This window comes from Streptomyces sp. NBC_01283 (assembly GCF_041435335.1).
Taxonomy (GTDB): Bacteria; Actinomycetota; Actinomycetes; order Streptomycetales; family Streptomycetaceae; genus Streptomyces.
In genome coordinates this window covers 9,320,563-9,425,041 of the sequence record NZ_CP108430.1, presented here as the reverse complement: position 1 = coordinate 9,425,041, position 104,479 = coordinate 9,320,563, and the positions used below count along the sequence as shown (strand labels likewise).

63 protein-coding genes, 1 tRNA gene and 5 pseudogenes are annotated in these 104,479 nt (G+C 69.2%); 32 read left to right on the top strand and 37 right to left on the bottom strand.

Features of this window, described 5'->3' with window-relative positions; genetic code table 11:
* Positions 1-243: 243 nt before the first annotated feature.
* From OG302_RS42475 to OG302_RS42465, 3 genes are all read right to left on the bottom strand, one after another.
* The gene (locus OG302_RS42475) at positions 244-813 is read right to left on the bottom strand and encodes a transcriptional regulator (protein WP_371524522.1); all 570 of its coding nucleotides are present in this window, start codon (positions 811-813) and stop codon (positions 244-246) included.
* A gap of 473 nt (positions 814-1,286) precedes the next feature.
* Positions 1,287-3,704, bottom strand: a complete 2,418-nt coding sequence (locus OG302_RS42470; protein ID WP_371524524.1) for a Helicase associated domain protein — start codon at positions 3,702-3,704, stop codon at positions 1,287-1,289.
* Positions 3,705-3,974: 270 nt separating this feature from the next.
* A complete protein-coding gene (locus OG302_RS42465) occupies positions 3,975-4,160 on the bottom strand; it encodes a hypothetical protein (protein ID WP_371524526.1) in 186 nt (61 codons plus the stop codon).
* 46 nt (positions 4,161-4,206) lie between these two features.
* Here OG302_RS42465 and OG302_RS42460 point away from each other — a divergent pair, with 46 nt between their 5' ends.
* On the top strand, positions 4,207-4,338 hold the full coding sequence (locus OG302_RS42460; RefSeq protein ID WP_371524528.1) for a hypothetical protein: 132 nt from the start codon (positions 4,207-4,209) through the stop codon (positions 4,336-4,338).
* A 281-nt stretch (positions 4,339-4,619) separates the two neighbouring features.
* Here the strand turns inward: OG302_RS42460 and OG302_RS42455 are convergent, their stop codons facing one another.
* From OG302_RS42455 to OG302_RS42435, 5 genes are all read right to left on the bottom strand, one after another.
* Complete coding sequence (locus tag OG302_RS42455; RefSeq protein WP_371524530.1) at positions 4,620-5,855, bottom strand: class I SAM-dependent methyltransferase; 1,236 nt, start codon at positions 5,853-5,855, stop codon at positions 4,620-4,622.
* Between the two features lie 117 nt (positions 5,856-5,972).
* A complete protein-coding gene (gene rfbH / locus OG302_RS42450) occupies positions 5,973-7,286 on the bottom strand; it encodes a lipopolysaccharide biosynthesis protein RfbH (RefSeq protein ID WP_371524532.1) in 1,314 nt (437 codons plus the stop codon).
* Entirely contained in the window at positions 7,283-8,293 is a 1,011-nt protein-coding gene (locus OG302_RS42445; RefSeq protein ID WP_371749979.1) for an NAD-dependent epimerase/dehydratase family protein, read from the bottom strand. Before OG302_RS42445 ends, rfbH begins: the two co-directional genes overlap by 4 nt.
* A 99-nt stretch (positions 8,294-8,392) precedes the next feature.
* Entirely contained in the window at positions 8,393-9,385 is a 993-nt protein-coding gene (locus OG302_RS42440) for a Gfo/Idh/MocA family protein (protein WP_371524534.1), read from the bottom strand.
* Between the two features lie 12 nt (positions 9,386-9,397).
* Positions 9,398-10,732: a lysine N(6)-hydroxylase/L-ornithine N(5)-oxygenase family protein gene (locus OG302_RS42435; protein WP_371524536.1), complete on the bottom strand. Its 1,335-nt coding sequence runs from the start codon at positions 10,730-10,732 to the stop codon at positions 9,398-9,400.
* A 347-nt stretch (positions 10,733-11,079) separates the two neighbouring features.
* Between OG302_RS42435 and OG302_RS42430 the strand changes: the two genes are divergently transcribed.
* The 8 genes and pseudogenes from OG302_RS42430 to OG302_RS42395 all read left to right on the top strand — a co-directional run bounded on the left by OG302_RS42430 (position 11,080) and on the right by OG302_RS42395 (position 26,164).
* A complete protein-coding gene (locus tag OG302_RS42430) occupies positions 11,080-11,760 on the top strand; it encodes an FMN-binding negative transcriptional regulator (protein WP_371524538.1) in 681 nt (226 codons plus the stop codon).
* Positions 11,761-11,867: 107 nt separating this feature from the next.
* Complete coding sequence (locus OG302_RS42425; RefSeq protein ID WP_371524540.1) at positions 11,868-12,935, top strand: pyridoxal phosphate-dependent aminotransferase; 1,068 nt, start codon at positions 11,868-11,870, stop codon at positions 12,933-12,935.
* Positions 12,936-12,947: 12 nt separating this feature from the next.
* Entirely contained in the window at positions 12,948-14,117 is a 1,170-nt protein-coding gene (locus OG302_RS42420; protein WP_371524542.1) for a cytochrome P450, read from the top strand.
* Positions 14,114-15,175: pseudogene (locus OG302_RS42415) on the top strand (beta-ketoacyl synthase N-terminal-like domain-containing protein); the annotation flags it as partial. The gene OG302_RS42420 and the pseudogene OG302_RS42415, both read left to right, overlap by 4 nt.
* Before the next feature lie 73 nt (positions 15,176-15,248).
* A complete protein-coding gene (locus OG302_RS42410; RefSeq protein ID WP_371749978.1) occupies positions 15,249-19,505 on the top strand; it encodes a KR domain-containing protein in 4,257 nt (1,418 codons plus the stop codon).
* Positions 19,502-24,562 (top strand): SDR family NAD(P)-dependent oxidoreductase, encoded by a 5,061-nt coding sequence (locus tag OG302_RS42405; protein WP_371749977.1) that lies wholly within the window; start codon positions 19,502-19,504, stop codon positions 24,560-24,562. Before OG302_RS42410 ends, OG302_RS42405 begins: the two co-directional genes overlap by 4 nt.
* Positions 24,559-25,794, top strand: a complete 1,236-nt coding sequence (locus OG302_RS42400; RefSeq protein WP_371524546.1) for an alpha-hydroxy-acid oxidizing protein — start codon at positions 24,559-24,561, stop codon at positions 25,792-25,794. The genes OG302_RS42405 and OG302_RS42400 overlap by 4 nt, the downstream gene beginning before the upstream one ends.
* Before the next feature lie 184 nt (positions 25,795-25,978).
* The gene (locus OG302_RS42395; RefSeq protein ID WP_371524548.1) at positions 25,979-26,164 is read left to right on the top strand and encodes a transposase; all 186 of its coding nucleotides are present in this window, start codon (positions 25,979-25,981) and stop codon (positions 26,162-26,164) included.
* A gap of 420 nt (positions 26,165-26,584) precedes the next feature.
* Here OG302_RS42395 and OG302_RS42390 read toward each other — a convergent pair whose 3' ends face one another.
* From OG302_RS42390 to OG302_RS42375, 4 genes are all read right to left on the bottom strand, one after another.
* Positions 26,585-27,877 (bottom strand): activator-dependent family glycosyltransferase, encoded by a 1,293-nt coding sequence (locus OG302_RS42390; RefSeq protein ID WP_371524550.1) that lies wholly within the window; start codon positions 27,875-27,877, stop codon positions 26,585-26,587.
* Between the two features lie 59 nt (positions 27,878-27,936).
* Positions 27,937-29,121 carry a cytochrome P450 gene (locus tag OG302_RS42385; protein ID WP_371524552.1) on the bottom strand — a complete coding sequence of 395 codons (1,185 nt, stop codon included), beginning with the start codon at positions 29,119-29,121 and terminating at the stop codon, positions 27,937-27,939.
* Between the two features lie 79 nt (positions 29,122-29,200).
* Complete coding sequence (locus OG302_RS42380) at positions 29,201-29,413, bottom strand: MbtH family protein (protein WP_371524554.1); 213 nt, start codon at positions 29,411-29,413, stop codon at positions 29,201-29,203.
* A 9-nt stretch (positions 29,414-29,422) separates the two neighbouring features.
* Entirely contained in the window at positions 29,423-45,751 is a 16,329-nt protein-coding gene (locus tag OG302_RS42375) for an amino acid adenylation domain-containing protein (protein ID WP_371524556.1), read from the bottom strand.
* Positions 45,752-46,420: 669 nt separating this feature from the next.
* On the opposite strand from OG302_RS42375, the gene OG302_RS42370 reads away from it, so the two are divergent.
* Positions 46,421-47,167 carry a BTAD domain-containing putative transcriptional regulator gene (locus OG302_RS42370; RefSeq protein ID WP_371524558.1) on the top strand — a complete coding sequence of 249 codons (747 nt, stop codon included), beginning with the start codon at positions 46,421-46,423 and terminating at the stop codon, positions 47,165-47,167.
* A gap of 259 nt (positions 47,168-47,426) precedes the next feature.
* On the opposite strand, the gene OG302_RS42365 is transcribed toward OG302_RS42370, so the two are convergent.
* On the bottom strand, positions 47,427-48,785 hold the full coding sequence (locus tag OG302_RS42365) for an activator-dependent family glycosyltransferase (protein ID WP_371524560.1): 1,359 nt from the start codon (positions 48,783-48,785) through the stop codon (positions 47,427-47,429).
* Positions 48,786-48,990: 205 nt separating this feature from the next.
* Between OG302_RS42365 and rfbA the strand changes: the two genes are divergently transcribed.
* The 3 genes and pseudogenes from rfbA to OG302_RS42350 all read left to right on the top strand — a co-directional run.
* Positions 48,991-49,899, top strand: coding sequence for a glucose-1-phosphate thymidylyltransferase RfbA (rfbA, locus tag OG302_RS42360; RefSeq protein WP_371524562.1), 909 nt, complete (start codon positions 48,991-48,993; stop codon positions 49,897-49,899).
* Positions 49,896-50,927 carry a dTDP-glucose 4,6-dehydratase gene (gene rfbB, locus OG302_RS42355; protein ID WP_371524564.1) on the top strand — a complete coding sequence of 344 codons (1,032 nt, stop codon included), beginning with the start codon at positions 49,896-49,898 and terminating at the stop codon, positions 50,925-50,927. Before rfbA ends, rfbB begins: the two co-directional genes overlap by 4 nt.
* 505 nt (positions 50,928-51,432) lie before the next feature.
* A pseudogene (locus tag OG302_RS42350) lies at positions 51,433-52,095 on the top strand (ISKra4 family transposase); the annotation flags it as partial.
* Between the two features lie 64 nt (positions 52,096-52,159).
* Here OG302_RS42350 and OG302_RS42345 read toward each other — a convergent pair.
* Positions 52,160-52,813: an LmbU family transcriptional regulator gene (locus OG302_RS42345; RefSeq protein WP_371524566.1), complete on the bottom strand. Its 654-nt coding sequence runs from the start codon at positions 52,811-52,813 to the stop codon at positions 52,160-52,162.
* A gap of 1,537 nt (positions 52,814-54,350) precedes the next feature.
* On the opposite strand from OG302_RS42345, the pseudogene OG302_RS42340 reads away from it, so the two are divergent.
* The 4 genes and pseudogenes from OG302_RS42340 to OG302_RS42325 all read left to right on the top strand — a co-directional run.
* Positions 54,351-54,834 (top strand): annotated as a pseudogene (locus tag OG302_RS42340) (IS5/IS1182 family transposase); the annotation flags it as partial.
* A 292-nt stretch (positions 54,835-55,126) separates the two neighbouring features.
* Positions 55,127-55,927 carry a thioesterase II family protein gene (locus OG302_RS42335; RefSeq protein ID WP_371524568.1) on the top strand — a complete coding sequence of 267 codons (801 nt, stop codon included), beginning with the start codon at positions 55,127-55,129 and terminating at the stop codon, positions 55,925-55,927.
* 349 nt (positions 55,928-56,276) lie between these two features.
* Positions 56,277-57,263: an ATP-binding cassette domain-containing protein gene (locus OG302_RS42330; RefSeq protein WP_371524570.1), complete on the top strand. Its 987-nt coding sequence runs from the start codon at positions 56,277-56,279 to the stop codon at positions 57,261-57,263.
* A complete protein-coding gene (locus tag OG302_RS42325) occupies positions 57,260-58,111 on the top strand; it encodes an ABC transporter permease (RefSeq protein WP_371524572.1) in 852 nt (283 codons plus the stop codon). Before OG302_RS42330 ends, OG302_RS42325 begins: the two co-directional genes overlap by 4 nt.
* 81 nt (positions 58,112-58,192) lie before the next feature.
* On the opposite strand, the gene OG302_RS42320 is transcribed toward OG302_RS42325, so the two are convergent.
* The 4 genes from OG302_RS42320 to OG302_RS42305 all read right to left on the bottom strand — a co-directional run bounded on the left by OG302_RS42320 (position 58,193) and on the right by OG302_RS42305 (position 68,997).
* Positions 58,193-58,966, bottom strand: coding sequence for an NAD-dependent epimerase/dehydratase family protein (locus tag OG302_RS42320; RefSeq protein ID WP_371524574.1), 774 nt, complete (start codon positions 58,964-58,966; stop codon positions 58,193-58,195).
* A 43-nt stretch (positions 58,967-59,009) separates the two neighbouring features.
* The gene (locus OG302_RS42315) at positions 59,010-59,555 is read right to left on the bottom strand and encodes a DUF1707 domain-containing protein (protein ID WP_371524576.1); all 546 of its coding nucleotides are present in this window, start codon (positions 59,553-59,555) and stop codon (positions 59,010-59,012) included.
* Between the two features lie 114 nt (positions 59,556-59,669).
* Positions 59,670-67,736, bottom strand: a complete 8,067-nt coding sequence (locus OG302_RS42310) for an amino acid adenylation domain-containing protein (RefSeq protein ID WP_371524578.1) — start codon at positions 67,734-67,736, stop codon at positions 59,670-59,672.
* 40 nt (positions 67,737-67,776) lie between these two features.
* Positions 67,777-68,997, bottom strand: a complete 1,221-nt coding sequence (locus OG302_RS42305) for a cytochrome P450 (RefSeq protein WP_371524580.1) — start codon at positions 68,995-68,997, stop codon at positions 67,777-67,779.
* A gap of 316 nt (positions 68,998-69,313) precedes the next feature.
* Between OG302_RS42305 and OG302_RS42300 the strand changes: the two genes are divergently transcribed.
* Positions 69,314-69,751 (top strand): YidB family protein, encoded by a 438-nt coding sequence (locus tag OG302_RS42300; RefSeq protein ID WP_371524581.1) that lies wholly within the window; start codon positions 69,314-69,316, stop codon positions 69,749-69,751.
* Between the two features lie 18 nt (positions 69,752-69,769).
* On the opposite strand, the gene OG302_RS42295 is transcribed toward OG302_RS42300, so the two are convergent.
* Positions 69,770-71,155 (bottom strand): NDP-hexose 2,3-dehydratase family protein, encoded by a 1,386-nt coding sequence (locus OG302_RS42295; protein ID WP_371524583.1) that lies wholly within the window; start codon positions 71,153-71,155, stop codon positions 69,770-69,772.
* Positions 71,156-71,363: 208 nt separating this feature from the next.
* On the opposite strand from OG302_RS42295, the gene OG302_RS42290 reads away from it, so the two are divergent.
* From OG302_RS42290 to OG302_RS42250, 9 genes are read left to right on the top strand one after another with little or no spacing between them, the layout of a single operon-like run.
* On the top strand, positions 71,364-72,665 hold the full coding sequence (locus tag OG302_RS42290; protein WP_371524585.1) for an activator-dependent family glycosyltransferase: 1,302 nt from the start codon (positions 71,364-71,366) through the stop codon (positions 72,663-72,665).
* Positions 72,666-72,708: 43 nt separating this feature from the next.
* Positions 72,709-72,951: an acyl carrier protein gene (locus OG302_RS42285; protein ID WP_371524587.1), complete on the top strand. Its 243-nt coding sequence runs from the start codon at positions 72,709-72,711 to the stop codon at positions 72,949-72,951.
* A 5-nt stretch (positions 72,952-72,956) separates the two neighbouring features.
* Positions 72,957-74,162: a beta-ketoacyl synthase gene (locus OG302_RS42280; protein WP_371524589.1), complete on the top strand. Its 1,206-nt coding sequence runs from the start codon at positions 72,957-72,959 to the stop codon at positions 74,160-74,162.
* A complete protein-coding gene (locus OG302_RS42275) occupies positions 74,150-75,139 on the top strand; it encodes a beta-ketoacyl synthase N-terminal-like domain-containing protein (protein ID WP_371524591.1) in 990 nt (329 codons plus the stop codon). The genes OG302_RS42280 and OG302_RS42275 overlap by 13 nt, the downstream gene beginning before the upstream one ends.
* A gap of 39 nt (positions 75,140-75,178) precedes the next feature.
* The gene (locus tag OG302_RS42270) at positions 75,179-76,795 is read left to right on the top strand and encodes an AMP-binding protein (RefSeq protein WP_371524594.1); all 1,617 of its coding nucleotides are present in this window, start codon (positions 75,179-75,181) and stop codon (positions 76,793-76,795) included.
* Positions 76,792-78,348 (top strand): phenylalanine aminomutase (D-beta-phenylalanine forming), encoded by a 1,557-nt coding sequence (locus OG302_RS42265; RefSeq protein WP_371524596.1) that lies wholly within the window; start codon positions 76,792-76,794, stop codon positions 78,346-78,348. The genes OG302_RS42270 and OG302_RS42265 overlap by 4 nt, the downstream gene beginning before the upstream one ends.
* 35 nt (positions 78,349-78,383) lie before the next feature.
* Positions 78,384-78,770, top strand: a complete 387-nt coding sequence (locus OG302_RS42260) for a hypothetical protein (protein WP_371524598.1) — start codon at positions 78,384-78,386, stop codon at positions 78,768-78,770.
* Positions 78,771-78,810: 40 nt separating this feature from the next.
* The gene (locus OG302_RS42255) at positions 78,811-79,218 is read left to right on the top strand and encodes a 3-hydroxyacyl-ACP dehydratase FabZ family protein (protein WP_371524602.1); all 408 of its coding nucleotides are present in this window, start codon (positions 78,811-78,813) and stop codon (positions 79,216-79,218) included.
* A 46-nt stretch (positions 79,219-79,264) separates the two neighbouring features.
* Positions 79,265-79,537, top strand: coding sequence for an acyl carrier protein (locus tag OG302_RS42250; RefSeq protein WP_371524603.1), 273 nt, complete (start codon positions 79,265-79,267; stop codon positions 79,535-79,537).
* A 66-nt stretch (positions 79,538-79,603) separates the two neighbouring features.
* On the opposite strand, the gene fabG is transcribed toward OG302_RS42250, so the two are convergent.
* Positions 79,604-80,368: a 3-oxoacyl-ACP reductase FabG gene (gene fabG, locus OG302_RS42245; RefSeq protein ID WP_371524605.1), complete on the bottom strand. Its 765-nt coding sequence runs from the start codon at positions 80,366-80,368 to the stop codon at positions 79,604-79,606.
* Between the two features lie 110 nt (positions 80,369-80,478).
* Here fabG and OG302_RS42240 point away from each other — a divergent pair.
* Positions 80,479-81,066: pseudogene (locus tag OG302_RS42240) on the top strand (metallophosphoesterase); the annotation flags it as partial.
* 221 nt (positions 81,067-81,287) lie between these two features.
* Here the strand turns inward: OG302_RS42240 and OG302_RS42235 are convergent.
* On the bottom strand, positions 81,288-81,689 hold the full coding sequence (locus tag OG302_RS42235; protein WP_371524607.1) for a GerW family sporulation protein: 402 nt from the start codon (positions 81,687-81,689) through the stop codon (positions 81,288-81,290).
* Between the two features lie 705 nt (positions 81,690-82,394).
* On the opposite strand from OG302_RS42235, the gene OG302_RS42230 reads away from it, so the two are divergent.
* Positions 82,395-83,219, top strand: coding sequence for a dimethylarginine dimethylaminohydrolase family protein (locus OG302_RS42230; RefSeq protein ID WP_371524609.1), 825 nt, complete (start codon positions 82,395-82,397; stop codon positions 83,217-83,219).
* Positions 83,220-83,460: 241 nt separating this feature from the next.
* Here OG302_RS42230 and OG302_RS42225 read toward each other — a convergent pair.
* The 4 genes and pseudogenes from OG302_RS42225 to OG302_RS42210 all read right to left on the bottom strand — a co-directional run bounded on the left by OG302_RS42225 (position 83,461) and on the right by OG302_RS42210 (position 85,891).
* A tRNA-Met gene (locus OG302_RS42225) sits at positions 83,461-83,534 on the bottom strand.
* Positions 83,535-83,592: 58 nt separating this feature from the next.
* A pseudogene (locus OG302_RS42220) lies at positions 83,593-83,975 on the bottom strand (hypothetical protein).
* Positions 83,976-85,595, bottom strand: coding sequence for a helix-turn-helix domain-containing protein (locus OG302_RS42215; RefSeq protein ID WP_371524611.1), 1,620 nt, complete (start codon positions 85,593-85,595; stop codon positions 83,976-83,978).
* A complete protein-coding gene (locus tag OG302_RS42210) occupies positions 85,592-85,891 on the bottom strand; it encodes a hypothetical protein (protein ID WP_371524613.1) in 300 nt (99 codons plus the stop codon). The genes OG302_RS42215 and OG302_RS42210 overlap by 4 nt, the downstream gene beginning before the upstream one ends.
* A gap of 1,070 nt (positions 85,892-86,961) precedes the next feature.
* On the opposite strand from OG302_RS42210, the gene OG302_RS42205 reads away from it, so the two are divergent.
* Positions 86,962-87,264 carry a hypothetical protein gene (locus tag OG302_RS42205; RefSeq protein ID WP_371524615.1) on the top strand — a complete coding sequence of 101 codons (303 nt, stop codon included), beginning with the start codon at positions 86,962-86,964 and terminating at the stop codon, positions 87,262-87,264.
* 37 nt (positions 87,265-87,301) lie between these two features.
* Here OG302_RS42205 and OG302_RS42200 read toward each other — a convergent pair whose 3' ends face one another.
* The 3 genes from OG302_RS42200 to OG302_RS42190 form a co-directional block, all read right to left on the bottom strand.
* On the bottom strand, positions 87,302-88,288 hold the full coding sequence (locus OG302_RS42200; protein WP_371749981.1) for a DMT family transporter: 987 nt from the start codon (positions 88,286-88,288) through the stop codon (positions 87,302-87,304).
* A 68-nt stretch (positions 88,289-88,356) separates the two neighbouring features.
* Complete coding sequence (locus tag OG302_RS42195) at positions 88,357-89,442, bottom strand: alpha-hydroxy acid oxidase (RefSeq protein ID WP_371524617.1); 1,086 nt, start codon at positions 89,440-89,442, stop codon at positions 88,357-88,359.
* 17 nt (positions 89,443-89,459) lie between these two features.
* A complete protein-coding gene (locus OG302_RS42190; protein ID WP_371524619.1) occupies positions 89,460-90,419 on the bottom strand; it encodes a TauD/TfdA family dioxygenase in 960 nt (319 codons plus the stop codon).
* 326 nt (positions 90,420-90,745) lie between these two features.
* On the opposite strand from OG302_RS42190, the gene OG302_RS42185 reads away from it, so the two are divergent.
* On the top strand, positions 90,746-92,032 hold the full coding sequence (locus tag OG302_RS42185; RefSeq protein WP_371524621.1) for an aspartate aminotransferase family protein: 1,287 nt from the start codon (positions 90,746-90,748) through the stop codon (positions 92,030-92,032).
* A complete protein-coding gene (locus OG302_RS42180) occupies positions 92,029-93,351 on the top strand; it encodes a KamA family radical SAM protein (RefSeq protein ID WP_371524623.1) in 1,323 nt (440 codons plus the stop codon). Before OG302_RS42185 ends, OG302_RS42180 begins: the two co-directional genes overlap by 4 nt.
* Positions 93,352-93,393: 42 nt before the next feature.
* Here OG302_RS42180 and OG302_RS42175 read toward each other — a convergent pair whose 3' ends face one another.
* From OG302_RS42175 to OG302_RS42135, 9 genes are all read right to left on the bottom strand, one after another.
* Positions 93,394-94,662: an MFS transporter gene (locus OG302_RS42175; RefSeq protein WP_371524625.1), complete on the bottom strand. Its 1,269-nt coding sequence runs from the start codon at positions 94,660-94,662 to the stop codon at positions 93,394-93,396.
* Positions 94,644-95,837: a peptidogalycan biosysnthesis protein gene (locus OG302_RS42170; RefSeq protein WP_371524627.1), complete on the bottom strand. Its 1,194-nt coding sequence runs from the start codon at positions 95,835-95,837 to the stop codon at positions 94,644-94,646. Before OG302_RS42170 ends, OG302_RS42175 begins: the two co-directional genes overlap by 19 nt.
* Before the next feature lie 21 nt (positions 95,838-95,858).
* Entirely contained in the window at positions 95,859-96,860 is a 1,002-nt protein-coding gene (locus OG302_RS42165; RefSeq protein ID WP_371524629.1) for an aspartyl/asparaginyl beta-hydroxylase domain-containing protein, read from the bottom strand.
* Between the two features lie 164 nt (positions 96,861-97,024).
* Complete coding sequence (locus OG302_RS42160; protein WP_371524631.1) at positions 97,025-97,969, bottom strand: MBL fold metallo-hydrolase; 945 nt, start codon at positions 97,967-97,969, stop codon at positions 97,025-97,027.
* Between the two features lie 104 nt (positions 97,970-98,073).
* The gene (locus OG302_RS42155) at positions 98,074-99,387 is read right to left on the bottom strand and encodes an aspartate kinase (protein ID WP_371524633.1); all 1,314 of its coding nucleotides are present in this window, start codon (positions 99,385-99,387) and stop codon (positions 98,074-98,076) included.
* Between the two features lie 14 nt (positions 99,388-99,401).
* Positions 99,402-100,628 (bottom strand): MFS transporter, encoded by a 1,227-nt coding sequence (locus OG302_RS42150; protein WP_371524635.1) that lies wholly within the window; start codon positions 100,626-100,628, stop codon positions 99,402-99,404.
* The gene (locus OG302_RS42145) at positions 100,625-101,878 is read right to left on the bottom strand and encodes a hypothetical protein (RefSeq protein ID WP_371524637.1); all 1,254 of its coding nucleotides are present in this window, start codon (positions 101,876-101,878) and stop codon (positions 100,625-100,627) included. The genes OG302_RS42150 and OG302_RS42145 overlap by 4 nt, the downstream gene beginning before the upstream one ends.
* Entirely contained in the window at positions 101,875-103,080 is a 1,206-nt protein-coding gene (locus OG302_RS42140) for an aminotransferase class V-fold PLP-dependent enzyme (RefSeq protein ID WP_371524639.1), read from the bottom strand. Before OG302_RS42140 ends, OG302_RS42145 begins: the two co-directional genes overlap by 4 nt.
* Positions 103,077-104,192: a fatty acid desaturase gene (locus OG302_RS42135; RefSeq protein ID WP_371524641.1), complete on the bottom strand. Its 1,116-nt coding sequence runs from the start codon at positions 104,190-104,192 to the stop codon at positions 103,077-103,079. Before OG302_RS42135 ends, OG302_RS42140 begins: the two co-directional genes overlap by 4 nt.
* Positions 104,193-104,479: the final 287 nt, after the last annotated feature.

Here is a 104,479-nt window from a genome sequence, read left to right as displayed (position 1 = left end):
GCAGACAGTGACGCGCCGCCGCTACGTGCGGGAAGCCGCGCCCGCGCGGCAGGCCGAGCGACTCCGCCGCCGGTGCGGCCAACTCCGTTGTCTGCGGCACGAATTGCTCCGCAATTCGGCCTGCCCGTGAAATCCGCTCCGCGGCTTTCACGAAAAACGCAGCAAGGGGGTCTGGTGCCTCGTCCGGTCGGTGAGTGTCTGTCAATTCTTTGCTTCCCTGAAGAAATTGACAGACACTCAGTTCTATGCTGCGAATCCGACGGCTGACACGTATTCATATTGTCCCCATTGGGACCCGAGGTCCACGATGGCATCCACCCAGGCATCATCGAGAGCGCTCATGTCCCCTGCCGCCCAGGCTCGGATGAGGGTGTCCCACTGGCGGATGTTGAGGCTGCGGTATTCCAGCACCCGCTGGAACCTGCGATCGACCCGGGACTGATTGAACGGGTGGATCTCCACCCTTGTCCCTCCCCCGCCGTTCAGCCGGCGCAGCAGGTAACGGGCCACGTTCCGCCGGCGCACCGTGCGGTAAGCGGTCTCGATCTGTTGGAGGCTGGCGTTGGAGGGGCGGCGTTTGCCCTCCAACCAGGCTTTGATGGTGCGGTCAGTGACGGTCAGCCCGGCCTCGCGCGCGGCCTGGCGGGCATGGTCGGATTTCGTCAGGTAGTGGAGGCGTGCCATCAGACCGCGCTGCGCGGTGATGGGGGTGGCGATGTAGCCGGCGAGCTGGTCGAGTTGGCGTGCGACGGCCTCGCTGCCCTTGATTCCTCGGGCCCCGTAGTGGCCGAAATCATGTGTCCTTTCCGGCATTAGAAGAGGCCCTTTCTGTGATGGTCTATGGTTTCCATAATACCGTAACTCCGGTTATTTCGCGGGACTTTGGGCCGATGGTGAGCGGCCATTGTTGGAGAATTCACGCTTGCCGTACTGCCTGTTGGATCGGCCTATCAGGCTCTCTGCTCGGTGGGACTTCCGGGAGGTGGCTCGAATCCTCTCTTGGAGTGCGGAGGCTCCGGGTCGGGCTTCCCGGAGGTTCCCTTGCGTCAACTTCCATCGCTCTGGGGGATGTTGACCGGTCCTGTGTCGTGTACGCGCTTTGCGCAGCCACGGACCAACAGCATGCACTCGCCGTCGGCTTCGGTCCTCTCCCCGGCACCGGGAGTCGGAGGCCGGGGTGCGAGTGCCGGCGTGGCTGGAGTTGATCATCTCTCCTGCATCCCCGTGGTCTGACTCTGCCCGGGGGGCTGTGTCTAATGTAGTGAAAACTCTGAACTGTTTGAAGTTCAGGCCCGGTCCTCTTCGCGGTCCGGCGGACTCGATGGATCGGCCGGGGTGATCTCGGACAGCAGGCGATCTTGTTCTTCCGTGAGCTGTCCCTCGTTCTGCTTGGCTCGGACCCTGCGAAGCCAGGAACCGATCTCAACGCGTGCCCCGTCGGCTTCGATCCACTCCCGCGCGCCGGGCAGCCGACCCTGACGTTCGGTGAATGCCCTCAGCAGTTCCGCGTTCTGTTCGAAGGAACGACGGGCACGCTTGCCGATCGGCAGCCGTAGCCGGGCAGGGTCGGCCCCGATCCGGGACAGCAGAGCACGCTGGGCGGGCTCCAGGATCGTGAAGGTGGTGAGCTGGCGCTGCAGCCAGCTGCCGATCTTCACGCCCTCGATGGCTGTGTCACGGCGCAGCGTTGCGGGATCATGGCCGGCTTCGAGGTGGCGACGCAGGAGGTGGTATTTGCGGTGCCAGTCCGCGCCGTGCGGGAGAAGCCAGTCGGGGTCGAGGGTGGTGAGCTGGGCTTCACGGTCGGGGGCGAGGCGGCCCTTGCGTGCGGCGGCGCGCTGGTCGATGAGGAACTGGCCGCCTGGCGTGTCGGTGGGGATGGCTAGATGGCCGTGCTCTTGGTGATAGGCGGTGACGGTGGTGAACTGGCCCTGCCAGATGGCCTCGTGGTGGTCCCAGACCATGTCGAGCGCGTCGAGTTCCGTGGTCCAGTCCTCTTCCAGCAGGCCGCGGGAGTGGGCGGTGCGCTGGCTGGTGATGAACTGGCCGAGGCGGTAGCCGAAGGCGTCCTCGTAATCGGCCGGGACTTGGAGATGGCCGTACTCGGTGTGGAAGCGGGTGGCTGCGGCCAGTCCGGCGCGGCGGGGTGCGGAGAGCACAGCGGTGTTCGAGGGCCAGGCTAGGAGGTCCATTGCGCGGGCGATGTGGGCGGGGTCGAGGGTGAAGTCGAAGCGGAATCGGCGCGCGAGGAGCCGGTGGGTGTCGCGGTCCAGGCGGTGCTTGGTGTTCTTGCGCGGGGCGCGGGCGGCGATTGACTGGTCGTGGCGGCGCAGCGCGGCGGTGATGAGCCAGAGGGCTTCGTAGGGGGTGTCGAGGAGGTTGGTGGGGTCTGCGCCGGGCGGGATGTAGGCGGGGATGACCAGGCTTGCCGTCTTGACCTCGATGGTGGGGGGTTTGCGCAGGGCGCGGCCCAGGGCCTGCACGATCCGTCGCACACTGCCCGTGCGGTCCGCGAACACGATGGCGTCTACCGTCGGTAGATCCACTCCCTCGGACAACACCTGAGCGTTCGTGATCACCGCGCGGTCGGCGGCGGCGAATCGGGCGAGGATCTTCGCGCGCTGGTCGGGGGTGTGTGTGCCGTTGATGGATGAGACGGCCAGGGTGGCGGCCCAGGGCGGGCGTTGCTCGGTTGGGAGGGTGCGCAGGGTGTGGGGGAATTGGCGGGTGAAATCGGTGGCGTCGGCGACCTGTTGGAAGTAGACGATCACGTGGTGCAGGTCGTGCTCGGTCATGGCTTTGAGGACGGCCAGGTGCAGAGCGGTCGTGCGGCGGGCTGTGGGAGCGAAACCGGTGTGTGCGCCGTCGGGGTCGGCAAGGAGGGCCCTCAGGTCGGTGTCGGTGACGGTGGGGACCAGGAGTTGGTAGTCGGCCAGGACTTGGTCGTCGATCGCGTCAGCGTGGGAGTAGGTGTGGAGACGAGGGCCGAAGACTTTCGGGTCGTCCATCGACGCGATGAGGGATGGGGACTCCCAGGCCGGGGTGGCCGACGCGGTGTGTTTGGGGTGTGGGCGGGTGTCTGGGACTTCGGTCAGGCGCGGGGCCTGCCACGCGTACGGTGTCGCGGTCACATAGAGGCGCCGGGCGGCCGGGACGCGGTTGTTGTCGTGGATCATCGTCCACTCTTTGCCCCAGGAGCCCGCGGTCCGGTGTGCCTCGTCCACGACCAGAAGGTCGAAGAGAGGGGCGGGGAAGATGCTGTGCTGGGCTTCCTCGATCCGCGGGAGGGAATCGAGCGTGGTGAACACGGTCGCCTTCTTGTGGCGTGACAGCCAGGACGCCAGGTAGTCCCCCGAGCCGGTGCTCACTGCTCCCGCACCGGCAAGCAGTGGGTGCTTGTCGGCCTGGAGTGAGGAGATGGCGAGCAGCGGCTCGCGGCGTCCGTCTGCACGGGCCGCTGCCGCCCACTGGCCGATCAGGTCCAGGGACGGCATCGCCACCAGTAGATGGTTGATGTTGAGGGCCTCGGCGGTACGCAGCGCGATCAGCGTCTTACCCGTCCCACACGCGGAGACCAGGTGTCCGCGCGAGCCCGGGTTCTTGAGTCCGCGTACCGCGCTGTCGACCGCGGCTTGCTGATCCGCACGCAGGTTACGGCGGTTGTTGTGAGGGGGTGGGGTAGCGGGAGTGGATTCGGACGGCATTCGAGCAAGGATCCTCAGGAGGCGAGGGGGCGGGAGTTGGAGCTATAGGTGTTCATCCTCCTGCACGCAGTGCGGCCGCCCGGACAGGTTTTCTTCCCTCTCGGAGGGTCCTTGGTAGGGAAATCCGCCGGGAGGGCCGGGTGTCTGACCGTTCGGTCGTTCAGTGCGCTCTCACCCCGTCGAAGTCCGCCGAGCACCTGGCCGTGAGCATGCAAGCCGTGTCCAGCCCTGGGACCAGCCCCAGCACGGAGAGCTGGCGGAGGTCCGCCTCTACAGGAGCGGACAGCTGACCGTCCGGGGGCCTCGCTCTCCCGGGGTGGGTTCGGCTCGATCCTGGATCCCGTCGCGCTGCCTGAACAGCTCACCGAGCTGCTGCAGTTCACCGGCGCGCTGAACATCATCCAGTACGAGCATCGTTGTGGCGACATCCGTATCCAAGACCTCGATGATCAGCATCGGAGCCTTCGGCCCGCACCGGTCACGACGGGCGGCCACTCTGTCTATGCACTCGGCCTTCACGCTGCGCACCGACCCTGACGAGTCCGGCATCCTCGCCGCGCTGAGCACGGGCGCGCGGGAGGTCGCCACGCCCCTGGCGCGCATGCTCATCTCCCAGCACCCGTCCGCCGCATAGGCCGGCCTCGGTCAGCGGTCGATCGACAGCCTCATCCGCACATGGGATGCTTTCGCCGGTCCCGGCCGCTACCAGGACGGCGAATCCGGCTCGCCCGTCTTCATCTTCGAGCGCCTGCTGAACCAGAGCGCGGTCGACCGCATGCACCTCAGCCTTCAGCGCGTGCACTTGTCTTGATCGTGAAGGACCCTCAGCCTCGTGCATTGGCGCCCCGACTCGCCCTCGGCGGCCGTCCCGGACAGTGCCGGGCGGCCGCGGACGATACCGAGGGACAGCCGCCGCTACACGATGCTCAGTGGCGCGGGCAGCGGGAAGACCAGCTTGCCGCCGCGGGAGCGGAATTCGCCTTCCCGCTCGATGAATCCGTCCCGGTAGACCCATGGGAGCACCAGCAGCTGGTCAGGTCGTTGTGCGAGGGCCTCCTTCTCGGAGACGATGGGGATCTGGGTGCCCGGGGTGAATCGGCCGGCCTTCTCCCGGCTGACCTCTCCGATGCACGGCAGGCTGTCCTCTCCGATGTCGCAGTATTGGAGAATCACGTTTCCCTTGGTGGAGGCGCCGTAGCCCAGGGTGAGCTTGCCGTCCTTGCGCGAGGTGTCGAGGAAGTCACGTAGGTGTTCGCGGTGTTCGCGAACACGCTCGCCGAACGACTCGAAGGGCACCATGGTGTCGAGCCGCAGTCCGGCCTCCCGGGCACGCAAGCGGTTCAGTGCCGCCTCGTCACGCCGATGCCCGGAGCCCTGCCTGGCGAGCGTGACGCAGAGGCTGCCGCCGTAGACCTCGGTGATCTCTGCTCTCACGACGTCGAGGCCGACGCGCTCGGCCATCCACTCGATCTGACTGAGTGCGTAGTACTCCAGGTGCTCGTGGCATATCACGTCATAGGCGGTCGCCTTGAGCATTGCCGGAAGATAGCTCATCTCCAGCATCCACACACCGTCGTCGGCGAGCGTCGCCTTCACGTCTTTCATGAACCGGAGCGGGTCGGGCAGGTCGTAGAACATTGCGATCGAGGTGATGACCTTGGCCCGGCGGGAGCCGTAGTGAGCGGCGAAGACTTCCCGGGAGAAGAAGTCCGGGATCAGGTCGATGTGTTCGGGGTAGAACTCTCGCCATTTCTCGCCCGTCGGATCCACTCCGACGAGAGTGCGGCCATCCGCCGGGTACCCGGACAGCAAGGTCCCGTCGTTGCTTCCGATGTCCAGGACCAGGTCGTCGGGGCCGATGTCGACAAGCTTGGTGAGCTCGTCCACCTTGCTGCGAAGATGGTTGATCATGAATGGGCGGATACCCGAGCGGTATCCGTATTGATCGCCGTACATCAGGCTGAGGTCGGCGGTGTGCCGGAGTTGGACGAGGCCGCATCCGTCCGGCGAACACTTGACGAGCTCGAGTGGGGCGGTCGGCACGACTTCCGTGCGACTGCGAGGGAATACGCCGGTCAGTGCCTGTTCTCCCAGATCCAGCACCTGAAGCAGTGTCCGATTGCCGCACACACGGCACTCCGCGATGGTCATGAGTACTTACCTCTCTAACCTTTTTTCGTGGGCTCGGCCTGGTCATTCATAGGGGAGACCCAGAGGTGTCGGGTGGAGCGGGTCTTGTCAGTGCGTTCGAGGAAGGCACGTCAGGGTTCAGCGCGGACACCCTTTCGCGAACGACCAGATTTCGCGTACCACATAGTCGATCATTTCGTCGGTCACGCCGGGGTAAATGCCGATCCACAAGGTGTCGTTGGCGACCTTGTCGCTGTTGGACAGGCTGCCAGATATCCGGTACTCGACGCGTTCATAAGCGGGATGACGGGTGAGGTTTCCACTGAACAGCAGCCGGGTGCTGATGCGTTTTGACTCCAAGTAGAGTTGCAGGTCCCGGCGGGAGTACGGCGCTGAATCTTCAACCGTCAGCGTAAACCCGAACCAGCTTGGATCACTGTTCGGGGCGGGTTCGGGCAATGTAAGGCCTGGAACATTCTGCAGCCCCGATCTCATGCGGAGCCAGTTCTTGCGTCGGCTGTCACAGAACTCGGACAGCCGCTCCAACTGAGACAACCCCAGGGCCGCTTGCAGATCGGTCGCCTTCAGGTTGTATCCCACATGGGAGAATATATATTTATGGTCGTAGCCGGAGGGAAGCGTGCCGAGCTGCCAGCCGAAACGCTTATTGCATCGATCGTCCTCTCCTGGTTCACACCAGCAGTCCCGCCCCCAGTCTCGATAGGACTCGACAAGGCGCGCGAGTTCTATGCTGCCCGTCAGGACGCAGCCGCCCTCGCCCATCGTGAGATGGTGAGCCGGGTAGAAGCTGACGGTGCTGAGGTGCCCGAAGGTTCCCGTTTTCCTGCCGCGGTAGGTGGAGCCGACGGCGTCGCAGTTGTCCTCCACGAACCACAGCCCGTACCGGTCGGCCAGCTCCCGGATCTCGGCGGCCTCGAAGGGGTTGCCGAGCGCATGCGCGATCATGATGGCCTTCGTCTTGGGGCCGATCGCCGCCTCCACCAGCTCTGTGGTGGTGTTGTAGGTGCTCAGGTCGATATCGACGAAGACCGGCACCATTCCGTTCTGGATGATCGGGTTGACAGTGGTGGGGAACCCTGCCGCCACCGTGATCACTTCGTCGCCGCGGCGCAGCGCGCGGTCGCCCAACTCCGGTGCGGTCAGCGCCGACAGCGCCAGCAGGTTGGCCGAGGACCCAGAGTTGGTCAGATGAGCCTTGCGCAATCCGAAGTAGCCGGCCAGGGCCCGCTCGAACCGGATGGCATAGCTCCCGGATGCGATCCGCAGGTCCAGTGCCGCTTCGACCAGTGCCATCCGGTCCGCCGCCGTCAGTACGGCGCCCGAGGCCAGCACCCGGTTCTCGCCGGGCACCCATGTGGATGTCTCGGTCCCGGCCGCGTGATGGTACTCGTTGACCAGTGAGAGGATCTCGTCCTTGAGGTTGTCATTCATCGGGTACCTTCCGCGGGGCAGCCAGCAATGGGTTGGGCCTGGCCCTCTCCGGCGGTCCGCCAGATCCAGCGCAGGGTCTCCGGTAGCGTCCGAGCAGCCGACCAGTCCAGGTGATGCCGGGCCAGAGTCGGGTCGGCAATCTGCCAGCCGGCGGCCAGTGATCGCCCGCCGCCCTCGGGCGCCGGGAGCACGTCGATCTCAAACTCCACTCCACTGACCAACGCGAGCCCGCGGACCAGGTCGTAGGCGCTGCCGGCCCGCCCGGTGCCGAGATTGAGCACCGGTACGCCCACGAGCCGCCGCGACACGGCTGCCCGGAGGACCGCCTCCGCCAGATCGCGGGCGTCGGCGTAGTCGCGGTGCTGTCTCAGGTCGAACAGGGTGAGCCGCGCCGGGCGTCCGTCCCGCCGTGCTCGGTCGAGTGTCTGCACGGTCCTGCCGAGCAGGCTCGCAGGCGACATGTTCGATCCGATGGCGTTGAAGATGCGGAGGACCACAACGTCCAGCGACGCCTGTTGGGCGATCTCGAAGATCCTCCGGGTGCCCCGCAGCTTGCTTCGCCCGTACTCCGACCGCGGCTCCTGCGGGCAGCTCTCGTCGGTCGCGTGCGGGTGAGGCAATGATCCGTACTCCAAAGATGAGCCGAGGTGCACCAGCCGGGCGGTGCTGCCGATGTCGGCCATCGCCAGCGCCAGTTGTTCCGGGAGCTCGGCATTGGCTGCCTGCAGCAAGGAGGCGTCGTTCCGCCAGATTTCACCGGCGGTGTTGACCACGGCATCCGGGGTGAACCGGTTGATCATCGAGGCGAACTGAGCTCGTCGCGGACCTCTGTCGTCCAGCTCGGCCACCCCGTGCCCCGCGGGCACGGCGGCCGGCCGCCTGGTCACCACGGTGACGTCCATGCCGGCCGTGGACAGCCTGTTGAGGACATGCCGACCGAGGAATCCGGTGCCACCGATCAGAAGGACTTTGGTGTGCAGGGTCCCGACGAGGAACTCCGAGGTCATCACCTTCTCTGTCCTCTTCGACTTGAAGTGGCGCCCGCTGAAAACGGCTGACACGATGAGGTACTCCCGCCGACAACTCCGGTCATGGTGTTGGCCGTTCTAAGGGATCTCGATCCGTACGGCGACGCGTTCCACGTCGTCAATGATTCGAGCCTGACGCCGACTCATCTCTGATTGATCGAGCATGTTCGATCCCGTCAGCACCGCATTCGCAAAGTACCGCACGATATTGCCGAACTGGTCATCCACCGGAAACGTGATCTCCTCACGGTGATCCTGCCGCTCGATGCGCAGCACCGGCTGCAATGACGGCGGCGGCGTGAACGCCCGGTCGAGCAGCAGCAGTCCGCTGCTGCCGGCGAACGCGCAGCCGGTCCGATAGGAGTGTTCCATTCCGAAGACCAAGTCGGCCGTCACTCCCCCGGGCGTGCACGCGAGGATACGTCCGGAGACCACGGCACCCGTGCGGGAACGAATCCGCAGTACGGCATGGAGTACTTCAAGAGCAGAGCCAAGGTAGTACAGCGCAGCACGGATCGGATAGATGCCCATGTCGAGCAGGGCGCCGCCGCCGATATCCGGGCGATAGCGCATGTTCTCATCCGGCAGCGGCGGAATCGTGAACACGCTCGCGAAGTCCTTCAGTTCGCCGACTGCTCCGTCAGCGAGGATTTGCCGGGCACGGACGTGCTGCGAGTGATGCGGGAAAGCGACGTTCTCCAAAAGCACCAGGTCCCGTGATTCGGCAAGTGCCAACAGCTCGTCCGTGCTTTTTGCATCCCCTGTCAGCGGTTTCTCGGCGAGCACATGCTTGCCCGCCCGCAGTGCCTTGGCGACCCAGTCCGCATGCATCATCGTCGGCAGCGGTATGTAGACCGCGTCGATGTCACGAGCGGCGAGAAGTTCCTCATAGCCCAGTACCCGGGGGCCCCCGAAGGCCGCGGCAAAGCGCCTCCCCTTTGCCTCGTCGCGGCTCGCGACGGCGGTGACCTCGATGTCAGGGCAGGCAGTCATCGCCGGCAGAGTGCGGCGCCAGGCGATGTCCGCGCAGCCGAGCACGCCGACGCGCAATGGACTTTGTGCTGCGGCCATAGTCAGTCCTCATCAGGCAGAGGTGGTCAGTCCGGACGTCGCCGGCCCGTCGACGGACCGCCGCTGCAGGATGGAATCCGCGATCTCGCCGCCGCGCACGGCGATGTTCGACAGGAGGGACGACGTCAGTCCGTGGGTGTGTTCGGTGCCGCCCTGGAGGTAGATGCCGCACGAGACATCCGGTGTGGTCACAAGCCGGTAGTCGCGACCGACCTGGTATCTTCCCGCGCCGTCACGCAGGCAGTAGCCGTCGAGTTCGCCCAGTACGCCGCTCGGGTCCATGGAGTCGTAGCCGGTGGCGAAGACGAGCGCATCCACGTCGAGGTCCTGGGAACCGCCGTCGAGCAGCGACTCCATGGAGACGCGCGACTCGTTCCCCATTCGCTTGACATTCGTGACCCGAGCCATGTTGAGGATGTGCAGGCGATTGGTCCCACGCAGTTCGTCCATGTACACACGCTGATACAGGTCCCGGATGACTTCGTCGTCGGCAACCGAATAGTTCGTGTTCTTGTGGTAGCGCCAGAAGGCTTCCCGGGAACGCTCCGTACCGAAATAGTAGTCATCGACCGCCGCGGAGTCGAACACCCGGTTGGCGAACGGGGTATCGTCCGCGATCGAATATCCGTAGGACGGAATGATCGCGTAGATCTCAGCCTGTGGAAGGCTGTCGTACAGGAATCTGGCGATCTCGGCCCCGCTCTGTCCGGCCCCTACGACTGCCACCTTCTTCAAGGTGTCTGGGGAGGCCTGTTTGAACCTCTCCAGGAATTCGGAGCTGTGCCAGACCCGTTCGTCGGATGCCACGCCGTCCGGCACCTGGGGGACGAGACCTGTGGAGATCACGACATTGCGGGCGGCGACGGTCCTGATGTCGCCCCTGTCACTGTCACGCACTTTGACCTGAAGGTACTGGGCATTTGCGGAAGCAGATTCCGAGGGCAACTGAATTCCCGCGACTTCCGATCCGTACGAGACCTGGCCGGAAAACAGCGCCTGTGCCCAGTCAAGGTACTGATGGAACTCCTCCCGGGTCGGGAAGAATGTCTGGGTGTTGATGAACTGTTCAAGCCGGCCGGAGGCGTGAAGAAAGGAGACGAATCCGAACCGCGAGACCGGATTGCGGAGTGTGGCCAGGTCCTTCAGGAACGACACCTGCATCGTCGCCGACGGCAGCAGCATATTGCGATGCCAGCCGAACGAGGACTGCCGCTCGAAGAACGCGGAGGTGACTGGGCCCGCAGAAGCGTCGTCCCCGTTCTCTTCCAGAGCAATGGCGAACGCCAGGTTGGACGGCCCGAATCCAACTCCCACGACATCGTATATCTCAGCTGAATTGACACCCATGGAAACACTTCTTCCGCTAGCGTGGCTGCAACGTGACTGCCCAGATCCCTGTGTGACCTGGGGGCGGTCCTTTTCGGCGAAGCCTCTGGCACCCACCCGCTCACACACAATCAAGCTTCTGAGCAATTACGTTTCGACGGGCTGTTCCACGTAGGTCTTTCGTGTTTGACTTCGACCCCGCATGCTTGCGTAATCACGTTGCATTGAAGACCTGCGGTGCGTCAAGGTTGATAGCGTTGAGGCGCACGCAAGAGGCCCTGTCCGCCCATCGGTTGTCCTGCCGACGGGACAGGAATCCCACCATTCCGATGCCATGGCTACTCGACTTCGAGGGGTGACATATCCGCATGTTCGTTCCCCGCCATTACCGCGAACCCGATGGTTCTTGGATGAGCGATCTGATCCGCGACAATCCATTGTCCCTGGCAGTGACCAACGGCGGTGACGACGGGCCGTTGGCCACTCATCTCCCGATTATCCCGGATCACGGTACGGTGATCGATTGGTCGGACAGCCCGAATGGCACCGTCCTGCTCGGGCACTTGAACCGGGCCAATCCCCACTGGCGCGCGCTGCGGACCGGCGATGCAGTCCTCCTGGTGTTCACCGGTCCGCACGGGTACGTGTCGCCTGCGGTGTACGACGTGACGCCGGCCGCACCGACCTGGAACTTCACGTCGGTGCATGTGCACGGTGTGATAGAGAAGATTGACTCGCTCGAGGAGACGCTCGAAGTCGTGCGGGCCACGGCACGGACCTTTGAAAGCAGTTTCGGTTCTGGATGGGATCAGTCAGAATCGATCGACTACTTCCGCAGTATCGTTTCCGGTGTCGGGGCGTTCCGCGTCACCGTGACAGGCGCCGAGGGCATGTTCAAGCTCAGTCAGGAGCAGTCCCCCGAGGTCCGCGAACGGGTAAAGCAGTCATTCAGCCAGCGCGCCTGCAGTCGACACCAGGAAGCCGCGGAGCTCATGGGTCGGCTTTCCCAGAACGGGCAGATGAAAAGGGCAGGCGGAGGAGTGGCATGACGCATCCCACAGACCATGGTCCGCGGATATCGACGAGGGTTGCGGCACTGCAGGGCAATAGCCTGGGGGAAATATTCCTCATGGCGCGCGAACGCCAAGGAATCGATATGGCGCTCGGCACGCCCGGATATCCCGAGACCGCTGTCGACATCATCGGGGCAGCAAATGACGCGATACGTGCGGGGAAGAATCAGTATGTCTTCCCCCCGGGTGATCTGCAGCTGCGGGAGCACATCGCCGCCACCCTCCCGGTGCCGACCGACCCGGAGACGGAGCTGACCGTCACCGTCGGAGGCACCGAGGCCCTCTTCCTGGCCCTGCACGCGCTCATCGACCCCGGTGACGAGGTCGTCCTGCTCGATCCCGGCTACGAGCAGTTCAGGTCGACGGTCGCCTTCGCGGGCGGCGTGCCCCGGCATGTCCCCTTGCACGCGCCCGACTGGCGGTTCGACCCCGACGAACTCGCATCCGCCTTCAACTCCCGTACCCGTGTGGTCCTCCTGAACTCGCCCGGCAACCCGACGGGCCGTGTGCTGGCCCGTCAGGAGCTCGAGCAGGTCGCCGAGTTGGCCGAGCGGTGGGACGCAACGGTCATCTGTGACGAGGTGTACAGCAGCTTCGTCTTCGACGGCCGGGAGCAGACCTCGATCGCCGAGGTGCCCGGCCTCGCGGAGCGCAGCGTGCTGGTCGGCTCGCTCTCCAAGAGCTACGCGATCAGCGGGTGGCGGCTCGGCTTCCTGCGTGCGGACGCCACGCGCACCACGGCGATGCGGCGCGTACAGGAACTCACCACCAACGGCGCCCCTGGCCCACTTCAGCTGGCCGTCGGCCATGCGGCCGGCTCCGCGGACCTGAGGACGGCATCCGAGGAGATGAGCCGCCGCCGCGACTTCGCCCTGGAGATCTTCACGGGCATGGGCATGAAGATCTCTCCCCCGGAGGGCGGGTGCTTCCTCCTGGCAGACATCGGCCCGCTCACCGGGGGACGCATGGACGGCCGTGCCTTCACCCTCGAACTCCTCGACGCGACCGGGGTCGTGGTCGTCCCGGCGGCCCCCTCCTTCGCCGATCCCGTCCGCGGTGCTCAGTACGTGCGCATCGCGTTCAACCGGCAGTTCGAGCTGCTGCACGAGGTGGAGCGCCGAGTCCGCAGCTTCCGGCCGTCCGGCCAGTGACGAGGTATCCCGATGACCAAATCCACGATCGACCAGTTGGGCCCGCTTCCCGACATCCTGCGTCCTGGTCCCGAGGATGTCGTGCGTGTGGTCGCCGGCACGGGCCACCCCTTCTGGCTCGTACGCAGCTACGCACTGGGGCGGTCGGTCCTTGCGGACAAGAGGTTCAGCCGGGCCGCCGCGCTCCGGCCCGGCGCCCCGACGTTCAATGACGCCCAGCCGGCGGCGGATTCCATGATGAGCATGGACGGCAATCGGCACGCCCGTCTGCGGCGCCTGGTCAGCGGCGCGTTCTCCACCGGCCGGATGGCCAAGATGAGCGCCTTCGTGACGGATCTGACCGACCGTCGGCTGGATGCGATCGCCGAGATCGGCAACGGTGCTGACCTGATCGAGAACCTCGCCCGGCCGCTGCCGCTGTCCGTACTCACCACCATGCTCGGCATTCCCGAGGAGGACACTCCCCGCTTCCGCGGGTGGGTGGACGTGCTCTTCGACCTGGAGGTCACCAGCCTCCGCGAGAAGGCCCGGCGCCGCATCGAACTCATCGAGTACATCACGGAGTTGCTGGACCGCAAGCGCCGCGATCCACGCGATGACCTGCTCAGTGACCTGACCATCGCGCAGGACGAGGGCGAACTTTCCACGAACGAACTACTCACCCTGGGTCTCACCCTTCTGATGGCGGGCTACGAGACCACCACCGGCCAGATCGGCCTCTCGCTGCTGGCGCTGCTGACCGACCGCAGCGCCTATGAAGAGCTCCTCGCACATCCCGAGTACGTCGGGAACGCGACGGAGGAGCTGATCCGGTTGGCCCCGGCCACCCCGCTGACCTTCGTTCGTATCGCCACCGAACCGGTGCAGCTGGGCGACGTCACCGTGCAGACGGGCGAGGGCGTCGTGGTGGCCCTGCTCCACGGCAACCGCGACGCCGGGGTGTTCGCCGAGCCGGCGTCCATGGACCTCGGCTCCGGCCACGATTCCCCACCTCTCACTTTTGGGCACGGCGTGCACCGCTGCCTGGGCGCACCACTGGCGAGACTCCAGCTGCGCATCGTCCTCGAACGGCTCCCGCAGCGCTTCCCGGCGCTGCGGCTGGCTGACGTTCCGGAACCGGTTGTCTGGAAGGACGGCCTGGGCATACGCGGCCTGTCACGGCTGCTGGTCGACTCCGAATGAGGGAAGGCATGTCAGTCACGGACACCCGCGGGGTCCCCGGACCGGACCCGATGAGCGGCACGCGGCGCGAACCGATCGCGATCGTCGGGATGGCCTGCCGCTTTCCCGGAGGCGTGACCTCGCCTGACGGCCTGTGGCAGCTAGTCGCCGACGGTGTCGACGCCATCGGCCCGTTCCCGCGCGACCGCGGCTGGGATCTCGACCATCTCTTCCACCCCGACCCCGAACACCCCGGCACCTCCAGCACACGCGAGGGCGGATTCCTCTACGACGCCGCCGAGTTCGACCCCACCCTCTTCGGAATCAGCCCCCGCGAAGCCGTCAGGATGGATCCCCAGCAGCGTCTGGTTCTCGAAACCTGCTGGGAGGCCATCGAGCACGCCGGCATCGACCCCACCGCGCTGCGTGACACCCTGACGGGCACCTACTGCGGCCTCATGTACGCCGAGTACGGGACCCACAAGAAGGAAGCGTTCGCCATCACCGGCAGGTTGCCGAGCGTGCTGTCCGGCCGCGTCGCCCACGTACTGGGACTCGTGGGTCCTGCCATGACCGTGGACACGGCCTGTTCCTCCTCCCTGGTCGCCGTCCACCTGGCCGCCACCGCACTGCGCCGGGGCGAATGCTCCCTGGCCCTGGCGGGAGGGGCCACCGTCATGGTCAATGCCGCGCCCTTCGTGGAGTTCAGCCGTCAGCACGGCCTGGCCCCCGACGGCCGCTGCAAAGCATTCGCCGCCACCGCCGACGGCACCGCCTGGTCCGAAGGCATCGGCATGCTCCTCCTCGAACGCCTCTCCGACGCCCACCGCCTGGGCCACCCCGTCCACGCCGTCATCCAAGGCTCAGCCCTCAACCACGACGGCGCCGCCAGCGGACTCACCGCCCCCAACGGCCCCTCCCAACAAGCCGTCATCCGCGCCGCACTCACCGACGCCCACCTCACCCCCGACACCATCGACGCCATCGAAGCCCACGGCACCGGCACCGCCCTCGGCGACCCCATCGAAGCCCACGCCCTCCTCGCCACCTACGGCACCAACCGCAACCCCCAACACCCCCTCCACCTCGGCACCATCAAATCCAACATCGGCCACACCCAAGCAGCAGCCGGAGTCGCTCGGCATCATCAAAATGACCATGGCCATCCACCACGGCCAACTCCCCAAAACCCTCCACACCAACCACCCCTCCCCCCGCATCGACTGGACCCAAGGACACCTCAACCTCCTCACCCACACCCAACCCTGGCCCCACCACAACCGCCCCCGCCGAGCCGCCATCTCCTCCTTCGGCCTCAGCGGCACCAACGCCCACCTCATCCTCGAACAACCACCCCACCCCCCCACCACCCACCAGAACAACAGCGACACCACCGGCGACAAGGACGGCTCCTTTCCCTGGCTGCTGTCCGGTCAGACCGAACAGGCGTTGCGTTCCCGGGCCGCGCACCTGCACAACCACCTCACCGCCCACCAGGATCTGGCCACCGCCGACATCGGCCACTCCTTGGCGACCACCCGCACCACCACACACACCCACCGCGCTGCCGTCCTCGTCACCGGGCGCACCGAGGCCCTGCGCGGCCTCCAAGCCCTGGCCCAGGGGGAAGCAGCGCCTCAGGTCCTCACCCGTACGAGCACCTCGGCAGTCGACGCGACCGCATTCCTCTTCCCCGGCCAGGGCAGCCAGTACCCGGGGGCCGGCCGCGACCTCCACGGCCGCTTCCCCGCCTTCGCCCGCGCCTTCGACGAGGCCTGCGCCCATCTCGACCCGCACCTCGAACACGCCCTCAAGGACGTCCTGTTCGCCGCGCCCGGCACCCCGGAATCCGCGCTGCTCGACCAGACCGCCTACACCCAGCCCGCGCTCTTCGCCCTCGAAGTCGCGTTCTTCCGGCTCCTCGAGCACCACGGGGCCGCCCCCGACCTGCTGCTGGGCCACTCCATCGGCGAGTTGGCGGCCGCCCATGTGGCGGGTGTCCTCGATCTGGCGGACGCCTGCACCCTCGTCGCCCACCGGGGCCGCCTGATGCAGTCCGCGCCGACGGGCGGCCGCATGGTGGCCGTGGAAGCCACCGAGGAGGAGATCCGCGAGGCTCTCGCCCTGTATGCAGGCCGGCTGGATCTCGCCGCCGTCAACGGGCCGCGGGACGTGGTCGTCACGGGCGACGCCGAGGCCGCCGAGGAACTCGCGCAGGCTTGGCGCGCCAGAGGCCGCAGGGCCACCGAGCTGAAGGTCAGCCATGCCTTCCACTCCCCCCACATGGACGGCCTGTTGGAGGACTTCCGTCACGTAGCCGCCGGGCTGACGTTCCGCGAACCGCGTATACCGGTTGTCTCCAATCTCACCGGTCGCGTCGCCACCGGGGCGATGCTGACGGACCCGGACTACTGGGTGCGCCAACTGCGCGGCACCGTCCGCTTCCACGACGGCGTGCGCTTCCTCGAATCCCGGGGTGTCACCGAGTACGTCGAGATGGGGCACGGGGTCCTGTCCGTCCTGGCGCGCCGCAGCCAGGGCCCCGACTCCCCCGGCATCGTGACCCCCCTGGTGCGCCGCGGCCACGACCCCGTCAGTACCGTCACCACGGCCCTCGCCCGGCTGGCTCTGAACGGTGCCCGGCTGGATCCGGGTGCCTCCTTCCCCGGCGGCCGCCGGATCCCGCTGCCCACCTATCCCTTCCAGCGTCAGCACTACTGGCTGAGCACCCCGGCTGCGGGCGACGGCACTGCCCGGTCCCACCCGGTACTCGACGAGGCTCTGGAGCCGGCCGACGCAAGCGGGCTGGTGTTCACGGGTCGTCTGGACGCCGAGGACATGCCGTGGCTGGCCGACCACACTGTGGCCGGGATCCCGGTGCTGCCCGGCGCGGGCATCGCGGAGCTCGCGCTGAGTGCCGCCCGCCGGGCCGGTGCGAAGCAGGTGGCCGAACTCACCCTGGAACAGGTCCTGCCGGTCGCCCGGCCCACCGACATACAGCTGATCGTCGGCGCTCCCGACGAGGACGGCAGCCGTCCGCTCGCGCTCTACTCCCGTGCGGCGGGCACCCGCGGTGCCGCGTGGACCCGGCACGCCAGCGGAACGCTGTCGGACGCGGGAGCGGCAGAGGTGGCCGAACTCCCGTCATGGCCGCCGAGCGGGGCCTCACCGGTAGCGGTCGACGACCTGTATCCGCGGCTCGCGGAGCGCGGTTACGCCTACGGCTACACCTTCCGGGGGCTGCGCGAGCTCTGGCGCGACGGCAGCGATCTCTACGCGGTGGTGGCATCGCGCGCGAAGGCGAGCCGTGACGGCTTCCAACTGCATCCCGCCGCCCTGGACGCGGCCCTGCACGCGCTGGCCGCCGCCGACGGGGACGCGTCCCGGCTCCTCGTGCCCTTCGCATGGCAGGGCCTGACGCTCCACGGGCCCGGCAACGGCCCGCTCCGTGTCCGTCTGCGGCGTGGTGCGGACGACTCCTGCTCCCTGCTCGTCGCCGACGACACGGGTGCCCCGGTCCTCAGTGTGGACAAGCTCGTCCTGCGCGAGCTCAAGCCACCCGCCCCGTCCGCGGCGAGCGACTGCGCGCTGTTCGCCCTGGACTGGACCGATCTCGCTCCCAACACGCCGCTGCTGAGCGGCACGTGGGCTGCGGTGGGCCCGGGCGCCGAGGCGCTGCCCGAGCTCGTGCAGGCGGACGGGACAGCGGCACGCGTCCACACCGGTCTCGACGCCCTGCTCCGCTCCGTCGACGGGGGCGCCGCGGTCCCCGAGGTCGTCCTCGCGTTCGTCACGGCTTCCCCGCCCGGCGGTTCCGGGCCGACCGGGGCCGCCGCCCATGAGGTTCTCGGTCTCCTCCAGCAGTGGCTCTCCGACAGCCGGTTGGCCGCCGGCAGGCTCGCCCTGGTCACCCGGGACGCGGTGGCCGCGCCCGGCGACACCCGTTCGGACCCAGAGCACGCCGCAGTGTGGGGCCTGGTCCGCGCCGCGCAGTCGGAACACCCCGGGCGATTCACCCTGATCGACGGCGACGGCGCCCCGCAGTCCGTCCGCGGCCTGCTCAGGGCCGCCGCCTCGAAGGAAGCCCAACTCGCCCTCCGGGGCGGCCGGTTCCTCTCACCCCGCCTGCGCCCTCACCGCCCGTCCCCCTCCGGCCGCGCCCCCTTCGACCGGCACAGCCGTGTCCTGGTCACCGGCGGCCTGGGCGCCCTGGGACGACTGGTCGCCCGTCATCTGGTGGACCGGTACGGAGTCCGCCAGCTGGTGCTGGTCGGGCGGCGCGGCCCGCACACACCCGGCGCGGCGGAGTTCGCCTCCGACCTCGAGACCGCCGGCGTGCGAGTGACGGTCTCGGCAGGCGATGTCGGGGACCGCGCCGCCCTGGCCGCCATCCTGGACGGCCTCGACGAGCCGCCGACCGCGGTGGTGCACGCGGCCGGCGTCCTCGACGACACCATCGTGCAGCGGCTGACCCCCGAACGCCTGGACGCCGTCCTGCGGCCAAAGGCCGACGCGGCCGTCCATCTTCATGAACTGACCCGGCATTCGGGCCTGTCCGCCTTCGTCCTGTTCTCGTCCTTCTCCGGCACGCTCGGCCTACCGGGGCAGGGCAACTATGCGGCGGCCAACGCCTACCTCGACGCTCTGGCGCTGAAGCGCCGTGCCGAAGGGCTGCCGGCCACGTCACTGGCCTGGGGGCTGTGGGATGCCGGAGAGGGTCTCGGCAGCGGGCTGGGCACGACGGAGCTGCAGCGCCTGGCCCGCCACGGAGCTGCCGCGCTGTCGGTCGAGGACGGCCTGGCCCTCTTCGACGCCGCCGCCGCGGACACCGCGACCGTCCTGCTGCCCGCCCGCCTCGACACGCGGGAACTGACGGCGGAGTCGGCCCCGCCCCTCCTGCGCGCGCTCGTCCCCGCCGCCACGAAGTCCCGCCGCTCGGCGCCCGCCCCGTCGGCCCCGGGCGCATCCGCCGCGCTGCGCCGCCGCCTGGCCGATGCGCCCCGTACGGCACGCCAGCACCTCGTCCTTGAGGCGGTACGCGCCGAAGTGGCCGCCGTCCTTGAGCTCTCCGCTCCGGATCAGGTGCCGGCCGGCGCACGCTTCCAGGACCTGGGCGTCGACTCCCTGACCGCGCTCGAACTGCAGCAGCGGATCACCTCGGTGACGGGTGTGCGACTGGCCTCGACAGCCGTCTTCGACCACCGCAGCCCCGCCGCCCTCGCGGATCGCCTGATGGCGGAGCTCGCCGCCGAGAACGGCGAGGAGCAAAGCCCGGTTGAGCCGGACCTCGAACCGCCGTCCGAGGACACCTCACTGGACACGATGAGCAGCGAGGAGCTGGTCCGCCTGGCCTTGGGGACGGACCGCGGTGAACGCACCCCGACACAGATCGACGGAGAGTCCCGATGACGGCATCGCACGACGAACTGGTCGACGCACTGCGGGCGGCCCTGAAGGACAATCAGCAGCTTCGTGCCGCGGCCACGAAGGCGGAGCACGACGTTGGCCCGATCGCCATCGTCGGGATGGCCTGCCGCTACCCCGGCGGAGTCGAGTCCCCGCAGGACCTGTGGCAGCTGGTGATGGACGAGCGCGACGTGATCGGGCCGTTCCCCGAGGACCGCGGCTGGGACCTGTCCTCGCTGTACGACCCGGACGCGCAACGGCCGTGGACGTCGTACGTCAAGGAGGGCGGATTCCTCGACGACGCCACGGGTTTCGACGCCGAGTTCTTCCAGATCTCGCCGCGCGAGGCGCATGCGATGGACCCGCAGCACCGGCTGCTGCTGGAGACCGCGTGGGAAGCGTTCGAGGACGCGGGAATCGTGCCGTCGGCACTGCACGGCAGCCGCACGGGCGTTTTCGTCGGCACCATGTACGACGACTACGGCTACCGTGTCCTGCCGTCGCCGGTCGAGTACGAGGGCTATATGGCCCTCGGCAGCGCGAGCGGCTTCGCCTCCGGGCGTATCTCCCATGGCTTCGGGTTCGAAGGTCCTGCCATGACCGTGGACACGGCCTGTTCCTCCTCCCTGGTCGCCGTCCACCTGGCCGCCACCGCACTGCGCCGGGGCGAATGCTCCCTGGCCCTGGCGGGAGGGGCCACGACCATGGCGACACCGGTGTCGTTCGTGGAGTTCAGCCGTCAGCACGGCCTGGCCCCCGACGGCCGCTGCAAAGCATTCGCCGCCACCGCCGACGGCACCGCCTGGTCCGAAGGCATCGGCATGCTCCTCCTCGAACGCCTCTCCGACGCCCACCGCCTGGGCCACCCCGTCCACGCCGTCATCCAAGGCTCAGCCCTCAACCACGACGGCGCCGCCAGCGGACTCACCGCCCCCAACGGCCCCTCCCAACAAGCCGTCATCCGCGCCGCACTCACCGACGCCCACCTCACCCCCGACACCATCGACGCCATCGAAGCCCACGGCACCGGCACCGCCCTCGGCGACCCCATCGAAGCCCACGCCCTCCTCGCCACCTACGGCACCAACCGCAACCCCCAACACCCCCTCCACCTCGGCACCATCAAATCCAACATCGGCCACACCCAAGCAGCAGCCGGAGTCGCCGGCATCATCAAAATGACCATGGCCATCCACCACGGCCAACTCCCCAAAACCCTCCACACCAACCACCCCGCCCCCCGCATCGACTGGACCCAAGGACACCTCAACCTCCTCACCCACACCCAACCCTGGCCCCACCACAACCGCCCCCGCCGAGCCGCCATCTCCTCCTTCGGCCTCAGCGGCACCAACGCCCACCTCATCCTCGAACAACCACCCCACCCCCCCACCACCCACCAGAACAAGGACAAGGACAAGGACGCGGGGCCGCTGCCCGTCGTCCCCGTCCTTCTGTCCGGGCACAATCCGGCCGCGCTGCAGGCCCAGGCCCGCCGGGTCCTCGACTCGCTGACCACTGCGTCGGCCGCCCCCGCGGACCTTGTCGACCTCGGCTTCTCGCTTGCCACCACCCGCAGCCACCTCGCGCACCGCGCGGTCCTGCTGCCCAGCGAGGAGGGCGGCCTGCTCGACGGGCTGCACGCCCTGGCGGCGGATCCGGATGGTGCCGCGGCCATACGCGGCCGGGCCACAGAGGGGCGCACCGCCCTCCTGTTCTCCGGGCACGGCCTCCAGCGGCCCGGCACTGGCCGGGAGCTGTACCGGACGTTCCCGGCTTTCGCCTCCGCGTTCGACGCCGTCTGCCGCGAACTCGACGACCACCTGGACCAGCCCCTGCGCACGGTCCTCTTCGGCTCCGGGACCGCGCTGCTCGACCGCCCGGAACACTCCCAGCTCGCGCTCTTCGCCTACCAAGTCGCCCTGTTCCGCCTGCTGGAGTCCTGTGGGGTCGCGCCCGTGGCCGTCCTCAGCCACTCCGTCGGCGCGATCTCCGCCGCTCATGCCGCCGGCGTGCTCTCCCTCGCCGACGCGGCCGAACTGGCAGTGGCCCACAGCCGGTTGGCGAAGGGGCTTTCGGGAAGCGGAGCCGCGGCCGTCAAGAACCTGAGCTTTTGTGAGCCGGAGCTCACGGTGGTCTCGGGCCTCACCGGACGGGCGATGCGGGAGAACGAGTTCGCCGACCCCGACCACTGGGCCCGCCAGGCGGTCGAGACGTTCCGCTTCGAGGACGGCGTGCGGTCCCTGAGCGACCTGGGATGCAACCGGCTGGTGGAGGTCGGCCCGTCCGGCGAACTCACCGGCATGGTCGCCGACTGCTTCGCCGGCCAGGCCGCACCGACGGCGGTCGCGGCGCAGCGCGACCAGGAGCCGGAGGCCGCCACGCTGGTGACCGCGCTCGCCCGGCTGCACTCGGTCGGCGCCGACGTCGACTGGGCCGCCGTGTTCGCGGACCGCGGCGCGCGTCGGATCCCGCTGCCGACGTATGCCTTCCAGCGGCGCCGCTACTGGATCGACGCGCCGCAGCGCACAGCTGCCCGCCCGGCCGGGATCACCGATCTCGACCACCCGATCCTGGCCGCCGCCACGGAGGTACCGGCGCCGGACGGGGTCATGTTCACCGGACGGCTCTCGCACGCCACGCTCCCCTGGCTGGCCGACCACCGGGTCGCCGGCAGGACGCTGCTGCCTGGCACCGCCCTGCTCGACGCGGTGGTGAGCGCCGCCCGTGTGACGGGCGGCGACACGGTCGAGGAGCTCGTCCACGAGGAGCCGTTGGACGTGGTGGACGGCGCGGAGTTCGACCTGCGGGTCTTCATCGCGGCGGCCGACGCCGACGGCCGGAGCGCCGTCACCGTGCACGCCCGCCGGGCGGACACCGAGGAGTCGGCCTGGATCCGGTGCGCCCACGGCACTGTCGCCCGGCTCGGATCGGAGCCCGGCGCCGAGCCGCGGCGCGGCCTCCCCGTGGCGGCCGCGCCGCTCGACCTGCCGCCCCACGAGCTCTACCGCACCCTCGCGGACCGGGAGTTGGCGTACGGACCGGCGTTCCGCGGTGTCGGCGCGATGTGGAGCTCCGGCCCGGAGACCATCGCCGATGTGACCCTTCCGGACGGGGTGCGGCCCGGCACGCACGCCCTGCACCCCGTGCTCCTCGACGCCGCCCTGCACCCGCTCGCCGCCGAGGGTGCCGCGGGCCCCGGCCTGCTTCCGCACATCTGGCGGGACGTGCGGGTCCGGGCCGCCGCCGGCGCCGCGGCCCGGGTGCGGGTCCATCTGACACCCGCGGGCCACGACGTGGTCTCGGCCGAGTTCACCGACCCCGACGGCAGGCCGCTGGCCTCGATCGGCTCTCTCATCCTGCGGCCGGTCCCGGCCGCCGACGCCGGTCCTTCCGGCGCGCCGGAGGCCGACGGCCTGTTGGTGCCGTACTGGACGCCGGTCTCCGAGCCGGCCGGCGTCGCGCCGGACACGCCGTGGACCGACCTCGCCGAGGCGTTCGCCGCAGGTGGAGCACTCCCGCGGACGACCGTGCTGACGTGCCGGACCGACAGGGCCGGGACCCCGGCAGCGGTCCGGGAGACCCTGCTGGAGGTGCTGACCGCGGTCCAGGGCTTCCTGGCTGACGAGCAGGAGGAGGACGCCCGGCTGGTGGTGGTCACCCGCGGCGCCGTCGCCGTGGGGAACGAGCAGGACCCCGGCATACGGCCCGCCCACCGCGCCGTGTGGGGACTGCTCCGGTCCGCGCAGGCCGAGTACCCGGGCCGGTTCGTCCTGCTCGACGAGGACGGTACCGCCGCCTGCCGCGAGGCGTTCGCCGCCGCGCTGGCCTCCGGCGAGAGCCAGCTCGCGCTGCGTGAGGGGACCGCGTACCGGCCGGCCCTCGCCAGCGCCGCCGGCGCCCCGGTCCCCGGATGTACCTGGGACCCGACAAGAGCGGTGCTGATCACCGGTGGGCTCGGCTGGCTCGGCCGGATCACCGCCCGGCACCTGGTGGAGCAGCACGGTGTGCGGCAGCTGGTCCTGATGGGGCGCGGCGCCCCCGGCCTCGACGCGGAGCGCGTCATCGCGGACCTGCGGGATCTCGGTGCCAAGGTCCGCACGGTGGCCTGTGACGCCGCCGACCGCGAGGCACTGGCCGGGGTTCTCGACAGGCTTGCCCGCTCCGGTGTCCGCATCGGCGGTGTCGTCCATGCCGCGGGTTTCCTCGAAGGAGGTCTGCTGACCGACCTGACGGCCGACGACCTCGACCGGTCGCTGCGTCCCAAGGTCGACGCGGCGTTCCATCTGCACGAACTGACCGCCGACCTGGACCTGTCCGCGTTCGTCGTCTACTCCTCGGTCGCCAGCACGCTCAACTCGGCGGGGCAGGGCGCCTATGCCGCCGCGAACGGGTTCCTGGAAGGCCTGATGGAGCAACGGCACACCGCCGGCAAGCCCGGCGTGGCCATCGTGTGGGGCCAGTGGGATGTGTCGGGAGGCATGGGCAGCACCCTCACGAACGCCCAGATCGACCGCATGGCCCGGGTCGGCGTCCTGCTGATACCCATCGAACAGGGCCTGCGCTTCCTCGACGCGGCGGTGCACGGGATTGAGCCGGTGGTTGTGGCGGGACGCTGGGATCGCGGCGCCCTGGCCGCACAGCACCGCGGCGGCACTCTCCCGCGCATCCTGGAGTCCCTCCTGCCCGCCGACGCCGGGAAGCCAGGGGGAGAGGAGGATCCGTCCTCGACCGAGCTGCCGCACGACCACGGGGACACCGCGGCCGCGGAAGGCGGCGACACAATGTTGGAGCGGCTCCTCGCCGAGGTCGCCGCAGTGCTCGGCCACGCCTCCGCCGACGCGATCGACCCGGACATCGCCTTCGACCACGTCGGCATGGACTCGCTGGGGGCGGTGGAGCTGCGCAACCGGCTGATGGCCACCATCGGGCTGCGCCTTCCGGCCACTTTCGTCTTCGACTGGCCGACCCCCCGGCTCCTGGCCGATGTCCTCGGTCAGGAGCCGCCGTCCGACGGACGGACCACCACCGAGAACGGAAACGGAACCCCGATGCCATGACCGAGCACACCCGCACCGCAGCCCCGGCCGGACCGACGAGCGCGTCCGACCTGGTGCGCGAGATATACCTGGCGGGCCCCGACAGCCGCAAAGGTCAACTCACCACCGATCTCACGGCGTTGGAGGACGCGGCCCGTGCGGTCCTCCCGCCCGCGGTGTCCGGCTTCGTGGCCGGCGGCGCCGGGACCGGGGCCACCGGGCGCGCCAACCGGGACGCTTTCGACCGGTGGCGCCTGCTGCCCCGGGCACTGCGCGGCTTCACGCGGCGCGACCTGACAGTGGACCTCCTCGGCCAGACCCTGCCCGCACCGGTCCTGTTGGCACCGATCTCCGCACAGACTGCCGTGCACCCCGAGGGTGAGATCGCCACCGTCCGGGGCGCGGCCGACGCCGGGCTGCCGTTCGTGCTGTCCTCCTACTCCTCGCACAGCCTCGAGGAGGTGGCCGCGGCTGCCGGGCCGGGGCCCCGCTGGTTCCAGCTGTACTGGCCCTCGGACGACGAACTGGCCGCGTCCCTGGTCCGCCGGGCCGAGGCGAGCGGCTACACGGCGCTGGTCCTCACCGTCGACAATCCCTCCGTCGGCTACCGGCCCGCGGACCTCGATCACGGCTACCTTCCGCTGATACGCGGCACCGGGCTCGCCAACTACACGAGTGATCCCGTGTTCCGGGCGGCGCTGCCGCCGGATGCCGGCCCCGAGTCGGTCGTCAGGCACTGGGCCCGGGTCAACGGCAACCCGTCGCTGACCTGGGACCGACTGAACCAGCTGCGCGAGTGGACGAGTCTTCCCCTTCTCGTCAAGGGGGTCCTGCACCCCGACGACGCGCGCCTGGCCGTGGCCAACGGGGCGGACGGCGTGATCGTCTCCAATCACGGGGGACGCCAGCTGGACGGCGCGGCGGCTTCCCTGGACTGCCTGCCCGCAGTGCGCGCCGCGGTCGGCGGCACCGTCCCTGTGCTGATGGACTCCGGTGTCCGCACCGGCACCGACGTCGCCAAGGCTCTGGCCCTCGGCGCGGACGCCGTCCTCCTCGGCAGGCCCTACCTGTACGGACTGGCGCTCGACGGACGTCCCGGCGTGCGGCACGTCCTGCGGTGCCTGCTCGCCGAGCTCGACGTCGCTCTGACGCAGATCGGCTGCGGCAGCGCCCGGTCCCTGGGTCCGGAGCTGCTCGCTCCGGCGGGACCCCTGGGCGGGCCGCAGCCGACAGCACGTCAGGATCGCTCGTAGTGCTTCGTCAGGTGTACTGATCTTGCCTGGCCAGAGGCATGGCGTCGGCTTGCGCGGCCCCTCCTGATGCTGGAGGGACGGCGTAGGCCGATCCAGCCGATGGCCGAGCGGCTGCCGGACGGGAACATGCGGCAACGGATCGCGCGACGGCTGTGCGAGGAGGTCCGGCCCGCTGGAGCGGCAGTTGTATCTGCCCGGGGAGTGGACCAGCGATGCGGCCCAGCGCCGCAGAGCCGGCGTCCCGCAGTACGTCACCTTTGCTGCCAAGACCCAGCTCGCGCTGGACTTGTTGGATCGCCTGGCTGTGTGGGACCGGCCTATGGCGGGCTGGGCCCGGCGCCCCTGCCCCGCTACCGCACCCGGCCGGTAACACTGCCTCAACCGGCAGCCGAGCACGGCGTGTTCAGCGAGGTGTCCTGGCGGCAAGGCCGCATGCGCTCTCGCTTCGCCGTCCTTGAAATCCAGCCGGCGGGCAAACAGTCCCTCCGCCATGCCCAGGAACATGGCGGAGGCCACTACGCCTGGGACGGGGTGCCGGCGGGGCCGGCACCATCACGTCACCCTCGTCGGCGCCTGCTGGCTCAGCCTCCAAGAAGGCTGGTGGCGCCTGTTTCCGCGAGACGGCCCTGGCCGGCCGGTCCTTCGCCAGCCCGGACGGCATCGCCAAAGGCCACCGCAATGGCCACCGCTCAGCTCAACACCCGCGCCCGACCTTGGATCTAGGGCCGCGCGACACCCCGTCCCGCCCCCGGCGATGCCGCTACCGGAACGTTCTTCGAGGAACGCAGCACTAGCGTTCCACGATCCGTTCCAGTTCCCGGACGACCTCGGCGGGTGACGGCTGCGCCGCCAGCTCCTGGCCGAGCCGTCCGGCGGCCTCCCCGAACGACGGATCCTCCAGCAGCCGCACCAGCTGCTCCCGCACCCGCCCCCCGTCCAGGTCCTCCGGAGCGTCCCCCCGGATCCACAGGCCGGCCCCGGACCGCTCCAGCCGCGGGCCACGCTCCCCGATATCGGTCATGGCGCGGCCGATCACCAGCTGCGGCACCCCGTGCGCGATCGCCTCCAGGAACCCGGGCACGCCGCCATGGTGGATCACAGCCGAGCACGAGGGGACGACGGCGTGCAGCGGAACGAACTCCACCAGCCTGGTATTGCCGGGAACCCGCTCCAGCTCCCGCTGGAACTGCTCGGGCAGCGTCACCACCAGCTCGATGTCCAGATCAGCCAGCGCATCCAGCATCCCCTGCAGCTGCTCCAAGGAGGACGCGGCCGTCGCCGGGTCCGTTGCCAGGCTGAGTCCGAAGGTGGCCAGGACGCGCCGCTTGGCCGGGTCGCGTCGGGCCCAATGCGGCACCACCGACGGCCCGTTGTAGGGGACATAGCGCAGCGGAAGATGCGGCGACGGCGACTCCAGCCGCATCGAGCCGACCATCTGCTCGATCGCGAACTGCCCGGTCACCATCTCCTCGGAGAACTCGGCACCGAACTTCTGCGCCCACTCCCCCAGCCAGTCCCCCAACGGGTCCTCGCGGTCCTCGGGCGCCTGCTCCTGACGCACCCGCAGAAAATGCCGGCGGGCGCGGTCCTCGACGGCCAACTCGGTGCGCATGCGCCCGTGCGGCACTCCGACCGCCGTGGCCGCGATCGCGCCCGCGTGGCTCAGCCAGTCCCAGAGCACCAGGTCCGGCTGCCACCAGCGGCAGTACTCCACCAGCTCCTCGACCATCGCATCATTGGAGGCCCGGGAGGTGGCGGCCAGGAACCGGCTCCCCCACCGCAGGCGCTCCCAGGTGAGGATCTCTTCGCGGTCCTCGCACACGTCGACGAGGATGTCGTTCTGCTCGCCGTGGGCTTCGACGAGCTTCTGGTACACCTCCCCCTGCTCGCGTTCGACCCTCCCGAAAACGGGTTCTTCGGGACCTACAGGTACGGCCGGCAGACCCGAGGCGGTGACGGCGTCCGTCAGCTCCGGGCCGCTCGCGACCCGGACCTCGTGGCCTGCCGACTGCAGTGCCCAGGCCAGCGGCACCATGTGCTGCAGGTGGGTTCGCCAGGGAAAGACTACGAACAGGACGCGCATGGCGCTTTCCTCCTTCGAAGCGAACTCATCCACGGTTCGCAGGCTGTTCCAGCAACGGCCTAAGCGGTGAGCATCTCGAGTTTCGACACTGCCAGCAGGTCATCCAGCGGCAAGAATTCCGGCCGCTCGTCCGGGGCCGCCCGCAATCCGGGATACCGGTCCAGGAGCATCCGCAAGCAGATGCTGGTCTCGAGGCGGGCGAGTGGCGCGCCGATGCAGAAGTGGATTCCGCGGCCGAATCCCAGGTGCGGATTGGGGTCGCGACCGGGATCGAACTCGTCGGGCCGGTCGAACACCCGCTCGTCCCGGCTGCCGGCGCCGAGCCAGAGCCGGACGAAGCTCTTCTTCGGTATCTTGACGCCGGCCAGCTCGGTGTCTTCGGCCGTCGCGCGGGCGGAGGCCGCGAGCGGACCGAGGAACCGCAGGGTTTCCTCGGCGGCCCCCGGGATGAGGTCCGGGTTCGCCCGCAGCCGGGCGAACTGCTCCGGGTGGGCATCCAGGCACAGCAGCATGTTGGCGATCGTCGCGCTGGTGGTGAGGTGTCCTGCGACGAGGAGTTCCCTGGAGAAGTTCACCACCTGGTTGTCAGTCAGGCGCTCGCCGTCGACCTCCGCCTGGACCAGCTTGGTCAGCAGATCCTCGCGCGGCTTGGCGCGCCGTTCGGCCGCATGCGTGCGCAAGTACTCCATCAGTTCGGGCACTTGCCCCATGGCGGCCGCGACGTCCTCGTCCTCGCGCTGCGTGCCCGCGCCGTCCTTGACCGCGTCTTCCACGTTCACTTCGCCGGCGGCGGTGAGGATGGTGTCCACCCACTGCTTGAAAAGGTCGCGGTCGCTGCGCGGCACGCCGAGCATGTCGGCTATCACCATCACCGGCATCGGATACGCCAGGTCCCCGACCAGTTCCAGGCGCCCCTGGCCCGCCGCCTCGTCCAGGAGCTGACCAGTGACCTCAGCGATCCGCGGTTCGAGATCGGCCACCAGCTTTGGGGTGAACGCACGGCTGACAATCTTGCGGAGCTTCGTGTGCTTGGGCGGGTCGGCCGCGCTCAGCGCGCCCTCGCTGAGGGTCTCGCCCTCGGGCGCCCCGAACAGCAGGGCTTCCACATTGGACGAGTACACCTGCGGGTCGCCGTAGACCTCCAGGATCTCGGCGTGACCGTAGACATGGAACACCCCGCTCTCGTCCACCTTGACGGGCTGCTCCGGTCGGTGACCCCACATCCAGAAGAACGCGGGGTTCACTCCCCAGCGGTCGGCGAGCTGTGTCATCTCCATCCCTCCTGTTTCTCGTTCTGTACGGGCGCTGGTACGGGCGCAGGTGCTACTCGCCCATGGCGAGGCGCAGGCTCCTGGGCCGCAGATCGGTCCAGTTCTCCTCTATGTGGGCAAGGCACTTCGGCCGGTCCTCCGGACCGAAGGCGATCCGCCAGCCGTCCGGGATGTGTGCGAAGGAGGGCCATAGGGAGTGCTGTTCCTCGTCGTTCACCAGGACGTAGAACGTGCCGTTCTCGTCGTCGAAGGGGTTCGTGGTCACGCGGTCTCCTCAGTCACGGAGGTAGCGGTTGACGATGGTGCAGATCTCGGCTGCGGGCTTCGGCTCGGTCAGTCCGAAGTGCGTGGCGTCGATGTCAAAGGTGAGCAGCTCGCCGTCGACGTGCGGCTCCCAGGGGGCGGGCCGCACCTCGGGGCTCTGTGTCGCGCTGAAGAACAGCACGGTGCCGCGGTAGGTGGGCTGGGTGAATTCCGCGACCATCCGGGAGTGTTCGACGATGACCGTGGCACCGTTCTCGACGATGTTGCGGCGGTCGTCGTCATCGGCGGTGCCCGGCAGGTAGTCGTCCAGGAAGTCGCGCGCCTCCGACCGGGTGAGGTGGGCCTCCGCCAGTTGTGCGAACCCGCTGCTCGGAACGGCGTCGAGGAGCGCCACTAGGGCCACTTCGTAGCCGCGGCGCTGGAGTTCGGCACCGATGGCGTGGGCCAGGGAGCCGCCCAGCGAGTGCCCGGCCAGCTGGTACGGGCCGTGCGGCTGTACGGCGAGGATCTGTTCCGTGTAGTCGGTGACCATGGCCGCGAAGTCGGCCGGCAGCGGTGCGCCGTCGAAGCCGCGCGCCTGGATGCCGTACACCGGGCGGTCCCCCACCTGGGTGGCCAGCCCCAGGTAGGACCAGCACAGTCCGAATCCGGGGTGGAGGAGCCACAGGGGCGTTCGGCTCCCGCCGGTCCGCAGCGGCAGCAGCGTGTCGAAGGGGCCGCCGTCGCCGGGGTCCCGCAGGCCCCCGGTCAGGTGCTCGACCAGTTTGGCGACGGTCGGCGCCTGGAACACGCTGCGGATCGGGACCTCCGCGCTCAGCACCGTGCGGATCCGGCTGATGAGCCTGGTGGCGAGGAGCGAGTGGCCGCCGAGAGCGAAGAAGTCGTCGTCGATGCCGACCCGCTCCACGCCGAGAATCTGCGCGAACACGCTTGCCAGCAGCTCCTCCTGGGCGTTGCGGGGAGCCCGGTAGGCGGTGTGGCTGAGGAACTCGGGTACGGGCAGCAGCCTGCGGTCGACCTTCCCGGTCACGGCCAGCGGCAGACTCTCCATGACCAGGACCGCAGAGGGCACCATGTGCTCCGGTAGCCGCTGCCCGGTGAAGGACCGCAAGGTGTCCGGGTCGGGCCGCTCCCCCTCGGCCGGGGTGACGTAGGCGACGAGGTGCCTGCCGATGCCCGGCTGGTCACGGGTGATCACGACGGCCTGCGCGACCTGCGGATGGTCGGCGAGCACCGCCTCCACCTCACCGAGTTCGATCCGGAAGCCCCGGACCTTGACCTGGTTGTCGACGCGGCCCCGGAACAGGAGGCGGCCCTCCGGCGTCCAGGCTGCCAGGTCGCCGGTGCGGTACATCCGCTCGCCCGGCCCGCCGAAGGGGCAGGCCACGAAGCGCTCCGCGGTGAGGCCGTACCGGTCCAGATATCCGCGGGCCAACCGTTCGCCGGCGACGTACAGGTCCCCGACAACCCCCACCGGCGCCGGTCGCAGCGCCGCGTCCAGCACATACAGGCGGGTGTTGTCCATCGGGCGCCCGATCGGTACGGCCTCGCCGAGGTCGTCCCTGCCGGTGATGACGTGCATGGTGGTGGCCGCGGTGGTCTCGGTCGGGCCGTACCCGTTCACGATGGTCAGGTCGGCGCATGCGCACAGCACCCGCTCCAGGGCGGCCGGGGTCACCACGTCGCCGACCGTCCACACCTCACGGGCGCCGCGGAACGCCTCGGGTGCCTCATCGGCGAAGGCCATGAACTGGCCCGCCGGCATGATGAGTCCGGTGACGCCCTGTTCGACGATCATCCGCGTGAGGCCCGCCGGATCCAGTCGGCCGGACGGGAGGATGACGACTGCGCCGCCGCGGAGCAGGGCGGCCCACAGTTCGTAGGTGAAGGTGTCAAACGCCTGTGTGTGGTGCATGAGAACGCGCTCCAGGCGGCTCTCGTCGTAGCCGCGGTCCGCCGACAGAACCGCCAGCGACCGGTGGGAGATGCCCACCGCCTTGGGCCGGCCCGTGGAGCCGGAGGTGTACACCACGTAGCAGAGCTGGTCCGGATGCCCGTCCGGGCCTGCAGCGAGCGGCTCCGCCGCCGCGATCTCCCGGGCGGCCTGGGGCCCGTCGATGACCAGGAGCGGGCAGTCGCTCTCGGGCAGCCCGGCCGAGGTCTGCGTATCGGTCACCAGAAGAGCGGGTTTGGCGTCGCTCAGCATGAAGGCGATCCGCTCGGCCGGGTAGGCCGGGTCGAGGGGCAGATACACGCCGCCCGCCTTCGCGATGGCCAGCACGGCGACGATGTACTCCGGCGAGCGCGGGAGGGCGAGCCCGACCGGCGACTCCTGGCCCACACCGCTCGCCGCCAGCACCCGTGCGAGCCGGTCGGCCCGCTCGTCGAGCTCCCGGTAGGTGAGGGTGGTGTCACCGCACAGCACGGCGTCCGCGTCGGGACGTCGGGCGGCCCGCTGCTCGAACAGTGCGGCCACGGTGGCCCAGGGGACCTCGGAGACGGTGTCGTTGAACCCGGTCAGCACGAGCTCGCGCTCGGCCGGTGCCATGGGATCGATCCCGCTCACCGGGATGGCGGGGTCCGCCGCGAGGTCGCCGAGGATCCGTGTCAGGCGGTGCGCCAGACGCTGTACGGTCTCGGTGTCGAAGGCATGGTCACGGTAGCCCAGCATCAGTTGGAGATCCGGGTCAGCGGTGGCGAACAGGGCGAGCGGGTAGTGCACCGCCGCTTCCCAGTCCATTCCGGTGATCGCGATGCCGGCCGCGCTCAGCGTCTCGTCGAGGTCGTCCCCGCCGGCCGGGTAGGACTCGAAGACCACCACCGAGTCGAAGAGCACGGGCAGGTCGACGGCCTGGTGGATCTCGGCGAGGCCGAGGAAGTGGTGGTCCATCAGCGCGGCCTGCCGCTCCTGGAGGTCGAGCAGCAGGTCGGCCGCGCTCTGTCCGGCCGTCGTCCGCACCCGGACCGGGAGGGTGTTGATGAACAGGCCCACCATCTCGTCCATGCCCGCCACCTGTGGCGGCCGCCCCGAGACCGTGGCGCCGAACACTACGTCCTGGCGGCCCGTGTGGCTTGCGATGAGCAGTGCCCAGGCGCCCTGCACCAGGCTGTTGAGGGTGATGCCGAGTTCGGCGGCGCGCCGTGACAGGCGGCGCGCCGTGTCGCGGTCCAGCTCGACCGGCGTCCTGCAGTGGCCGCCTCCCTCTTGCTGCTGGCTCCGGGGAGCCACCAGCGTCGGCTCGTCAAGGCCGTCCAGCTCGGCCCGCCACGCCTGTGCCGCCTCCTCCTTGTCCTGGTGCGACAGCCAGTCGAGGAAGTCCCGGTACGGGCGCACCCGGTTCAGTCGTCCGGCATCCCCGAAGGTGGCGTACAAGTGCAGCAGGCTCTGCAGCACGAGCGGCGACGACCAGCCGTCGTACACGATGTGATGGACGGTCATCACCAGCTCGTGGCGCTCGGGCCCCCGCTGTACGAGGGTCAGGCGCAGCAGGGGCGGGTCGGCCGGGTCGAAGGGCGTGGCCCGGTCCCGGTCCTGCAGGTCCCGCAGTCTCTCCTCCTGCTCCCGCTCGGGCAGGCCGCTCCAGTCCATGGCGTGCCAGGGGAGCTCGACGCGGTCGAGGAGTAGCTGCACGGATTCGCCGGCGGCTGTGGTCACGAATGCGGTGCGCAGGCTGTCGTAGCGGTCGAGCAGAGCCTGGCCGGCCGCCCTCATCCGCTGCGGGTCCACCCGTCCGGTCAGGTGGAAGACCAGCTGCACCTGGTAGGCGTCGAACTCGGCGCCGTCCAGCTGGCTCTGGAAGAGCAGGCCGGACTGCAGCGAGGTCAGCGGCCATACGTCGACCATGTCCGGGTAGCGCTCCTCCCAGACTTCCAGGTCCCGCTGGCGTACCCGGACCAGCGGCACGTCCGACGGCGTCAGGCCGCCTGCCCCCGCAGCGGTGGCATGCCGGGCCAGGCCTTCCAGGGCCGTGCGCCACAGGGTTGCGAGTTCTCGCGCTTCTTCCCGGGTGAGCAGTCCGGTGGCGAAGGCGAAGTCGGCGGTCAGCTGCGGGCCCTGCGCGGTCTCGGCGGAGAAGGCGGTGATGTCCACCGCGGCCAGGGCCGGTGCGTTGGGCTGCGGCGCGAGGTCGCCCAGGTCGTCGGCCATCGTCCAGCCCGCGTCGCTGTCCTGCTGTGCGGAAGCGACCGGGCCGAGCCGGCCGAGGTAGTTGAAGGCGACCTGTCCGTCGCCGTACCCCTTGAGGATCTCGGCGGTCTTCGGGTTGAGGTGGCGCAGCAGGCCGTAGCCGATGCCTTTGTCCGGGATCGCGTGGAGCTGTTCCTTGACCGTCTTCACGGCGTACCCGGCGGTGCGGCCACCTGCGACGGCGTCCTGCAGGTCGATGCCGCCGACGTCGAGGCGGACGGGATAGATGCTGGTGAACCAGCCGATGGTGCGGGTGAGATCGGCGCCGGGTACCGCGCCCTCCTCACGGCCGTGTCCTTCGAGGCGGATCAGTACCGAGCGTTCGTCGATGCCCCGTGTCCGGTACCACCCGGCCAGGGCCAGGGCGAGTGCGGTGAGCAGGCCGTCGTCGACACCGCTGTGGAAGGCGGCGGGCAGGGTGGTCAGGAGTGCTTCGGTGGTTTGGTGGTCCAGTGTGACCCGCACCGTGTCCACGGTCGCGCGGACGTCGACGGCCGGGTCCAGTGGCCGGGCGCCGAGCGGCGGCTCGGGCCGGTCCAGCACGTCCCGCCAGAGGTCGAGTTCAGCGACCCGATCGGGTGCCGCGGCGGCCTGCACCAGGCCGTATGACCAGCTGCGCAGGGGGGTGGGCACCGCGGCCGGCTGCGGCGAGCGGCCCTGTCGCACGGCGTCCCAGGCCTGAGCGAGGTCGGACAGCAGGATGTGCCAGGAAACCCCGTCGGTCACCAGGTGGTGCAGGACGACGATCAGCCGCCCGGCGGTGTCCGGGCCCGCGTCGCACCAGATGAAGCGGGCCATCCGGCCTGCTTCCGCGTCCAGTTCACGGGCGGCGGCGGCGACCTCGGCCTTGGTCTCCTGCCGCCAGGCGGGGTCGCTCCAGTCGCCGGGGCAGTGCCTGCGGCGGATGAGCGACGCCACGTCGACGGTGCCGGGCGCGGCCGCGTCCAGGCCCTGCTCCCCGGCGTGGGTGCGCAGGCGGGAGCGCAGCATGTCGTGATGGTCGACGACCGCGGCAAGGGTCGCGACCAGTCCGCTCTCGTCGATGCCCGTCGGCAGCTGCAGCACCGTCGACATCGTGAATCCGTCGTGGTTTCCGACGTGTTCGTTTATCTGCCGCATCACGGGAAGCAGCGGCATCCAGCCGAGTCCTCCCCCGGCAGGCTCCCGGCGGTCCGTGCCGGGCCGTCCGCCGGCCGCGGCGGCCTCGGCGGCCTCGGCGAGGGCGGCCACGGTCCGGTGCTTGAACATCAGCCGCGGCGTGATCGCCACGCCCTGTTCGCGGGCTCGGGAGACGACCTGGATGGAGCGGATGCTGTCGCCGCCGACCACGAAGAAGTCGTCGTCGACGCCGACCCGGTCCTGCCCCAGGATCTCGGCGAAGATCGCGGCGAGCGTCTTCTCCGCCTTGGTCTCGGGAGCCCGGTAGCTGCTCGCCGTCGTGGTCGGCGGCGCGGGCAGGGCGGCCTTGTCGAGCTTGCCGTTGGCCGTCAGCGGCAGACTGTCCAGCAGTAGGAACACCGAGGGCACCATGAACTCCGGCAGCCTCTGGGACAGGAAGGCGCGCAGGTCGTCGGCGTCCGGGCCGCGGCTCCCCGGCGTGGCGGGCACGGCATAGCCCACCAGGCGCTGCCGACCGTCCTTGCCCCGGTAGGACGTTGCCACGGCCTGTCCGACGCCCGGGTGCTGTTCCATGGCTGCGGTGATCTCGCCGGGCTCGATGCGCAGCCCGTTGATCTTGACCTGGTCGTCGCTGCGGCCGAGATAGTCGAGCTGCCCGTCGGCACTGCGGCGCACGATGTCCCCGGTCCGGTACATGCGGGTGCCAGCGGGGCCGAACGGGTCCGCGACGAAGCGCTCGGCGGTGAGATCCGGGCGGTTCAGGTAGCCCCGGGCCAGGCTGGGTCCGGCGATGTACAGCTCGCCGGGGACGCCCGGTTCGACCGGGGCGAGCCGGTCGTCGAGCACCCGCAGCCGGTTTCCGTCCACCGCGGTGCCGATGGGTATGCGGCCGGTGCCCAGTGGGGCGCTGACCGCGCCGCACACGGTGGTCTCGGCGGGGCCGTAGGCGTTGACGAAACGGCGTCCCGGCGACCAGGCGGCGGCCAGCGCCGGTGGGCACGCCTCGCCACCGACGGTGACGGTGCGCAGTCCGGTCAGCGTGCGCGGCGCGTCGGCCGGGAGTGCGGCGAGCACGCTGGGCGGCAGCATGACGTGGGTGATGTCGAGTTCGGCCAGGTTGTGGGCCAAGTCCTCGCCGACGAGGCGCTGTTCACGTGGGACCACCAGGGTGGCGCCGGTCGTGAGGGTCTGCACGTACTCCCAGAAGGCGGCGTCGAAGCTGGGCGCGGCGACCTGGATGACACGGGAGTCCGGGCTCAGCGCGAGGCGGTCCTGTGTGGTGCGGCTGAGGGCCGCGATACCGGCGTGGGTGGCGACGACGCCCTTGGGCCGTCCGGTCGAGCCGGAGGTGAAGATGAGGTACGCGGGATGCGCGGGGGCCAGGGCGACGTCCGGGTCCGTGACCGGACCGTCCCGCCAGGCCTGGGCCACTTCGGGGGTGTCGACGGCCACCACATCGGTGCCCGGGCACGCCGGCAGCCCCGTCGCGATGCCCGCCGTGGCCAGCAGGACGGCGGGAGCGGCGTCATCGAGCATGAACCGGATGCGATCGGACGGATAGTCCGGATCGACCGGCAGGAATACCGCGCCCGCCTTGAAGATGCCCAGGACCACGGCGACCTGGTCGGCGCTGCGCGGCATGGCGACGCCGACCGGCTGCTCGGCGCCGATGCCCCGCGCGATCAGCCAGTGCGCAATGCGGTTCGCCCGCTCATTCAGCTCCTGGTACGACCACACCTGGCCGCCGAACTCGACCGCCGGTGCCTGCGGGGCCCGCAGCAGCTGTTCGCGGAAGAGGTCCGGGAAGGTGGCCGCTGCCACCTCCTGTCCGGTGCGCTGCTCGCCCGCGAGCAGGGTGCCGCGCTCCTCGGCGGTGAGTTCACCCGCCCCGCCGATGTGCTGTGCGGGGTCCAGGACGGCGGCGGCGAGCAGCCGTTCCCAGCGGGCGATCACCATTTCGATCGTCGAGGCGTCGAAGAGCTCCGTGGAGTACTCGACGGCGATGTGTATGCCATCCGGCGCGGTGCGGTCGTGGAACCTCTCGGTCAGGCTCAGTGTCACGTCGTAGCGGGACGTGCCGGTGCCCGTGCCCTCGCTCGTGACCCGCACACCGGGCAGCTCGAAGTCCGCGTCCTCGGTGTTCTGCAGGATCAGGGCGACCTGGAAGAGCGGATTGATCGATGCCGAGCGTTCCGGGTTGAGCTTCTCCACCAGAGCCTCGAAGGGGATGTCCTGATGGGTGTACGCGGCCAGGCTCGTCCGGCGCGTGCGGTCGAGCAGTTCGACGAAGGTCGGGTCGCCCGAGGTGTCGATGCGCATGACCTGCACGTTGACGAAGAGGCCGATCAGGTCGTCCAGGTTCTGGTCGATCCGACCCGCGATGCCGCTGCCGAGCGCGATGTCGGTACCTGTGCCGAGCTGGGTGAACAGGGCGGCCATGGTCGCCTGGAGCACCATGAAGGGGGTGGTGTTGGTGGCCCGGGCAAGCGAGACGATTCCCTCGTGAAGGGTCGCGTCCAGGGCGAACTCGAGGAGGTCGCCGCTGCGGTCGAGCTCCGCGGGGCGCGGCCGGTCGGTCGGGAAGGTGACCGTTTCGGGCAGCCCCGCCAGCTGCTGGGACCAGTAGCGGCACTGCCTGCTGAACAGGCTGTCCGGGTCGGCGTCGCGGCCCAGGAGCTCCTGCTGCCACAGGGCGTAATGCGCGTACTGCAGCGGCAGTGGTGCCCACTGGGGGGCCTCGCCCCGGGCGCGGGCCGCGTAGGCGGTGGCCAGGTCCTTGGCAAGGGGGGTCGCGGACCATCCGTCGGCCGCGATGTGGTGGATCACGAGGACCAGGGTGAACTCGTCCGGGCCGGTGCCGAACAGTGCGGCCTTGAGCGGAATCTCGGAGGCGATGTCGAAGGGGTGGCGGGCGACCGCGACGATGGCCCCGGCCAGTTTGTCCGCGTCCGCGACCGGGCGTACGGGCAGGGCGATGCGGGCCTCCTGCGGCCCGAGAATGTGCTGGTAGGGCCGCCCGTCGGTCTCGCGGTAGACGGTGCGCAGGATCTCGTGCCTGGTCACGAGGTCATTGACTGTCTCCTCCAGGGCTCGCACGTTCAGATCCCCGCTGAGCCGGAGGACGATCGGCATGTTGTAGGTCGCCGCGCGGCCCTCGAACTTGTGCAGGAACCACAGCCGTTGCTGGGAGAAGGACAGCGGGAGCCGCGCGGGCAGCGTCGCGGGAGGAGCCAGCGGTGCGCGGGCCGCCCCGGACCGGTCCAGATGCGGGACGAGCTCGGCCACGGTCGGAGCGGCGAAGAGGGTACGCAGCTCCACTTCGGTGCGCAGCACGGACCGGATGCGGTTGACGAGCTTGATGGCCATGATCGAGTGGCCGCCGAGAGCGAAGAAGTCGTCGTCGACACCCACCCGGTCGACATGCAGGACCTCGGCGAACAGCTCGCACAGCAGTTCCTCTTGAGGAGTGCGCGGATCGCTGCCCGCGGCCGCCGCGGCGAAGTGCGGTGCGGGCAGCGCCTCCCGGTCCAGCTTGCCGTTGACGGTCAGCGGGACCGAGTCGAGGGCGACGACGGCGGCGGGCACCAGGTGTGCGGGCAGCCGCTCGCGCAGATAGCCGCGCAGGGTGGCGGCCAGGTCCGTGCCGTCGGCGTGCGGGGTGGCGGGCACGACGTAGGCGACGAGCTGCCGGTCCCCTTCCTCGGCTGTGCTGCGGGCGATGACCACGGCCTGCGTGACATCCGGGTGGGTGGCCAACGCGCTCTCGATCTCGGCGGGTTCGACGCGGACACCACGGATCTTGACCTGGTTGTCGTCGCGGCCGACGTACTCGATCTGTCCGTCGGCCGTCCAGCGGGCCAGGTCTCCGGTGCGGTACATCCGCGCACCCGCGGGGCCGTAGAGGTCGGCGACGAAGCGCTCAGCGGTCAGGGCGGCCCGGCCGGCGTAGCCGCGCGCGATGTCCCCGGCGACGTACAACTCGCCCGTCACGCCGGGCGGGGCCGGCGCGAGGGCGGGCCCCAGGACATAGGTGCGCAGGTTTCCGATCGGCGTCCCGATCGGGACGCTGCCGCTGTCCCACCGGGGTTGCTCCGCCGGGACGCCGAACGTCGTGGCGTAGAACGACTCGGTCTGCCCGTAGGCGTTGACGATGCGGACCTCGGGCCGTTCCTGCCGGATGCGCCTCACCAGCCCGGTCGGCAGCTTCTCCCCTGCGAAGACCAGGGTGGCCCGGTCGGGAAGGGCAGGTATCCGGCCGCCCAGCGCGGCGAAGACCGACGGGACGGTGCTGATCACGTTCGCCGTCATCGCCTCGCGTTCGGCAAGCACGAGGGCGTTCCCGGCGACCTCGACACGGCCACCGTGAACCAGCGTGGTGACGATCTCAAAGACGGATACGTCGAAGTTGATCGAGGCGCCCGCGAGCATGTGGGTGTCCGCGTCCACCCCCACCCGCTCGGCGAGCCGCGTCACCCCGTTGACGACGTTGGCGTGGCTGACCACCACTGCCTTGGGCACGCCCGTGGAGCCGGAGGTGAACATCACGTAGGCGGCGTGCTGTGGTGACAGTCCCTTCACCTGCCCCGTGAGCGGGCCGTCGGCGGCGAGATCGACGTCGTCGATGAGCAAGGTCGCAACATCGGTGCCCGGCAGCGCGTCGGCGGTGCCGGACCGGGTGAGCAGCAGTTGGGGCCGGGTGACGCTCAGCATGTGCTCCACCCGGGAACCGGGGTTTTCCGGGTCGATGGGCAGATACGCGCCGCCGGCCTTCCAGATGCCGAGCATGGCAGTGACGAGGTCGGCCGAGCGGGGCATCGCCAGGCCGACGACGGTTTCCGGTCCGACGCCCCGTGCGGCCAGCGCGCTGGCGAGACGGTCGGCGCGGGCGTTGAGCTGCGCATAGGTCAGCGTGACGCCGCCGCAGGTCACCGCGGACCGGTCCGGTGTCTTTGCGGCCTGTCGCTCGAACAGGTCGGGGATGGTCGCGTCGGGAGTCTCGGCGGCGGTCCGGTTGACGTCGACGAGGATGCGCTCGCGCTCGGCGGGATCCAGCAGGTCCATGCTGCTGAACGGCAGCTCCGGGTCCTCGGCCAGCCGGACGAGGATGCGTCCCAGGCGCCGGGCGATGACAGCGGCCTGCTCCGGGGGCACGAGGTGGTGCTGGTACTGGAGGGCGATGGCCAGATGCGGCTCGGCGGACGCCATCACCACCAGCGGGTAGTGGGTACTGCTGAGCGGGCTCAGCCCGCTCACCCGGATTCCGGCGGCCGCGTAGGCGTCGTCCAGTGCCGCACTGTCGATGGGGTACGACTCGTAGACCACCAGGGTGTCGAAGAGCGTGCGCACGCCGGTGAGCTGGTGCATCTCCAGGAGGCCGAAGTGGTGGTGGTCCAGGAGCGCGCTCTGCCGTTCTTGGAGTCCGGTCAAAAGAGTGCGCAGGGAGTGGCCGGGGGCGCAGTCCATGCGGACCGCAAGGGTGTTGATGAACGTGCCGACCATCTCGGACACGCCCTCGACCTGCGGCGGACGCCCCGAGACCGTGGCGCCGAAGGTCACGTCCCGCTGTCCGGTCAGGCCGGACAGCAGCATGCCCCACGCGCCTTGGACCAGCGTGTTGAGGGTCAGGCCCAGCTCGCCGGCGCGGCGGGAGAGCCGGTCGGACTGCTGCGGGGTGAGCGGCACGTCCAGCTGGCCGACTCCGACGGATTCGCCGTCCGCGGCGGGAGCGTCGGGTACCAACAGCGTGGGCTCGTCGACGCCCTCCAGCTCCCGCTCCCAGGCGCGGGCCGTCGCCGTACGGTCCTGATGGGAGAGCCACGTCAGGAAGTCGCGGTAGGCGGGCGCCCTGCCCAGCTGGGAGGCGTCGCCGTTTGAACGGTACAGACGCAGCAGGTCCAGCATGAGCAGGGGGACCGACCAGCCGTCGAAGAGGACGTGGTGGGCGGTGAGGACCAGGTCCCAGCGGTCGGCTGCCAGCTTGACGAGCGAGAACCGCACCAGCGGCGCCCGGGCCGGGTCGAAGTGGGTGCTGTGCTCCGCGGCGAGGAAGCGCCTGCGCTGCTCCTCCTGCTGTGGTTGGGGCAGGGAGGCCAGGTCCAGCTCCTGCCAGGGCAGTTCGATTCCGTTCCGGACGATCTGGACCCGGTCGCCCGCGCTGTCGGTGACAAACGCTGTCCGCAGGTTGGGATAGCGGTCGAGCAGCGCCTGTCCGGCCGCCCTCATCCTGTGCGGTTCGACCTCGCCCGTCAGGTGGAACGTGAACTGCATCTGGTAGACGTCGACGGCCGCGCCGGCGAGTTCGGCGTGGAAGAGCAGCCCGTCCTGCATCGCGGTCACGGGCCACACGTCGGCCATGCCCCGGTACTGCTCCTGCCAGCGGTCGAGCTCGCCCTGACCCACCGTGACCAGGGGAACGTCCGAAGGCGTGAGGCCGCCGGCATCCGACTGCCCGGCATGCCGGGCCACGCCCGCCAGGGCGGTCCGCCACAGGTCGGCGAGCTCGCGGACATCCGTCTCGGCCAGCAGCCCGGAGGGGTAGTCCAGGCTCGCCTCCAGCCGCGGGCCCTGCTCGGTGTCGACGACATGCGCGTTGACGGCCAGGGTGGCAAGGGCGGACATGTCCCCGTCCAGCGGGGGCGTCAGTGTGACGGTGTCCTCGACCTGGGTGAAGCCCAGGCCGTGCAGGTCCTGGGGCATGTTGGCCGAACCCGTGTAGCGCCCCAGGTAGTTGAAGACGATCTGCCCGGATCCGTAGCGCTCCAGGTCTGCCCTGGTCTCGGCGTTCAGGTGGCGCAGCATGCCGTAGCCGATGCCCTTGTCGGGGACGGCGAGCAGTTGCTCCTTGACGGCCTTGACCGCGGCGCCTGTCGCCGCACCGCCCGCGAGCGCCTGGTCGAGGTCGATCCCGGACACGTCGAGGCGGACGGGGTACATGCTGGTGAACCAGCCCATCGTGCGGGAGAGGTCGGCGCCGGGGACGACGTCCTCCTCGCGCCCGTGGCCCTCCAGGCGGACCAGCGTCGAGGGCTCGTCGAGGCCGCGCCGCCCGCGCCAGGCGGCGACGGCGAGGGCGAGCCCGGTCAGCAGGCCGTCGTTGACGCCGCCGCGGTAGGCGGCGGGCAGGGTGGTCAGCAGGACCCTGGTGGTCTCGATCGGCAGGTCCAGTCGGACCCGCTCGACCGTGGCGATGGTGTCCACGGCCGGGTCGAACGGCCTGGCGCCAAGAATCGGGTCGGGTCCGCAGACCATCCGGCGCCACAGCCCGAGTTCCGCCGCCCGCTCTCCGGTCGCGGCCTCGGTGAGCGCATGCGTCCAGCGGCGGACCGAGGTGGCGGTCGGGGGCAGTTGCGGGGTGTCGCCGTCGCGGATCGTCCGCCAGGCGGCGGCGAGGTCGGGCAGCAGGATGCGCCACGATACGCCGTCCACCACGAGGTGGTGCAGCAGGATGCTGAGGCGTCCCGGGGTGCCGGTGCCCGTGTCGAACCACACGAACTGCGCCATCACTGCGTTCGCGGAGTCCAACCGGCTTGCCGCGGCGTCGAGTTCGCTCTGCGCCCGCTGCCGCCAGGCGTCGTCCCACGTTCCCTCGCTCGCCACCCTGTGGATGAGCGGCTGCACGTCGACGGTTCCGGGCGCGGTCACCTCCAGCCCCGGTGCCCGGCCGGCGATCCGCCGGGAGCGCAGGATGTCGTGCCGGTCGAAGGCGGCTGACAGCGTCGCCACCAGGCCGTCCCGGTCCATCCCCGTCGGGAGGTCCACCGTCATCGCCATGGTGAACCGGTCGGCGTTCCCGCCCAATTCCTCCAGATAGTGGCCGACGGGCGGCAGGGGCACGAAGCCCACGCCACCGCCCGGCAGCTCCTCCAGTTCCGGTTGCGTGCGGCCCTCGCTCGTGGCGACGCGGGCGAGTTCTGCGACGGTGCGGCACTCGAAGATCTGCCGGGGAGTGACCTCGATGCCCTGGGTCCTGGCCCGCGCGACGACCTGGATGGAACGGATGCTGTCGCCGCCGAGCGCGAAGAAGTCGTCATCCACCCCGACCCGGTCCAGGCCGACCACGTCGGCGTAGACACGGGCGAGTATCACTTCACCCGGCGTGGCAGGGGCGCGATAGGTCGAGCCGGTGAACTCCGGTGCCGGCAGCGCCTTGCGGTCCAGCTTGCCGTTGGGGGCCAGCGGCAGCCGGTCCAGCATGACGAAGACCGAAGGCACCATGAACTCGGGAAGCCTGGCGGACAGGAACGTGCGCAGGTCGCGCGGTGAGACGGTGGCCGTGAGGTCGATGTCGAGGTCTCCCAGGCTCTCCACCGCCGACTGTCCCGGCTCCCGCCCGGCGGCCGGCACCGCATAGCCCACCAGGTGGTCACGGCCTTCGTGCCGGCAGGTGGTCACCAGGGCCTGGGCCACCGCGGGGTGGGCGGTCAGCGCGGCCTCCACCTCGCCCGGCTCGATGCGGAAGCCGCGCACCTTGACCTGCTCGTCGGCACGGCCGACGCACTCCAGTTGGCCGTCGGCCCCCCAGCGGGCGAGATCACCGGTGCGGTACATGCGTGCACCGGCCGGGCCGAAGGGATCAGCCATGAACCGTTCGGCGGTCAGCCGGGCCCTGCCGAGGTATCCGCGCGCCACGTTTCCTGCCACGTACAGCTCACCGACGACGCCGGGGGGCAGCAGTTGAAGGCCGGGGCCAAGAACATAGGCGCCCATATTGGCCAGCGGGACGCCGATGGGTGCGGTGGCCGCGGTTGCCGTCCACGCCTCGCCGGCGGTGAAGGCGGTGGCGTAGAACGACTCCGTCTGGCCGTAGGCGTTGATCACCCGCACGCCCGGAATGGCGTCCTGGGTCCGCTTCACCAGCGCGGCCGGGAGGGCCTCGCCGGCGAAGACCACTGTCTGGGCCCGGATCATCCCTCCTGCCTGGTCGAGGAGTTCGGTGAAGACCGAGGGAACCGTGCTGATGACGCCGCCGGACCAGCCGCCCCGTTCGCCGATGACGAGGACGTCGCGCACCACCTCGAGGATGCCGCCCCGCGCCAGGGTGGTCACGGCCTCGAAGACGGACACGTCGAAGTTGACCGACGTACCGGCCAGAACGCGCGTGCCCGCACCGATACCGACGACGTCGGCGAGCCGCAACACGCCGTTGACGACATCCCGATGGGTGATCACCACGCCCTTCGGCGTGCCGGTCGACCCCGATGTGTACATCACGTAGGCGGCGTGCGCGGGCAGGCCGACGGCCGGTTCCGCCGCCGGGCCGGCCGCGTTGAAGTCCACCTCGTCGACGCACAGGCGGGGGATGTCCGCCGCCGGGAGCACCTTCGCGCCGGCGGTGTCGGTCAGTACCAGGTCCGGGCCCGCGTCGGACAGGATGTGGCCCAGACGTGCTCCGGGGTACCGGGGGTCGATCGGCAGGTAGGCGGCACCGGCCTTCCAGATCGCGAGCATGCCCACGATCAGGGAGGCCGAGCGCGGCAGCGCCAGGCCCACCAGGCGCTCCGGTCCGATCCCGCGGGCGGTCAGCTCCCGTGCCAGTCGCTCGGCCCGCGCGTCCAGCTCGGCGAAGCTCAGCTCTTGCCCGCCGTCGACCACGGCCGTGGCGTGCGGGGTCGCCGCCGCCTGACGCTCGATCAGTGCGGCGGCGGTCAGCTCGGGGGTGTCGGCGGCCGCGCCCTCGATGGCGCGCAGGGCCCACTCCCGTTCGCCGTCCGTCAGCACGTCCGCCAGCGCAACGGCGCGGGACGGCTCGTCGAGCAGATCGCCGACGATCCGTACCAGGCGTGCCACGAATCCCTGCGCCGTGGCCCGGTCGAAATGGTCTGTCGCGTACTCGAGACAGATGGACAGGCCCGGTGTGCCGGGCTCGTTGAAGAAGCTGAACTCCAAGTCGAACTTGGCCATCGACGTCCACAGCGGAGCGATACGCGCCCGCACGCCACCCGGCAGACCGAACTCCAGGCGGGCACCGGTCGACCAGGTGAACATCACCTGGAACAGCGGGTGGTAGGCGCTGGAGCGCTCCGGGTTGAGTGCCTCCACCACGCGCTCGAACGGCGCGTCCTGGTTGTCGTACGCCGTCAGCGCCTTGTGCCGTACCTGTGCGAGGAGTTGGTCGAAGGTCGGCCGGCCCGACAGGTCGGTGCGCAGGACCCAGGTGTTGGCGAAGAAGCCCACCAGGTCGGCCAGGTCCGGGTCCTGGCGGCCGGCGACGGTGGAACCGAGCGCGATGTCCTCACCCGCGCCCAGCTGGTGCAGCAGTACGGCAAGGGCGGCCTGGAACACCATCGGCACCGACGACCCGGTGCGCTTGGCCGCCGCCTCCGCTCTGGCCAGCAGCTCCTCGTCGACGGTGCCTTCGACGACATCGCCGCGGCGGCTCGGCAACGGGCCGCGCGGCCGGTCCATGGGCAACCGCGTCGAGGGCGGCATACCCTCCAGCGCGTCGCGCCAGTAGTCGAGTTGGGTGGCCAGGAGGCCGTCCGGGTCGTTCTCGTCACCGAGCAGTTCGCGCTGCCAGAGCGTGTAGTCGGCGTACTGGACCGCCAGTTCGGGCCAGTCCGGGGTACGGCCCTCGACCTGTGCGGTGTAGGCGGCGCTCAGGTCCCGGACGAGCGGGGCGATGGACTCGCCGTCGCAGGCCATGTGATGGATCAGCAGCAGCAGATGGTGTTCCTCGGCGCCCGTACGGAAGAGGACGGCGCGTACCGGGATCTCCTCGAACGGTGTGAGGGTGACCGCGGAGGCCTCCCGCACCGCTTCGTCCAACTCGTCCGGGGCGATCTCGATCAGCCCGATGTCCAGCCGCACTTCCTCGGCCGGCACCACCTGCTGGGCGGGGACGCCTTCGGCGCTCTCCACGATCAAGGTCCGCAGACTCTCGTGGCGGGCCACCACATCGCGCACCGCGGCGGTGAGCGCCGGGGTGTCGACCCGTCCCGTGAGCCGGATGAGGAACGGCACGGTGTACATCGCCGACGGCCCCTCGATCCTGTCGATGAACCACAGGCGCCGCTGTGCAAAAGACAAGGGGATCACGACTCAGCACTCCTGTTTATCTGGTCCACGGGCAGGGTCGATCCATCACAAGTTGCGCATGCAAACATTTTCTTTGGGTACTCAGATCCCTGGGTGACCTGGATGTGGTTCGCTCGCCGGTCTGTCGGCGGGCCTCGCCGAGCGTCGCCTGCGGTGCGACGCCCTGGGCACCTGGTTGCCGGGCAGGCCCGGGCGGTCGAGCGGCGGCTGGTTCAGGACTCCATCGACAGCAGCAGGCACGCGGCATACGAAGCCGGCCTGGTGCCGTTCACCGGAAAGCGGGCCGACGAGACCCGCGGACGGTAAAGGCACAACGCCAACCCCCTCCGCGACCTCTTCGACAAAGAAACGCGGCACTCACCCGCTCACACGCAATTGATCTCCTGAGTAGTTGACATTCCCTCACCCCGATTCCGCAGGCCGCCTGTTCGCGAGCCAATGGAACACACATTAGGTAACCACGTCGACCTAATATCGTGTCAACCATGATTGGACTGGCCGCTGGACGGCGAAGGTGTCCCGCCAACAGGACACCGAAGACCAGTTCCCGTTGACTCACCGCCCGGGAACGTGAGGTATGTTCAGGCGCATCCGCAGTACATTTCACCGCATCACCTTCGACCAGTATTTATACTCCTTTCACCGTTCCAAGAAATAGGAGTTCACAGTATGCGGCTTGAGATCTTAGGACCGGTCCGCGTCGCTAACGGAAATACCATCAAGGCCATAGGGGCGCAGAAGGTCGAAATTCTGCTGGCGACTCTCGCCATCCGGTCCGGTCAGGTTGTCAGCGTCGACCAGCTCATCACCGAAATCTGGGGCGACGAGCCGCCGCGCAGCGCCATCGGGGGCCTGTATGTGTACGTCTCCCAGGTCCGCAAGCTTCTGCGCCATCCCGGGGCGGCGGCAAGCCCCGTCGTCACCAGTCCCTCCGGATACATGCTGACGCTGGGTCCGGGCGAACTCGACCTCCACGACCTCACCCGCCTGGTGAAACAAGGCCGGGTCCGGCTCAGGAACGGCGAGCACGAGGATGCGGTCAGCAGTTTCGAAGAGGCGCTCGCACTGTGCCGGGGGCCGCTGCCCACTGCGGCACGCGGCCCGATCCTGCAGGGGTTCCAGGCATGGTTCGACGAGATCCAACTGGAGTGCCGGGAGGGCCAGATGGAGGCGCACATGGCCCTCGGGCACCACCGCGAGCTCGTCGGTGACCTCTACCTCCTCAGTACCGAGCACCCCTTGCGAGAGGTGTTCCACCGGCAACTCATGCTGGCGCTTCATCGAAGCGACTGCCGGGGCGACGCCCTGATCGCCTACCACCAGGCATGCCGGACCCTGCGGGAACAGCTGGGCGTCGAACCCGGCCCGGCGCTGAAGGACATCCAGCGTTCGATTCTGATGGACAACGGCCACTGACCGGCCCCGGACGGCCGTGCCGGCCGAGGGACGCCCCGTACTGCCTGGCCGTGACCGAGATGATCTTGGTGCGGTTGGTGTGATCACGGCGTCTGAGCCGTCCTGGTCGCGGCGTGCCGGCGCGTGAACTTGACGCTGCACCGGCACGCTCCGCTCTTCGTCATCGTGGACGGCATCCGCCTCTCGCAGGCTGGGTGAACGACATGCCCGGTGGGCATCCGCGTCACCGACCCGGCGGAAATCATTTACGTGGCACCCCTCAGCGCGAGCCGGAGCGGTCCACGATCCGTTCCAGTTCCCGGACGACCTCGGCGGGTGACGGCTGCGCCGCCAGCTCCTGGCCGAGCCGTCCGGCGGCCTCCCCGAACGACGGCTCCTCCAGCAGCCGCACCAGCTGCTCCCGCACCCGCCCCCCGTCCAGGTCCTCCGGAGCGTCCCCCCGGATCCACAGGCCGGCCCCGGACCGCTCCAGCCGCGGGCCACGCTCCCCGATATCGGGAACGGCGCGGCCGATCACCAGCTGCGGCACCCCGTGCGCGATCGCCTCCAGGAACCCGGGCACGCCGCCATGGTGGATCACAGCCGAGCACGAGGGGACGACGGCGTGCAGCGGAACGAACTCCACCAGCCTGGTATTGCCGGGAACCCGCTCCAGCTCCCGCTGGAACTGCTCGGGCAGCGTCACCACCAGCTCGATGTCCAGATCAGCCAGCGCATCCAGCATCCCCTGCATCTGCTCCAAGGAAGTGGCCTGATGCCTCTCGGCCTGCTCCAGGCTGAGTCCGTAGGTGGCAAGCACGCGCCGCTTGGCCGGGTCGCGTCGGGCCCAATGCGGCACCACCGACGGCCCGTTGTAGGGGACATAGCGCAGCGGAAGATGCGGCGACGGCGACTCCAGCCGCATCGAGCCGACCATCTGCTCGATCGCGAACTGCCCGGTCACCATCTCCTCGGAGAACTCGGCACCGAACTTCTGCGCCCACTCCCCCAGCCAGTCCCCCAACGGGTCCTCGCGGTCCTCGGGCGCCTGCTCCTGACGCACCCGCAGAAAATGCCGGCGCATACGGCCCACCACGTCGAGTTCGGTCAGCGTGCGCCCGTGCGGCACTCCGACCGCCGTGGCCGCGATCGCGCCCGCGTGGCTCAGCCAGTCCCAGAGCACCAGGTCCGGCTGCCACCAGCGGCAGTACTCCACCAGCTCCTCGACCATCGCATCGTTCATGGCCGCCTGGGTCCGCTGCGTCATCTGATATCCCCATCGCAGGCGCTCCCAGGTGAGCTCCTCCTCGCGGTTCTCCGCCAGGTCGGTCAAAAGGTCGCCCCGCTCCGCGAGTTCCTGGACCTTCGCCATCACCTCCGGAACCAGAAGCGCGTCGAGCTTCTCGATGACCGGCTCGTCGGAACCGACGGGCACCGCCGGCAGACCCGAGGCGGTGATGGCGTCCGTCAGCTCCGGGCCGCTCGCGACCCGGACCTCGTGCCCCGCCGCCTGCAGCGCCCAGGCCAGCGGCACAAGAGCCTGGAAGTGGGACCGCCAAGGAATACAGGTGAACAGGATTCTCAAGCCGATCAGCCCCTTCAGGAACTCCGCACCCAGCCGGACACAGGAGACCCTCACCCGGCCACCTTGAGCCGGTCTTGGCCCTCTCTTGATGTCCCGGATCCGGGCGGCACACTCGAGGTCCCTGTGCCGGCCCCGCCGCCCGACTCCCGGTGCCCACCGCTCTCCGCATCGGGCCGGCTCCTCCAAGAAGCGCATTAGAACGGCTTTGGACGGGCCCCCCAAGATGCGGGAACACCGACCATGAGGGAGCGCAGAGCGAATGAAAGGCATCATTCTCGCGGGCGGCAACGGCACTCGCCTGCAGCCCCTCACGTTCACGAGTTCCAAACAACTCGCTCCGGTCTACGACAAGCCGATGATCTACTATCCGCTCTCCGTGCTCATGCTGGCGGGCATCCAGGACATCCTCATCATCACGCGTCCGACCGACCTCCCCGCGTTCCAAGCCCTTCTGGGTGACGGTCGGCAGCTGGGGCTGTCCATCGACTACGCCACGCAGGACAAGCCGCGCGGCATCGCCGACGCCTTCCTTGTAGCGGAGGACCACATCCGCGGCGAGCAGTGCGCGCTGATCCTCGGGGACAATCTCTTCCACGGTGCCAACCTGCCCACCATGCTGCGGCGCACCGCGCTCAAGATGGGTGGCTGCGTGCTGTTCGGCCACGAGGTGGCCGACCCGGAGCGGTTCGGCGTCGCCGAGATCGACTCGCTGGGCGAACTCGTCTCCATCGAGGAGAAGCCCCGGCAGCCGCGCTCGAACCTCGCCATCCCGGGGATCTACTTCTTCGACGCCCAGGTCACGGACATCGCCAGAGACCTGGAGCCGTCCCCCCGGGGCGAGCTGGAAATCACAGACTTGCTGCGCGTCTATCTGAAGATGGGCACCGCCGAGCTGGTGTGGCTGGGCAGGGGCGTCACGTGGCTGGACACGGGCACCCATGAGTCCCTGCTCGAAGCAGGCACATTCGTGAGGGACACGCAGCGCCGACAGGGCATCCGGCTGGGCTGCATCGAGGAGATCGCCATGCACATGGGGTACATCGACCCGGACGACTGCCAAGCGCTGGGGTCGCGCATGGGCAACTCGCCCTACGGCGATTACGTCATGGAGCGGGCCCGCCTCTGCAAGGCGGGCATGCTGCCCCCGCTCCCTCTGGAGGCGCTGTGAATCTGCTGGTCACCGGCGCCGCCGGATTCATTGGCTCCGCTTATGTACGGATGCTGCTCGCAGCCGACACAGCGCAGGACTCCGGGGTGTCCCGGGTCACGGTGCTGGACAGCCTGACCTACGCCGGCAGCCTCGACAACCTCGATCTCAGCGATCCCCGGCTGACGTTCGTCCAGGGCGACATCTGCGATGCCCCCCTCGTCGACAAGCTGATGGAACAGGCCGACCAGGTGGTACATTTCGCCGCCGAGTCCCACGTGGACCGCTCGATCGCCTCCGCCGACGCCTTCGTCCGTACCAACGTCACGGGCACCCAGACCCTGCTGGACGCCGCGCTGCGGCACAACGTCGACCGCTTCGTGCACGTGTCCACGGACGAGGTCTACGGCTCGGTGGAGAGCGGTTCCCGCACCGAGCAGGACCCCCTCGACCCCAATTCGCCCTACGCCGCCTCCAAGGCGGCCTCGGACCTTCTGGCCCTGTCGTACCACCGCACCCACGGCCTGGACGTGCGGGTCACCCGGTGCAGCAACAACTACGGGCCGCGGCAGTTCCCCGAGAAGATCATCCCGCTGTTCCTCACGACGCTGCTCGACGGTGGTGACGTCCCGCTGTACGGCGACGGGCTGAACCGGCGCGACTGGCTGCACGTCGAGGACCACTGCGCGGCCATCGAGTTGGTCCGTGCCGGCGGCGGCGCGGGCCGTGTCTACAACATCAGCGGCGGCATCGAACTGAGCAACCGTGAACTGACCGACCGGCTGCTCGCGGCCTGCGGCGCGGACTGGACACAGGTGCTCCATGTTCCGGACCGCAAGGGCCACGACAGGCGCTACGCGATCGACTGCACCAGGATGCGGACCGAGCTGGGCTACAGTCCGCGCCACGACTTCGAATCCGGGCTGGCCGAGACCTTCGCCTGGTACCGCGACAACCGCGACTGGTGGGAACCGCTCAAGCGTCGCCAGAGCGCGGGCCCGGGAGAACGGGCGGCGGTCACGGGGCCTCTTGGCGGTCTGCCCGCGTAGACGTCCCCACGTGGTGGCTTGTCCGGACTCCGGTCGCGGTTCCGCGCGGACGCACAGTCGCTATTGCCGCACGCCGGCCGATGGCGCTGTCTGCGGCCGCGGCGGTTGTTCTGCGACGGCCCGGACCGTGGTCGGAGGACGTTCGTTGAGCAGGTGGAGGGGCTGACCGTGCGCTATCAGCGCCGCAGCCCGCTGCTGCAGCGCCCTCGGCCGTTACGGCTGGGTGCCAGCATGCGAGGAGGCGTTCGGCGCCTATCCGGTGGCGATCGCCCACGAGTGGAACGCCCTGGTGCACCTGCAGGGCTGCGAGGGCAGCCCTGAGGCAAGGCGTTCACCCGCGAGGAGGCCTGGGCCGCGTATCGGGATGCGACCATCTACGTGGGGGCCGCGGCGGACCGATACGTCGAAGCTGGACGTGACCGACGGGGGGGCGGAACCCGCTTGGCGCCGCAGTTCGGCCGGTACGGCATGCTCAACGTCCGCCAAGGCAAGGCGAAGAGAGGACAGCCGCTTCGAACGCCTCGTCTCGACACTGGCTAGCCGCCGCCTTGAGCCATGACGAACTCGACGTGCAGATCAAGCAGTTGGGGTGCGAGGTGCTGCGGCAGGTGGTGCAGGACAGCAGCCGTGCCCCTGGCGGGAGACGGGGCATCGTCGCCTGCTGACCTGCGTGTTCGGTCCGGTGCGGGTGAGCCGGATCGGCCATCGCGGCGGGGTGTCACCAACGTGTCCCTGGCCGATGCCCAGCTGTCGCTGCCCGTCGGCCGGCACTCGCGCGGCCTGGCCCGCCTCGCGGCCTCGAAGCGGTCCGCAGCTCCTTCGACCAGGCCGCCGCCGCGGTCGAGCGACGCTACGGGAAGGTCCTGGCAGGCGCCGCCTCAAAGAACTAGTCCTCGCCTGCGCTGTCGACAACGCCGCCTACTGCACGGTGAAGATCCCCACTCCGTGCACTTGCGAGTTGCGGCTGATCATCCAGGTCGACGGCAAGGGCGTGGTGATGCGCCCCGAAGCCCTGCGCGCGGACGCCCGAAAGCGGGGCAGAAGTGGTCGACCTGATCCAGAACGAAGCCGCCCGCCGCTTCCGCCCGCACCTCCTGCTCCACCCGGTCGGCAGCCGCGAGGCCGGGACCTGGGCAGCCACCAACGCCTCTGCCCAGGTTCCGACCGTCACTTCAAAGAATCTGCACCCATCCTCGCCGGCCACAGGCCCCACGCCGGTTCCGGTGCGGTGTCTACCCCGCCAGGATCTCTTCGGCCGCGCTGTCGAGCGTGACGAGCACCCACTCCTCGAGATCGATCCCCGCGTGCGATGCGGCGCTGTGCCACCGCCGCATATGGCCGATCGGAACGGCGAGCCGCTCGGTCGGTTTGGTGTCCTGGTCCTCGCCGGCGATCTCGTTCTCCTGCGCAAGACGCACGGCCTTGCGCAATTGCTTGGTGCTCCAGTCGCCCGCCTCGCTCTGGTCGAGCCAGTGATCCTGTTCCGCCAGCGACAGTGAGGCCACCTCGGCATGGTGCTGAAAGCTGAGTGCGGCCCGTCGCCGGTCTATGGCGAAACGACGGGATACCCAGGCGTAGTTACGAAGCGTCTGATAGCGGAGACCGACAGTGCGAATTCCTCGCTCGTAACGATCGCTGTAGTGGTCCTTCCCGTATATGAGCCAGTCCCCGAGCCACCAGGAAGAGGAATTTATGATTCCCGAAAGCCTTCTTCCGGTGTTCTCCCAGTTCTCGAAGGTCAGTCCGGCAGGGATCTGAAGGCCGACATTCGTCGTCAGTACCTGGCTGCGATGCGGACTGTCGATGGGCCCCCGCTGCCCGACGACCGTCTCGGCATCGCTCTGGCGACGTAACGTGGTTCTGGTATCGGATCGCGAAATAGACATTCCATTCCCCCTACCGAACGTTCTGCGTGCGAGTCAGGTGAATCCCGTGCCGCGCTGAAACATGCGACTCAAACGTGTTCCAGCCTGGCGCGACGCCTTTAGACGATGGACAAGTAGAGCCCAATGGGTTGTGTCCGGGCAAGGGCTTGCCTGACATCGTCAGGTGAGACGCCCGGGCATGATCGGTCGGCCCGGGCGGAAACAACACGAGCCCCTCCTGCATGACCTGTATCTTGCCCTGCCCTGGCCCCCGCGCGAAGCGCCGTAGGCCGCGCCGTTCCTCACCCACGGCCGGGGCGTGGACGCGCTGACCGCCCCCGCACGTGCTCGGCTTGCTTCGAACGGGTCCCTGGATCGGATGAGTTGATCGGTGTGGAGGCATGAAGGAAGGGCCTCTGATAACTCGCGGATGTCGAGTCCAGCGAGAACCAAGGGGCCTGTTGTCGAATCGACGCGGTGCGCTGCCTCGTCGACAACGGCCGAGTCAGGATGAAGGTCAACGGCCGCAAGCGGCACTTGCTGACCGACACTCTCGGAGCCCGGCGCCAGTCTCTTGTCCGGATGCGCGGGCAATGTGAACCGGCGCGGCTTCTCCTCGATCGGCCGGCCCCGTCCCTGCAACTCCGCCAGCGGTGACGTTGCGTGGACGTTCTTGCGGCTACGTCATGGTGAGGCGGGCTGGCAGCCAAGGATGCGCCGCCCATCGCAGCCGGGCTCGGCCGGAGTTCGGGAGAACACCACCGTGGGGGTACTGCGCCAGATCGGGGCGAATTACAGATCGTGCGGGCCATCGGACATGGACTCGGCGTTCGGCCAGAAGCCGGCCGTCATCTCCCAGGCGGACGTCCGTACAGGAGGGTGTCGGCGCGCTCCATCAGGCCGAACAGCAGGCGGACAGCTCCGGCCCCATGGCTGGCCACTCGAACTCGCCGTTGGCGCCTTCCACGTCGCCGTCCAGCGAAGTGTGGACGAAGTGGATGATCTTGCTCATAGCGCGACCCTCGCCGTGATCTGCATCACTTACGCGCTCGGAGAGTGAGCGATGCCTGCCCTCGGATGCCGCGGCCGAGGGGGAAGCCTCCAACCCTGCCGCAGGGCAACAGAGCGTGACTCTGCAACTGGCCGTACGTGGGAACTTCAGCCAGCCGCTGTCAATCGGGATTCCCGATCGGCAACGTGAAGCCTTTGCAGCCGCATCTCGGGGGCTCCCTGGGGCTGTCCAGTCGACAGGACAGCGCCTCATGCCGATTGAGGCTGACGATCACATGCGGCACATCAGTGATCCGCTCCGGGCTGACCCTGCTGGAGACCGAGCGGCCATCGCGGCCCGGGGCGTGGCGTGGGCATCGGAACGACCACGAGTCCACGTGATCACGGAGTTCTCTACGCCCGGTGATCACGAAGGGCCGCCTTGCCCGCGCTGCCATCTCCCCTGCTCTGGGCGCAGTTCGTGGCACTTCCGCCCGCTCGGGAGGAGTTCGCTGCGGGCCACCCGAGTTGGCTGTCACCGCCGTCGTGTCCCCGACGTGGATGGCGCATCACGAAGGCCCCCTGTGGCGGCCACAGTTGCGGCTGCCCTCCGGTGGACTGCGGGAGGCAGGGCATGAAACGCTCGGTGGCCATTGATACCCGCGGCGTCCCGCTCGGCCTGGTCGTGGCGAGAGCCACCCGCCACGACTCGCCCCTGCTCGGACCGGCTCTCCAAGCGGCCACGGACCGGTCGGGCCCCTGCCGGACGACGTGAACGTCGACCTCGAACGGGGCCGGGCAGCACCACGTCCCGCGCTCCGCTCCGGGAGTTGGGCTTCACCGGCAAGATCGCCCGCAAGGGCGTGCCCGCCCCGATCCAGGTCGGCAAGCGGTGGGTCGTGGAACGAACGCATTCGTGGATGGACAGCTACGGCAAACTACGACGCTGCACCGAGAAGAACAGCACCGTCGTCGAGTTCTGCCTCCTCCTGGCCGCAGCACTCGTCACTCTCCGCATACTGATCCGCCACGCCAGCATTCACTACCGCTGAGATCGGCGTCCCACCACACGCCGCCCCAAGTGATCCATTTGCCGGTCGGTCTAAGCTGCTTCGCGAGCAAGTACCAGCACCACGAAAGCCCCGACGAGCCTCGCGAGCGCCCTCTGCGAGTGCCGGGTGCTGAACGTGTCGCCGTCCGCAGGCTGCTGGACGATCAGCTCATTCCCATGATCGACGCGCTGGATCCGGCCCCGTGGCGCCGGAAGACCAAGAACGACTCGATCGCGTGACGTTGAGATCTGCGCAATGGCCCCGAATCCATCGGCCGAAGAAGGAGCATGGAGTGACGAACACGCGCAGCCGAGGCGCCGCCGCCCGCGGCGGTTGGATACGCCAGTACCACCCCCCGAGGGGCGATGCCCCCACCCTCGTCTGCTTCCCGCACGCCGGGGGTTCCGCATCGGCCTACTTCGCCCTGTCGGCTGCCCTTTCCGAGGGAGCCGAGGTGCTGATCGTGCAGTACCCCGGAAGGCAGGACCGCCTGGACGAGCCCGCGCTGACGGATCTGGGGGAGTTGGCGGACGGAGCCGTCGCGGCTCTGGAGCCCTGGACGGGCCGCCCGTTGACGTTGTTCGGGCACAGCATGGGGTCCGTCGTGGCCTACGAGGTCGCACAACGACTGGAGCGGGGACCGGGCCCCGGTCCGGCCGGGATCATCGTCTCGGGCAACATGGCACCGTCGGTCGAGCGGGACCAAGGCGTCCACCGGTTGGACGACGAGGAACTCATGGCATGGATGTCGGACCTCGCCGGTACGCCGCCGGCCGTGCTGGCGGACAAGGAGCTCCTGGCCACCATCGTCCCCGCCCTGCGTGGCGACTTCACGGCGCTGGAGACGTATCGCCACCCGGAGGGCAGCTCGGTCCGGTGCCCCATCAGCGGCTACGTGGGGGACCACGATCCGCATGTGCCGCACGACGGCTTCCTCCGCTGGGCCGAGCACACGACGGCGGAATTCACCGTCCAGGTCTTCGACGGCGGCCACTTCTACATCGAGGACCAGGTGCAGGACGTGGCCCGGAGCATTCTGCGGGACGTGTCCGCCTTCGTCTCGCGGCGCCCGGCGCGAGACCTGCTCGCCTGAGAGGGCGCGGCATGGCCCGATTTCGCCTTCGTCGCCACCAGGCAAGCGATCTGACGCACCGTCAGTCCACCGGCACTCCATATCCGCGGCACCGCCACACCCGCCCGCCACCCCGGAGGTGTCCGATTACCAGCTGACGGCACCGCCACCTGCAGCCCCCTCCGGCATGTACGCCCGGCCGCCGCCGGATGCCCGGAGAGATTCGGCCAATCAAGATATATCTCAATGGTTGACACGCGTTATATCGCGTGCCACAGTCCGAGGACAGGGTTCGGCCGCAGGTACCTGTCCAGCCTGTGTCGCCGAGTGCCCACACACGTCCCCAACCCTTTGACCACAGGAGTGCTCTATGCCAGAGGCCATCCATGCTGAGGGCCTGGTGAAACACTTCGGCGACGTACGGGCGGTGGACGGTGTCGACCTGGACGTCGCCAAAGGAACCGTGCTCGGCCTGCTCGGCCCCAACGGCGCCGGCAAAAGCACCATCGTACGGATAGTGACCACCCTGCTCATGCCTGACGCCGGGCATGCGACCGTACTCGGAGCGGACGTCGTCAAGGACCCGGACACGGTGCGCCGTTCGCTCGGCATGGCGGGGCAATTCGCCGCGGTCGACGAGTTCCTCACGGGGCGGGAGAATCTGCAACTCATCGGCCGCCTCTATCAGTTGAGGAAACGCGACGCGGCAGCCCGCGCCGATGAGCTGTTGACGCTGTTCGACCTCACCGACGCCGCCGACCGAACTGCCAAGACCTACTCCGGCGGCATGCGGCGCCGTCTCGACCTCGCGGCGGCCATGCTCATGAAGCCGGCGGTGATGGTCCTCGACGAGCCGACTTCGGGCCTGGACCCCACCAGTCGGCGGGTGCTGTGGGACGTCATCCGCGCGATGGTCGCCGAAGGCACCACGCTCCTGCTGACCACGCAGTACCTGGAAGAGGCCGACCAACTCGCCGATTCGATCTGCGTCATCGACCACGGCCGGGTGCTCGCCCACGGCACGAGTGACGAACTCAAGGCACGCGTCGGGAACGAGCGGGTCGAGATGATCCTTCCCGAGGGCGAGGACCTCACCGGCGCCGGTCTGGTGATGGCCTCGGAGGGGCGGGGCGAGGTATCCGTCGAGGAGCACACCCGCAAACTGATCGTGCCGGTTTCGGACGGTTCCCGCTCGCTCGGCGGCATCATTCGCCGACTGGACGAGCTGGGCATTCCCTTTGATGACATCGCCCTGCGCCGTCCGACCCTGGACGACGTATTCCTCTCCCTTACCGGTCGCGCTGCCGAGACCGTTAAGGACAGTGAGGACCTTCGAGTGAAGGAGACCGCCAAGTGACCGCCCTGGCACCGCCACCCGCCGTCCGGCCGCCCACCGGGGGCGCCGTCGGCCAGTCCGTGCGCGACTCGTTCATCATCGCCAAGAGCGGGCTGATCAGGGTCAAGCGCGCTCCGGGCATGATCTTGTTCATGCTGATCCAGCCGACCATCTTCATCGTGATGTTCACCTATGTGTTCGCGGGCTCGGTGAACATCGGCGGCACCACCGACCGCGCGGCATTCCGCGAGTTCAACGTGGTCGGCATCATGGCCCAGACCGTCATCTTCTCGGTCATCGCGACCGCCGCGGGCATCGCCGATGACATGCGCAAGGGACTTGTCGACCGGTTCCGTTCGCTGCCGATGGCACGCGGCGCGGTGCTCACCGGCCGCACTCTGTCCGACTCTGTGACGATCGCTCTCGTCCTGGTGGTGCTGGGCGGCGTCGGAGCGGGAGTCGGCTGGCGCTTCCATGAGGGAATTCCCAAGATGCTGGCCGGCTTTGCGCTGCTGTTCCTGCTGGGATACGCCTTCACCTGGGTCGGCGCATTGACCGGACTGGCTTCACGCTCCCCCGAGGCGGCGTCGTCGGCTCCCATGCTGTGGATCTTCCCGGTGTCGTTCATCTCCAACGCCTTCGTAGACCCCACTCGCATGTCAACCCCCCTGCGGGTCATGGCCGAATGGAACCCGTTCAGTGCGACCGTGCAGGCTGCCCGCACGCTGTTCGGCAATCCGGGTACCGGAGCGAGGGACGCATGGCCGATGCAGCACCCGATTGAGGCGTCGCTGATCTACTCGGTCATCATCATCGTCGTCTTTCGTACCTTGGCCGTGCGCAAGTACCGGCGCACCGCCACATCCTGACGGGGCGGTGCCCCGGACGCGGGTGCCGGCAAGATCAAAGCAAGGGGCGGGTCGGCAGACCCGCCCCTTGGGCCGCGTCGTTCACTCGTCTCCGGCCGGCCCCTGGGTGCAGTACGGCAGATAGGCGTCCAGGAGGTCATCCAGGTAGCTCGCCGCGCTCCGCAGCCCAGGGCGGAAGTCCGGAACGTAGGACTGGAGCCGGCGGATCGAAACGCGGGTGACTGCCGCGTCGCCAGGAATGTACGTCCGAACCGCGCTCGTGCCCAGCCGCATCTCGATGCCGTCCAGGATCGCCTCGACGTGCTGCGGCGCCCCGGATGCCACGTTGAGGACCTCGTCCCGCACACCTTGGCCGAGCAGTCGCCCGATGGCATCGACGAGGTCGTTCACGTCCAGCAGGTCCCGGTGGACGCCCTGCTGCACCCGCACGGCACCGGCCCGTACCTGCCGCGTCAGTCCGGGCAGCAGCTGGTGAGGTCGTTGGTGTCGGCCCACCGTGTGGCTCAGCCGCAGGATCAGGTAAGGGACTCCCGAGCCGCGGATCGTCGACTCGAGCGCCAACTTGCTTCTGCCGTAGGCCGATGGCGGAGCCACCAGGTGGTCTCCTTCGGAGCACGGGGCACCGGTGGACCCGTACACCGCGAATGAGGCCGAGGAGAAGAACAGCACCGTCCTGTGCCGGTCCCTGCACTCGCGCAGGACCTCACGCACCAGCTCGGCTTCCCGGCCGAACTCCGCGGGTGCGACGCCCGAATGACTGGAGACGCCGGCTGCGATCGCGGTGACCCCGGGAAACCGATCCCTGAAGGCTTCCGAGAGATGCCGGGCGAGAAAGCCGTGGCCGATGATCTGCACGTTGCTCCAACTCTGCGGCTCGGGAACCCAGGAAGCAGATCAGTCAGCGCAGACGCGCATGCCGGACCGTCAGTTTCCGCATGCCGACGGTCCCGTGGATCCGGATCCGCGGCCCATCGGAACCGGAGGACCTTCCGGGCTTGTAGGACAGGCCCTTCAACCCGGTCTCCATGTCCTTGAGGTCGACGATCGCGTCGCGCGGCACAATGATCCGGACGCGTCCCACGCCGACCAGGACCTCGAGGTCGACGACCGGATGCTCGATGATCGCCCGGGACAGGTCCAGGTAGACCGTCGCAAGTGCCGATGCGACCGTGAGGTCCGCGGGCACCCGCCACCGGCCGCGCCGGAGGATCAGCCCGCTCACCGTGGTGATCGTGGACCGGTCGTCCGGGTTCTGTGCCGGGAGCCCAGCCACAGCCACATCGATCTGGCCCCGCGTCCTGGCGCTCAGCACCTGTTCGAGGCACTGGTCCAACTGCTGGTGCGTGAGCTGTCCTTTTGCGTACGCGTCCTTCAGCAGCTGTGCGGCCCGGTCCCGGTCATCGTCGCCAATGAGCGTATTCGGGTCCTTCGAGTGGGAAGCCATGTCCTCAACTCTCATGTCATGTCAGTGGATCACCCGCATCTTGCCGAACGGCAGGTGCTCACTGCGGGGGAATGCCCTGGGCCGTCTCGGGCCCGGCGGGCACAATCGGGCGGATCAGGACCCGTCCCCCGTGCCCCTCCTGCGCAACCGCGGCGAGCGGACCTTGGGAGCATTGTCGACGATGCGCGCCAGCGCCGCGACGTCGGGGGCCCCGTACACCTCGTTGATGAGCACTCTGACCCCCAGTTTCCTGCCGATCCGGCCGGTGAGGCCAGAGGCCAGCAGTGAGTCGCCGCCCAGATCGAAGAAGTTGTCGCCGACACCTACCTGGTCGATGTGCAGGACATCCGCCATCAAGACACACAGCTCCTGCTCCGCCCGGCTACGCGGCGGCGTGAAGTCCCTGCGCGGGCGCCCGGGTTCGGGCAGCGCGTCCTGGTCCAGCTTGCCGTTCTGATTGAGCGGCAGTGCCTCGAGCAGGGTGTAGGCGGACGGCAGCATGTACGTCGGCAGAACCTCCTGCAGACTGTTCCGCACGTCGTCGAGCAGGTCGGCCCGGCCGGACCACCGCCGCTGGGCCGGCGCCACCGGGGCCCTGGGACCCGGGTCCGCGCTGCGGCCGTCGTCGCGCCGGGCGTAGACGTTGCAGAGGACCGTGTTGTGCAGCAGGCTGCTGTCCTGTTCGCACACGACCTCGAAGCCGTGGTCCTTCAGGAGCGTCTCGACCTCTGCCAACCTGCCGTCGACGTCGTGGAGTTCGATGGCGAACTGCCGGATCCTCGGCCAGTGCTCCGGGCGGATGCCCTTGAGGACCTCGTGCTCGGCGCCCTCCACGTCGATCTTCATCAGGTCGATCCGGTCGATGGCTTCCTGCTCGATGATCTCCGAGAAGGTGCGCACACGGCAGGTGAACGTCCGGCTCTCCAGGCGGGACTCGACGACCTCGTCAATCAGGTCCTTTGCAGCGGCGCCGGGCCGCGCGCCGTCGGCCGGCTTCGCCTTGTTGCGCAGGAAGGCGCGCACCAGGTCGCGCGCCTCGGGCGCGGTCGCGGCGCGGGTGGAGTTGACGGTGTTGTGCGGATAGAAGGTGAAGGTCTCCTCCTGTGCCTGCGCCCCCAGACCGCAGTCGAACAGCTTGGCGTTGAGGCCGTGGAGCTCGACGTTGCGGCGCAGCGAATCGTGCAGCGGTGGGAGCGGTTCGAAGGCGTAGAGACGGCCGTCCGGGTTGCGGTTCGACGCGAACAGGGTGAACAGGCCGATGTTGGCGCCCACATCGACGATCGTGTCGCCGTTGTCGATGGTGATGCCGCCGCGCAGGTACTCCTCGCGCGTGAATATCTCCTCGTAGACGAAGTCCGTCTCGCTCTTGTTGTGGTGGAACACCGTCATGCCGTTGGGCAGTTCGCGGACCGGCGGGTGGGTGTCGCCCTCGGCGCGTTCCAGGCGGAGCAGTTCGCGCACCGCCGGTGCGCGGTCCGCCGCGGGGACGACGTAGGCCACCACGCGCTTGTCCCCGTCGCCGTGGTCGCGCACCACGACCCGCGCGTCCTGGACCGCCGGGTGTTCGGTGAGCCGGGCCTCGATCTCCCCGAGCTCGATGCGGAACCCGCGGACCTTCACCTGGTCGTCGTTGCGTCCCAGGTATTCGAGGGTTTTGTCGGGCAGCCACCGGACCAGGTCCCCGGACCGGTACATCCGTGCGCCCGGCTTCCCGGCGAACGGGTCCGCGAGGAAGCGCTGGGCGGACAGTGCCGGCCGGTTCAGGTAGCCGCGCGCCACGCCCGCGCCGCCGACGTACAGCTCGCCGACGACGCCGACCGGTGTGGGCCGCAGGTACCGGTCGAGTACATAGGTGTGCAGGTCCGGCAGGCGCCGGCCGACCGGGCTGACGACCCGATCCGCGTCAGCCCCGGTCAGGAGGTGGTGGGTGGTGTGCACTGTGGTCTCGGTGATGCCGTACATGTTCACCAGCCGGGTGTCCCGGTTGGCCTCGCGCCGCATCCATGGTGTGAGCAGCGCCGGGTTCAGTGCCTCGCCGCCGAACACCACCACCCGCAGGGCATGTTCCGCGCCGTCCTCGCCCTGGGCCGCGATCAGCTGGTGGAAGGCCGTCGGTGTCTGGTTCAGCACCGTCACCCGCGAGGTGCACAGCAGCCGGTACAGGTCCTTCGGGTTGCGGGCGACCTCCCGTGGCACCACGACCAGGGTGCCGCCGTGCAGCAGCGCACCCCACATCTCCCACACCGAGAAGTCGAAGGCGAACGAGTGGAGCAGCGCCCACACGTCCTGCTCGTCGAAACCGAAGTGCTCCCGTGTGGTGGTGAACAGCCGTACCACGTTGCGGTGTTCGACCTTGACGCCCTTCGGGGTGCCCGTCGAACCCGACGTGTAGATGACGTAGGCCGCATGGGCGGGCCGGACACCGGTGTCCGGCAGGTCCTCGGCCGAGAGCCCGCTCCACCGGTCGGTGTCCGCGCGCACGTCGACGACCGGGATCGGCGGGACGCCGGGGGCCTGGTCCGGGTCCGAGGGGGCGTCGGTCAGCAGCAGACGCGGCGCGCTGTCGCGCAGCACCAGGGCCGTCCGGTCGGCAGGGGAAGCAGGGTCGATCGGCACATACGCGCCACCGGCCTTGAGCACGGCGAGCACGGCGACAACCAGATGCTCGGTCCGGTCCAGGCGCAGCGCGACCAGAACCTCCGGCCCGACACCCAGGCCCCGCAGATGGCGGGCCAGGCGGTTGGCGCGTGCGTTCAGGTTCCGGTACGAGAGGCTGCGGCCCTCGGCGGTGACCGCGACCGCGTCCGGGGTCGCGGCTGCCACTTCCTCGAACCATTCGTGGACGCACCGGCCCGGCGCTTGTGCGGCCGGCGCCTCGCTCCGCTCCGCCAGGACCTGGCGGCGTACCTCGTCGCCCAGGACAGGCAGTTCGAGAGCGGGGTGCTGGGCGGCCCGGTCGCCGTGGAGGGCGTCGGCGAGTCGCGCCAGCGCCGTCTCGAGGTAGTCGATGACGGACTGCGGGTCGTAGGGCAGGCCGGCCCGCCCCTGGACGGTGAAGCGTCCGTGGCGGCCGCTGATCGCCACCTCCACGGGCTCAGCGCGCCCGTCGTCCGCGGCACTCCCGTTCGCGTGCGGGCCCCGGAAGTCGAGGATCATGTCGAACCGCCGAGGGTGGGCGCGGTGGCCGAAGCCGGGCAGTTCCCGGTCCATGCGATGCACCAGGTCCCGCACGCTCATCCCGGTCAACTCGACTTGAACCGGCCGGGTCTCGCCGGCCGCGGTGCTGCGGAAGCACACGTCCGCGCGCCCGCTGAACATCGACACCGCCAGGGCCCAGCCCGCGTGGAAGAGCGCCGCCGGGTCGGTCCCGAGTTTCTTCGCGCAGCTGCGGACCCGTTCGCCGAGGAGGGGGTCGAGCACCCGGCTCCGAACGGAGAGCCCGGCATCCCCGTCGGCCTTCAGTTCTCCTGCGGGCTCCTCGACGACCAGGTCGCCCAGCAGCGCCCGTACGTCTGCGGCGAGCCGTTCGAGAACCCGCCCGTACAGTGCGGCGACCCGCTGCGCGTATTCCTGGTCGAGCAGTTGCCGCTGGTACTGCATGGTCAGCCGCAGCCGGTCGCCGTCGGGATGAGCGAACACGGTCATGGGGAAGTGGCTGAGGGAGTGCAGGCCGATGCCGGTGACGGCGAAGCCCGCCGCCTCGGCCGCCTCGGCCGCGGCCTCCCTGTCCAGGGGAAAGGACTCGAAGCCGATGACGGTGTCGAACAGCGTCGGCAGCCCGGCGGCGCTCTGGATCTCGCCGAGTCCGCAGGGAGGGCGGCCCAGCAGGGTTCCCTGCCGTTGCTGCAGCTGCTCCAGCAGCTGTGCGGCGGTCTCCTGCGGGTCGCAGCGCACCCGTACCGGCACGGTGTTGATGAAGGTTCCCACCATGCGGTCCGCGTCGGGCAGCTCGGCGGGCCGTCCGGCCACCGCGGCGCCGAACACCACGTCCTGGCGGTTGGTCAGATGGCTGAGGACGACGGCCCAGGCCCCCTGCACCAGGGTGTTGAGGGTGACCCCGATGTCGGCGGCCCGGTCCGGCAGTGCCAGGGCCGCGGCGGCCGGCAGGGGGACGTCGACGCGGTCGGTGCCGCCCGCCGAACCGGCGGGGGCGGTGCCGGCGGTGAGCAGCGACGGCTCCGTCAGGCCTGCCAGCTCCTGCGCCCAGGCGCGGGCCGCCGCCTGTGTGTCCTGCCGGTCCAGCCAGGCAAGGTAGTCGCGGTAGCTGGGGGCCGGTGGCAGCGCGGCGGCTCCCTGATCGGCGTAGAGCCGCATCAGGTCCTGGGCCAGCAGGGGCAGGCACCAGCCGTCGAGGGTGGCATGGTGGGCCGACAGGATCAGCACATGACGGTCCTCGGCCAGCGTCAGCAGCGACATGCGCAGCACCGGTGGCACCGCGAGGTCGAAGTGGACCGTCAGGTCACTCGACAGGAACTGCCGGTAGGCGCTGTCGCGCATGGCTTCGCCAAGGCTGCTCAGGTCGAGGTACTGCCAGGGCAACTCGACGCCGTCCACGACGAACTGGACGAGGGTGCCGTCGGGTCCCGGCGCGTAGCCGGCCCGCAGGCCGGGGTGCCGGTCGACCAGGGCCTGTGCGGCAGCGCGCAGGTGCGCGGGGTCGACCGGCCCGGACAGGCGCAAGGTGTACTGGACCTGGTAGGTGTCGACCTCGGCGGATGTCTCGTGCTCCATCAGCGAGTGCACCAGCAGCCCCTGCGGAAGCGGTGCGAGAGGCCAGACATCGGACAGGCCCGGATAGTGCTGCTGCCAGTCGTCGAGTTCCTGCTGGGTGACACCGGGCAGGAGCACGTCCGACGGTGTCAGGCCGCCCGCGCCGGTCCGGACGGCATGCCGGGAGATCGCGTCGAGCGCCAGGCCCCACAGATCCGCCAGCTCCTGCACCTCGGCGGCGGTGAGGACGGCCCCGGAGCCGGTGAACACGGCTTCGAGGCACGGGCCTTCGCCGGTGTCGACCAGGGCGGTCCGGACGGCGAGGTCGACATCCGCGCCGGCGTCCGGTGCTGCGGGCACGGTCCAGCCCTCGGCCGGAGTGAATCCCGCACCAGGCAGGTCCGTGGCGGGGGCCGGGAACCGGCCCAGGTGGGCGAAGGAGATCCGGCCGCTTGCCGAGCGCTCCAGGACGGCAGCAGTCCTGGGGTTGAGGTGGCGCAGGAGGCGGTAGCCGATCCCCTGGTCGGGCAGGGCGCGCAGCTGCTCCTTCACCGCCTTGACAGCGGTGCCGGCGGCGGATCCGCCCGCGAACGCCTCTTCCAGGTCGACTCCGGTCACATCCAGGCGTACCGGGGTGCTGCCGGTCAACCGGCCGACGGTCCGGGACAGTTCGACGCCGGCCACCTCGGCCGCCGCCCGGCCGTACTCGTCCAGGCGGATCAGCACGGACGACGCGTCGGCCCCGGATGCCGCTCGCCGATTCGCCAGGGCCAGCGCGAGCGCCGTGAGCAGAGCGTCCTCGACCCCGCAGCGGAAGGCGGCCGGGAGAGCGGCCAGGAGGGTGTCGGTGACGGAGGCCGGGAGCAGGATCCGGGCGCCGACCGGTGCGGGGTCCGCGCCGTCGGCCGGGTTCCGGCGGCGCGCACCGACAGCCGGGTCGGGCCCGTCGACGCCGGCGAGCCAGGCGTCCAGCTCGGCCACGCGCGCGGGCCGGTGCGCCTCCTCGGTCAGGGCGCGGGCGACGGACTGCAGCGGTGCGGTGACCGGGGGCAGTTCGACGTCCAGGCCGGTCCGGAGCTGTTCCCCGGCCGTGCGGAGGTCGGCGAGGAGGATGCGCCAGGAGTGGGCGTCCACCAGGAGATGGTGCAGGACCATCAGCAGCCGCCCCGCCCCGCGGCTGCCCGCGTCGAACCAGGTGAACTGCGCCACCGGGCCGGCCGCCGGGTCCAACCGGGCGGCGGCAGCCTCGAGTTCGGTGCGCAGCAGGCGGTTCCACTCCTCGGCCCGCTCGGTGCCCGCCGCGGCCTCCCAGGGGGCGTCGGCGGCGACCCGGTGGATCAGGGGGTCCGCGGTCACCGAGCCCGGCGGGGCCACGACGAGCCCGCCTCCGTCGGATTCCGTCACGCGGGCGCGGAGCATGTCGTGATGGTCGATCAGCGCGGCCAGGGTGGCGGCCAGGGTGGTCCGGTCCAGGCCTTGGGAAAGGTTCAGGAGTATCGCCTGGCAGTATCGCGCCGCGCCGGGCCCCAGCTCGTGCAGGAGGTGAGTCGCAGGGAGGTGCAGCAGCCGCCCCGCTCCCCCGTCGGCGAGTTCCGTGGCAGGGTCCGGTTCCGCCACGCCGATCGCGTCGGCGAGGGCGGCCACCGTGCGGGACTCGAAGATCTGCCGGAAGGAGACCTCCACTCCTCGTGCCCGTATCTGTGAAGCGACCCGCATGGCCTGGATGCTGTCTCCACCCAGCGACAGGAAGTCGTCGTCGATGCCGACCCGGGCGAGGCAGAGCACCTCGGCGAAGGCGTCGGCGAGTGCCTCCTCGACCGGGGAGCGGGGCGCACGGTAGTCAGCCCCGCGGGACTGCGGCCGAGGCAGCGCCGCCTTGTCCGCCTTGCCGTTCGGCGTCAGCGGCATCTCGTCGATGACCATGATCTTTCCGGGTACCATGCCCTCCGGCAGACGCCGGGCCAAGAACGCACGGAGCTCGGCCGCGCCGAGTCCCGGCCCCAGGGTGAGCTGCCCTGCCCCGCCCACGGGCTCGGCTCGCTGGGTCCCTGTATCGGACGCCGGCACCACGAAGCCGACCAGCTGTTTTCCGCCGGTGCCGGTGTCTTGGACCACGACGGCGGCCTGACGGACCCTCGGATGCGTCGCGAGAGCCGTCTCCACCTCGCCGAGTTCGATCCGCTGTCCCCGCAGCTTCACCTGGTCGTCGCTGCGGCCCAGATACTCCAACTGCCCGTCGGCGCCTATTCGGGCCACGTCGCCGGTGCGGTACATCCGTCCGCCCGCGGGGCCCAACGGATCGGCCAAAAACCGCGTCGCGGTCTGGGCCGGGCGCCCCAGATATCCGCGGGCCAGCCCCGGGCCCGCCAGGTACAGGTCGCCGGCCTGCCCCTCGGCGACTGGCGTGAGGTCCTCGCCGAGCAGATACGCACGGGCGTCCGTCATCGCGGTGCCGATCGGCACCGCACCGTCGCGGAGCGGTCCGCCGAACGTGGCCCACACGGTGGCCTCGGTCGGACCGTAGGCGTTGAACAGCCGTCGCGCGGCGCCCCATTCGGCCACGAGGGCGGGGGTGCTCGCCTCCCCTCCGACCACCATGACCCGCAGCTGGTCCAGGGATGCCGCGGTGCCTGCGGGCAGCGTGGCCAGTACGCTCGGCGGCAGCGTCGCGTGCGTCACCTCGCGCTCCGCCAGGAGCGCGGCCAGCTCCTCACCCACCAGTTGTTCCTGCGCCGGGAGGACGAGCAGGGCCCCCGTGGTCAAGGCCGTCACCAGGTCCCACACCGACATGTCGAAGCTGAGCGCCGCGTACTGCAGCACTCGGGCGCCCGCACAGTCACCGAGTTCACCTACCCGCATGGCCTCGGCCCGGAGTGCGGCGAGCCCGGAGTGCGTCACCGTCACCCCCTTGGGCCGGCCCGTGGAGCCCGAGGTGTAGATGACATACGCGGCGTTGGCCACGCTCAGCGGCCCGACCCGGCCCGAGTCGACCGGGTCCGACTCCGGCGCACCACGCCGAGCCGCCGCAGTGTCCGGTGCATCCACGACCAGCACGTCCGCCTCGAGCCCCGCGGGCAGCCGCACGGCGGCGGCTCGTGTGGTGAGCACGGCAGTCGGGGCGGCATCGGCTGCCATGTACGCGATGCGCTTCTCCGGATGGCCCAGGTCCCAGGGCAGATAGGCTGCGCCGGCCTTCATGATGCCGAGCAGCGCTGCGATCTGCTCGACCGAGCGCGGCATCGCCAGGGCCACGGTCTGCTCCGGGCCGATACCGCGGCCGATCAGCCAGTGCGCGAACCTGTTCGCCGACGCGTTCAGCTCCCGGTACGTCCAGACCGTGCCGGCACACTCGACGGCCGGATTCTGCGGCACCTCCCGTACCCGTGCCTCGAACAGCTCGGTGAAGGTGGCCGGAGGAACACCCGTCCCGGCGAACGGCACGTCAGCGGACGATCCTCGTGGGTCGCTCACGAATTCTCCAGAGTCTCGGGACGATAAAGGGGATCGAGGGCTACCTGGCTGAACTCAAAGAGACCGGCAGACTGCTGTATCCGTGCAGGAAGTTGGAGTGGATGGGCCTGGCCGGGCCGTTCGGCACGGCTTCTGCGACGTGAGTGCGCAGGGCGGAGAGCATGGCGGCGATCTCGGCCCGGCCCAGGTAGGCGCCGGGGCAGAAGTGCGGTCCGTAGCCGAACGCCACATGCTTGCCGGGAGTCCGGCCCAGGTCGAAGGAACCGGGGTCGGCGAAAAGGTCCTCGTCGTAGTTGGCTGAACTGTTCCAGAGCGTGACGACGTCGCCGGCGCGAAGGAGCCGGCCCCCGATCTCGACGTCCTCGCGGACCCGCCGGCCGAAGTGCATGGCGGGGCTGACCCAGCGCAGTACCTCTTCCACGGCGCTGTCCACGGTGACTTCCCCGGACTTGAGCCGCCGCCACTGCTCCGGGTGCTCCATCAGCGCGCGCACGCCACTGATCATCGAGAGCCTGCTGGTCTCGTCGCCGCCGATGATGATGCTGTAGCAGTTGAAAATGATCTCCTGCTCGGTGAGCGGCTCGCCGTTGATGGTGCTGGTCGTGAGGATGCTCAGCACATCGTCACGCGGGTCCTTGCGCCGCACCGCGGCCAACTCCGCGAAGTAGAAGAGCAGTTCGTTGCGCGCGACGATCGCCTCGTCCGCGGAGCTGCCCTCGTCCTCGGTGCTGAGCGCCTCCTTCGTCAGGACCAGCAGATCGTCGCGGTCACCGGCAGGAACCCCCAGCAGGTCGGCGATGGTGGCCATCGGTATGTGCTCCGCGACGTCCTTGGCGAAGTCGCAGTCCCCGGCCTCGACAGCGCTCCGCACCAACTGGTCCGTGCGCTCCCGCACTCCGGCGACGACCGGTTCGAGCACCCGGGGTGCGAACGCCTTCAGCATCAAGTTGCGCAGTTCACGGTGGCGTTGGCCGTCCGTGACGGCGAGCATCTTGCCCGCGGCCGAGTCCCCGCCCTCCAGCAGAGTCGCCAGCACATTGCCGTACTCGGAGGTGAAGCGCTTGTTGTCCCGGTAGACCTCCATCACATCGCGGTAGCGCGAGAGCACCCAGAAGCCGGGCACGGCACGGTCCTCCACCTCGTGCCAGTGGACCGGACTCGCCGACCGGAACCGGCGCCACATCTCCACGAGTTCGGCATCGGCCGCGAGGAAGGTTTGCGGGTCGGTAAGGTCGGCGCACTCAACAGTCAGGGTGGTCACGATTGTTCTCCCGCCTTTTCCTGGCACTGGGAACTCACAACGGATTCTGGGGTTCGCCAACGATGCGCGACATCTACGCGGACTGTAACGCAGTCGACCCCGAACTCAGCGGCCCGGATTCGCCCGAATCTCCCGATGTCCGGTCGCCAGGACAGCCCTGCGTTTCGGGTAATTCATCCGGGGCGTGCGCAAGGGGCGGCACCATCAGCCTTGTCCGACAAGACCCTGAGTGGGACCATTGCCGGGCGGTTCACCGCCCGATCAATAGGCTGGTTGATTTCTCCGAACCGCCCATTCCGAACTCCATGGAGTCTACGTGACCGAGAATCTTTCAACCCCTGCCGGGCAGGGCGATGAAAGCGCATCCGGAAATCTCGACGGCTATTACTGCGTCGCCGTGATACCCGAACCGGGCCTCACGGAGACGAGTGAAGAAGCGTTCGCCCGAGCCGAATCCCAGGGGCTCATGATTCCGCTCGCACAGGTGTACCAAGCGAAGTCCTGGGTTTCAACAGGCGCCAACACGCCGCTCATGCGGCAGGACGTGGTCAACGGCATAGGCCAGGACAACCTGGAAGCCCTCGCCGCGGCTTCGGGGATCTCGGTCGACGATGTCGTCGCCGAGGCGGTCGAGAAGCTGCCGGCACTTGTGGACGGAGCTTCTCCGCAAGGAACACTGATCGTCGACCCCGAGAACCCGCCGACGGTCGGTCTGGGAATCGCGAAGATCCTCCTCGCGAAGGTCTCCGAGTAGCGCCGGAGCGCCTGCCCGCTATGCCTCGAGCGTGTTCAGGCACACCAGCAGGGTACGGGCCTGTGCACTGACGTAGTGGCTGTACCGGGTGAACGCGGCGAGCTGATCGCGGGAGACCCAGCGGAACCCGGGCGGTTCCTGCAGGGGCGCCTCACTCTCGGTGGCCTCGACGACGAGGTACCGGCTCACCGCGTTGAGGAAGCGGCCTCCCTCCTCCGAGAGCAGCGCCGAGTAGCGGATCCGCGGCGGCGCGGCGGACCTCACCACGCCGAGGAAGGGCGGCTGCTCCCCTGCAGGCAGGTGCTCGTGATTGCGCGGCACGCACTGCACGGTGGGACCGAGCTCCAGGTCGGAGAATCCGGCCTCCGCACGAGCGCTGACCAGGACGTGCGGCACGCCGTTGAAGGTGCGGGTCAGGAACGCGACGATGCCCTGGCCGTTCGGTTCGAAGAGCGGCTGGGTCCACTCGCCCACCTCTCGGTTGCCTGCCCGCACCGACACGGCCATGACACGGAAGTACCGTTCGTCGTCATGGTGGATGGAGTACTCGTCGCGCGTCCAGCCCGGGATGTCGGCGAGCGAGACCGGCACCCCGGTGATCGGGGTCACCGACCGCCGCGCCGCGAGCCACGACAGCACTTCGGTGTCGGAGTGCAGGGCGAAGGAAGCACCGGCCCCGTACAGGCCGGCCAGAGCCGAGCGGGCGTCGAAGTTCATCGTGTTGTCGTGGCCCAGCAGTTCATGGATCTGCCCCAGGGTGAGCCAGCGGAAGTCCTCGTGGTCGGGGACCGGGTCCGTCACCTCCACGACCATGTTGCGGTTGCGCTTTCGGCGGAACCACGAGCCGTGCTCACTTTGCAGCACGTCCGACAGGATGCGGCCGCGGGACCTGTCGGTGAAGTACTCCAGGTAGCGGACGTCCGCACCCTTGTGGATCTTGGTGTAGTTGCTGTATGTGGCCTGCACGGTGGGCGAGATCTGCACCAGCCCGGGATTGCCCGGCTCCATCTTGGCCTGCATGAGGAAGTGCAGGACCCCGTCGAACTCCCGCGCAAGAACGCCCAGGATGCCGACCTCGAGCTGGGCGATGATGGGCTGGTGCCAGCTCACGCGGTCGGGGTGCTCACCCATGCTGGCGCGGAGCCCCTGAACGGTGAAGAACCGCCCGCTGCGGTGCACCAGGTTGCCGGTCTCCTGCGAGAAGGACCAGCCGTCGAGCTCCGCGAACGGGATGCGCTGCACCGTGGGGTCGACTTCCTTGCGGCGCCGTTGCACCCAGGCGGTGATGTCCTCCACGGACTCGCCCCGCCGTGCGGCTGCGGACCGTGTGATGCGCTCGGGCAGCACGGGGTCCTCGCGATCCGTGAGCTGCGGCCGATCCTGACTGTCCTTCGCACTCTGCAACGCCGGCTCCTCACCAGGTTGATGATGCCGTCGGCATCGGTCTGCCCTGCCGCGAGTGTGGGCACCAAGGCTTGGGCCGATCTATGCCCGCCCTTGCGGAGCCGAGGATCGGCAGACCCCGGCGGCCGAGCAAGGGCGGCCCAAGACCGGCTTTAGGCAGTCCGCCCAGGGTTCTCGATATCCCGCTATCGATGGAGGAGTTGGTGCTGTGCGCGTCCTGATCGTGTCCTGGCCCTGGAGGACTCACTTCCAGCCGATGGTCCCGTTGGGCTGGGCACTGCAGGCCGCGGGGCACGAGGTGCGTGTCTCGAGCAGCCCGGACCTGACCGAGTCCCTGACCGCGTCGGGCCTGATGGCGGTTCCGGTCGGGCCCCCCGATGTCCTGAAGAAGATGTACGAGCAGTTCACCGAGGAACAGGTGGAGCTCGTGCGGACCCTGGAGCAGCTCGGATCGAGGGACGACTTCTTCTTCGATTTCGCCTTGAACACCGAGGAGGCGCTGACCTGGGACCGGCTGCGCCTGAGAACGCGGTATTTCACGGAGATCCTCAAGGGCGTGAACGACGCGATGGTCGAGGAGTTGGTCGACTACTGCCGCTGGTGGAAGCCGGACCTGGTGGTATGGGAGTGGATGAGCCACGCGGGGCCGATCGTGGCCCGCGCGACAGGCGCGGCCAGCGCGCGCATTCGCTCCGAGATCGATGTCGACGCCTGGTCCCGGCGCGCCTTCCTCCAGCTCCGCGAACAGCAGGCACCCGAGGAGCGAGAGGACGCACTGGCGGATTGGCTGGGGCGTTGGGCGGAGAAGTTCGGGAAGTCGTACTCCGAGGAGATGGTGACCGGACACTTCACCATCGAGCACATGCTGGGTTCCATGCGGCTGGAATCGGATGTGCCGCACATACCCCTGCGCTATGTCTCCTACCACGGGCCCGCCGTCGTGACCCAATGGGCCCGCCGCCCCCCGCAGAAGCCGCGCGTTCTGGCCACCTTCGGGATCAGCCAGAACAAGGGAAGGGAATACCAGGCCGTTTCCGTCAGGCAGTTACAGCAGATACTCGACTCCCTGGCCGATCTGGATATCGAACTGGTGGTGACGGCACCGGAAAAAGTCCGGAGAAATCTGAAGCGGGTTCCCTCCAATGCGATGCTGACGGAGTTCGTCCCCTTGCACGCGGTGGTCCCCACGTGCTCAGCTGTGATCCATCACGGCGGGATTCCCGCATTCATGGAGTCGATCGCCAACGGCGTTCCGCAGTTGATGGTCGGCCGGGTTGTCGGTGACATCGACCTGCGTGCCCCGCTGTTGGAGGAGGCCCAGGGAGGCCTCTACATATCAAGGCCGCACTTGTCCGGGGAGCGGGTCCGCGAGTGCCTGGTGCGGCTGCTGGAGGAGCCGGCGTTCCGGGAGGGCGCCGACAGGCTGCGCAGGGAACAGGCCACGCAGCCGACACCCAGCGAACTGGTCCCCGAACTGGAAAAGCTCTCGGCCCGCTATCGCTCCCGCTGAGCCCGTCTCGTCCTGCTCTTGGCACCCAAGGAGGAACCTCACCATGCTGTCAGATCGAATGGCGGAGCTGCGGGACATGGCAGCGGACATCTTCACCGTGGAACCCGAAGAAGTGGAGCGGGCCGCCAGCTTCACCGAAGACCTGGGCGCCGACTCGCTGCTGGCTGTCGAGCTGCTGAGCCGGATCGAGCAGCGGTACGACGTCATGATCGACGCGAGCGACCTGGAGAAGATGACCGATCTCCATTCCACGTACAAGGTCGTGGCCGACGCGGCGGGATGGTAGTCGCAGTGCACCGAGTGGTCATCACCGGCCTCGGGCCGGTGTCGAGCATCGGGATCGGAGCGGACGGTTTCTGCCATGCCGTGCGGGCGGGGAAGAGCGGGATCTCGCGGATCTCCTCGTTCGACGTGTCGGGGTTCGAGCACCAGATGGCAGGTGAGGTGGCGGACTTCGACGCCGGGAAACTGATCACCCGGCTGAACGTCGCCGACTGGGGACGGGCCTCGCTCTTCGCCGCGGCCGCTGCCCGCCTGGCGGCGGACGACGCCGGCATCCAGGACTTCGGCGATGACGCCGCCGTCCTCATGGGAACGACGTCGGGCGAGATTCCGAACGTCGTGGCGATGACCGAGTCCTGGTACCTGAACGGTCCGGCGACCCCTGACGGCACGCTCGCCGCGCAACTGCCCGCCGGCCGCCTGGCCCTGGCGGCCGCTCAGGAGGTCGGTGCCACGGGCGAGACGATGACGTTCTCGGCCGCGTGCGCGGCGGCCAACTGCGCCATCGGCTACGCGTACGACCTTGTCAGCTCCGGAGAGGTCCCCGTCGCCGTGGCCGGTGGCGCCGACGCGGTGAGCCGGTTCACCCATGCCGCGTTCAACCGGCTGGGCGCCCTCGCGAAGGACACCTGCCGGCCCTTCGACCGGGAACGGGACGGCATGCTGACGGCGGAGGGCGGTGCGGCGCTGGTCCTGGAGACCCTGAACGGCGCGATCGAACGGGGTGCCCGTATCTATGCCGAGGTGCTGGGATATGCGGTCAGCTGCGATGCCTACCATCCCTCGGCGCCGGAGCCGAAGAGCATCGCGCGGACCATGGACAGCGCGCTGCGGCGCTCCGGTGTGACGCCGGACGAGGTCGACTACATCTGCGCGCACGGTACGGGCACTCGGCTCAACGACCGGGTGGAGGCACAGGCCATCCGCAGTGTGTACGGCGAGACGACGCCACCGGTCAGCTCCCTCAAGTCCATGCTGGGGCACACCATGGGGGCGGCCAGTGGCTTCGGCAGCATCGCCTGCGCACTGGCAATGAGCAGGGGCTTCATCCCGCCCACCATCAACCATCGCCACTCGGATCCGGAACTGGACGGCATCGATCCCGTTGCCGGCACCGCCCGGGAGGCGACCGTTCGCGTGGCCCAGAACAACGCCTTCGGTTTCGGCGGCAACAACGCCATCGTCCTCTTCGGGAGTGCTCCATGCACATCGTGATCTCGGGCCGGGGGACCATCTGGCCGGATCCCGTCCCCCAGGCGCACACTCCGCCGTCCGGACCGGCCTTCACCGTCGGCTCCTTCGACGGTGAGGCAGTGCTCGGCCGCAGAACCGCTCAATACAACCACCGCAGTGCCCAGTTGGCCATGGTCGCCTGCGGCAGGGCGCTCGATGACGCGGGCCTGCGGGTGACCGACGAGAACCGTGATCGCATCGGCGTCACGCTGGGCACGGCAGCGGGCAGCGTCACCGGCATGGTCGAGTTCGGCATGGACACCTTCTCCCAGCCGCGTCCGCATATGGTGGCCGCCGCCAAGTCCTCCCACTGCGTGCTCAGTTCGCCGGCGGGAGCAGCGGCCATCGTCTATGGCCTCCGGGGCGCCAACGCGACGGTCACCGCCGGGCCGGCGACCGGCCTTGCCGTGCTGCGCCATGCCGTGGTCATGCTGAGGGCCGGGCACACCGACGCGGTGCTCGCCGCCGCCTCGGAGGAATTCACCGGACCGACTTCATGGCTCGCCCGGGCGGCCCGCGGCCAGCAGGTCCAGGGCGAGGGCGCGGCCGCTTTCGTGCTGGAGGGCAGGGACTCGGCCCGGGCCGCCGGCCGGAAGGCGCTCGCGGCGGTCGCCGCCGTGGGCGTGCGGGCGGTTGCCGGCTTCTCCGCCGGGCAGTTCACCGACTCGCTCGCCCGAGCGCTGGGACGGGCGGGCGTGTCCGCGCCGGAGGTGTCGGCGGTGGCCTTCCGTCACACGGGTGTCCACGAGGTGGACGAGGCTCAGCGCAGCGGACTTGTCCAAGCCCTGCCCGAGGCGAGGCAAGTCAGCGATGAGGAGCGGATCGGGGACTGCTACAGCGCCCACGCGCTGCTTCAGCTCGCGGGGCTCCTGGACGAGGCGACGCTGCCTGCCGTCATCGTCGCGGCGGATCCTGACGGCCTGCTGTCGGTCGCCGTACTGAAGGGCGTCCCGGAGTGAGCCGCACATCGTATGGACGGCACTCGGCGGGGAGACACTGTGGAACTTCATGACCCCACGGCGGACAACCTCTGCCAGTACCTCCTGGCTCCCGCCGCCCGTACACCGGACAAGGCCGCCGTGGTGGAACCCGACGAGACCGGGACGCTCACCGAGGTCTCGTACCGGCAACTCAGCGCGCTCGTGGAGGAGTACACCCGAGCCCTGGAGCCGCTCGGCCTCGATGTCGGCGACCGGGTCGTTGTGGAAGCACACAGCTGCGCGGCGGCGGTGGCGCTGCTGCTCGCCTGCGCCAAGCTGGGTCTGCCGTTCGTCCCGGTCAGTCCGCAGACTCCCGACAACCGCCTCCTGGCGATTCTGAAGTCGGTCGAGCCGGCACTCCACGTCCGGGCGGACGGCCTGGACCGGCGTGACCTGCCGTGGGCCGGTGGCACCGCGCGCTTCGGGCGAAGCGGGTTGACGACGGAACAGCCGCCGGCGCGCCGGACGCGGCGACGCCGGCGGGTACTCGCCGTCGACACGGCCTACATCATCTTCACATCCGGGTCGACCGGGCGTCCCAAGGGCGTGGTGATGAGCCATCGGGCGATCGTCACGTTCCTGCGCGCAGTGATCGCTGACGGACTGGTGAGCGACACCGACCGGGTCGCCAGCACCTCTCCGCTCCCGTTCGATTTCGCGCTCTTCGGGATCGGCATCGCTCTCGGGAGCGGTGCGACCCTGGTGCCGGTGGGACGCGAGTACCTCGACTCGCCCCGGCGCATGGTCAACTTCCTTCGTGACGCCGACGTCACCCAGGTCCATGGCGTGCCCTCGCTGTGGCGTCCGGTCCTGCGCCACGATCCGGAGCTGCTGAAGCGGCTGGACAAGGTGCGCTCGGTGGTCTTCGCCGGCGAGGGCTTCCCCCTTGCCGAACTGCGTCGGCTCCAGGAGATGCTGGCCGGCACCCGCCTGGTCAACGGCTACGGCGCGACCGAGTCGATGGCCGCCTCGTTCACCGACGTGCCCGACCCGCTGCCCGCGCGACAGCAGACGCTGTCGATCGGGCGCGCCCACCGTGGAGCCGAGATGACTCTGGTGGACACGGCCGGACGTGTGGTGACGCAGCCAGGGGTGGTCGCAGAGATCCATCTGCGCAGCCCCGCACTGTTCAGCGGCTACTGGGACGACCCTGGGGCCACCGCCCAGGTGCTGGTTCCCGACCCGCTGGACCCGCGGCACGGGCAGGCGGTGCTCCGCACCGGCGATCTGGCCTACCTGGACGAGAAAGACGAACTGTACTTCGTCGGCCGCGCCGACTCCCAGGTGCAGATCCGCGGCCACAGGGTCGAACTGGGCGAAGTGGAGGGCGTTCTGGCCCGGCTGCCTGCCGTGACGTCGGCTGCCGCCACCCTCGTGCCGCGCGGCGGCGACCACGTACTGATGGCAGGCATCGTGCTGGACGACACAACGGCGCCGTTCGACGAGGACGCAGCGCTCGCCTTCTGCGCCCAGGAGCTGTCGGCCTATATGACGCCGCGCCGGATTCGGCCCCTGGCCGATCTTCCCCTGACCGAGAACGGCAAGGTCGACCGGGTGCTGCTCGCACGCCTTGTGACCACCGCTGTGCCCTACGGGCCCACTGACATCGATCCGACACTGAGGAGCCCTGTATGACGTACACCCTGTCCCTGGACCGCCGCGTACGGCTGGCGGACATCGAGTCGATCGCCGCCGCACAGGGCCCCGGGCTGGCCCTGGACGGTGCCGTGCGCGAGCGAGTCGACGCCTCCCGGCGCACGCTGGAAAAGTTCGTGGCGGACGGCCGGATCATCTACGGCGTCACCACCAGCATGGGGGGTTTCGTCGACTGGCTCGTACCCGTTTCCATGGCACGCCAGCTGCAGGAGAACCTGCTCAACGCGGTGGCGACCAACGTGGGCGAACGCCTGGACGACGTCACCGTCCGCGCGATCATGGTGTCCCGCATCGCATCGCTCTCCCGTGGCAACTCGGCCATTTCCCTGGCCAACCTGGACAAGTTCATCGCGGTGGTGAACGCGGGAATCGTGCCCTGCGTACCGCAGAAGGGCTCCCTGGGCACCAGCGGCGACCTCGGCCCGCTCGCCGCCATCGCGCTGGTCTGCATAGGCCAGTGGAAGGCGCGGCTGGGCGGCGAGGTCCTGCCGGGCGCCGAGGCGCTGCGCCGGGCAGGCATCGCTCCGATGGAGCTGAGCTTCAAGGAGGGCCTCGCCCTCATCAACGGCACCTCGGGGATGGTCGGCCTGGGCTCGCTCAATGTGCAGCAGGCCCGTCGGCTCCTGCAGTCGTACCTGCTCATCTCGGCGCTCTCCGTGGAAGCGCTGGGGGGCAAGACCAAGCCGTTCGACCCACGGGTGCACGCACTCAAGCCGCACCGCGGACAGCGGGAGGTCGCGGACTACCTGTGGCAGACGCTGGGCGACTCCCAGCTCGCGGTCGACGAACTCGACATCGAGCAGCTCCTCGCGGACGAGATCGCAGACACCGCGAAGGCCGGGTCCCAGTCGATCGAGGACGCCTACTCCATACGGTGCACACCCCAGATCCTGGGACCGGTCCTGGACAGCCTGGGCACGATCGAGCAGACCGTCGAGGACGAGCTGAACTCCTCCAACGACAATCCGCTCGTCAACCCCGATGAGGCGGAGGTCTTCCACAACGGGCACTTCCACGGACAGTACGTGTCCATGGCGATGGACCACCTGGTGATCGCCATGACGACCCTGATGAACCTCTCCAACCGCCGCGTCGACCGGTATTTGGACAAGAGCAACAGCAACGGACTGCCGCCCTTCTTGTGCCGGGAGGATCCGGGCCTGCGGCTGGGTCTGATGGGCGGGCAGTTCATGACCGCCTCGCTGACCGCGGAGACCCGGGCGATGGCGATGCCCATGTCCATCCAGTCCCTGACCACCACCGCGGACTTCCAGGACATCGTCTCGTTCGGTTTCGTCGCGGCACGCCGTGCCCGGGAGGTGCTGGACAACGTGGCCCACGTGGTGGCGTTCGAGCTCCTGTGCGCCTGCCAGGCGGTCGACATCCGCGGTACCGAGGGCCTGTCCTCGGCCACCCGCGTCCTGTACGAACGGACCCGGGAGCTGATCCCGTACCTCGACCACGACATCACGACCACCGAGTACGTGGAGGAGCTCGCCCAACGGCTGCTGACGCACCCGGGTCTGGGCTGAGGACCACCGTGCCCGCCCCCGCGCCGAAAGCGACCATGTCCGCTCTGCCCGCGACTTGGACATGGAGCGAGCGGACACCCGACGGCACACAGGCCGTCCTGCGGCTTCCGGTGGATCTCGGCGCCCATCACATGGCCGGCCACTACCCCGGCTACCCGATTCTGCCGGGAGTGGTCGTCGTGGACTGGGTGCAGCAGGCCGTCGACAGCCTCCACGGCAGCGGCCTGCAACTGCGCCGCCTCGACCGAGCACGCTTCGTCCGGCCCCTCTTCCCGGGAGACGTACTGGAACTCACCATCCGGGTGCGCCCCCGCGAACCGGACGGTGAGGGGATCTTCGCCCATGCCCGGATAGTGCGCTCGGATCGCCGGCTGGCCGTCGAACTCGACGCCACCTTCGGACCGGTGGGGACCCATGCTTGACCATGCGCAGGTGCGCGGCCTACTGCGGCAGCGTCCTCCGATGATTCTGCTCGACACCGTCGGGGAGTTCTCGCCCGCCTCGCTCGTCGCCACGAAGGCGATCACCGGCTCCGAAGGCTGTTACCGGGACCTCGCGGAGGACACGCCCCTCGCGGGCTTCGCGTACCCGCAGGCGCTCATGGTGGAGTCGTTCGGTCAGGCCTGTTCGCTTCTCTGGACGTTGGCCGGTCTCGGTCCGCCGGACCGCATCCCCTTGCTGGTCTCAGTGAGCGACCTGGCGTTCCGCTCGTCGCCCTTCCCGGGGGACGTCCTGGAACATGAGGTCCGACTCGTGCACAGTTCCAGCACCGCTTGCGAGTTCACGGGCCGGTCCCACGTGAAGGGCAACAGCGTGCTCGATGTCGGCTCCCTGCTGGTTGCTTCGCTGCCCGGCCCCTCCCCCGCGTGAGACCGCGCCCCGCACCCCCTGACCAACCCCGACCGAAGGACGGAACATGCAGGAACTCGACCACCCGGCCGTACGCATCCGATCGATCGTCGCCGACATTCTGGACCTGAGTTTGAACGAGATCGACGACGACCAGGACTTCATCGACTCCTACCGGGCGGATTCCCTCAACCTGATCGAGATCGTCGCCCAGCTCGAGAAGTACTACCAGGTGGAGCTGCCCCTGGACGAGCTGCAACGCGCACGCTCCGTCAACGCCCTTCGGGACCTGCTCGTCAGGCTCCTGGACGGAACCCGGGTCCCGGATTCGGCGGGTTAGCGGCCGACGGGCCGCCGTGCGGCTCTCCGGTGGGCCTCCACCCGTCGCTCGGGTAGAGGCAGCCGCTCACAGTGCCACGCCGCCGTCGATGCGGAACACCTGGCCCGTGACATATCCGGCCTGGGGCGAGAGCAGGTAGGAGACCATCCCGGCCACCTCCTCGGGTGTGCCGAAGCGGCGCAGCGGTATGCGGTCGAGGACAGCGCTCTTGGACACCGCGGCGACCATGTCGGTGTCGATGAAGCCGGGGGCCACGGCATTGGCGCGCACACCGAGCCGCGCGAACTCCTTCGCCATCGCCTGGGTGAGCGCGATGATCCCGGCCTTGGACGCGGAGTAGTTGGCCTGCCCGGCGTTGCCGACCACTCCCGCGGCCGACGACAGCGTGACGATCGCCCCGGCTCCACGCCGGGCCATCGGGCGGGCCACCGCGCGCAGCAGGTTGGCGGTGCCGTCGAGGTTGGTCCGCAGCACCGTGTCCCACTCGTCGTCGGACATCAGCATGAGCGGTCGGTCCCGGGTGATCCCGGCGGATGCCACGGCCGCTGCGATGGGCCCGAACCCGTCCTCGGTATCGGCGACGAAGCCGCGAACCCCGTCGCGGTCGGCGACGTCGACGCGCCGGACCAGCACCCGCCGCCCGGCATCACGGACCTCCTTGGCCGTCACTTCGGCTGCGGCCGCGTCGGAGTGGTAGCACAACGCAACGTCGAACCCGTCGCGCGCCAGCCGTATCGCGATCGCCCGCCCTATCCCCCGTGACCCGCCGGTCACCAGGGCCACCGGGCCGGCTTCCGCGGCCGCGCCGGCCTCGCTCGAATCATGGGACATGCCCGCTCCTATCCAAGGAAGAAGGAACGAGCGTCGCCTGCTTTCCTATACGGCGCCTAGCGGAGGACTTAAGAGGGCGTTGCGTCTGTGGCGCCGCCTATGCTGATCGTATGACGGAGGTCGAGGGCGCGCTGCGAGCAATCAGTGACCTGCACATCTCCTACGGCGAAACCCGTTCCATCGCGCCCGAGTTGAAGCCCGAATCCCCCGACGACCGGCTGATCGTCGCCGGTGACGTGGGCGAGTTGATGACCGACATCGAAGGGGCCCTCGCCCTGCTGCGGGAGCGGTTCGCGCGGGTGATCCGGGTGCCCGGCAATCACGAACTGTAGACCGTCAAGCAGGAGTTGAGTCCGCTGCGCGGCGTGCGGCGCTACGAGGCGCTGGTGGAGATGTGCCGCCGTCTCGACGTGCTCACGCCCGAGGACCCCTACCCCGGCCGGCAGGATTGGTGCGCGGCACGCGTCGAGGCGACCGAGCGGCGGCTGGCCGAGGTCACCGGGCCCGGGCAGCCGCCGCTAGTCCTGGTCCACCACTGGCCGCTCGTGCGGCACCCCACCGAGGTGATGACTCATCAGGAGTTCGTGCAGTGGTGCGGCACCGTGCGCACCGCCGACTGGCACACCCGCTTCGATGTACGGGCCGTCGTCTACGGGCATCTGCACATCCCGCGCAGCACCGTCTACGACGGCGTACGGGCCGTCCGGACCTTCACTCACCGGCTCGACATCACCCTGCCCCCACAGGAAGAGGCCGTCCTCGCCCGGGCCGTACCCAAGCGGCGCGCCGAATTCCCCCGCACACACACGACGCCCTCACCGCCCTGCCCGCAGCCGGCCCCGCCTGATCTCGCCTGCCTGCGCAGACGTTGGGCCGCCGAGGGCGATCACGTGGTCACGGCTGTCGTGGCGGAGACGGACTACCGAGGAGCCGGCCCCCGTCGCGCCAGGTAGCGAAGGATCGCCGCCCCGGCCGCCCCGGCCAGAAGGCCGCCCGCCACCCCTACGAGGACGTTCACCCAGGGATCGCGGATGGGCTTGTACGTGGTCCTGCCTTCTTTGATCTCGATGAAGCCGAGCGGCCTTGCTTCGCCCCCGCCGACCAGGCCGTCCTCACCGGCCTTCTGGCCGGCGTTGCCGCCGAAGCCGAACCCGATGCGCGCCAGGGGGATCACGGTGACGCCCTGGCTCACGATGGGCTCGCCGAACACGATGGCGCCCGGGGACCGGCCGCCGAGCTTGCCGGCCAGCTTTTCCAGCAGAACGGTGAAGGCATGGTCGGCCGTCGTCGCTCCCGGCGGCGCGTTCTCGGGGGCGGTCATCGGGGGCCGCCCTCAGCCGGGTGTTCGGCCGGGCTCAGAAGGTCGACGGTGACCGGGGAGTAAATTCGAATCTCGACACAGGCGAAGCAGTCCACTGCGGTGAGGATACACGCGGCTGCAGTCAGGGCGGGGGCGTCAACCGGGCATGTTCGCGGTGATCGCCTTTCCGGCGCGAGAGGGCGCGTAACCCCACCAGAACTCCCAGCAGTTGAGGTCGAAGAGACCCACGGCGAAGGAGGCCTCTCGATCGAGGGCTTCACGCTCGCCAGTTCGACACGGACGCCAGGATCTGGTGGGCCTCCAGCACCCAGCCCGGTCATCTCGACCCGACTGCACAGTGGACTCCCAGGAGCGACAACACGACAGGCCACCACTTCCACAGAGTCGCCGAACCTGTGCCTGACCAACTGAACCCTGCCCTCAAGCTCGGAACGACAACAGCCACTTGAGCATGGTCACTACTGTGGAATGTCACCCTCCCAGTAGGAAAGCAGGCACTCGACGGGACCCCGGGCCTCTCTCCTGAGGGACGAACGTGTCTTGTCAGCAGGACACCCAGCGCAAAATACGCCACAGTAGTGCCGCCGCCCCACGGGAGGCACGTTCTGCCTGCTGACACAGCATCAGCCTTCCCTGCCCCCACGGCTCGTGCCACCCGCCGTGCTGCGGCGGGCCTGCAGGCTCCTCTTCCTCTGGAGATTCCACATGAACCGTGACCTGCTGATGTCCAGCGCTGCCCATTTCCGCATCGACTATGAGATCAACCCCTACATGGACATGAGCTGCCAGCCCGACGTCAAGGCAGCCTTGGTCGAGCACGAGGCGCTCTCCGCCGCGCACCGAGCGGCCGGACGCACCGTCCGCGTCATGGAGTCAGCTCCCGAGTGCCCGGATATGGTCTACACCGCCAACGGCGCGTTTGTTTGCGACCAGCGCGCGTTACTGGGCGCCCCGCCGGCCGCGCGCCAGGAGGAGATCCCCTACTTCCGCTCCGCACTCAAGGAGAGCGGGTTCGACGTCTTCGACGCGCCGTACCCCTTCAGCGGCCAGGGTGACGCGCTGGCCTGCGGCCGGTTCCTGCTCGCCGGGTACGGGCGCCGCACCGACCGGCGCATACACGCCTTCATCGCCGAGCTGTTCGGCCACGAGATGGTACCGCTGCAGACCGCGAGTGATCAGTGGTACGACCTGGACCTGGCCGTCGCGGTCATCGACGGGCGCACCCTCGCCTACCACCCGCAGGCGCTGGCGGCCCCGAGCCGCGGCCGGCTGCGCGACCTGGGCCTGGACCTCATCGAGGTCGGTGCGCAGGAGGCCCGCGCGTTCGCCCTCAACCTCATCAGCGACGGCACGACGGTCACCATGACCGTGGGCGCCCCCAGGCTCGCTGCCACCCTGCGCGAACGCGGCCTGACCGTAGCCGAACTGGACACCACCCAACTCCGCAAAGGCGGTGGCGGCATACGCTGCACCGCCCTCACCCTCGACAACCCGGCCCCGGCCGACGCGTCCCCCTTCCCGCTGTCGTAGCCCTTGAGCGTCACCGCTCCGGCGTGGTTCGCTTCACCCGGCGTGAGGCGGCAGACCCCCGCCACCCCACCGACTGCCCCGGCTGGCCCCCGTCCAGCCGGGGCTTCACGTATGTACATCTGGCTGCCCTCACACCTGAGGGGCTTTCACACCTTCACGATGGGTGGTTGGGTTAGGGCGTGTCCGGGTGATCCCATTGACAGGGTGCATGCGCATCCGCCCGGCCGGGCGAGGCGCCGAGTAGCGGGGACAGGATTTGAACCTGCGACCTCTGGGTTATGAGCCCAGCGAGCTACCGAGCTGCTCCACCCCGCGTCGGTGAAGCCCACGGTATGCCATCCCGCGCGCTCCGCAGACCACCTCCGGCCAGGGGCTATGCAGCGAAGCCGACGTTGGTGCAGTACTCGTACGCTCCGTACTGGGACCCAAGATCAGGCAGGACGTCGTCGGTCCAGGCGGCGTCCAGGCCCTGGTGGTCACCGGCTGCCCACGCGCCGACGATCCGGTCCCAGCGGCGCACGTTCATGTGCCGGAGGGAACGTCGCGCTGCAGCGGCCGGGCGACGCCGGACTGGTTGAGGGGGTGGATCTCCACCCTGGTGCAGCCGTTCGCGTTGAGGCGCGCCATGAGACCGCGTTTCTCGGTGATGGGGGTGGCGATGCCGCCGGCGAGGTCGTCGAGCTTTTGCCCGACCAGTTCGCTTCCCCTGACGCCGCTCGCGCCGAACCTTCCGAAGTCGCTGTTGCGCTCCGGCATTTACCGCTTCTCCCCCATCGTGTCGGTGCCTGCGGTGTAGAGGTCTTTGACCTTGACCTCGGTAACCCCGCGGCCTTCGGGGAAGACACGGCGCCAGTCGCCGATGACGTGGAGTTCGTCGGTGCCCATCGCTCGGACGACGGCGAGTCCTTCGTCGTGGGCTTTGAGCGCCTTCATCCAGAGGTTGGCGAAGGCCTGGGAGCGGATGATGTGCATCCAGTCCGGCCGGTACAGCTCCCGGTTGTAGTTCGACTCCCCCATGGTGGAGACGAACTTCGAGTACATCGCCTTCACGTACTCCAGGGTGACCGCGTCGCCGTCGGCGATGGCGGTGTCGCGGGCGTCCTTGAGCGCGATGCGGAACTTCTCCAGCAGGTTCTCCGTCGCCCCCGATGTGTAGGACTCGTGGACTTCCGGCGCCTCGCACAGCCCGTACTTCGAGCCCGACAGGCGCAGCAGCAGGCGCAGGGTGGGCTCGGTGACCCACAGGGGGCCGGGCTCGTCGCGCTCGCCGATCGGGTTGGGCAAGTAGGCGTCGTGCTCCCAGGCGGGTGGGGTGATGAGGTGGATGCCGGCGCGGCGGCGGTCGTGGCCGGTGTTGGTGGAGTGTTCGAGCTGGCCGATCGGCAGATGGGTTTTGAGGGCGGAGAGGTAGGCGCCGTTGATGTCTAGGGCGGTGACCTGGTGGTGGCCGGGCGGGAGTTGGGGCCGGGTCCATTTGGGGCGGGCTTCCCAGATCTGGTCCGGGCCGCGGGAGGTCTGCTTTTTGAGGACGTCTGGGATCCAGGGGTGGGCGATGACGTCGTAGCGGGCGCCTTTGCGGGTCTCGTCCAGCAGGGCCATCGCGTCCGGGACCGCCTTCTTCACCAAGGCTGCGGTCGCTGCTTCCACGTCGCCGTGATGCTGCGCGAGGGTGCTCTGGACGGCGCGGGTGATCAGGCCGACCGGATTGTCGGAGGGCTGGAATGCACGTCGGGTCGGCGTCTTGGTGCGCCCGGCCGGGCCAGGGTGCTGCGCGCCGGATGGGGCGGCGGAGTGGCGGGGTGTGGAGGGGGGCTGCGGTTCGGCGGCTGGTGTGGCGGCAGCCGGTGCAGCGAGAGCCGATGCGGCGGGGGCGGTGGGCGGGGCGGGGTTTTGGCAGTGGGCGGAATCCAGGTGCTGGGGGAAGCCGGCCACGCGCTGCCGGGCCGGCTGGCCACACAACACACACGGCTCCGGCAGGGCCAAGGCTTCGACGTCGTCCTCGTCCCCTGCCGGGCCTGAGGTGGCGGCTGCGCCGGCCGGTTCTGACGTTGTCTCCGGTGCCGGCACCGGAGCGGTCTGCTGGGCTGCGGTCGGGGCGGTCTCTTGAGTCCAGGGGGCGGCGCCGGGCGATTCTTCGGCGGCTTTGGCGGCCAGGCCCTGCAGGAGGTAGGCGTAGCGGGTGCGGACCTCGCCCGCGGGATCCCGGCTGTTTTCCCAGGCGGCGATTGTGGACGGGCTCACCCCGAGCGCCTGAGCAATCTGTGTCTTCGACAGGCGGGCTTGTTCTCGCAGTTCCCGTCGTGCTGCATGTGGGGGCAACGTGGCTTGGGGGGTCACGGAGGCGAGGAGCGAGTCGATCGCATCGAAGTCACTCATGCGCCGGTGTCCTTGCGCTTGCCCCGGCGGCGCTCGGCGAGGGCCGGGGTGACAGTCTCTTTCACGCGCTGTTCGCCCCAGCCGGTCAGCTGTGCCGCACGGCCGATCCGGCCGTGCACCGGGCGGCCCGTGACCGGATCCCGGGCCAAAAAGACACGCAACGCTGCGGTCACCCGCGCTTCGGCGGCCCGCAACACGGCCACCGCCTCAGCCAGTTCACGCTCATCATCCACATCCGACACAACCGAATCATCCCAGATATGGACACAAACATCAATTCTTTGACCATCCCTCATTCATTGACCATCCCTCATTCATTGACATGAGAGAATCGGGCTACCGGAACTACCCACCCCTGCCCCTGACCGCTCTCTCTGTTGCGCCTCGCGCCGGCCAGCCACGCCAGTGCTCCGCGCATACCGAAGCCCCCATTCGCAGCCCCTCAACGGGACAGCGGCAGATCCTCCCCAAGGAGACGGCGGGGAGTCTGCCACCCCCGCAGGGAAGGCCGGAGCCCGCCGTGCTCGTAGCGGACGTTTCGATCGGTTGGACCAGGTGGCCGAGCTCCACCGCGTAGGCGACCGGGGGGTGTGGCATACCAAGCCGGGCCCTCCGGATGCTCCCTCTTCGCCGTGAACGGTGAAGGCAGTCGGGCGTTGGACGTGCGTGGGGCAGCCCAGACCGACGGTGAGGCGGTTCGCGGCCGCGGCGAACGCCAGGTTGACGTCGATGCCGACGGCATAGGGCTTCATGCATTCCGCGTCCGTCAGCGGCCGGCACCAGTCGAAGGACTCCTCCACCAGCATCTGGTCAGGGGTGCGCTGGTGGTGGCGCGCGAACTTGCCCTTCGACACCGGGTGCCCGTCGGGAACCTCGCACTCCACCGGCTCGTACACGGCCGGCAGCGCGCCGGGCGCCGGTGCACTGCGCCACTCCCCCGTGCGCTCGTCCTTCACCGCCATCGTCGTCGGGTGCAATGGTCGCTTCGGGCGCTTCGGGCGCCGACCGTGGTTCGAGAGCGCGGGCAGGCCCGTCGGCATGTACGCGTTGCGGCGCGGGGTCACACCGTTCAAAGTCCATGCACATGCACCGCTGGTACAGGGGCACTTGGGCAAGGACAGATCCCCGATCGGGGTCGGCGGGACGTTCATTGCCGGGCCGGGGAACCCATGTGGTCCATAATGGAGGGATGTTGCATCTTTTATACCGGTTGAAGCGATCGATATACCCCGGTGCCCGGCCTGGCGCGGTGGTCCAACTGCTCAACCGCTACTGGAGATGGAAATACAGTTCCGCGCGCGGGCGCAGGGGCGGTGTCACGCTGTGCGTGCGGGGACGGTCGAGCGCCAGGACGATCTCTTTCCCCGTGATGATGGTGGACTTCGAGGGCAAGCGGTACGTGGTTTCGATGCTGGGAGCCGACGCCAACTGGGTCCGCAATGTCCGTGCCGCGAGCGGGAAGGCTGTGATCAGGCGCGGCCGGGACTTCGATGTCCGGCTGCAGGAGCTTCCGGTGGAGAGCCGCGCCCCCATCATGAAGCAGTACCTGCAGGTGGCTCCTGGTGCGCGGCCACATGTACCGGTGGACCCCGACGCACCGCTCGACGACTTCGAGCACATCGCCGCGGATTACCCGGTGTTCGAGGTCAGTGGTCTACCCGCCGGGTAGGCACGGTGGCGGCAGCGTGGGGCCCCCTCGGGTCGGCTCATCGGTCGTCGGGCGGCGGCGGGCGCCTCAGGACGGCGAGCTGCGCCAGCACGATTCCGGCGAGCATCATGGCGGATCCGGCCAGTTGTTCCGGTGACAGCACCTCGCCGAGCACGATGTAGGCGAGTACGGCTCCGGCCACCACCTCCAGGGTCAGCATGAGGCTGGCCGAGGTCGGCGGGAGCCGGCGCTGGGCGGCGGCGCCGAGCGCCAGGCCGCCGGCCATGCCGATCACTCCCACCCAGATCACCAGCGCCCAGACCGGGACGGTCCAGTCGTTGAGCGCAGCATCTCGCCCCAGCGCGTCGAGCGGGAACGGTTCGAAGAGGGTGACCAGCGTGAGGGTGACGGCACCCACGGTGGCCCCCCAGGCTGACATGACCAGCGGCTCGTAGCTGCGCAGGCCTCGCTCGGCGAGCAGGAAGCGGCTTGCCAGAGTCAGCGCGGCCAGGAGTGCCAGCCCCAGGCCGGGCCCGTCCAGACCGCCCCCGGACCACACTTTCCCGGTGAGGGACAAGCCGATGAGGGTGAGGCAGATCCCCGCCCACACCAGGCCGGAGATCTGTTTGCGCTGGACGAGCCGCACCCAGAGTGCGACCAGCAGCGGGGACAGGTACTCCACCAGCAGGGCCACGCCCACCGGGAGCCGTACCAGGGCCATGGTGAACGCGACCTGGTTCAGGGCGAGGCTGATGGCGCCGTAAAGGAGGACCAGCCACATGTCGCGCGCTCGCACGCGCAGTTGTCCGCGGTGGAGGGTCGCGGCGACGAGCAGCAGCAGCGCGGCTCCCACGATCGCTCGGGCCTGAATGATCTGAACGGCCGTGAGCCCGGTCGTCCCCAGGGCCTTCAGCGCCGGCGCCGCGCCGCCCATCGCGACGGCGGCTGCGACCGCCAGGCCGAGCCCGGGCAGCAGCCGGCCGCTCCTGCCGCGGCCAGGAGCGGGCGAGCGATGCGGCGCTTCGCCACCGTGCGGTTTCAGCATCGCCACCGTGTGGTTGCTCCCTTGTCTTCGTGGGTGCGTCATACGTTCTTCTGGACGGGGCTACCGGGTCAGCCGCGCACGTGACGGCACGACGTGGTCACGAACGAGTCGTCCAACTCCTCGACCGTGGTGATTCCCAGCTGCAGGAGGGCGTCGCTGAATTCGGCGTGCAGGAGGTCCACTACGCGTTCCACTCCCTGCTGACCGCCGAGGCCGAGCCCCCAGAGGTAGGGTCTGCCGATGCACACCGCCCGGGCTCCGAGCGCGATCGCCTTGGCGAGGTCGATGCCGGAGCGGATCCCGCCGTCGAGGATCACCGGGTGAGTTCGCGGGACGGCCGCGACGATCGAGCGCAGGGCGAACAGGGCCGGCAGGACACCATCCAGCTGACGGCCGCCGTGGTTGGAGACGATGGTCGCGTCGGCACCCAGATCGACGCAGCGCCGGGCGTCGGCCGGCCGGAGCACGCCTTTGACGAGGATCGGCAGGGAGGTCCGGGCGCGAATGCGCTTGAGATCGTCCCAGGTGACAGGGATCTTTTCGTGCCGACCGCCGCGTGGTGGATCGCCCTGCAGGATTCCCAGGGTTCGCAGGGTTCCGTAGTCGACGCCGGGGGGCAGCCGGTAGCCCGCCCGCACCGTGGTCAGCCGCCGCGCCGGGAATGATGCGTCAACCGTGACGACCAGGGCCGAGGCGCCGCAGTTCTCGGCGTACTCGACCGTGGCGTCGACGTCCGTGCGAGAGCGGTAGGGGAACAGCTGGAACCAGGTACGGCCAGGCGCTGCTTCCGCGATCTGGGAGTAGGCGAAGTGCGAGTCGGTGCTGACGATCGACAGCAGGCCGCGCTGGGCCGCCGCTCGTCCGGTGGCCAGTTCGGCGTCCGGATGCACCAGCCGCTGCGGGCTCGTGGGCGCGAGCATGAGCGGGAAGCTGAGCTCATGGCCCAGCACCGTGGCCGATGTGTCGAGTTCCGCGGGGCCGTCGTGCAGCCCCCGCGGGCACAGCCATACGTCGTCGAACGCTGCCGTGTTGGTGGCGACCACACCGTCCGATCCCGCTCCGCCTGCCACGTACTGGGCGACAGGCCGGTCCGCGTGAGCCATCCAGCGCTGCTCGAAGTCGGCGAGCGACAGGAGTGCGTCGAGGTCGGGCACGTGCTTCTCCTGTTGCCTCACCAGATGCCTTCGATGGCCGGGATCGGCGGGACGACGCGCGAGCCGTCCATCATCTGCAGCACGGAGTGCGGGATCGACTTGATCGAGTAGAACCGCCGAAGCCATCGGTCCTGTCCGTCGTAGCGGGGCTCGAACGCCGAACGCCCGTGTGCCGCGACGTTGTTGTCCAGGAGGGCGCAGTCGCCCGGCTGGAGGATCACGTCGTGGCAGACGTCTTCGAGCGCCTCGGCAAGAGCGCGAAGTGCGGCACGGCCCGCCTTGTTCAGTGAGGTGGTGTTGTGGGAGTTGAAGCGCATGAACGGCTTGTCGGTGCTGCCGAACAGGACCGGGTGGGGGCCCGAGGGAGCGGGTTCCACGGTGGCCTCCCTGGTGAAGGAGCCCGGGTAGTTGCTGTAGAACTGGCACTGCCGCAGGGATTCCACCGTCTCGGGCTTGAGCAGGTCCATCGCTTCGCGGCAGGAGGCGATGCGGGTCGACGCGATGCCGTCGTGGTCCTGCCGGAGACAGATCAGGCCGATGAAATCCGGGCGCAGCGAGTGGTGGACGTTCTCGATGTGAAAGTCGAACGCCACGGATCCGGAGCCCTCGATCCGTGTCTCCTCGCCGGGCAGCGGCTGCACGTTGTGGACCAGGTCGCCGCTTTTCTCGTCGGCGTAGCCGATCATCGTGCCGAGCGTTTCGGCGATGAGCATGCCCAGGCCGGCCGTGCCGTGACCCGGTAGGGTCGCCGGTTCGCCGTCGGCGTGTGTGGGCGGGAGCGGGCCGAGTTCCAGGCCGCGCAGGAGCATGAAACCCCTCTCGCCCGAGTCCCGGCCGAAGTCCTGTATCGCTTCCTTCACGCGTATGGGCAGGGCGTCCTCGCCGACGGCCTCGGGGCCGTGGTGGACGACCTCCTCGGCCTGCTGCCACAGGACGGAGCGTTCTCGGTCGGTCAGTTCGAAAAGCGGCGCAGTCATCAGACCCCTCGAATTCCCCTGCTCTGACGGCAGGTGATCAACAACTGGTGGCTCCTGGTGACACGCCGCGTGCGGTGAAGGGCGGCGTGATGGCTGACCAACGCATCAAAAACCGACCGTGTGGTTTTGTCAAGGCGAGAAAACTGCACAGGACATCGCCCAACTGCGGCATCTCCACGGGGCAAACCACCAGTAAGCATGCATATCTCCCCCATGGGGCAGGCGAGCAATAAACCGACTGTCCGGTTGTCTTTTCGGGTTGGCCTGGCTACCTTCATCGGGTCGGCGCAGCGCCACAGGGGTGCAACCACACGGAGGGACGACCCATGGCACGCTTATCGCCCGTTCTCAAGCCAGCGACTCCGGTCACCGTCAGTCACGCAAAAGGGCTGGACGTGTACGGAGACGACGGGCAGCGATATCTGGACTTCACTGCCGGGATCGGGGTCACCAGCACCGGCCACTGTCACCCGTGGGTGGTCGACGCGATCGCCTACCAGGCCAGTCGACTGATCCACGGCCAGTACGTGACCGTGCGACACCGGCCCCTGCTCGACCTGTGTGACCGTTTGGGGCAGGTACTTCCGGCTGAGCTGCAGTCCCTGTTCTTCGCCAACTCCGGCAGTGAGGCGATGGAGTCGGCGCTGCGCCTGGCCCGGCAGGCCACAAGGCGCCCGAACGTCATCGTGTTCCACGGCGGCTTCCACGGCCGGACCGTCGGCGCCGCGTCGATGACCACCTCAAGCCCGCGATTCCGCACGGGGCACGCCCCTCTGATGGCCGGGGTGCACATCGCACCGTTCCCCTCCGCGTACCGGTACGGCTGGAGCGAGGACGAGGCCACCCGGTTCGCCCTGCAGGAACTCGACTTCCTCCTGGCGACCGTGACCGCCCCCGAGGACACCGCGGCTCTCATCGTGGAACCGGTATTGGGCGAGGGTGGATTCATCCCTGCCACCGCCGCTTTCATGCAAGGACTACGGGAGAGGGCCGACCGCCACGGGTTCCTCCTGGTGGTGGATGAGGTCCAGACCGGGTTCGGGCGGACGGGGCGGTTCTGGGGCCATCAGCACTTCGGCGTCGAGCCCGACATCCTGGTGGCCGCCAAGGGGATGACCAGCGGACTGCCGCTGTCGGTGATGGCCACGTCGGAACGGCTGATGAGCGCCGCCCCCGCGGGCTCACAAGGCGGAACCTACGGCGGCAACGCGGTGGCCTGCGCTGCGGCGCTGGCCACGCTCGACGTCATCGCGGACGAAGAACTCGTGGCGAACGCGTCTCTCCAGGGCCTCCGGCTCGCCGAGGGACTGATGGAGATCGCCGAGGAGCACGAGGTCGTGGGTGACATTCGCGGGCTCGGCCTCATGCTCGGCTGGGAGTTCTCGTCACCGGACGGCCGGCCGGACCCCGAGAAGGCGCTCCGTGTCCAGCAAGAGGCCATCGCCCAGGGGCTGCTGGTGCAGATCGGCGGACCACTGAGAAACGTACTGAGGCTGCTCCCCGCTCTGATCGTGGAGGAAGCCCAGGTTGACCAGGCAGTGAGTGCGCTGTCCCGGGCCCTTGCCTCGGCCACCGGGCTCTCGCGCACCGGCATGACGAAGGAGCGAGCATGACGGGGAAGTCCCCCAGCCCCATGAAGATGCGGGCGGTTCCCGGGGCGCGGCTGGCCCACTTGCCTCAGGTACAGCGGCTGGACCCTGCCGTCCGCCGGGACATCGAGGTGGTGAGCGCGGTCCTGCCGTTCAAGGTCAACAACTACGTGCTCGACGAACTCATCGACTGGGACAGGGCTCCCGACGATCCGATCTACCGGCTGACCTTCCCCGACCGCGACATGCTGCCCGAGCCGGCATACCAGGAGGTCGCCGAACTGATCGACCGCAAGGCGCCCCGCGCGGAACTGCGCAGCGCCGTCAACAGGGCTCGGCTGCAGCTCAACCCCCACCCCGGGGAGCAGCTGCAGGCGAACGTCCCCGAGGACGAGACGGGCTCGCTCGTCGGTCTGCAGCACAAGTACCGGGAGACGGTGCTGGTGTTCCCCGGACAGGGCCAGACCTGCCACGCGTACTGCGGATACTGCTTCCGCTGGGCCCAGTTCATCGGCGTCGCGGAACTGAAGCAGGCCGTGTCCGGGCCGGAGCAAGCTCTCCAGTATCTTGCGGCCCACCCCGAGGTCTCGGATGTGCTGTTCACCGGCGGGGACCCGATGATCATGTCTACGGACCGGCTCCGGTCCTACCTCTCCCCGCTGCTGGAACCCCGTTTCGCACACATCCGCAACATCCGCATCGGGACGAAGGCACTGTCCTACTGGCCCTACCGCTTCACCACCGACGCCGATGCGACGGACCTGCTGCGCCTTCTGGAAGAGGCGACTGCGGCGGGTCGGCACGTGGCCGTGATGGCGCACTTCTCCCATGTCCGCGAGTTGGAGACGGATGCCTGCCGGCAGGCCATCCGGCGGATCAGGGATACCGGCGCCGTCATCCGTGCGCAGGCACCTCTGGTGCGCCATGTGAATGACGACCCGGCCGTGTGGGCCCAGATGTGGCGGACGATGACCCGACTCGGTGTGGCGCCGTACTACATGTTCGTGGAGCGGGACACCGGAGCCAGCCAGTACTTCGAGTTGCCGCTGGACCGAGCCGTGTCCATCTACCGCGACGCGATCTCATCGGTCTCCGGGCTGGAGCGCACGGCGCGCGGGCCGGTCATGTCCGCCTCGCCCGGCAAGGTGGCAGTCGACGGCATCGCCCGCATCGCCGGCCAGGACGTGTTCTGCTGCCGCTTTCTGCAGGCGCGCGATCCGAACTGGGTCGGCCGGCCGTTCTTCGCCAAGCACGACGAGCACGCGGTGTGGTTCGACGACCTCAAGCCGGCGTTCGACGAACCGTGGTTCTGGCAGACGGAGCCATTTGGCCAGGACCGCTGAGAGCGGGAAGTGAGGGTGCGGGGCCAGACACGCCCCGCACCCTCACTTCGCCAGTTCCGGTTCGGCCCGCAGGTCCGGGATCCGGGTGCGCTTCATCGCCACGACGAAGTGCAGGAAAGCCGCCATCAGCAGGGCCACCGTGATCCACAGTCCTTCACGCGCCCCGAACAGTGAGCCGAGGCTGCCCCCGAGCAGCGTGCCGGCGCTGAGCGGCCCGTAGGCGACGAGGCGAGTGGTCGCCGCGACGCGGCCACGCAAATGGTCCGGGGTGAGCCTCTGGCGGGTGGAGGTGCTGAAGACGTTGTAGACGGTCAGACCGAATCCGTAGAGAACGAAGGAAACGGACCAGATCGTCACGGTGAGCGGGGTGGGATCCGTGGCGAGCGGGATCAGCACCGGCGCGAACGATGCGATGGCCATGCTCGCCACGACGACACGCTTCAGCCCCCACCTGCGTTCAGCCTGCTCGGCGGCGACCGCGCCCAGCATGGAACCGACGGCGCCGAGCGTCACGGTCAGGCCGAGCAGCGCCGGCGTGACGCCGACGACGGAGGCCGCGTACACGGTGTACAGGGTCAGCATCGCCTGCTCGAAGAAGTTGAACAGCGCGGCCTGCCCGATCAGCGTCCGCAGTACGGGTATGGACAGCAGGAGCCGGGCGCCCGCGGCGATTTCGCTCACCATGCGTTCGCGAGTCACCGGCGCGACGACCGGCGGCTCGCGCCGGTTCACGCTGAGCAGGACGAGCGCCGCGATCAGGTAGAGCACCGCCCCCATCAGAACCGCGCCGGAGCCGCCCAGCCAGTTCATGAGCAGCCCGCCCAGGCCGGGTGCGGCGACCACGACCAGCGTGAACACCGCTTCGAGCCGCCCGATCGCGGCGACCAGTTCGGATTCGCGCACCAGACTCGGCGTATACGCCTGCGCACAGACCTCGGCGATGGCGACGAGTGAGCCGAAGCCGAAGGCGACCGCGTACAGCATCCCGAGATGGAACTCGTCGAGCCCGCTGAGAACCGGGATGATCAGCAGCGCCAGCCCGCCCGCCACGTCGGTGAACAGCAGCGTGGGCCGCCGTGGTCGCCGGTCCAGCCACATTCCGATGAAGAGGGTCACCACCAGCACCGGCACGTACTGGGCGGCGGCGACCACGCCCACCTCGAAGGGCGTGGCCGCGAACGAGATCGTCGCCAGCAGCGGGAAGACCATCGTCATGCTCTTCGACGCGACGCTGGTCAGCACCTGACTCAGCCAGAAACGAGCGAAATCCCCGTTGAGCAACAGGCGCGACTTCAACAGAACTCCAACCACTCGTCTTCGACCACTGCCTTGGCCACCGCTGTGGAGGACTCGGTGAGTTCGCGCAGCTGGGCCGCGTTGTAGGCGCGGATGGCGTCGTTGTGGGCGGCGTCGCCGAACACATCGAGCATCCACAGGGGGCGGACCTCGGCGCCGCGCATCGCCTTGGTGTCGGTCGACGCGATGCCGGCGTGCATCCAGCGCCTGCCATGGCGCAGCGCGTCGCGGACCGGCTCGTAGTAGACGAGGTTGAAGTACTCGGCGACACCGACCAGTTGGTCGTAGTGGAATCCGGCGCCCTTGAGGAAGGTCGCGTCGCCCCAGCGGTAGAACAGCAGGAACCCGACGGGGGGTTCGCCCTCTCGGCCGCACATCAGCACCCGTGCCGCCTCGCCCATCGTCTCGGCCTGGACGCGCAGGGACTCGGCGAGCACCGAGACATCCGCGGGCTGCCCGTAGCGGGCCTGGGTGCCCTGGGACATCAGGGCCGCCTCTTCATAGCATTCCGAGAGCGGCTTCTCGATGAAGTGGTAGTTCGCGGAATCGAAGCGCCGCTGGTCCCGGCGGATCAGCTCGCCGCGGCGCTTGGACGGCAGCGTGCGCATCCAGCCGTCCCAGTCACCGCCCTCGGTACGGATCCAGGCGTCGGCGGCGCACAGTACGGGCTCGGCGCGTACCCCGGCGGAGCGAAGGGCGCGCACGTCGGCGCTGGTCAGGAACATGCCGTGGCACGGGATCTGGTCGGGGTCGCCGTGGTCGAACATCCGGTCCGCCACGGCCCGCCTGCGCAGGCCGGCGAGTTCTTCCACCAGGGCTGAGGCCCCTTCGGTGCGCTCCACCCCGTCGCTGATCAGCAGGTTCGTCTGATAGCCACGGCGCGGGCCGACGAGGAGACCTTGCGGGCTCACCGCAGGCAGGCCCGCCTTGTCCAGCAGCCGGCTCCATTGGTAGAACCCGTTGTTCTCCTCCCACACCGCGGTGACCGGAACGGCAGCGGTGCCGCCGGGCAGCCGGGCGTGCACGTTGCCGGTGAGCGTGCGGCCCCCGGGGTCATCGACACAGAAGTCCAGCCACCCGCTGGTGGCATAGAGGTGGTCACCCGCCAGCCGGTCCCATTCCTCCTTGCCCAGCCCCTCGGTCGGGGAGCCGAAGCCGGTCGTCCGGCAGCTGTTCACGGTCATGCTCATATCGGCCTCCACCGTGGCGGTTCACACACTCTGGGGCGTCGCCGGGAGCGCCAGCGTCCGGACCTGCTTGCCGACCCTGGTACGCAGCACGACCCGTCGCTGCCCCCCGTCGTCGACGACCTGGACGGTGCGCTCGTCGGTCCATCCCTGAAAGCGGAATTCGTTGTCCCCGATGTGCACCAGGCCCGCGTAGGGGGCTCCGTCGTAGTGCAGCACCAGACGGCCGTCCTGCACCCTGATCTCGGACGGGACCGTCGGCTGGTCGATGAGGAACTCGCCGTCGGCCTCCTCCCAGTCGGTGAAGGACTTCGGTACCTCGAAGGCGACCTGGTGCAGGGCCGAGGGCCGCAACGGCTGCTCATCACGGTTGACCATGATCTTGTCGAAGGGCAGCTCGGCGCGGACCTCCGGCGGGAACAGATCGAACAGCGCCTCGGTCACCTGCACATCCAGCACGAAGTGCACGCGGTGGCTGCGGCCGCTGTTCTCGATCCGGTGGGTGCGGGCGAAGTTGCCGAACCAGAGCGAGCCCGCTTCCCATACGTACGGGGTCTGTCCGAAGAACAGTTTCGCCTCGGGCAGCGTGATCACCGGTACGTGCAGTCGGGCGATGCCCCAGGTGAGCGCGTACTTGTTGTCGAAGTGGTCGGGGCCGTAGGTGTCCGGGCCCAGTGCCATCAGGCGCACGGAGCGCAGCGGCGACGGGATCGCTCGCATCACCGCGTGCAGGTGCGGGGCGAGTTTTGTGTGGGAGGTGTCGGCGAACGACACCAGGCCCGGTCCGCCCGGGTCGGTGCGCGCCTTGTCCCCGCCTGTGCTGCGCAGCGGCATGATGTGCCAGTCGAGTTCGGTCTCGACCAGGTGGTCATCGGTGACGAAGGTCTTCTGCAGTTTCCAGTCGGCGGCCTGTTCCGCGCGCAGGGCCTGCACGTCGCGTACCAGGGAGTCCACGTCGAAGTTCGGCGTGAGCCGAACCACATCGGGGATCCCGGCCTGTGCATCCGCAATCGTTCCAGCAGACACGTCTGTTCCTTCCTTCGTATGACTGACTGTGCTGACGAAAGAGCTGTTCGGAGGGAACTCGGACGGCCTTGGCCGCACACTCATAGCCAAGAAAAAACCAACCGAGCGGTTCTGTCAATGGACGGCTGAGAGCACGAACACCGGCCTGCTCTCGCTGTCTCCGGTCAGGGAAGCGGTGGTGACGCCATGTGGTTGAACTCCGCCATCTCCCGGAAGATCTGGGGCAGTTCCAGGGGCCGGCCCAAGGCGCCGCCCTCGAGTTCGGCGTAGGCCCGGTGGAGGTTGCCCACGATGCGCTCGGCGCGGGTCAGGTGGCAGAAGCGGCCCGTCCCTGTCCTCCTGGCGGTCTCCAGCGGTGTCAGGCCTTGCTGCCAGCCCTCCATCGCGACGATCTGGATCCACCGCAGGTAGGCCTCCGTCTCGTCGAAGACCTTCGCGCCCCGGATGGGACCGCGCCCGCAGACGACCGTACGGGCGCCGAAGGCCCGCAGGGTCCTGATGGCCGCCAACGCCCCTTCCACGGAGCCCATCACCGTGCACGGGGCCGCCCCCGCCAGCACCACGTCGCCGGTGAACAGCACCCGGTCTCCCGGCAGCCACACCACCACGTCGTTGGTGGTGTGCGCGGGCCCGCAGAAGACGAGCTCGATGCGTCGCTCCCCGCTGTACAGGGTGAGGCGCTCGTCGAAAGTGACCGAGGGCAGAACGGGACGCACGTCGCCCCGGCCGGCGCCAGGCCACAGCTCCGTCGGAGCGGGTTCTGTCTCCGCCATCTCGCTGCGCGTCAGCGAATGCGCGATGACGGTCGCCTCGGGGAAGGCACCGTTGCGGGAGATGGGGCCGCCGTGATGGTGTGTGCTGACGACCTTGCGGACGGGTCCCGCGCGCAGGGCTTCCATGGAGGCGCGCAGGGCCTGCGTGCGTGCTTCGGTCGCGACCGTGTCGATGACCGTGACCCCCTCGGGGCCCGTGATGATGCCCGCGTTGTTCTGGCACCAGCCCTCGTCGGGTGGGATGTAGGCGAACACCCCGTCGGCGTTACCCGTCGTGCGCGACTGTCGCAGTACCCGCAGGTGGTGCCCGGCGCGGAGCAGATCCGGCTCGGTCATGGAGGGCCCCTTTCGGTGGCTGGCGGGTGGCGCGCAGGAAGGCTTCAAGGACGTGATCGGCACGCAGCGGAGCAGGCGCGCCTGCCGCGCCCGGGCCGGGCGGGTCAAACGGATGAACCGACGGTGACGGCCGTCGATCCGATCGACTCGTGCAGGTCGGGTGCGGACACGAACTCCGCGTGCAGGGCCGCCACCGCGCGGGAGCAGTCGGGTTCGGCGACCGTCGCGGAGATCCGGCTCTGCGAGGTGGCCAGGGACAGGGGGTCGATCCCCTCGGCGAGCAGCGTGTTCAGCAGGCGGCCCAGGGTTCGGGGGTCGCTGAGCAGACCGGAGCCGACGACCGACACCTTGGCCACGGCGGGGTCGACCGCGACCCGGCAGGGCAGGGTCGCGAGCAGGCTGGTCACGGTGTCGATGTCCTTGGCCGGCACCGTGAAGTCCCACCCGTGCCGCTGCGCCCTGTCGGTGAACCTGGTCATCACGTCGATCGGCACCGACGCGTCGGCCAGCAGGGCCAGAACTTCGGTCCCCGGCAGTGGGGCCTCGGGAGAGGCGCTCACGATCGTGATCCGGGCGTTCCCCGGCTCGTGGGACACCGCTGCCACACGGTCCTCGGTTTCCAACATGACGGGTTCTCCTTCCTGTTCGGAGACCACGACGGTCCCCGGGCTGCGGCTGAAGGTGCTCCGTACGTGCAGGGCGACGCCCGCGCGGCCGGCCAGTTCCACCGAGCGCGTGTGCAGTACCCGGGCTCCGGCATAGGCCATCTCCGACATGACGCTGTTGCGGACGACCGGAATCAGCCGAGCCTGCGGCACGATGCGCGGGTCTGCCGAGAAGACGCCGTCGACGTCGGTGTATATCTCGCAGGCCGCGGCGCCGAGTGCGACGGCCAGAGCCACGGCCGACGTATCGGAGCCGCCCCGGCCCAGGGTGATGACATCGCCGTCCGCGGTCAGGCCCTGGAAGCCGGCCACGACGGCCACTTGCCCATGGGACAGCGTCTGGCGCAGCCGTGTGGTGTCCAGCTTTTCGATGCGCCCGTTGGTGTGCTCGCCGGACACGGTGAATCCGGCCTGCGCTCCCAGCAATGACACCGCGGGGATGCGCAGTTCGTGCAGTGCCATCGCCAGCAGGGCGGCCGAGCGGGCTTCTCCCGTGGCCATCAACTGGTCGAGTTCGCGGCTCGGCGGCACGGCGACGGCCGAACGTGCCTCGTCGATGAGCCGGTCGGTGGAATCGCCGCGGGCGGAGACGACGGCCACGACGTTGCTGTGCCGGTGGGCTGCGGCAACGATGCGCGCGATCCGTGCGAGCTGCTCGGGGGTGGTTCCCATCGAGGTCCCGCCGAACTTGAGTACGCGAGCCGGGCGCTGGTCGAGGGTGGGGCGCTGATGGGTGGAGGGTGCGGATGCCACGTTGTCTCTTCCCGTCACGAAGTGGAATCGGCGGTGCGCCGGGCCGCGGGCACGGGCACGGGGGTGTTCGCCATGGCAGCGAAGCTGCGGTGCATTACGGCGACGATCACGACGACGGCCAGGGCCGCCCCGCCTCCGATCAAGAACGTCGCGGCGCCGAGGCCGGCCCCGATGAGCCACAGTCCCGCTGCCACGGCGAGGGATTCGGCCAGTCCCCAGACGAAGGTCAGGGCGCCGACGGCCAGGCTCGTACGTCCACCCGCGACCGCGACGGCCAGCGTCTGGTACACCGGGCCGTAGAGCATCTCGCCGATGGTGATGGCGAGGACGGCGAGAAGCATGAGCGCCATGCCGCCCTGCGGCGCCACGAGCAGGATGGTGCCGGCTCCCAGGGCCAGGTTGGCGCCCACGATGAGGGCGGGCTCGCGCGCCTCTCGGCACAGCCGGGTCACCAGCGCCTGCGTCACCACGATGGCGACGCTGGCAAAGGCGAACAGGAGGCCGACGCTGCGTGCTCCCAGGCTCGGGCTCGCGTAGGCGGCGAACACGCCGTAGAACTGCGCGTACGTGATGTGGGTCAGGAAGTTGACCCCCAGCAGGGCGCCCATGCCCCGGGGCAGAACTGCGGGATCCGGCGCCTTCCCCGGCGTCTCGCGCACCGGCACGCGTCCCGTCGCGAGGCGCGTCGCCAGCAGCCCCGCGAGCACGGCGAACCCGATCGGGGCCAGCACGTAGTACCGGCCCGTGGCGGCGTAGGCCAGAGAGGAGACGAAGGGGGCCAGGCCGCCGGCCGCGTTGAGTGCGACGTTCTCGTAGGAGAAGGCCCGACGGGTCTCCTCCGGGCCGAACTGGTGCACGATCAGCGTGAGTTGGGCGAGCGTGGCCAGCGAACCCGCGAGGCCGAAGATCCCCGAGACCAGCATCCAGGCGATGAGCGAGCCGACCGGGAGCAGCGCCATGGCACACATCAGGCCTGCTGCCGCAGCCATCACGAGCTGCGAACCGATGATGGAGGCCCGCTCGCTGCCCGGCGGCAGGACGCGGACGAATGCCAGGGAGCCGAGCCGGTTCGCCAGGACCGCGGCGCCGGTGATCAGGCCGCAGTCCGCGGTCGAGAAGGAATCCTGGTCCAGCAGCCACACCGTGAAGAAGGGGTACAGAACGCCCCATGTGCTGTAGGTGAGGAAGCGGACGGCGTAGATCGTCCAGCCGCCGGGCGGCGCCGCACGCTCACGACTCATGAGGGCGCCACCCAGGCGGGCCGGCGCGGGCCGTCGGTGGTGTGCACCACGACGTTCTCGATCTCACGTGCCACGTCGCTCGTGAGGCCGGTGAGCATCCCGACCCAGGCGGCGTCGCCGGTGCCCACGGGCCCGACGCGGGCCCCCTTCGGCGCGACCTGGGTGTGCAGGCAGCGTCCGCCGTCCGGCGCGGTCACCGAGGTGATCTGCCCGCCTTCTTCGATGCCGTAGTAGTACGACAGGGTGGACTCGCCACTGCCCTGGGGGTGGTAGGCGGGCTCCGGGCTGGTGCCTGCGGCCGGCAGGCCCAGCGTGAGGACATGGGCGAGGATCTCGGCCGGGTCCAGGCCGTGAGCGAGCCCGAGTTGCTCGACGATGGCACCGCCGCCGAGGCGTCCGATGTTGGCGTCGATGAGGAACGGCCGCTTGCCGTTGACCAGGAACTCGCAGTGGAAGTAGCCCTGGGACAGACCGGAGCGTTCGACGAGCGTGGTGACAGCGGTCTTGCACAGGTCCTCGGTACCGCGGGGCAGCCGGCGATCGGCAGGAAGCAGGTTGCTCACCTCCGTCCAGGAGATGCGCCCGCGCTGGGAGAAGTCGACGAAGACGATCCGGCCTTCGGTGACGTAGCCCTCCAGACTGAACAGCGACCCGCGGATGTCCGCCTGCAGCACCCAGGGGTGGGCAGCGTCCTGCGAGAGGCCGGTGGTGGCCACGGCGTTCCACACGTCCAGCGGTCCGGCCCCCTGGGGCAGACGCGCCGCGCCGCGCCCGCCGGCCTGCTCGGCCGGTTTGAGGATGTAGCCGTCGGGCGCCGGAGCGAGGGTGGCGGGGTCCACTGCAAGCCGGGCTGCCTCGCCTGCCGTGAATTGCCGGGTCGGCGGGCTGAACTCCGGTATGAGAGACGCGACTTCGGACTTGGAGGCCAGCCGCACGGCGACCGGCTCCGGCCCCTGCAGATCGTAGGTGGCGGCGATCTCCGCGATGAGCGGGAACTTCTCGTCGTACAAGCCGGTGATGGCGAACGCGTCCTCGGTGATCGACGGTTCGTCGGCCAGCAGACGCAGGACCGCGGCCCGGTCCTGGATGTCCGTCGGAAAGCAGGCGCAGTCCCGCAGGCTCTCGGCGGCCTGGCCGGCGAACTCCTCGGGGTCCGCCAGGAAGACGGGCTCGAACCCGGCCGAACGCAGCGCCCGGGGGACGTACTTGGCGCTGGTGGCATTGACGCCAAGAATGATGATCTTCTTCACGCTGACCACTCCTTCTCCCGCGGGGCTGCCATGGCGGGCACGGAGGCCCGGCGGCTGCCGATCTCTTCCAGGACGCCGATCGCGTAGTCGATCTCCTGCTGCGTCGTGCGTGGTCCCACAGCCAGCCGCACCGCGTGCGAAATACCGTTGCGCAGGAGGTAGTTGGGGGTGTGTGCGCCGTCGATGAGCCAGCAGGCGACACCCGCCCGGCACAGCTCGTGCCACAGCTGCTCGGGCCCGATGCGCTCGTGGGTGACGCAGATGATGCCGGTGTGGTGGGTGCCCGGAGCGTGCACGCGCAGCCCCGGGATCTGCCGGGCCCGCTCGCGCAGGTCTTTCGACAGACCGGCCATCCCGTCCCAGTCATTGGACCGGGCCTGCCGCAGGGCGGTGTCGAGCCCGACGAAGGCCGACACGCTTCGCTCACCGAGCTCCAACCTGGTCGCGCCGCCGGTGAGGTGACGGATGCCGCCGCCGGGTGCGAACGCGTGGGTGTGCACGTCGACGCTGACCGGCTCGGCTGCCGCGAGGAAGCGGGGGGACACCACCGCGAAGCCTGTGCCGCGCGGCCCGAGCAGCGACTTCTTGCCGTTCGCCGTCAGCAGGTCGACGGGCGTGTCCGTCAGGTCGATGGGGAGCTGCCCGACCGACTGGCAGGCGTCGACGACCAGCAGCGTGCGCCGGTCACGGACGAGTTCCGAGAAGGGGGCCAGCGGGGTGAGGGCCCCCGTGCAGGAGGGCATGTGTGTCACCGAGATCAGGGCAACCCGGTCGCTGATGTGCTGGTGGCACCATTCGATGTCCACGTCCCCGTCCGGGGTGAGTGGTATCTCCTGGATCGAGAATCCCGCGGTTCTCTGCGCGTTCTTGAGAAAGAGGAGGTTGCCGGCCCATTCGTACGGCGTCGTCCACACGGTGTCGCCTGCGGTCAGGGTCAGGCCGGCCACGGCGCTGTGCCAGGCGCGGGTCGCGGAGTCCGACATCGCCACGGCTTCCCGCGGACAGTTGAACAGCTGCGCGAGGCTGCGGTACACCCCGTCCTGGATCAGTTCCGCGTAGGCACGTTCGGCGAAGTAGGAGCCGATCGTCCCTTCCAGCGTGAGGTAGTCGGCCACCGCCTCGCGGGTTTCGCGGCTCTGCAGCCCGGAGCCGGCCGTGTTGAGGTACGAGCGCCACCGCGTCGAGTAGGTCCGGTCGATCATGCGTGCCTCCCCGCAGGCTCCGCAGGCTCCGCGGGCTTGGTGTGTGCGAGGGTCAACACCTCGGCGAAGGTGGGCGAAGAGGCCTGGGGGTCCCCGCCGGCCCGGCGCCAGCGCCGGTACTTGGCGGCGTACGTCACGACCGTCTCCGCGCCGGCCCTGTTCTTGGCGCGGGTGACGATGCCGCCCCACAGGGCGTCCCAGCGGGCGTAGGTGGGATCGTCGAGCAGGATGCGGTGGGCGCGCTTCATGTTCCAGAACGGGATGCTCATGTTGAGGTGGTGCACCAGGTGGTAGTTGTCGTGGTGCCTGCCGAGCAGGTAGTTCTCCAGGGCCCATCCATGGCGGTTGCGCGTCATCAGCAGCTGGGCGCGCTCGCTCTCGGGCATCGGGTAGTGCTCGGCGAGTTCCGAGAGCCATCCCACGGCGACCGCGCTGGTGAACAGCGGCACGATCCAGAAGAGCAGCAGCAGATGCAGCGTTCCGGTGGCGGCGCAGGCCCCCGTGATCAGCACCCACTGCACGGCGAACATCAGCCGTTCCGCGCCGAGGCCGACCGGCATGGAGACGTTGGTTCCCGGCCCCCGGTAGAAGATCCGGTCCCGCACGATGTACCGGACGTACGAGGCGGTGCGCAGGCCCAGGACGGCCAGCGCGATGTTCTCCAGGAAGAAGCGGGCGTCCGACTTGGCCGGGTCGTACAGGCCCAGATCCCGGTGGAACTCGTAGTCGGGGTCCTTCTGCGGGTCTCCCAGGTAGCGGTGGTGGAAGCCGATGTGGCTGGTCCGGTAGGGCGAGTACAGGTGGAAGACGAGATAGCCGGAGAACACCGTCCCCAGGGTCAGGTTGAGCGCCGGATTGCGGCTGAGAACCTTGTGCGACGCCTCGTGCAGGAGGTTGACCATCGCGCGCTGGGTCGAGCCGATGAAGAGCAACGCCAGCGGGTACAGCCACCAGGAGATGTACAGGCACGCCCAGATCGCGACGGCGACACCCACGTAGTCCGCGAGGATCGCGCGGATCGCGTGCCAGTTGTCGAGTGCGCCCAGCGGCCGGAGTCTCTTGCGGATCTCCGGGGCGACCTTGCTGAAGTCGTAGTCGACGTGTCCTCGCATCGTGGGAGATTGAGTCGAGGGCGCCATCGGCGTTCCTCCCTGTGGCAACGGAGGGCCTGATCGGCCCGGGGACGCCAGAAACGTAGGCGGCGGACCGTGCCGGGCCGGTGGTGCTACGACTTCTGTCACATGCCGGCGCGCTCAAAGGCACATGCGGGCGTGGCTTTCGGCCCCTGTCCGCAATCGTTCCGGGAATCGTTCACGGGTACATATGAGAAGTGCATATAGGCCCGGACAATGGACGTCGCTAACGTGATTCGTGTGCGCCGCTGACGGTCGACAGGCAA

What these genes read in the sequence shown, in the direction of transcription:
- rfbH (WP_371524532.1), bottom strand. Translation starts at nt 7,286, where the DNA reads ATGAATGACAACCTCAAGGACGAGATCCTCTCACTGGTCAACGAGTAC.
- OG302_RS42150 (WP_371524635.1), bottom strand. Translation starts at nt 100,628, where the DNA reads ATGAGTCGTGAGCGTGCGGCGCCGCCCGGCGGCTGGACGATCTACGCC.
- OG302_RS42170 (WP_371524627.1), bottom strand. Translation starts at nt 95,837, where the DNA reads ATGAGCATGACCGTGAACAGCTGCCGGACGACCGGCTTCGGCTCCCCG.
- OG302_RS42370 (WP_371524558.1), top strand. Translation starts at nt 46,421, where the DNA reads ATGCGGCTTGAGATCTTAGGACCGGTCCGCGTCGCTAACGGAAATACC.
- OG302_RS42435 (WP_371524536.1), bottom strand. Translation starts at nt 10,732, where the DNA reads ATGGGTGTCAATTCAGCTGAGATATACGATGTCGTGGGAGTTGGATTC.
- OG302_RS42405 (WP_371749977.1), top strand. Translation starts at nt 19,502, where the DNA reads ATGACGGCATCGCACGACGAACTGGTCGACGCACTGCGGGCGGCCCTG.
- OG302_RS42425 (WP_371524540.1), top strand. Translation starts at nt 11,868, where the DNA reads ATGGCGCTCGGCACGCCCGGATATCCCGAGACCGCTGTCGACATCATC.
- OG302_RS42440 (WP_371524534.1), bottom strand. Translation starts at nt 9,385, where the DNA reads ATGGCCGCAGCACAAAGTCCATTGCGCGTCGGCGTGCTCGGCTGCGCG.
- OG302_RS42275 (WP_371524591.1), top strand. Translation starts at nt 74,150, where the DNA reads ATGCACATCGTGATCTCGGGCCGGGGGACCATCTGGCCGGATCCCGTC.
- OG302_RS42315 (WP_371524576.1), bottom strand. Translation starts at nt 59,555, where the DNA reads ATGGCTTCCCACTCGAAGGACCCGAATACGCTCATTGGCGACGATGAC.
- OG302_RS42255 (WP_371524602.1), top strand. Translation starts at nt 78,811, where the DNA reads ATGATTCTGCTCGACACCGTCGGGGAGTTCTCGCCCGCCTCGCTCGTC.
- OG302_RS42160 (WP_371524631.1), bottom strand. Translation starts at nt 97,969, where the DNA reads ATGACCGAGCCGGATCTGCTCCGCGCCGGGCACCACCTGCGGGTACTG.
- OG302_RS42465 (WP_371524526.1), bottom strand. Translation starts at nt 4,160, where the DNA reads ATGCTGATCATCGAGGTCTTGGATACGGATGTCGCCACAACGATGCTC.
- OG302_RS42185 (WP_371524621.1), top strand. Translation starts at nt 90,746, where the DNA reads ATGGCACGCTTATCGCCCGTTCTCAAGCCAGCGACTCCGGTCACCGTC.
- OG302_RS42260 (WP_371524598.1), top strand. Translation starts at nt 78,384, where the DNA reads ATGTCCGCTCTGCCCGCGACTTGGACATGGAGCGAGCGGACACCCGAC.
- OG302_RS42230 (WP_371524609.1), top strand. Translation starts at nt 82,395, where the DNA reads ATGAACCGTGACCTGCTGATGTCCAGCGCTGCCCATTTCCGCATCGAC.
- OG302_RS42285 (WP_371524587.1), top strand. Translation starts at nt 72,709, where the DNA reads ATGCTGTCAGATCGAATGGCGGAGCTGCGGGACATGGCAGCGGACATC.
- OG302_RS42400 (WP_371524546.1), top strand. Translation starts at nt 24,559, where the DNA reads ATGACCGAGCACACCCGCACCGCAGCCCCGGCCGGACCGACGAGCGCG.
- OG302_RS42190 (WP_371524619.1), bottom strand. Translation starts at nt 90,419, where the DNA reads ATGACTGCGCCGCTTTTCGAACTGACCGACCGAGAACGCTCCGTCCTG.
- OG302_RS42135 (WP_371524641.1), bottom strand. Translation starts at nt 104,192, where the DNA reads ATGCGAGGACACGTCGACTACGACTTCAGCAAGGTCGCCCCGGAGATC.
- OG302_RS42430 (WP_371524538.1), top strand. Translation starts at nt 11,080, where the DNA reads ATGTTCGTTCCCCGCCATTACCGCGAACCCGATGGTTCTTGGATGAGC.
- OG302_RS42180 (WP_371524623.1), top strand. Translation starts at nt 92,029, where the DNA reads ATGACGGGGAAGTCCCCCAGCCCCATGAAGATGCGGGCGGTTCCCGGG.
- OG302_RS42455 (WP_371524530.1), bottom strand. Translation starts at nt 5,855, where the DNA reads ATGACCATCGCGGAGTGCCGTGTGTGCGGCAATCGGACACTGCTTCAG.
- OG302_RS42235 (WP_371524607.1), bottom strand. Translation starts at nt 81,689, where the DNA reads ATGACCGCCCCCGAGAACGCGCCGCCGGGAGCGACGACGGCCGACCAT.
- OG302_RS42390 (WP_371524550.1), bottom strand. Translation starts at nt 27,877, where the DNA reads ATGCGCGTCCTGTTCGTAGTCTTTCCCTGGCGAACCCACCTGCAGCAC.
- OG302_RS42250 (WP_371524603.1), top strand. Translation starts at nt 79,265, where the DNA reads ATGCAGGAACTCGACCACCCGGCCGTACGCATCCGATCGATCGTCGCC.
- OG302_RS42460 (WP_371524528.1), top strand. Translation starts at nt 4,207, where the DNA reads ATGCACTCGGCCTTCACGCTGCGCACCGACCCTGACGAGTCCGGCATC.
- OG302_RS42420 (WP_371524542.1), top strand. Translation starts at nt 12,948, where the DNA reads ATGACCAAATCCACGATCGACCAGTTGGGCCCGCTTCCCGACATCCTG.
- OG302_RS42475 (WP_371524522.1), bottom strand. Translation starts at nt 813, where the DNA reads ATGCCGGAAAGGACACATGATTTCGGCCACTACGGGGCCCGAGGAATC.
- OG302_RS42330 (WP_371524570.1), top strand. Translation starts at nt 56,277, where the DNA reads ATGCCAGAGGCCATCCATGCTGAGGGCCTGGTGAAACACTTCGGCGAC.
- OG302_RS42445 (WP_371749979.1), bottom strand. Translation starts at nt 8,293, where the DNA reads ATGACCTCGGAGTTCCTCGTCGGGACCCTGCACACCAAAGTCCTTCTG.
- rfbA (WP_371524562.1), top strand. Translation starts at nt 48,991, where the DNA reads ATGAAAGGCATCATTCTCGCGGGCGGCAACGGCACTCGCCTGCAGCCC.
- OG302_RS42345 (WP_371524566.1), bottom strand. Translation starts at nt 52,813, where the DNA reads ATGTCTATTTCGCGATCCGATACCAGAACCACGTTACGTCGCCAGAGC.
- OG302_RS42265 (WP_371524596.1), top strand. Translation starts at nt 76,792, where the DNA reads ATGACGTACACCCTGTCCCTGGACCGCCGCGTACGGCTGGCGGACATC.
- fabG (WP_371524605.1), bottom strand. Translation starts at nt 80,368, where the DNA reads ATGTCCCATGATTCGAGCGAGGCCGGCGCGGCCGCGGAAGCCGGCCCG.
- OG302_RS42410 (WP_371749978.1), top strand. Translation starts at nt 15,249, where the DNA reads ATGACCATGGCCATCCACCACGGCCAACTCCCCAAAACCCTCCACACC.
- OG302_RS42210 (WP_371524613.1), bottom strand. Translation starts at nt 85,891, where the DNA reads ATGAGGGATGGTCAAAGAATTGATGTTTGTGTCCATATCTGGGATGAT.
- OG302_RS42215 (WP_371524611.1), bottom strand. Translation starts at nt 85,595, where the DNA reads ATGAGTGACTTCGATGCGATCGACTCGCTCCTCGCCTCCGTGACCCCC.
- OG302_RS42200 (WP_371749981.1), bottom strand. Translation starts at nt 88,288, where the DNA reads ATGCTGAAACCGCACGGTGGCGAAGCGCCGCATCGCTCGCCCGCTCCT.
- OG302_RS42140 (WP_371524639.1), bottom strand. Translation starts at nt 103,080, where the DNA reads ATGATCGACCGGACCTACTCGACGCGGTGGCGCTCGTACCTCAACACG.
- OG302_RS42470 (WP_371524524.1), bottom strand. Translation starts at nt 3,704, where the DNA reads ATGCCGTCCGAATCCACTCCCGCTACCCCACCCCCTCACAACAACCGC.